We start from the raw sequence: 109,237 nt of genomic DNA, 5'->3' as shown, positions 1-109,237 counted from the left end.
CGATCCGCGCCTGCTGGTGGTCGGCGGACCGGCACTGGCCGAAGGCGTGCAGCGTCTTTTGCGTACCTTCCAGGGTCGCAACCATATCTTCAATCTTGGCCATGGCATCGTGCCGGAAACGCCGGTGCGGCATGTGGAGGAGTTGGTGTGTCTGGTGAAGGGCACCGAGGCGGCGGCATGAGTCTTTCTCAGGCTGGCCGCATCGCCCCTTCGTGCTAGGTCTTCGCCATCATGCCCCAGAAGACCGCCGTCATCCTGTTCAACCTCGGAGGACCTGACAGCCAGAGCGCTGTCGAGCCTTTCCTGTTCAACCTGTTCAACGATGCGGCGATCATCCGCCTGCCGCAGCCGTTCCGCTGGCTGTTGGCGAAACTGATCTCGTCGCGACGCGCGCCGAAGGCTGCGGAAATCTATGCGCATATGGGCGGTCGTTCGCCGATCCTGCCGCAGACCGAAGCGCAGGCCGCGGCATTGAAGGTCTCGCTGGGCAGCGACGACTATCGCGTTTTCATTGCCATGCGTTACTGGCATCCGTTCGGCCATGAGGCGGCAAAAGCCGCGAAGGACTGGGGTGCAGAGCGCGTCGTGCTGCTGCCGCTCTATCCGCAATTCTCCACCACCACCACGGCCTCGTCGCTGCGGGACTGGCATCGCGCGGCGGCAAAGGCCGGACTGACGGTGCCGACGGCGGCGATCGGCTGCTATCCTGACGAGCCTGGTTTTATCGCAGCGCAGACAACCTTGCTGCGCGATCATCTGTCGAAAGCCGAAGCGCAGGGCCCGGTGCGGATTCTTTTTTCGGCCCATGGCCTGCCGAAGAAGGTGGTGAGCGACGGCGATCCCTATCAGATGCAGGTCGAGCGCGGCGTTGCGGCTATCCTGCGGCAACTCAATCGCCCCGATCTGGAAACGCAGATCTGCTACCAGAGCCGTGTCGGTCCGCTGGAATGGATCGGCCCATCGACCGATGCGGAAATCACCCGAGCAGCGAAAGACGGTCGCGCCATTGTCGTTGTGCCGGTGGCTTTCGTATCGGAGCATTCCGAAACCCTGGTGGAACTCGATATCGAATATGCCGAACTTGCGCAGCATAACGGTGCGAAGGCGTATATCCGCGTGCCGACCGTGGGCGTACACCCTGATTTCATCGCCGGTCTGGCCGGTTTGGTGCGACGCGCGCAGTATGATGCGCAGCCCCGCTGCGGCAGCGGCGAACGACCCTGCGGCACGGCCTGGCGGCGCTGCATCTGCAAGTCCTGAGAGAAACCGCGATGCTCTATGAGTGGCTGAAAGCCCTGCACATCATTTCGATCATCGCCTGGATGGCGGGTATGCTGTATCTGCCGCGGCTGTTCGTCTATCACGCCGCCGCCGAACCCGGCTCGAAGGAATCCGAGACCTTCAAGCTGATGGAGCGCCGTCTGCTCAAGGCGATCATCAATCCGGCCATGGGCGCAGCCTGGATTTTTGGCGGTACCATGGTCTGGCTCGGCCATCACTGGGACCAGCCGTGGTTCTGGGCCAAGTTCGCCCTGGTCATGGGCATGCAGGCGATCCACGGCAACATGGTGGGCTGGCAGCGCGCCTTCGAGCAGGATCGCAACACCCGCAGCCAGAGCTTCTATCGCCTGGTGAACGAAATCCCGACGGTGCTGATGATCGGGATCGTCCTGCTGGTGATCCTCAAGCCTTTCTGAGTAGGCCGCAGCTTATTCCGCGGCGCGCACCACGCGCAGCGATGGGGCTGCGCCCAGCTTGAAGAAACCGACCAGTTCGGCAAGCTGGCGGCCTTGATCGGCCAACGCCTGAGCCGAGGCGGATGTCTCTTCCACCAGGGCGCCGTTGCGCTGGGTCATCTCATCCATCTGTCCGACGGCGGTGTTCACCTGCTCGAGCCCGGTGGCCTGCTCGCGGCTGGCAGCAGCAATCTCGGCAACGATATCGGACACCTTCTTGATGGCGCTGACTATCTCGGTCAGCGACGAGCCGGTCTGGTTGACCAGTGCGGCGCCGGTCTTCACCTGCGCATTGGACTCGGCGATCAGCGCCTTTATGTCTTTGGAGGCGTTGGCGGAGCGCTGGGCCAGGGCGCGGACTTCCTGCGCCACCACCGCAAAGCCCTTACCGGCCTCGCCAGCACGCGCTGCTTCCACGCTGGCATTCAATGCGAGTAGGTTGGTCTGGAAGGCGATCTCGTCGATCAGGCCGATGATGTCAGAAATCTTCTGAGCACTTCCTTCAATCCTGGTCACCGCAACCACTGCGTCGGCAACAATGCCGCCGCCCTTTTCTGCAGTGTCGCGCGCAGCAACGGCCAGCTGGTTAGCGGCCTGGGCATTGTCCGCATTCTGCTTCACGGTGGTCGTGATCTCGTGCATAGACGCCGCGGTTTCTTCGATCGATGCCGCTTGGCTTTCCGTGCGTTGCGCGAGATCCTGGCTGCCAGTGGAAATCTCGGCCGAGGCAGCCGCAATGGCATCGGTACTGGTGTTGAGCTGGCCGGCGATATCGCGCAGGCGATCGCCCATCGCGTTGATGGAGTTGCCCAGCGCACCGAAGCGGCCCTGGAAGTCGCTTGACACGCGGCTGCGCAGATCGCCATGGGCCATGCGGTCGGCGATATTGCTTACGTCGCGGATTACCTCATCGGTTTTGGCGACGAAGGTGTTGACCTCTTCGCCGACGCGTAGCAGCACACCATCAAGGCCACGGGTTTCCACGCGACGCGACAGGTCACCATGGGCGGCGGCCATCACCACCTCGCCGATCACGCTTTCAAAACGCTGTTCCTGCGCCTTGCGCTCGGTCTCGAACTGTGCGCTTTCGGCGGCCCGGCGCTGTTCCAGCTCGATCTTCTCTTCGGCATTGCGCTTGAACACGGCGACGGCACGAGCCATCTCGCCGATCTCGTCTTGGCTGTCGGTATAGGATACCGTGACGGCATTATTGCCTTTGGCGAGCTCTGCGACTGTCTGTCGTGTGGCATCGATCGGACGGATGACGCGGCGGGCCACCAGAAGCAGCGCAACGATGGCGACGACGATGGCAACCAGCAGCAGCGTCAGATCAATGACGAGTGCTGCCGTGGCCTGACCGGCAATCTTGCCGGCATCCTTCACGCTGGCTTCGCCGGCCTTGTACATCACATCAAGCAGCGTGCCCATCAGTGCGGTGGTCAGCGGCACGTAATCGGTCAGTGTCGTCGGATAAGGCTTGCCCTCGTCGCTCAGCTTGATCATGTCGTCGTTGAGCTTGCGGAACTCGGTCATGTATTTCTGGTTGGCGATACCGAGCGCGGTGCGTACGATCGGATCGATGCGCGGATCGATGGCGGCCTCGGTTGCCATGCCCCAGTAGCCATCGACCTTGGCGCGAATGCCCTTGATCCGGGCCTGGACCTCAGGGGTGATCGGCTGGGCGCGGCCAATCGCACCAGAAATATCGGAGCGCTCGAAGCCTGCCGTGTTGCGCATCATCCAGCCAAGCTGCTTTAGCAGTACGTAACGCTGCTGGATACCCTGGTCGAGAGTCTGATCGTTGACCGCTGCCGTCCACAGCAATTCGGCGGTTAGCGACAGCTTGGTCATTGCTGGGAAGAAATCTTTGATGAGCTGGGCATCGCGCTCAGGGCCTGGCTTGGCCAGCTGAGCGTCGATCTGTGGCCGCATGCGCACCACCGCCTGAGCGGCGGTATCATAGTCGCCGACCAGCTTGTCCCGGTTGTTGAAGCTGAGGGCGCGGATCACGCCGATACCGTGGTCCAGTCCGGAGACGGCGCTCTTGCGATAGGCATCGATCTCGCCGCGGACATTGCCCGGCACCGGCACAGCAGCGGCGTAGGCGTTGTTGATGTACAGGCGCTCCATCAAGATGTTGTAGGCACCGCTGATGAAGGCGCCCTCGGCTGCGGCGAAGCTCTCGACCGCCCTGGCTTCGCGATAACTCTTTGCCGCTTCCCAGCCGCCGCGCGCTAGCGGAACGATTGCCAAAGCAGCAAGCAAACCGAAGGACAGGTACAAAATCGTACGCAAACGGAAGGTTTTCAGCATAATAAATCCCCCGATGGGCCGGTGTGGTTAGGGCTGCGGGCGCAGCATTTTTTGTAACCGGCTGGATACAGCATAGAGGAAGTGCCAAGAACTAAACATCCAATAACATTATGATTTCATTAGTTAATTTTGAGAAGGCGTTATACGCTTAAAGTTGTCGGTTGGGGGTTACATCGAATACGGAAGGTGGTGTTTGCAACTGATTTTTTGTGCGGCTCCAGCCCGCAACGTATTGTAAGAAAATAATGTTCATGTTGTGTTTCATATACCTGTGTGCTATTTCCGCACACTCTTGACCTGTGACGTAATCACAGGATGACGGGGTGCAATGTTGCACTGCGAGTGCCGATCCGGTTGCGGTAAGGTATCGGCTCGCGAGCTTTTGGTGCCGACGATCACAGGAGTGTTTCAGTCCGCTTCCCGTATCGTCACCAGCGCCTTACAGCTTTGCACCTCAATTTTCTCAACTTCGCGTATGCAAAAAAGCGGGGGTCTCCCAATGTCGTTTGGTTTGGTTCGTAAAAGCAGCCTGATGATGGCTGCTCTGGTCGGTTTCGGTCTTCTGGGCGCAGACGCGCTGGCCCAGGGCGGTCCGCCGCCGGTGACGGTGGCCAAGCCCCTGGCCAAGCCGATCATCGAGATGGATGAATATACCGGCCGCTTCGATGCCATCGGGGCCGTGGAAGTCCGCGCCCGGGTGAACGGCTATCTGGAGAGCGTGCATTTCCAGGACGGTGCCACGGTCAACCAGGGCGACCTGCTGTTCACCATCGACCGCCGCACCTATCAGGCCGCACTGAACCAGGCGCAGGCCACGCTGAACAGCCGCCAGACTGAACTCGACTTGGCGCGGGTGGAATACGAGCGGTACCAGAAGCTGACCCAGACCGGCGCCGCTGCGGCCGCCACACTGGACCAGCGCCGCCAGACCTTCCTGGCCGCCCAGGCCAACATCGCCGGTGCCCGCGCCGCCGTGGAAACCTCGCGGCTGAATTACAGCTTCACCGAAGTGCGTGCGCCGATTGCCGGCCGCATCTCGCGCAAGCTGGTCACCGAAGGCAACCTGGTGCGCGAGAACGAGACGCTGCTGACCACCATCGTGCAGCTCGATCCGGTGTATTTCTACTTCGACATCGATGAGCGTTCGTATCTGAGCTATGCCCGTATCGCCAAGCAGAACGGCAATACCGGCAACGGCAAGGGTCTGCCGGTCGCGGTACAGCTGACCGACGAGAAGACCTTCGTGCACAAGGGCGTGCTCGACTTCACCGACAACCGCATCGATACCGCCACCGGCACCATGCGCCTGCGTGCGATCTTCGAGAACAAGGACCTGTTCCTGACGCCGGGCCTGTTCGGCCGCGTCGCCGTGCCCGGCAGCCCGGAATATACCGGCGTGCTGATTCCCGACGAAGCCATCCTGACCGATCTTGACCGCCGCTATGTCTATGTGGTGGGCGAAGGCGGCGCCGTACAGCAGCGCCCGGTCAAGGTGGGCTCGCGCACCGACAATTATCGCATTGTGCGCGAAGGCCTGAAGGCCGATGACACGGTGGTAATCAATGGCCTGCAGCGCGTGCGTCTGGGCGGCGGCAAGGTGACGCCGCAGCCGATCACCCTGCCGCTGGTGTGGCAGGGCTTGATGGCGCTGGCCGCGCCTCAGGGCCAGCAGGCGCCGAAGTAAGCCACCTTATAAATTTCTTTTTCGCCGCGAGGCAGTTATGAAATTCGGACATTTCTTCGTTGATCGGCCGATCTTTGCCGCGGTGGTCTCCATCGTGACGGTGATCATCGGCGTGATCGCCTTCCTCAACCTGCCGGTTTCGGAATATCCCGAAATCGCGCCGCCGCAGATCAATGTGTCAGCCAGCTATCCTGGCGCCGATGCCGAGACGCTGGCCCGCACGGTGGCGACGCCGATCGAGCAGGAAATCACCGGCATCGAAAACCTGCTCTACATGTCGTCGTATTCCACCGCCGACGGCCTGATGCAGCTCACCGTCACCTTCAAGCCCGGCACCGATCTGGATACCGCGCAGGTGCAGGTGCAGAACCGCGTCACCATCGCCGAGCCGCGCCTGCCCGAAGAAGTGCGCCGCCAGGGCATCACCACCCGCAAGCAGGCCGGTGACTTCCTCATGGTCGTGCATCTGCTGTCGCCCGATAAGACCTACGACCAGCTCTATATCGCCAACTACATGCAGCTGCGCATCCGCGACCAGCTGCTGCGGCTGGACGGCGTGGGCAACATCCAGATCTTCGGCGGCAGCGAATACGCCATCCGCATCTGGCTCGACCCCAACCGTCTCTCGGCCTATGGCTTGTCGGGCGCCGATGTCGTCGCCTCGCTGCAGGCGCAGAATGTGCAGGTTTCCGGTGGTGGCCTCGGCCAGCAGCCGGCGCCGGACTACAATGCCTTGCAGGCCATTGTGACGACGCAGGGCCGCTTCGAGGATGTGCGCCAGTTCCGCAACGTGATCATCAAGGCCTCGGCCGATGGCCGCCTGGTCAAGCTGGAAGACGTCGCCCGCGTCGAGCTCGGCGCCAAGGACTACAACAGCCGCAGCTATCTCGACGGCCAGACCGCGATTGCGCTCGGCGTGTTCCAGCGTCCGGGCACCAACGCGCTGGAGACCTCTGAATCGGTCATCAAGAAGATGAACGAGCTGCAGAAGGATTTCCCGCCGGGCCTGGAATACACCATCATCTACAATCCGACCGAGTTCATCGCGGAATCGGTGCGCGAGGTCTACAAGACGCTGATCGAGGCGATCATCCTGGTCGCGCTGGTGGTGCTGGTCTTCCTGCAGAACTGGCGCGCCTCGCTGATCCCGATCCTCGCCATCCCGGTCTCGCTGATCGGCACCTTCGCCGTCATGCTGGCCTTCGGCTTCACGCTGAACGTGCTCAGCCTGTTCGGCCTGGTGCTGGCCATCGGCATCGTGGTCGACGACGCCATCGTGGTGGTGGAAAACATCGAGCGTAACATCGCGCTGGGCATGAGCCCGCGCGATGCGGCGCATGAAACCATGGACGAGGTGGGCACCGCGGTGATCGCGATTGCCGTGGTGCTGTCGGCGGTGTTCATTCCCACCGCCTTCATCCCCGGCATCACCGGGCAGTTCTACAAGCAGTTCGCGCTCACCATCGCCACCGCGACGATCCTGTCAGCCTTCAACTCGCTGACGCTCTCGCCGGCGCTGGGCGCCATCCTGCTGCGCAAGCACGAAGCCGGCCATGAGTCGAAGTTCGCGCCCATGCGCTGGGTGCAGCTGGCGGCGCACAAGTTCAACACCGGCTTCGACAAGACCAGCAACGCCTATGCCAAGGGCGTTGGCGGCATCATCACGCGTCGCGTGATGATGCTGGGCGTCTATGCCCTGCTGGTGGCGGCGACCTTCTTCATGTTCCGCACCGTGCCGCCGGGCTTCATCCCGCCGCTCGATCGCGGCTATGCCATCGTCGTCATCCAGCTGCCCGACGGCGCCGCGCTCGGCCGCACCGACGCGGTGACGCAGAAGGCGACCAAGATGATCGAGGGCACGCCGGGCGTGGCGCATGTGGTGGCCATTCCGGGCTTCAACGGTGCGACCTTCACCAACGCCACCAATGCCTCGGTGATGTTCACCACCTTCACGCCCTTCCATGAGCGTCTGCCGCAGGGCCTGACATCGACGGCCATCATCGGCCAGATGATCGGCAAGCTGCAGGGTATCGAGGAAGCCTTCGTGATCGCGGTGCCGCCGCCGGCGGTGCCCGGCATCGGTTCGGGCGGCGGCTTCAAGATGCAGCTGCAGAGCCGCACCAGCGATGACGTGCGGCCGCTGCTGGCCAAGGCCTACCAGATCATGGGCATGGCCATGCAGACGCCGGGCGTGACCGGGGTGTTCACCACCTTCTCGGCCACCTCGCCGCAGATCTTCCTGAACATCGACCGCACCAAGGCGCAGATGCTGAACGTGCCGCTGTCGAATGTGTTCGAAACGCTGCAGGTCAATCTCGGCTCGGCCTATGTGAACGACTTCAACGCCTTTGGCCGTATCTTCCAGGTGCGCGCCCAGGCGGATGCGCAGTTCCGCCTCAACAAGGAGGACATCTCGCGTCTGAAGGTTCGCTCGGCCACCGGTGACCTGGTGCCGCTGGGCACGCTGGTTGAAATCAGGGAGACCGCCGGCCCCGACCTGCTGCAGCGCTACAACACCTTTGTATCGGTGCCGCTGCAGGGCAACACGCCGCCGGGCGTGTCGACCGGCCAGTCGTTGCAGATCATGGAGGGCCTCGCCAACCAGGTGCTGGAGCCGGGCCAGAGCTTTGAATGGACCGAACTGGCCCTGCAGGAGCGTTCGACCGGCAACACCGCCACCTACATCTTCATCCTGGCGGTGGTGTTCGTCTTCCTGGCCCTGGCGGCCCAGTATGAAAGCTGGGTGTTGCCGCTGGCCATCATGCTGATCGTGCCGATGAGTGTGCTGTTCGCCCTGCTCGGCGTCTGGGTCGTCGGCATCGACAACAATGTGCTGGTGCAGATCGGCCTTGTGGTGCTGATCGGCCTGGCGGCGAAGAACGCGATCCTGATCGTGGAATTCGCCCGCCAGCTGGAAGCCGAGGGCAAGTCGCCGTCGGAAGCGGTGATCGAGGCCTGCCGCCTGCGTCTGCGCCCCATTCTGATGACGGCGTTTGCCTTCATCCTGGGTGTGCTGCCGCTGGTTACCGCGGTTGGCGCCGGTGCGGAAATGCGTCGTGCGCTTGGCACGGCGGTGTTCTCCGGCATGATCGGCGTCACCCTGGTGGGTCTGTTCCTCACGCCGGTGTTCTACGTGGTGTTGCGCGGCCTGATCATCGGACGGCGGAAAACCAAGGATGTTCCTCCGGCACACCCGCCAGCGGTACAGCCGGGCGAATAATCCGACGCCGAGAAACAAGATTTTTTGCGGCAATGGCCGGGGAGCAATCCCCGGCCATTATCGTTTTATGGCAGGCGCTGCCGCGCCGTTGAAACCGGTCACGGGCTGCTTATGTCAGCCCGGTCCGGACAAACCGATCAAGGGGAGAGACCGATGAGCCAGATTCCCAGCCGCCTCGCGCCGACCCAGGCCAGCACGCACATCCTGATCGTCACCACCTCGCACAGCCTGATGGACAGCGGCGACATCACCGGCGTCTGGGCCGAGGAACTGGCAACGCCCTATTACCTGTTCCGCGATGCCGGCGCGAAAGTGACGGTCGCCTCGATCAAGGGCGGGCCGGTGCCGTTCGATCCGCGCAGCATCAGCGGCAGCGAACCGCAGCCCGACAGCGTGCAGCGCCTGCTGGCCGACAAGCCGGTGATGGATGCGCTGCAGGCCACCCCGTCGATTGCCGGCCTCGACAGCCTGCTCTATGACGCGATCTTCCTGCCCGGCGGCCACGGCACCATGTGGGACCTGCCGCAGAGTCAGGCGCTGGCGCAGCGCATCACCGATCTGGATGCGCGCGGCAAGCCGATTGCCGCCGTGTGCCATGGACCAGCCGGGCTGGTGAATGTGAAACGCCGCGATGGCAGCTGGCTGGTTGCCGGCCGCAGGGTCACGGGGTTCACCAATGAAGAAGAGAAGAAGGTGGGTCTGGCGAAAGCCGTACCCTTCCTGCTGCAGGACCGTCTGGTCGAGCGCGGCGGTGATTTCGTGGCGGCCGATGATTTCCAGCCCCATGCGCTGCGCGACGGCAACCTGATCACCGGGCAGAATCCGGCCTCCAGCGAGCAGACCGCGAAGCTGATGCTGCGTGCCCTGCATGAGCGCCATGTCATGGCAGCGTAAGCAGCCTGGCGCAGCCGGTCTTTATCGTAGGAGGGCCGGATCGAGCGTGAAGAGTTCGGACGGGCTTTCGACGCCGCGCAGCGCATAGCGGCCGAGCGAGACCGCTTCGTCCTTCAGGCCGCCGGCCACGCTGCGGAAGGCGGCCGAGAGAATGGCGCGCTGGTCGACCGAGCGGCTTAGCCCTGAGATGCGCGACAGCTCGTTGACAGCGGGGCCGACGACGGTGAAGTCGAGGCGGTCCTCGCCGCCGAAATTGCCGTACAGCACTTCGCCCACATGCAGCGCCACCGACATATCGGTGACGGGGAGCCCGGCATTGGCGCGGCGGTTGCGGACATGGCGCAGGTCCTTCATGCAATGCTTCAGCGCGGCAAGCGCCTGCTGGCAGGCATTCTGCAGGTTGCCGTCGTCGCGGAAGATGGCCAGCACGCCGTCGCCGACGAATTTCAGCACCTCGCCGCCATGGGCATGGACGGCGGCGACCGCGGCGCCGGCATAGTCGTTCAGCAGCGGCATGATCAGTTCGGGCGTGACGGTGTCGACCAGGCGCGTGAAGCCGCGCAGGTCGCTGAACCACAGCGCCGCCGAAATGCGTTCGGCATCGCCGCGGCCGATGGTGCCGGACAGCACGCGGCGCGCTGCATCGCGGCCGAGATAGGTTTCCGCCAGCGTCTCGGCGATGCGGCGCACGCTGGCCGAACGCACGGCGGCGGCCGCGAAAGGAATCAGCGCATTCAGCGTCTCGATCTGCCGGTCGCTGAAGCCTTCGCCATGGGCGGTGGTCCAGGAGGCATAGATGCTGTCGAGCTGGCCGATGATCGCCTTCTGGCCAAAGCGCGTCATGGTCACCAGGTAATCGGTGTAACCCTCGCCAGCCAGTTCGGTGATGATCGGGAAGCGATGCTCGCCGTTGAGGCCGATCATGCGCACCCGCAGATGCGGCTCGCCGCTTTCCTCCAGATGGTAGAACGGGCTGGCGCGCCATTTCTGCTCGCCCTCGGCGGAGATCGAGCGGCCGAACTCATGCAGCGCCACCTGCTCCTGCTCCTGGTGCCAGGAGAAGATGCGGCCGGCCAGCACCGGATGCAGGGTATCGGCGCCGAGCAGGGCGCGCTTGATGGGAATGCCGGCATCGTTCAGGCCGGCGCAGAACTGGCCGAGGATTTCGCCCTCGTCCAGGCCGTTCAGCGAAGCATCGGCGATCGAGCGGGCAAGGTGGGTAAAAACGAGCGGATCCATGGCCGCAAGATAGGGCGGGGATTGCCGAAAAACGACTGTCGTGTCTGGGTTTTTTTCCTGCAGCCGGCAGTTGCCCGGAGGCTGGTGATTGCAACAGCAATCACCCCTATGGCTCGGCCAGCCAGCGGATCCAGCGGCCGTGATAATCCCCCTCGGCCAGGCGATGGGTCTTGCCGCCCGGTTTGTTGCCGGGCCACAGCGTCAGGGTCAGGTCGGCGCCATCGCGGGCCAGGCCGGGTTCGAGGCGCAGCCAGGCCAGCGGGGCATCGGCCGTGGCCGTCGCGCCGGCGGTTTGCATCAGGGCCGTGATGCGCTGCTGCTCCGCTGCGCCGATATATTGCCAGACGATGGAATGGTAGAGCACGAAGACGGCGCCCGGCCGCCGCTGCCGCAGTTCACGGGCGACGAAATCGGCGGCCGCGATCCGTTCGACTGCGACACTCTGTCGCCGTGCATGGTCGAGCGCGGCGCGCACCCGCTCCAGCCGCTGCGGCTGGTCGGCCCAGATATAGGACAGCAGGCGCTGGCAGTGCTCGGGATTCGCAGCCGTCAGCGGCGCGATGTCGCAGCCGGCGCGGTCCAGCACCTTCGGCATCGCGGTGGGCGGCGCGACGCCCTGCCAGTCGGCGCGCAGCCGCAACGGCGCCGTGGACGGGTCGCCATGCTGCCAGTCGGCAAAATCATAGGCATAGGCATCCCAGCTCAGGTTCAGTCCGGTGCTGGCGCCGATCTCGCGGCATTGCAGGGCGAGATGCGGATAGCTTGCGGCGATCTGGCGGAAGCCGCCGAGCAGCACGGCCGCGCGCTGCGGGTCGTTGGTCTGTGGCGGACTTTGCAGATACTGCGCCAGCAGCGCGTGGTGGCGGGTCAGGGCGGCGCTCAGCGAGGCGCCATCGATGCTGCGCGCGGCGTACGCAGCCCCCAAATCCGGATCGCCCTGCAGCACCGCGCGATGCAGCGCGCCGGCCACGCGCAGGGCCAGGGCATCGGCCCTGGGCTGGCCCGGCCAGGACAGGATGTCTGCGGCCCAGCCGGGCGCGGCGGTCAGCAGTGTGCCGATGCCATCCAGCACCGTGCCGGTAAAGGGCGAACCGAGCGCGCGGCAATAGCCGGCCTGCTCGTGGAAATGCGCGATAATGGGTTCAGGATCGGCCATGGGGCATTGTGTTTATGCACCGCCCGCCCTGTCCAGCCCGGGATTGCAGCGGGACAATTGACCCGCGGGGCTGCCGCCGCGTAGAGAGAAGACGCCTGCCCGCTTGGCGGAATTGGTAGACGCACGGGACTTAAAATCCCGAGGCCGCAAGGCCGTGCCGGTTCGAGTCCGGCAGCGGGCACCACCTCACTCACATCGGCGGCACCAGGCCGTCGCGACCCACGGTGATGCGTTCGGCGCTGTAGCCGCCATCGGCGGTCTTCACTGCCTGCACCAGCACATGATTGCCGGGTTTGACCAGGCTGCGGTCGCCGGGTGCAAAGGCTACCACCGGCACGCTGTCGGGCACCAGCACCTGCTTGTCGCCGCCGGGATAGGTGAGCGTCAGCATGCGGCCGCGCGCATCGGCTTTGGCCGCCACCACGGTGCTGACGGTGGCATTGGTCATGGTGTTGCCGCCCGCATTGCCACTGGGGCCGCCGCCATCCCACGGGCGATGGCCTTCACCGCTGCCGCGTTGCGCCTCTGTGAAGATATGCACCTCCAGCGCCACCAGGCGGCCGTCGGGCTGCGGCATGGCTGCGGTGCCGATATAGCTGTTCGGCTTGATCGCATCGAGCGAGGCCGGCACCAGCGCGGTGACCGTGGCAGTTGGGCTGAGCGTGAGCCTGACTTTCTCGCCCTCGCGTGTGGTGAGACCGAGCGTCTGGCCATCGACACTGTCGATGCTGGCGCGCAGGCGGCGCGGGGCTTCCTGGGCGGATGCGGCAACGGCAAACAGTGCGGCCGCCAGAAGGGTGAGCAGGGTTTTCATGGGGAATCTCTGGCCTGGGCCGATGGGGAGGGAGGGCTGTCATCAGTCTGCGCGGACCCGGCGCTGCCGCAACACACATTGGCTTGAAAGCGGCGCAGAGGCGGCCCGGGCGCGCAAACGTGATCGCCGGCACAACGGCCTGTGGACAATTCCCCTTGACCTTGGATATCGCAAACTATATCTTACGATACGTCTAAGGACACAACGAAAGACCTAACGAATGAGTGAATATATCATGCATCCCCACATTATCAATGCGTTACGCGAACATCGTGCCATGCACCGGGGCGGTCGCCGCAGCCATTTCCGTGGCAAACTGGCCGCCGCGCTGTTCAGCTCCGGCGATGACAGCCTGGGCGGTCATGGCTTCCGCGCCAGCCGGGTGGTCAACGCGGCCGATCTTCAGCTGCTGATCCTGGTGCTGCTGGAAGAGCACCCGCGCCACGGCTACGAGATCATCAAGGCGCTGGAGGAACACACTTCGGGTTTCTATGCCCCGAGCCCGGGCGTGATCTATCCGGCGCTGACCTATCTGGAAGAAATCGGGCATACCAGCGTGGCGGCGGATGGCGCCAAGAAGCTGTACAGCCTGACCCAGGCCGGCCGCGACTATCTGGCCGAGAACCGCGTCAATGCCGACACCATGATGGCGCAGCTGGCCAAGATCGGCGAGCGCATTGCGCGGGCCAAGAGTTTCTTCCGCGGCGGCAGTGAAACGCCGGACGACGATGACGCCGGCTATGGCCGCCGCGGGCGTCATGGCGGCGGCGATCCGACCTCGTCGATGAAGGCGGCCCGGCACAACCTGCGCGCCGCGCTGCATGAGAAGGACGACGCCTCGCCCGAGGAACAGCGCCGCATCATCGACATCTTGGTCCGCACGGCAAAAGAAATCCGTGGCCAGTAATCACAACAAGCGGGGGTATGGATGGGCAGCATCAGAACCAGCGATATCGCCTGGAAAGGGCATGTCATGAAGGGTCATCGTTACCGCGTTACCATCGAGCATGTCGGCACGCCGCGCGAAGGCACGGAACGCCAGCCGGCCCTGATCTTCGAGACCGTCAATCACGATGAGATCATCGGCATCGTCGAACGCATCCGCGCCAGCGGGCATTACGCCGAGGACGAGGCGGCCTCGCTCGGCATCGGTCTGAAGCTGTTTGCCGAAGTGATGCTGAAGCGCCGTGACGACCCGCTGTTCGCCGAGCTGCGTCCCGCGATCCGCGCTTTCATTGGCGGTTTGAAGGATCGCAATCGTGGTGCTGCGGCACCCGTATAGGGTAGCCGCGGCAGCCGGGGGCGCCGCGTGTGCAATCGCTCGCACACCGCAGCGCCGCCACAGCGCCCCCCACGGTCTGTCCGCTTTAGTCGGCTGCCTCGGGCATGTCCCACAGCTCGACCGGTCGATAGGGCATACTGATGCCCAGCAGCGTATCGGTGTTGATGCCGTCGAAAGCCAGCGGCAGCATCAGGTTCTCGCTTTCGCGCCAGCCATTGAAATCGAGAGCATCGTCTTCCACCGGGATCGGGCCGCGGCGCCAGGTCGGCACGCCATCGCGCGCCGTGGTGATCAGGCGCAGGCGGTTGGCGGCCCAGGCCAGCGGCCGGGCTTCGTCATACCAGCGGTTGGTGAGATCCTGTCCGATGGCTTCGACAAAGGCGCAGCCCGCCATGCGATAACGGAAGCGCCAGGACGGACTGCGCTGCACATCCAGCATCCAGCAATAGGGCAGCAACTCACCGAGCAGGCTGCGGTCGATGACATTGCGGGACGGCACATGGCCGTCAGCGGTGCAGAGCCGCAGCCAGTGGCACAGCAGCTCGCGCACCTGCAAATGCCAGCCCTGGCCACGATCGGCCGCGCGCACCACATGCCAGCCATCTCCGAGGAGGGCCGGCGGCGATGTGAAATGTGCGGGGGGCGGCAAAATCATGGCCGCACCCTAGACAGCTTCGCACCCGCCGTAGCGTTACTTTCCGATTACGTTATGCGGGCCGGATCATTTGTCACGGCAGCATCAGCCAGTGCAGGCTGAACAGCTCGTTCTCGTCGGTCCAGGCCGCACCGGGCAGGAAACCGGCTTTTTCTGCCAGCTGACGGAAACCGGCCACCGTGTATTTGTAGGAGTTTTCCGTGTGAATGGACTCGCCGGCCGCAAAGCTGTAGCGCTGGCCGCCGATCTGCACGCTCTGCGCCCGCGCGCTGACCAGATGCATTTCGATGCGATGCAGATGCGGCTGGTAGAAGGCGTAATGGTGGAACGCGTCGAGGTCGAAATCGGCGCCCAGTTCGGTATTGGCCCGGCGCAGCAGATTCAGGTTGAAAGCCGCCGTGATGCCCTGGCTGTCATTATAGGCCGCATGCAGCAGCGCCGGATCCTTCACCAGATCGACGCCGATCAGCAGGCTGGCGCCCGAGGGCCCGGCCTGTTCCGACTCACCCCGGGCGTTGCCCAGCATGCTGGCGGCGTTGCGCAGAAAGCGCAGCGCCTCTTCCGGCGTGAAATTGCCGATGGTCGAGCCGGGGAAAAAGCCGACCCGGCTCTGGGCGAATTTCTCGCGCCTGGGCAGCGGCAGCGTCTGCATGAAATCGCCCACCACCGGTCGCACGGCCAGACCGGGGTAATCCTTGGCCAGGGATGCCGCAGCGCTGCTCAGATGCTCGCCCGAAATATCGATGGGCAGATAGGCGCGCGGCGTCTTCAGCGCATCGAGCACCAGGCGCACTTTGTCCAACGCTCCTGCGCCGAACTCCACGAGTTCTGCATCGGGGCCGATGATGGCGGCGATCTCGCTGGCATTGTCGCGCAGCATCTGCATCTCGGTGCGGGTCGGATAATATTCCGGCAGCGTGCAGATCTGCTCGAACAGTTCCGAGCCGCGGCGGTCGTAGAAGTATTTCGCCGGCACCGCCTTGGGCCAGCCGGCCAGGCCCTTGTGCATGTCGCGCGCGAAGTCGGACTCCTGGTCCGGGCTGCGGACGACCTGGGGTTTGAAGCCGCGGTTGCGCGGCCGTTCGAAATTGAGGACGGCAATGTTACTCATAGATCCTCCGCGAGACGGATGCCGGAAAACTGCCAGCGCGCGGCCGGCGGGAAGAAGTTGCGATAACTGGTGCGGATATGGCCGGGCGGCGTGACGCAGGAACCGCCGCGCAGCACTTGCTGGCCAATCATGAATTTGCCGTTGTATTCGCCCACGGCGCCGGCAGCCGGACGGAAGCCCGGATAGGGCTCGTAGGCCGAGCGCGTCCATTCCCAGACCTCGCCCAGCATCTGCAGCTCGCCTGACAATCCATGGCAGGGCCGCGGATGCGGATGGGCGCGGTCGAGGAATCCGCCGCTGGTGCTGCGCTTGCCAGACGCGGCCGCATGTTCCCATTCGGCCTCGGTGGGCAGGCGTTTGCCGGCCCATTCGGCAAAGGCGGCGGCCTCGTAGAACGAGACATGGCAGACCGGCTCGGCCGGATCGAGCGCGCGGCGGCCCTGCAGGGTGAAAATCTGCCAGGTCTCCTTGCGCGCATCCTGCAGCCAGTAGGCCGGCGCCTGCCAGCCCGCGGCCTGCACGGTGGCCCAGCCATCCGACAGCCAGAGCTCCGGCCGCGCATAGCCGCCATCGGCGATGAAATCGAGATACTCGCCGCAGGTGACAGGGCGGTTGGCGATGCGATAGGGCTGCAGCAGCGCGCGATGGCGCGGCGCTTCATTGTCGAAGGCGAAGCCATGACCGTCATGGCCGATCTCGACAATGCCGCCGGCAAAGGCGGTGAAGCCCATTGGCGCCGCTGGCTCGCGTGTCTGGCTGTGCGGTGGCACATAGGCCGGCGCGAACGGATGCCGTGAGAAGGCATGCTTGATGTCGGTGAGCAGCAGTTCTTGATGCTGCTGTTCATGGGCGAGGCCGAGCGCCACCAGCGGCGCGATGCGGGCCAGCGTGTCGTCGTCGGCGCGGCCGATCAGTTCGACCATCGCGGCATCCACATAGCGGCGATACTGCGTGATGGCTTCGGCCGGCGGCCGGCTCAGGATGCCGCGCTCGGGCCGCGGATGGCGCTCGCCGACCTGCTCGTAATAGGAATTGAACATGTAATTGAAGTGTTCGTCGAAAACGCAGTAGCCGGGCTGATAGGGCTGCAGCAGGAAGGTTTCGAAAAACCAGGTGACATGGGCGCGATGCCATTTGGTCGGGCTGGCATCGGCCATCGACTGGATCGACTGGTCTTCCGGCGACAGCGGCTCGGCCAGCTTTTCGGTCAGGTCGCGCACCGCGCCATAGCCCCGCAGCAGGCCGTCGCGCGCATCGAGGCTGCGCATCTCCGTTGCCGCGACAGTAGTTTCGGTTTCATAGATATCGGAGATATCCGACGGCGGCACACCGGCGGTATCGCCCTTGTCCAGGGCAAAAGTCTCACTCATCTCTGCGATACTCCCCGGCCTCGGCCTGCCTTGACGCGGTGGCCCTCGCTGGCGGACAGGGAAACGGCCTGTCGGCACCGAGGTTCCGCGTTGCGTTAACGTTTGTCGGACCGTCTGGGCCGGCACGCCGGCCTCTATCAGATAGGGCGAGTGTAGGCCCAAACCATGACAGCTGATGTCAGGATTGCGTGTTTGCGGCCGATGGCGCGGCTTGATTTTCCCGGTCTTTCGGGATGCGGGGCCGCGTTTCCGGTCGCGCTGTGATTTCCGTCACCTTACCGCCAGCGGGCAAGGCACGGTCTCAGCCGCGCAGATGGCTGTCGATCAGCCGGTCGGCTGCATCGGCGAGCGCCCGGGCCGGGCCGCCGCCCTGGCGGAAAATCTGGCCGCTGACATAGGCGCCCTCGATCAGCAGCATCAGGCTGTCGCCCAGCAGCTTGGGATCATCGGCGCCCATATCGGCGGCAAGCTCGGCAAGTTTCAGCCGCAGCTGCTGCTTGTGGCCCTCTGAAACCAGGCGGGCGGGATGATTGCTGTCGGGGTATTCCACCGCCGTGTTCGACAGGCCGCAGCCGCGATAATCTGGGCCGCCGGCGCGTTCGCCCAGGCCGCGCAGGTAGTTGAACAGGCCTTCGCGCGGATTATCGGCGCCAGCCTTGGTCAGGTGGGCAGCAAACCGCTGCCAGAATTCGGCGTCGTAATCGCGCAGGTAAGCCGCCGCCAGTGCGTCCTTGGAGGGAAAGGCGCGATACAGGCTCGGCTTGGTGACGCCGGCCTTGGTGACGATCTCGTCCACGCCGATGGCGCGGATGCCGGCGCGGTAGAATAGCTCGCGCGCCGTGCGGCGGATCTTATCGGCCGCGCGCGGGCGCGCCGGCGCCTCAGCCTGGCCGGCGGTATCGGGGGTGGGATCGACCTGGGCTTTCCGGGTCACGGCAGCAGGTTCCTTATCGGGACTTGACGATGTAACCGATCGGTACGTATATAGATGCATCGCAACACGTACCGGTTAGTCACATGAGCCTAGCACGCCCCGCCCTTCTTGGCCAGAAATATGCGTTTGTCGTGGTGGCCATCATTTTCGTCTGTCTGCTGGTCGCCGCCGGCCTGCGCTCCACCCCCAGCGTGCTGCTGGTGCCGTGGGAGCAATCCTTCGGCTGGAGCCGTGACACCACTTCCCTGGCCGCCGCTATCGGCATTTTCCTCTACGGGCTGGTCGGGCCCTTTGCCGCCGCCCTGATGCAGAGCTTCGGCATTCGCCGCACCCTGATCACCGCCCTGGCGCTGATGGCGGCCTCGACCGCGCTGTCCACCCTGATGACCGAACGCTGGCATCTGATCGCCAGCTGGGGCGTGCTGACCGGCCTCGGCTCCGGCGCCGTCGCCCTGGTGATGGGCGCGACGATCACCAACCGCTGGTTTGTCACCAACCGTGGCCTCGTCATGGGTCTGCTGACCGCCAGCACCGCCACCGGCACACTGATCTTCATTCCGGTGCTGACCGCGATTGCCGATGCCGGCGGCTGGTCCGCCGTGGTGTGGACGGTGGCGATTGCCTGCGCCGCCCTGATCCCGCTGGCCTGGTGGCTGCTGCCCGAGCGGCCGGCCGATATCGGCCTGCTGCCCTATGGCGCCACCGAGGCGCCAGCCGCAGCCGGCCCGGCGCAGAACCCGCTGGTCTTCGCCGTCTCGGCACTCGGCCGCGCTTCGAAGAAGCGCGACTTCTGGTTCCTGTTTCTGACCTTCTGGATCTGCGGCTTCACCACCAACGGCCTGGTCGGCACCCATATGTTGTCCTTCTGCGGCGACATGGGCATCGCGGCGACGAGTGCGGCCGGCGTCCTGGCGCTGATGGGCTTTTTCGACCTGTTCGGCACGACGGCGTCGGGCTGGCTCACCGACCGCTACGATCCGCGCAAGCTGCTGTTCATGTATTACGGCCTGCGCGGCCTGTCGCTGATCTACCTGCCCTATACCGATTTCTCGATGGTCAGCCTGTCGATCTTCGCCGTCTTCTATGGCCTCGACTGGATCGCCACCGTGCCGCCGACCGTGAAGCTGGCGGTGGAGGCCTTCGGCGAGCGTGACGGTCCGGTGGTGTTCGGCTGGATCGCAGCCGGGCATCAGCTGGGCGCGGCGAGTGCGGCCTTCTTCGCCGGCTACATGCGCGTGCAGCAGGGCGACTACCTGCAGGCCTTTATCATTGCCGGCATGACCGGCGTGGTGGCTGCCGTGGTCTCGCTGCTGATCCGTGGCAAGAAAAAAGAGATGGTGCTGGCGGCAGCATAACGCACCATCTCTTTCGTCATCCCCGCGAAAGCGGGGATCCAGTGCGGTGGGAGCGACGATATGAGGCTTACACTGCCCTGGTCGCCTTCAGCGAGGCGGCCAGTTCCGCCGGCGTCGTGACCGGCAGGCCGCAGGTCGGGCCGAGACAGACATAGGCCGTCGGCTTGCCATCGATCTGCGTCTTGCCGGTGGCCGGATGGGTTTCGGGCAGCGTCGCATCGGGCGCCGTCACCATCACCACGCGGTTGGGCACCGAGACGCGATAGGCCGCATCGACCAGCGCTTCCGTCGCCGCATCGCCGCGTTTGCCGATGATCGCCACCTGCACGGCATTGCCGAAGAAGTCGGCGTTGTTGAGGAAGCTGCCCATCGGGAAGAAGTTGCGGCCCACATCGGGCGAGAAGGCATCCATCAGCATCTGCGCCCGCTCGCGCCAGACCAGTTCACCGGTCAGGTACCACAGCCGCGCAAACACGCCGAGCAGCGTGCCGTTGCCGGCCGGCGTGGCATTGTCGGCCGCATGGCGCGTGCGCGCGATCAGGTCTTCGGCATCCTTCGAGGTGAGGAAATAGCCGCCGTTGACGCTGTCGCTATAGTCGCTCTCGACCACCTCGGCCCAGCGCCTGGCCTGCGCCAGGTAATCCGGATTGCCGGTCGCCTCGAACAGGCTGAGCGCTGCGCTCATCATGTTGGCGTAATCGTCCAGCAGGCCCGGCGCGACCAGGATGTCGGTGCGCCAGCTGTGGCCAAGACGATGCTCGCCGAAGGCCATGGTGGAGGCGATGAAGCCGTAAGCACGTTCGGCCGCCGCCAGCCATTCGGGCCTGGCATACTGGCGTGACAGCGTGGCCAGGCTTGCGATCATCAGGCCGTTCCAGTCGGCCAGCACCTTGTCGTCCCAGCCCGGCTTGATGCGCGTCTCGCGCGCGGCAAAGAGCTTTTCACGGGCGGTCTTCAGTTTTTTCTCGCTTGCCTCGTCCTTCAGGTCGGGCTCCAGCGAGCGGCGCAGGATGGTCTTATGTTCCCAGTTGCCGTCCTCGGTCACGTCATAGGCGGCACAGAACTCGCCGGCATAGGGGCCGAGCACCGTCTCGATCTCGCCCATATGCCAGACGTAGAACTTGCCTTCCTCGCCTTCCGAATCCGCATCCTGGGTGGCGGCAAAGGCGCCGCCCTCGGCAATCATTTCCCGTAAGAGCCAGCCGACGGTTTCCTCGATGCGCTGGCGCAGCATCGGATCGTTAGTCTCGGCTTCCACCATGGCCATGTGAGACAGAAGCTGCGCGTTGTCGTAGAGCATCTTCTCGAAATGCGGTGCCAACCATTCAGCATCGGTGGAGTAGCGCGCGAAGCCGCCGCCGAGATGATCGTAGATGCCGCCCTGGGCCATGCGGGTGATGGTGTTGACCACGGCAACGGAATAATCGGCGATGCCGGTGCGCAGGTAGCCGCGCCACAAGAGATCGAACAGGCCGGTCTGCGGGAATTTCGGCGCTGAGCCGATGCCGCCCTGTTCGGGGTCGACATGGCCGAGCACCTGTCCCACCACCTGGTCGAGTACCTCGTTACTCAAGGGCAGGCGGTCGCGGCTTTGCGGCTTGGCCATGTTGCGCAGCGCGCCGACCAGCATCTTGGTGTTCTGGGCGATGGCGTCGCGTTTTTCGTGATAGGCCTCGGAGATCTTGTTCAGCACCTCGACAAAGCCGGGACGACCGAAGCGCGGCTCGGGCGGGAAGTATGTGCCGCCCCAGAAGGGCTCGCCCTTGGGCGTCAGGAACATGGTCAGCGGCCAGCCGCCCTGCTCGCCCAGCACCTGCAGGGCATTCATGTAGAGCGTGTCGATATCGGGCCGTTCCTCGCGGTCGACCTTGATGTTGACGAACAGCCGGTTCATCACCCCGGCGATCTCGGGGTTTTCAAAGCTTTCATGGGCCATGACATGGCACCAGTGGCAGGCGGCATAGCCGATGCTGAGCAGGATCGGCTTGTCGGCGGCCTGGGCGGCGGCCAGCGCCTCGGGGCCCCAGATCTGCCAGTGCACGGGGTTGTCGCGATGCTGCTGCAGATAGGGCGAGGCGGCCTTGTCCAGATTGTTGCGCGCCATATCGCTCTTGATCCCTGACAACGGGTCGGTGGCCATGCTAGGTATTTGTCCTGCTTCTCAATTTAGGCATTTCCATCCAGCAGTATGGTGCAGCGATGAAGGTCACTGTCAATGTTGATTGCACGCCGGAAGAGGCCCGTGCCTTTCTCGGCCTGCCCGATGTGCAGCCCATCCAGGAGGCCGTGATGGCCCAGATGCAGGAGCGCATGCTGAATTCCCTGAAATCCATGGATCCCGAGGTGCTGCTCAAGACCTGGGGCCCGATGGGGGTGCAGAATTTCGAGCAGATGCAGAAATTCTTTTTCAGCCAGTTCCAGAACCCGCTGGGCGGGGGCGGCACCAGCGCGGACAAGAAGAAGTAGGTCGCCGCCATGACCCGTCTGCCCGGCGATCCGGCCGATTTCTACCAGGCCCATATCTTCGTCTGCACCAACGAGCGGCCGGAAAACCATCCGCGCGGGTCCTGCGCCCGCAAGGGCGGCGAGAAGCTGCGCAACTACATGAAGACCCGCGCCAAGGAGATGGGGCTCGGCCTGGAACAGGGTGTGCGCGTCAACAATGCCGGCTGCCTGGAGCGCTGCGAACTGGGGCCGACGCTGGTGATCTATCCCGACGGGGTCTGGTACCGGGCCGAGACCTTTGCCGATATCGACGAGATTCTGGACGTGCATGTGAAACAGGGCGGCCGGGTGCAGCGCCTGCTGCTGAAACCGGAAGACGGCCCGGATCATTCCGCGAAGAAGAAGTGAGGGACATGCTGAAGGCCTTGATCGGACTTCTCCGGTCAAGCCGGGAACAATTCCCGGATGGCTCTCACCTTCGGCCGACGACCAAGGAATCCATGGAATACGCGCGGTCGGATGGGCGGCGCATGGAGATAGAGGTCTATCCGGGGGCAGACGGCATTGATCAGTGTGTGTATCTGAACCGGTGGCTTCCGCCGGATGAGATGCAGCAGATAACGCCCGCCGAGCTGGCGGCTATTCAGACCAATCTTGACGGCTATTTCCGGCGGCGGGGGCTGTCGTATCGGATCGATCCGGCCTCGATTGCCGGTTTGGGTGGGTGACGATCATGCCTCCCGAGACCATCTACGCGCTGTCGTCTGCGCCCGGCCGCGCCGGTGTGGCGGTGATCCGCCTGAGCGGACCGCAGGCCGCCGATACGCTGCTGGCCTTTACTGGCGGGCAGTTGCCGCGCCCGCGCGCGGCCAGTTTACGCAAACTGAAAGACGCCGACGGCACGCTGCTGGACGAGGGCATGGTGCTGTGGTTTCCGGCGCCGCACAGCTTCACCGGCGAGGATGTGGCCGAGCTGCAGGTGCATGGCGGCCGCGCCGTGCTCGGCGCCATCTTTGCCGCGCTGGCGGCGCTGCCCGGCCTGCGCCTGGCCGAGCCGGGCGAGTTCAGCCGCCGGGCGTTTGAGCATGGCAAGCTCGACCTGACATCCGCCGAAGGCCTCGGCGACCTGATCAATGCGGAGACCGAAGCCCAGCGCCGGCAGGCGTTGCGGCAGATGCAGGGCGCGCTTGGCGATCTGTATGAAGGCTGGCGCAACCAGCTGGTGCGCGCACTGGCGCATCTGGAAGCCGATATCGATTTCCCCGACGAAGACCTGCCCGAAGGCGTGGCGGCGGAGGTGAAGCCGCAGCTGGCGCGCCTGCGCGCCGAGATCGCCGCCCATCTGGATGACCGCCAACGCGGCGAGCGCCTGCGCGATGGTCTGATGGTGGCGATCCTGGGCGCGCCCAATGTGGGCAAGTCGTCGCTGCTGAATGCACTGGCCAAACGCGAGGCCGCCATCGTCTCGGATATTCCCGGCACCACGCGCGACGTGATCGAGGTGCATCTGGATCTGGGCGGTTATCCCGTGGTGCTGGCCGATACCGCCGGCCTGCGCGAGACCGCCGATGCGATCGAAAGCGAAGGCGTCACCCGCGCCCTGAAACGCGCCGAGGCCGCCGATCTCAAACTCGTGGTGCTGGACGCCACCGACACATCTGTGCCGAAGGAGACCGCGGCGCTGATCGATTCAGATGCCATCGTGATCGCCAACAAGGCCGATGCGGCCAGTGTCGCTGCGGGTTGGGAAATCAATGGCCGGCCGGTGCTGCCGGTTTCGGTGCGCGGCAATCTGGGCATGGAAGCCCTGCTGGCGATCCTGGAAAGCGAAGTCACCGCGCGCATCGGCCTCACCGGCAATGCGACGCTGACCCGCGCCCGTCACCGCGAGGCGCTGATGGATTGCCTGGCCGCGCTGGACCGGTTTCTGATCGGCAATGCGCGCAACAATTCCAGCGCTGAACTGGCGGCGGAAGACGTGCGGCTGGCGGCGCGTGCGCTCGGCCGCATCACCGGCCGGATCGATGTGGAAGATTTGCTGGATGTGATCTTCCGCGATTTTTGTATCGGGAAGTAGGCGGCATTATGTAGCAAGCGCACCTCCGGGCTAAAGCTGTGAGGTGGTTAATCCTGATACTCGTCTTCGGGTGGGGCGTCTGCAATTCTCACGAATCGCTGGGAATGAATATCGTATTTTCGGCGGAACGCCATTTGCCTTTTAATGCTGCTGCCGGGTGCATCGAGATAGGCAATATGACCGACAAAGAAAACGCCAAAATCATGAGCCCACTGAAGACGGTGATCTTTGTCCCAACGATGGGTGGCGTCTTTGTAAACGCAGTTGACAGTTTCGCCGGGCAATATCCGCCCTATATGCGCGGGTGCGTCCGGGAATTCCCTTTCAGGAGTCAGACGAAAATTCGGATAGCCTACCTTATTCACAAACTGTATGCCGATATGGCTATTGGTTATCCACGCTTCGGAATCGCCAATATTAGTAATCGTGTATTGAACAACAATCGTGTTTTCCAGTGGGTCAGTGATTGGGGCCAAAGCTTGTCGCACGATCAGTTTCGGGCGGTGGGTGGCGATAAACTCTTTATGGATTATGTCGGCCTGCACTCTAGCATGCACTGCAGATTCCTCGGCAGCTACGGCGGCTTTTCTGGCATATCGAACCGTCAGTCCCAGGCCAATCAAACCCGAAGTGCCGATAAGGATTTGGAAAAGGGTAAGGAAAACCATATCGCGGGCAGCGAGCGCAGTTACCCACTGGGCTCTCAAATCGAAAGCAGTGGTGTATTGCTCGCTATTTTGCTTCCCGTCTTCGCTCTTTTGGGCGGCTGTTTCGGGCTGTCCAAACTTATTGACGGTACGGAGCCAGCGCAGAGAATCATTGGCGGCGTCCTTGTCACCATACCATTCGTTATTTTGTTTCTGTTTTTCCGAACCGCCCTTGGGTCGTTCCAGTAATAGCAAAGGCGCAACGATAAAAACCGCGAAAGCGGTTGCGGCTGACCCCCCAAGCGTAAGGTGCTTACGCCAATTGCTTTTAGACATTGTAGTAAGAAAGCAGCTGTGAATCCCCCATGGCTGATCTTATTGGCGATATTCCGCTCTGTCTCAGGGATTTTTATCGGGAGGGGGCGTCGGATTTGGCGTCCCACCTAGCCCTGTATGTCGGAAATGAGTAGCGTAATGCCATGCCCGACGCCTATCCCACCCTGAAAACCCAGCGCCTGACCCTGCGCGCCTTCCGGCCCGAGGATGAGACCGCCTTCCAGGTCTTCGCCGTGAAGGAGGAGTTCTGGACATTCCTGCCCGGCCCGGCGCTGACGCCCGAGCTGGTGACGCGCTTTGTCGCCGCCCGCGTCGAAGAGGCGGCTGCGCCGTCGGGTCGCGACTGGCTGTTCGCGGTGGAAGAGAAGCAGATGCAGCGCGCCATCGGCATGGTGCGGCTGAGCATCGCTGCCGGCGAACACCGCCAGGGCAATATCGGCTTTTCGTTTGACGGCAGCATGCGCGGCAAGGGCTATGCCTCGGAAGCCATGCAGGCGGCTTTGCGCTTCGGCTTTGCCGAACTGGGCCTGCATCGCATCACGGCGCTGGCCGATGTGGAGAATGACCGCAGCCATGCGGTGCTGCGTAAACTGGGCTTCCGCCAGGAAGGCCGGCTGCAGCAGAATTTCCTGGTGCGCGGACGCTGGCGCGACAGCGACCTGTTCGCATTGCTGCGCAGCGAGTGGCCGCGCGGTACGGGCGAACCCTCAGGAACCGCGCTGGCCTAGAGCAAGGCGTTCAGCCCTTGGGCCATTGCGGCACCGGCAGGCTGCCTTCCAGTGGACGGCCGGTGCGCGGATCGATCTTGAGGTCGCGGTCGCGGCCGTCGCGGGTGCGATAGACCACCTCGTAACGGCCATCCTCCCAATCGATATCCTTGATATAGGCGCAGTCGGGCCGGCTCTCGATCTGGGCGATGATCTGCGAGAGCGACAGTGCGCCGGCCGGCGGGCCGCCCGGCGGTTCCACCTGGGCGGCCGGATCGGCCGTGACATTGCTCTGGCTGCGCGTTGCCGGCGCCGGGCTGGTGATGTTCTGGCTCTGCGTATAGACGGGTCCGCTGCTGCTGCCGGGCGGCTGGGCCACCGGCTCGATGGCATGGGCGGGGACGGCGGTGGTTCCCAAGGCTCCGAGCAGGAGCAGGGTGGCGAGGTTGTTCATGGCGAGCACTCCGGGTCAATCCCAAGCTGTCGCCCCATTTGGGGTCTCTAGTTGACCCCAACCCATACCCGGAATGTGGCGTCAGTCGGGCAACCCGGAGGCGATTCGACGGATTCGGCGTTCTCGCAGCCGCAGCATGGCCGCTGCGGCCGGCGGGCGGCTCTTAAAGGGCGATTTTGCCGCCGAACAGCACCAGCGGCTCGCCGCAGCAGGGGCAGGCCATGTCGCGCAGGCTGCTCAGCACGTTTTCACCGGCCAGTGCGACGCCGCGCGACAGCCGACTGTATTTCGTGGCGGCGGCGGCATGGACCGCCTCGCAGGCGAGCGCGGCCTGGGGCGCGAGGACCGTGGCGCCGGCGCCGGCAGCGGCGAGACCGGCGGAGGCAAACAGCATCTGGCGGCGGGTGATCATGGCGACAGCCTCGTTGCGAAACCTGCGCGGAGCCTGCGCCTGTCACGCGTCGCAAGCAAGTGGCATTACGTCGCATGACGTGTCAGAAAGCCGCGTAAAATCTGCGTAAATTCAGCGGCGCGTTCGTCATGCGGCACATGGCCGGCGCCCTCGAACAGCGCGATCTCGCAGCGCGGATTGAGTGCGGCCATGCGCTCGATCTCTTCGCGCGTCACCGCCCAGCTCTTGGTGCCATGCATCAGCAGCACGGGACAGCGCACGGCGGCGAAGTCAGCGCTCCAGTCGCCGGTGAGCGCCGCGCGGGCTGCCACGAACCAGGCATCGGAAAAGCGGAAGCCCCAGCCGTCCTCGTATTCGACCAGGCTGTCGAGCAGGAAGCGGTCGATGCCGATGGGCGTGGTCTGCATGAAGGCGAGGAACTGGTCGAGCGTCTCCCAGCGCAGCGGCCAGGATTCGCCATCCACCGGCGGGCCGAAGCGGCAGCCGATATCCTCGACGATCAGCCCGCGCACCAGGTCGGGGCGCTGTGCGGCCATCTGATAGGCGGTGACGCCGCCAAAGGAATGGCCGAGCAGCATGACCAGCCCGCAGGCGAGGGTTTCGATCAGCGCGATGGCGTCGTCGATGAAGGCGGCGCGGCTGCGGTCATCCGCATGGTCGCTCCAGCCATGGCCGCGCAGGTCCTGCGCCACCACGCGCCAGTCGGGGCGCAGGCTTTGGGCGACGGTCGCGAAATTGCGGGCGCAGCCGCTGCGGCCATGCAGGCAGACCAGCGTCTGCGCAGCCGGTCCGCCGAAGTCGACATAGGAGAGCGTCACGCCGGCGCGCGTGAGGAAACCGCGCCGGCCCATCAAAGCTGGTCCGCGAGCGCCGCCGCCGTATCCTTGCCCGGCGTCACCGGCACGATCTCGAACTCGACGAGGTCGGACCAGGCGGCGCACCAGCGCTGCAAGAGCGTGATGTCATCGGTCTCCATGATCTGGAAACAGCGGTCGAGATCGGCGCTGACCCAGCTCGACACGAAGCTGACGCCATCCGGCATCAGGCGGCCCTGGTCGCGGAAGCGGCGATAGACGGCTCTGGCATCCTGGTTGCGGAACCGCTCGATCACCATGAACTGCATCGCCGCGCTCCCGCCGCCTTTAGAAGATCCGGCCGACGCGGTCGCCCGGGCGGATGGTGCCGCCCTCGACCACGCGGGCATAGACGCCGCATTTGTTATGACCGTAATCGCGGTTCAGCAGGCCGACCAGATCGGTATCCGACACGCCGGTATCGGGGTTCACATGGGTGGCGGCGCAGCGGCCGATGACGGCCTCGACCGCCAGCACCGTCTCGCCGATCTGGATTTTCGATCCCACCCACTTCATCTCGGCCCAGGCCGGGAAACCGTCGACCAGCAGGTTGCCGCGCAGGCGGCGATAGTCGAGCGGCCCAGTGCTGCCGCCGGGCTGACCGAGCTTGCGGCCGAGATCGAGCAGGGTGGCGGTATTCTGGATCGAGATATAGGGATCGGGCACATCGGCGAACCAGGCGCCCGGCGCTTCGGCGACGCGCACGCTGCCGCGTGTGGCGTCGTTGCCGATATGCGCCAGCACCACGCGCTCGACATCCTGGCGGCTCAGCGGCGAGGTGAGGTCGGCATCGCGGACCAGTACCTTGCCATCCTTGGCGATGCTGATCTTGCTGCCGGTCGGATCGAAGCTGCAGTCGAGTGCTGCCAGTGGCGGGTTGCGGATCCAGGTGAGGAAATGCGCTTTCTTCTGAAACGCAGGCGCGGCGGCGTCGAAGGCCGAGCTGCCATGGGCCAGTGCGAAACGCCGGTCGCCGGCAATCGGCTGGTCGGGCGTGAGCTGGGCCGCATCGAGCTTCTGCGGCGTCAGGCCTTTGACGGGAAAGCGGACGATGGAGAGAAGGGAAGCAGTCTGATCCTGAGTCATGCGCCTTCTATGGCCAAGGCCGCGAATCCCGTCAACGGCGGAATTGCCACCACGATTGTCATCCTGCAAGACTGCAACAGACTGAAACGCAATGTGATGCCACAAGGACGGACCGGGCCATGCTGCTGCACGCAATCGCGCTCTACGCCACCGCGCTCCTGCTCGGGACCATGGCCTTCTTCTCCTTCGCGCTGACGCCGATGATTTTCATCAAGCTCGAAGCCGCCGTGGCATCGGCCTTCGTGCGCGCGCTGTTTCCGCTCTACTACCTGATCATCATGGTCAGCGGCGGTGTGGCGGCGCTGACGCTGGCGGTCTCCGGACGCCCGATCCCTGCCGCCATCATGGCGCTGGTGGCGGCCGGCGCCGTGCTGACGCGGCAGCTGGTTATTCCGCGGCTCGATGCCCTGCGGGTCGCGAAAGACGCAGGCAATGAAAAAGCCGCCGGGCAGTTCAAGACCCTGCATCGCCTCAGCGTGGTCATCAACATGACGCAGCTCGCCGCAGTCGCGACGGTTTTGTCCATCTTCGTTCTTTAAGGCGTCGGGATAGGCTGTCTGCCCCAATATCTATCGAACAAATCATAAACATATGACTTTGGCGGGGGGTTTCACGTGAAACGGGCTGCCTCATAGGCAGAGCCATGGTTGGGTTTCCCGTGAAACATCGATTCCCTTTGACGGCCCCTCTGCCTGTGCGTAAAACCCGCGCCCATGCAGGACAGGTACGATGTCATCGTGATCGGCGGCGGCCATGCCGGCTGCGAAGCCGCCAGCGCTTCGGCGCGGCTGGGCGCGCGCACGCTGCTGCTCACCCACAAGCTTGAGACCATTGGCGAGATGTCCTGCAATCCAGCGATCGGTGGACTTGCGAAAGGCCATCTGGTGCGCGAGATCGATGCGCTGGACGGCGTGATGGGCCGCGTTGCCGATGCCGCCGGCATCCAGTTCCGCCTGCTCAACCGTTCGAAGGGTCCGGCCGTGCGCGGCCCGCGGACGCAGGCCGATCGCAAGCTCTATCGCCAGGCTATGCAGGCGCTGCTTTTCGCGCAGCCCAATCTCACCATCCGCGCGGCTGCGGCCGAAGACATCCGCATTGAAGCCGGTGAAGTGTGCGGCGTGATCTGCGGCGATGGCACTTTCATCGCGGCGCCAAAGGTCGTGCTCACCACCGGCACGTTTTTGCGCGGTCTCATTCATATCGGCGAAGAGAAGATTCCGGCCGGCCGTGTCGGCGAGGCGCCATCCCTCGGCCTCTCGAAAACCCTTGAAGCATGCGGGTTTTCGCTCGGTCGCCTGAAGACCGGCACGCCGCCGCGCCTTGATGGCAAGACCATCGACTGGTCAGCGCTGGAGATGCAGAAGGGCGACGATCCGCCGGTGCCCTTCAGCTTTATGACGCGTGAGATCACCACGCCGCAGATCGAATGCGGCGTGACCTACACATCGCAGGCCGGCCACGACCTGATCCGCGCCAACCTGCATCGCGCGCCGATGTATTCCGGCCAGATCGAAGGCACCGGGCCGCGCTACTGCCCATCCATCGAGGACAAGGTGGTGCGTTTCGGCCAGCGCGACCGCCACCAGATCTTCCTGGAGCCGGAAGGCCTGGATGACGACACCGTCTATCCGAACGGTATTTCCACCTCGCTGCCGAAAGACGTGCAACTGGGCCTGCTGAAAAGCATCCAGGGGCTGGAAAACGCCGTCATGCTGCGGCCCGGCTACGCCATCGAATACGATTACGTCGATCCGCGCGAGCTGAAGCCCACGCTGGAGACCAAGCGCCAGAAGGGTCTGTATCTGGCCGGCCAGATCAACGGCACCACCGGATACGAGGAAGCCGCCGCCCAGGGCCTCATGGCCGGGCTGAATGCCGCCATTTCTGCTGGCGGGGGCCCAAAAGGCGACGAGGGCGGTTTCACGTTAAACCGGGCCGACGCCTATATCGGCGTGATGATCGACGACCTGGTGAATCTGGGTACCGCCGAGCCCTATCGCATGTTCACCAGCCGCGCCGAATATCGCCTGAGCCTGCGCGCCGACAATGCGGATCAGCGTCTGACGCCGCTTGGGATTGCGCTGGGCTGCGTCGATGTTTCCCGTGAAACAGTCTGGAAAGCCAAGGAAAACAGGCTTTTTTCGGCGCGCGAACTGGTCCAGAGCTTGAAAATGACGCCGCCGGAACTGGCCAAACGGGGCTTGAGCATCAACCAGGATGGCCAGTCGCGCTCGGCCGCCACGCTGCTGGGCTATCCGGACATGACCGTCGAGCGCCTGACCGCCGTCTGGCCCGAGTTGGCCGGCCTGGAGCCGGAGATCGTCGAGCAGCTCGAGATTGACGGGCGCTATGCCGGCTATATGGAGCGCCAGGAGGCCGATATCCTTGCCTTCCGCAAAGACGAGAGCCTGATCCTGCCCGACAGCCTCGACTATGACGCCGTCGGCGGGCTGTCGAATGAGGTCCGCGCCAAGCTGAAGCAGCACCGCCCGGCCACGCTGGGCCGGGCGGCGCGGATCTCCGGGGTGACGCCGGCGGCACTGTCGGCGCTGCTCGGCCATGTGAAAAAGGCCCGGCGGACCGGGATTGAAGCTGCCGAGTAGTGATTTTTCAATGATTTAACGGCCAAGGGGGATGTTTCACGTGAAACATCCCCCTTTTTCATGCGTTGTCTTTTGGCGCAGGCTAGACTTGCGGCCCCAGGAATACTGCGCGGAGGAAGCTGCATGTCGGGACTCCCTGTGAGCGGTCGCCCCGCCGAACATACCGGCCAGATCGTGCCGGTTCTGCGTTATCGCGACGCCCCGGCGATGATCGATTGGCTGGAAACCGCCTTCGGCTTTGAAAAGCATTCCGTCCATACCGACGATCAGGGTCGGGTCGGCCATGCCCAGCTTTGTTATGGCGACGAGATGATCATGCTCAGCTCGGTGATCGATACGCCATTCTCCAAACATATGGTGCAGCCCGATGAGATCGGGGGACGGGAAACCACCACGATCTACGTGGTCGTCCCCGATGCCGACCTGCATCACGCCCGCGCCACGGCGGCCGGCGCCGTGATCCTGATCGACATCAAGGACGAGAGTTACGGTGGGCGTGGCTATACCTGCCGCGATCCCGAAGGCCATATCTGGTCGTTTGGCACCTACGATCCGTGGAAGTAGACGGGTTTCACGGGAAAGCTGACAAGCCGCGCGGCATCGGTCATAACGCGGCCCCATGGGCCCTGAAGACTTCCAGCAAGCCACCCGTTGCAGCGACGCCGTGCTGGCGCGCCTGCGCATCTATGCCGAGCGGCTGGAGAAGTGGCAGAAAGCCATCAACCTGGTGGCGCCAAAGACGCTGCCTGACCTGTGGCAGCGGCATTTCCTCGATTCCGCCCAGCTTTTCGACCTTGCCCCGGCCGGCGCCACGCGCTGGCTCGATATCGGTTCGGGCGGCGGCTTTCCCGGCCTGGTGATCGCCGCCTTCGGCGTGGCATCCGTGCATCTGGTGGAAAGCGACCAGCGCAAATCGGCTTTCCTGCGCGAGACCGCCCATGCCATGGGCGTGGCCGCCACCGTTCACGTGAAACGCATCGAAGCGGTCGATCCCGCAGTCCTGCACGCCGCCATGGGCGGCGCACCAGAGGTGATCTCGGCCCGCGCCCTGGCGCCGCTGAAGGACCTGATCGACTTGGCCCGTCCGCTGGCCGGCGCCGACACCACCTACCTGTTCCTGAAGGGCCGGCAGGCCGGGGATGAATTGACCGAGGCCCGGCGATATTGGACACTCGGCGCTTCCGATCTGCTGCCCAGCCGCACCGAGGCTGAGGCGCGGATCATCCGCTTTACAACCCCGGACCCGGCGTGACCAGTACGAAACAGGAACATGAGTCGGAAACCCCGGGCTGGGGCGACGACGATACGCTGAACGCCGAACTGGGCGGGGACGAGGCACAGTCCTCTGCCGCCGTTGGCCGTCAGGCCCGCGTGCTGGCCATCGCCAACCAGAAGGGCGGTGTGGGCAAGACCACAACGGCGATCAACTTGGCGACCGCTCTGGCCGCCGTGGGCGAACGCGTGCTGCTGATCGACTCTGATCCGCAGGGCAACGCCTCCACCGGCCTCGGCCTCACCCATGACGAGCGCGACTTCGGCACCTACGAATTGCTGATGGGCGCGGCCCAGCTGGAAGAGACCATCCGCCCCACCAAGGTGCCCAATCTCTCCATCGTGCCGGCGAATGTGGAGCTGGCCGGCGCCGAACTGGAGATGATGGATCTCGAACATCGCACCCATCGGCTCAAGCATGCCATCGAGGGCCGGCTCGCCGGCTTCGATCATGTGCTGATCGACTGCCCGCCCTCGCTGACCCTGCTGACCGTCAATGCGATGGTCGGCGCCGATGCGGTGCTGGTGCCGCTGCAATGCGAGTTCTTCGCGCTGGAAGGCCTGAGCCAGCTGCTGCGCACGGTCGAGCGCGTGCGCAACACGCTCAATCCGACTCTCGATGTGCAGGGCGTGGTGCTGACCATGTTCGACAAGCGCAACAATCTCTCGGACCAGGTGGCGGCGGACGTGCGCGGCTTCCTCGGCGACAAGGTCTACGACACCGTGATCCCGCGCAATGTGCGCATCTCGGAAGCGCCCAGTCATGGCGTGCCGGCGCTGATCTACGATCACCGCGCACCGGGCAGCACCGCTTATATGGCGCTGGCGCGCGAGGTGATCAAACGCGAGCAGGCTTTGCGCGATGCGGCCGAGTGATTAGAAGAGTGAAAGCGTAACGATGATCGACGATCCGAAACGACGTGGCCTGGGCCGCGGTCTTGCCGCCCTGATGGGCGAACCGGCGCCGGGCTCCGAAGCCGCGGCTGCGCGCAGCGCGGCCGGCGGCGTCAGAGAAGTGCCGATCGAACAGCTCAAGCCCAATCCGTATCAGCCGCGCAAGTCCTTCCCCAAGGAGGCGCTGGAGGAACTGGCGCAGTCGATCAAGGCCAAGGGCATCCTGCAGCCGCTGCTGGTGCGCCGCGCCAAGGACGGGCAGGGCTACGAGATCATCGCCGGCGAGCGCCGCTGGCGCGCCTCGCAGATCGCCAAGCTGCATGCCGTGCCGGTGGTGATCAAGGACATCTCCGACCGCGACGCGGTCGAGATCGGCCTGATCGAAAACCTGCAGCGCGAAGACCTGAACGCCATGGAAGAGGCGGGCGCCTTCCTGCAGCTGGCCGACGAGTTCGGCTACAGCCAGGACCAGATCGCCCAGGTGATCGGCAAGAGCCGCAGCCATGTCGCCAATATCGTGCGCCTGCGCCAGCTGCCCAAGGCGGTCGTGCAGATGATTATCGACGGCCGGCTCTCGGCCGGCCAAGCCCGGCCGCTGATCGGCCATGCGCTGGCGGCCGAGCTGGCCCAGCGCATCGTCGAGGGTCAGCTCACCGTGCGCCAGGTGGAAAAGCTTGTGGCCGTCGGCCGCGAGGTCGGCACGCCGGCCGCCGCCAAGAAGGGCGGCCGTCCGCCGGCCGCGAAGAAGCCGCCCGCAGAGGCTGCCGCGAAGAAGGATGCCGACACGCTGGCCTTCGAGCGCGGCCTGACATCTGCTTTAGGATTGCGTGTCGAGATCGAGGGCGAACCGGGCAACGCGGAAGCCGGCCGGCTGGTGCTACATTACCAGACGCTCGAACAGCTCGACGACCTGGCGAAGAAGCTGAGCCGGCGCTAAAGCCGCGTCAGCACGCTAGCCACAATCTCCGCCGTCGATTTGTCCGCCGTGTCGATCACGATGGCATTGCGCCACGGTTCGTAATCCAGCGTCATGACCCGCTGCCAGTCCGGCAGGACATGGCTGGGAATATCGGCGGCGCGGCTTTCGATGCGGCGGCGATGCTCGGCTGCATCGGAACAGATCACCTCGATTTCGACGATCCGCGCCGCGGCCTCGGCGGCGGTCGCGCGCCAGCCGGCGCGGCTGGCCGCAACCGGATTGACGCAGTCCGCGATCACGATCAGGCCGAGCCGCAGGTTGTCGGCGGCCAGACGCTGGGCGATGCCATAACCCTCTGTGCCGATCTCACCATGGCCGGCCGCGCGCAGCGCCTGCTCGATACTGTCGATACGCAGATGCACGGCGCGCAGATGCTGCGCCAGCGCCCGGGCCAGCGTGGTTTTGCCGCTGCCCGGCAGGCCGCCGAGAACGATCAGCATTGCGCCTCCATGATGCAGCCAGCCTACTTCACAAGATTGGCCCAGCTTACTTCACAAGATTGGCAATGGCATGACGGTTGAAGCCTCGGCACAGTGCGCTAAATCTTGGGCTACGGAGAATGCCATGACCGACACCAAGACCGTCCCCACCAAGCCGCTCTCACCCGAAGCCGAGCATGTGCTGCGCAATCACGGCACCGAGCGTGCCGGCACCAGCCCGCTCAATCGCGAAAAGCGCCCGGGCAAATACTTCTGCGCCGGCTGCGGCACCGAGGTGTTCAAGTCCGAGACCAAATACGACAGCGGCAGCGGCTGGCCCAGCTTCTACGCCCCGGTGGCCGAGAATGTGAAGGCCAGCGTCGACACCAGCCATGGCATGCGGCGCATCGAGGTGCATTGCGCCAGCTGCCAGGGCCATCTCGGCCATGTCTTCGAGGACGGGCCGCAGCCGACCGGCCTGCGCTACTGCATCAACGGCGTGGCACTCAGCTTCGATCCTACCGACAAGGCCTGATCGAGGCCGGCCCGGTCTTCAGCTCGGGCCGGTTTTCCGCCCCGGCGGGGCTGGCGGACCCCCGGATCGCCGCATAATCAGGCTGTTTTAGCGCTCAAAAAAACACCAAAAAAGCGGCAACGGCTTATTTTTTCATCACGCCAGACGCGCCCAGGCTGTAGAATGCCCGGACTTCCGTGACGGAATCCGGCTTTCCACCCTGTTTGCCGCAGTGCAACCCACTGGCACGCTTCTTGTAATCCTTCTGCCTGAGGTATGCGCCAGGGGTGTGGGCCGCCGGGATTCTCATTGGGGGGAACCGGATAAGGTCTGCCGGGCATCGGGGTCTCTCCCGGAACCGGACTGGAAACTGGCGCGGCCTTCACTGACAGGAGGATTAAACCGTCATGCAACTCCCCACCGTCTCGATGCCGACTGTTTCGGCAGCCGACCAGCGGCAGCTCAGCTGGTCCGTTTACATGCTTTTCGGCCTGGTTCTGGCCATGCTCTTCGCCCTGCTTCCCGGCGCCAGCTTCGCCCAGGATGCCGCGGCTGAAGCGCCGAAGCTGGATACCGGCGACACCGCCTGGATGCTCACCTCGACCGCGCTGGTCCTGATGATGACCATCCCGGGCCTCGCCCTCTTCTACGGCGGCATGGTGCGCAAGCAGAATGTGCTCAGCATCATGATGCAGAGCTTCGCCATCACCTGCCTGGTCACCATCCTGTGGATGATCGTCGGCTACAGCCTGGCCTTCTCGGAAGGCAACGCCATCATCGGCGGCTTCTCCAACCTGTTCCTGTCGGGCCTCGCCATCGACAGCGTGAACGCCTTGGCCAAGACCATTCCGGAATCGGTCTTCATGACCTTCCAGCTGACCTTCGCCATCATCACCCCGGCCCTGATCACCGGCGCCTTTGCCGATCGCATGAAGTTCTCGGCGATGCTGTGGTTCATCGGCCTGTGGCTGATCTTCGTCTATGCGCCGGTTGCCCACATGGTCTGGGGCGGCGGTCTGATGGGCGAGATGGGCGTGCTCGACTTCGCCGGCGGCACCGTGGTGCATATCAACGCCGGTGTGGCCGGTCTTGTCGCCGCGCTGGTCCTTGGCAAGCGCCAGGGTTACGGCAAGGTCAGCCATGCACCGCATAACCTGACGCTGTCGATCATCGGCGCCGGTCTGCTCTGGGTCGGCTGGTTCGGCTTCAACGCCGGCTCGGCCGCTGGCGCTAACGTCAATGCCGGCATGGCCATGGCTGTCACCCAGATCGCCACGGCGGCTGCCGCGCTGGCCTGGATGTTCTCGGAATGGCTCGCCCGCGGCAAGCCGAGCGTGCTCGGCATTGTCTCCGGTGCGGTCGCCGGCCTGGTTGCCATTACCCCGGCTGCCGGTTTCGTCGATCCGATGGGCGCGCTGATCATCGGCATCGTTGCCGGTATCATCTGCTTCATCGCCGCCACCACGGTGAAGAACGCGCTCGGCTATGACGACAGCCTGGATGCCTTCGGCGTCCATGGCATCGGCGGCATCGTCGGTGCGGTCCTGACCGGTGTGTTCGCCAAGGCGGCGATCGCCGGCAAGGATGCCCCGCTCGGCCTGCTCGACGGCAACGGCGGTCAGGTCCTGACCCAGATCTACGGTGTTCTGATCACCATCGTCTTCACGGCGGTTGTGACCCTGATCATCCTGAAGATCATCGACTGGACCATCGGTCTGCGCGTCGACGAGGCCACCGAGCGCGATGGTCTCGACCTGAACCTGCACGGCGAGACGGTGCAGTAACAGGCAACGCGAAGAGACCCGGGCCGGCCTTCCCACCCGCCGGCCCGGGTTGCTTCTTCTCTGTTGTTGGTGGGGTTGCGGCCGCGTGGTCATCAGTCGCCGCTTTCTGGGTCCCGACCGCGCAAGCCGCTTTTCTCTCCGCCCGTTTTCCGATTTAATCGAACGGAAGTTCTTTCCGTTCGTTCTCGTCGCGGAGATCTGATCCCTTGACCGCTTTCGACGAGATGGATACCGGCCCCGGAGGCCAGACGCAGGCGCAATCCTCGTCCGGCCAGTCGCAGGGGCAATCCGCCGGTGTCCGTGCGCCCTACCAGGATTACAAGCGCTGGCTCGATGCAGCCCCCGGCGACATGCTGGCGCGGCGCCGCCAGGAAGCCGATCTGCTGTTCCGCCGCCTCGGCATCACCTTCGCGGTCTATGGCGAGGGCGGCGACACCGAACGCCTGATCCCCTTCGATATCGTGCCGCGCATCATCGCCGCCAAGGAATGGCGCCGTCTGCGCCGCGGCCTGAAGCAGCGCGTGCGCGCCCTCAACGCGTTTCTGGATGACATCTATCACAAGCGCGAAATCCTGCGTGCCGGCACCATCCCGGAAGATCTGATCCTCAAGAACGCGGCTTACGTGAATCACATGCGCGACGTGAAGATCGCGCGCCAGACCTATACCCATATCGCCGGCATCGATGTGGTGCGCACGGCCGAAGACCAGTTCTATGTGCTGGAAGACAACTGTCGCACGCCATCGGGCGTCTCCTACATGCTGGAGAACCGCGAGGCGATGATGCGCCTCTTCCCCGACCTGTTCGCCGCCGTGCGGGTGGCGCCGGTCGGCCATTATCCCGATGCATTGCTGCAGACCCTGCGCGAGAGCGCGCCGCCGAACTGCGAGGACGAGCCCACCGTCGCCCTGCTGACGCCGGGCGTGTTCAACTCGGCTTATTTCGAGCATGTCTTCCTGGCCGAGCAGATGGGCATCGAACTGGTCGAGGGCGGCGATCTCGTGGTGAAGGACGAGATCGTTTACATGCGCACCGTCGGCGGCCTGAAGCGCGTCGATGTGATCTATCGCCGCCTGGATGACGACTTCCTCGATCCGAAAGTCTTCCGCAAGGATTCGATGATCGGCGTGCCCGGCATCTTCTCGGCCTATAAAGCCGGGAACGTGACATTGTCCAATGCGGTGGGCACCGGCGTCGCCGACGACAAGTCGATCTATCCTTACGTGCCGGATATGGTGCGCTTCTACCTCGGCGAAGAGCCGCTGCTGGCCAATGTGCCGACCTATGTGCTGCGCCGGCCCGACGACCTGAAATACACGCTCGAGCATCTGGCCGAACTGGTGGTCAAGGAAGTGCATGGCTCCGGCGGCTACGGCATGCTGGTCGGTCCGAAATCCAGCGCCGCCGAGATTGAGGCGTTTCGCGCCAAGATCATCGCCAAGCCAGAAGTCTATATCGCCCAGCCAACGCTGGCGCTCAGCACCTGTCCGACCTTTGTGGAAAGCGGAATCGCGCCGCGCCATGTCGATCTGCGGCCCTTCGTGCTGTCAGGCGAAACCATGCGGGTGGTGCCCGGCGGTCTGACCCGCGTGGCCCTGCGCGAAGGCTCGCTGGTGGTGAATTCCAGCCAAGGCGGCGGCACCAAGGATACCTGGGTGCTGGAAGACGCGCCCGATATCACCGAGGGCGAGGACTGACCGATGCTCAGCCGCGCCGCCGATAATCTCTACTGGATGACTCGCTATATCGAACGCGCCGAGGCGATGGCGCGCATTCTCGGCGTGGCCCATCGCATGAGCATGCAGTCGACTCATGGCGGCACCCGCAACGACGAATGGGAAGCGGCACTTATCATCGCCGGCTGCGACAAGTCCTTCGCCCTGCATGGCGGCCCGCCGACGCGGCGCGCGGTGATCGATTTCCTGGCCTTCGCGCCGGACAACCCGTCCTCGATCCATGCCTGCCTCAAGGCGGGCCGAGAAAATTCCCGCGCCATGCGCGCGCAGATCACCAGCGAGGCCTGGGAAAGCATCAACGCCGCCTGGCTGGAGATGCGCACGCTCAGCATGAACAAGGTGGAGGCCGACGGCTTTTCGCCGTTCTTCGACTGGGTGCGCGAGCGCAGCCAGCTGTTCCGTGGCGTCGCCGAAGGCACCATGCAGCGCGACGATGCCTATCGTTTCATGCGGCTCGGCACGCTGCTGGAGCGCGCCGATTCCACCGCACGTATTCTGGACGTGAAGTATCACGTGCTGCTGCCCTCGCCCGGCGATATCGGCGGCGCGGTCGATTATTACCAGTGGGGCGCGCTGCTGCGCTCGGTCTCGGCCTTCCGCATCTATCGCCAGATCTATCGTGACTCGATCCGGCCGCTGAAGGTGGCCGAGCTGCTGGTGCTGCGCGAGGATTTCCCACGCTCACTGCATGCCTGCTTCTCCGAGATCGTTTCGATCCTGCAGTATCTGCGCGAAAGCTACCGCCGCGACTACCCGTCGGTGCGCTTGGCCGAAAGCATGCTGCTGAAGCTGCGCTACGACGATATCGACAGCATTTTCACCCGTGGCCTGCACGAATACCTGACCAACCTGATCGATACCAATATCGAGCTGGGCGCGGCGATTGCCCGCGATTTCATGCAGCCGAACTGATCGCCCCGCCCGTCGTTAGGACTGGGATCGGAGGGCATTCATGCTCGCATTTTTCAAGCGGTTCCTTATCGCCACAGTGATTGTGGCCGGGCTCAGCTTTGCCGGCTGGCTGCAGCACCTCTACACCTGCTTCACGCAGCAGGAATGGGGCTTCCTGATCGCCGGGGCGCTGTTCTTTCCCATCGGGGTGATCCATGGCTGGGGCGTCTGGTTCGGTCTCTGGTAAGATTCGGTATTACCGCCTGTATAGCTTGACCCACCCCTTCCCTTGACCGAGGCTGGGCCAGCTTGCTTTGATGCGGGCCGGTTATCGTCTGGGGATGGGTAGGAAACAATGACTTATTGCGTCGGCCTCCAGCTGCGGGACGGCATCGTGATGCTGTCCGACAGCCGCACCAATGCCGGCGTCGATTCCATCTCCACCTTCGGCAAGATGCACACCTGGGAACAGCCGGGCGACCGCGCCCTGGTACTGATGACGGCGGGCAACCTGTCGCTCAGCCAGTCCGTCGTCGCCCTGCTAAAGGAAGGCTTCGCCGATGAAGACGGCAAGCCCTGCGACCTGCTGCAGGCCACCAGCATGTTCGAGGCCGCCGGCATGGTCGGCACCGCGATCCGCGAAGTCGCCCGCCGCGATGGCGAAAGTCTCAAGGAACAGGGTGTCGAGCCCAACCTCTCCATGTTGCTCGGCGGCCAGATCGGATCGAAGCCGCATGAGCTGTACATGCTCTACTATGCCGGCAATTTCATCCGCGCCACGGCCGATACGCCCTTCCTGCAGATCGGCGAGATCAAATACGGCAAGCCGATCCTCGATCGCGTGATCACGCCGGAAACGCCGCTGGTGCAGGCGGCGAAATGCGCGCTCGTCTCAATGGATTCCACGCTGCGTTCCAACATCTCGGTGGGTCTGCCGCTCGATCTCGCCATCCTGCCGAAGGACGCCCTGAAATTCGCCCTGCGCAAACGCATCACCGAGCAGGAACCCTATTTCGCCAGCATCCGCGGCCTGTGGGGCGAAGGCCTGCGCAAGGTCTTTCTAACCATCCCCGACCCCGACTGGTCTGTCGGCCCCTAATTGAGGCCGCCCTTGCGGCCGGCTTCCGCCGCGCGCGCCCGGTCATTGGCGAAATTGCCGCCGCTTTCGGAACCGCCTTTGCGGCCGGCCGCTGCGGCGCGGGCCGGATCGTTCTTGAAGTTGCCGCCGCTTTCCTGTCCGCCTTTGCGTCCGGCCTGGGCCGCCAAGGTGCGGTTCTGCGAGAAGCTGCGTTTGGAATCCGGCACGCTCTGGCCGCCCTTAGAGGCGATGGCGCGCTGGCGCTCGGCATCCATGGCGGCGAAACCGCGCAGGGCCTTCGGCTTGGCTTCAGAGGGTGCCTTGTAGTCCTTCTCCGGATTGAAGTCCGACATTCCGCATCTCCTTGTACTGACGCATGACACAGCGGCGCGTGACGGCACCGTCATGGATCAACACAGGGAAAGCGGGACTGTTCCGAAAAAACGACAGCGCCGGCGCAATTAAAAAGCCCGGCAAGCCGGGCTTTTTGTCGTCACTTGCCGGGAATGTGGGCGTAGGCCGCCGCCGGCACTTCCATCAGGCCGCCGGCACCCGGCGGCTGCCACATCAGGCGCAGCGCGGTGGTGCCGCGTTTCTGGAAATACTGCACGGTGATCGGATACCAGCCCTGCTGGCTGATATGCACTTCGGTGGTCGGGCTCATCTGGGTGGCATGCACATAGGGGTCATCCACCACGCGGGTCTTGTCGATGGTGACCCGAACGCCGTCATTGGACAGCGCGGCGAAACGGTAGATGCCGGCTTCCATCTGGATCAGGCCGGTCATATGGATCGAGTAATTCTCCGCGCGCTGCGAATCCCACATCACACCGGTGCCCTGCAGGATATTGAGCGTCAGGATCGGTGGGCCTGCCCGGCCGCGGGCCAGCTCGGCCTCGTTGCGCGGCATGTTGTTCACATGCTCAAGCTCGCCGATGAAATACAGCGGCTTCAGGCCGGGATTGAGATCGGTGGCGGCGGGCTGCGGCATCACCGGCTTGGGCGGGGCAACCGGCCCCTGTTGCTGGCCGCCGGCGCAGGCCGCCAGGCCCAGCGTCAGAGCCAGACCGAGAATTTTCAGTGAAATGCGCATGGGTCCCCCGCTTTTATGGAGGTGAGCCTAGCAAGCCCCGGGGCTGCCCCACAAGTCACGTTCGGGTTGGTTCGGCCGATCAGCCGCGCTCCAGCATGGCGGTCATCGACTGCCGGGCACGGGCGAGCCGGCTTTTCACCGTGCCGATATTGCAGCGCCAGCGCCGGGCCACCTGCTTGTAGGATTTGCCCTCGCCCACCACCAGGATCAGCGCTTCGCGGTGGCGCGGCGCCAGGTTGCGCATCAGCCCGGTCACTTCCTTCAGCTCCAGTTTGCTCTGCTGGGCGGGCGGCACAGGCACCTGCTCGGCGAAGACGCCTTCGGAATCCGCCACCTCGCGTTTGCGGCTGCGCAGGTGATTGAAATAGACGTTGCGCAGGATGACATGCAGCCAGGCCCGCAGATTGGTGCCCGGCGTGAAACTGTCGCGCCGCGCCCAGGCCTTGGTCAGCGCCTCCTGGGTCAGGTCTTCCGCCAGGCTGCGGTTGCGGCTGAGGACGCGGGCACGCCGCTGCAGCAGTGGAATTTCCCGCAGGAACGCCGTGCGGAAGCGCGAATCGTTTTTGCTGGCGGCTGTGGTCTTGGCGTTGGACATCGGCAAGGCCCCGGAACTGGAATCGCAAAAATAGCGTCCATAATCCTGCTGCGGCCGGAACAGCGCTCCGGCTGCATGGGTGGCATGGTTATGGCGCGGCGTGATGCCCCTCGGCCCGCGCGATGCGGCGCCGGCAGGCCAAATCACAACTGCTGCGCTTGCCGTGAGTTCCGCAGGGTGGAGCGCCTGCGGAAACGGTCACAGCCCTGCGACCGTTTCCAGAAAACCGCGCTTTATTTGCCGAGGTCAAGGGTAATGATGATCGGCGCGTGGTCGGAGGCCTTCTCCATGCCGCGCATCGCCTTTACGACTGCAGCGCCCCTCAAACGGTCCTGCAACTGCGGGCTGACCCAGACATGGTCCAGCCGGCGGCCTTTGTCGGCGGCCTCCCAATTGGCCGAGCGGTAGCTCCACCAGGAATACAGCTTTTCGCTCGGCGGCACGAAATGGCGCACCGCGTCGATCCAGCCGCGCGCCGCCTGCATCTTCAGCATGCCCTCGGTTTCGATGGGCGTATGGCTGACGATTTTCAGCAGCTGCTTGTGCGACCACACATCGGTTTCCAGCGGCGCGATATTCAGGTCGCCGACCAGGATTTCCTTGCCGCCCTTTTTCTTCAGCGCGGCCGACCATTTGGTCATGCCTTCCAGCACCGCCAGCTTGTGGGCGAACTTGTCGTTGGCGACCGGGTCCGGAATATCGCCGCCCGCAGGCACGTAATAGTTATGCAGGATGGTGCCGTCGCTGAGTTCGGCGGCGATATGGCGGCGGTCGTCGCGGCCGGCCAGGTTCAGTTTTTCCTTCAGCGTGATTGCCGCCTTGGCGAAGATCGCCACGCCGTTATAGCCGGGCTGGCCGTGGATCAGGCGATGGATATAGCCGCGCTGCACGAACAGCTCATGGGGAAACTCGTCGTCGCGCACCTTGGTTTCCTGTAGGCACAGGATGTCGGGGTCATGCTGCGACAGGAAGGCGCCCATCAGGTCGAGGCGGGCGCGCACCGAGTTGATATTCCAGGTGGCGAGTTTGATCGGGCCGGCGGCGGTCTTCGTGGGCTTCTTGCTCATGGGGAATTTTTAGCCCAATCCGCGGCCGCCGGCTACTCGGCCGGCGCCCGTTCTGGCGCGCCGCGCAGGGTCAGCAGGGCCACGACCAGCGTGGCCAGGGCGCAGCCGGCAATGCCGGCGGTCATCGCCAGCGCGGTGCCGCCGATCAGCTTGCCGCTGACGCCGATCACCACGGCGCCGATCGCCAGCTGCGTGGTCGCCATCAGCGACGAGGCCATGCCGGCCGCCTCGCCATAGGCTTCCAGCGCCAGCACCGAGGCCGTGGGCAGCAGGATGCCGAGACAGGCATAGCCGAGCAGCAGCACTGCCATCATCAGCGCCAGGCTATGGATTCCCGCCGCCTGCAGCGCGAAGACGGCCAGCATCGCCAGGGTGAAGCCGAAGATCGAGGGCATGATCAGCCGCGGCAGGCCATAGCGCGCACCGAGCCAGCCGCAGAACTGCGCGGCGAAGAAGAAGGCCGCGGCATTCGCCGAGAAGGTCAGGCTGAAGCCGCTGGGCGACAGGCCGTATTCGCCCATCATCACGAAGGGGGCATTGGCCAGGAAGACGAAAAAGGCCGAAATGGCGAAGCTGGTGGCCAGCGACAGGCCCATGAAGGTGCGGTCAGTCAGCAGCTGGCGGCAGCTGGCCAGCATGCTGGCGAGATTGCTCTGCCGGCGCTGTTCGGACGAACGCGTCTCGGGCACCAGGAAAAAGCCCAGCAGGCCCGCCAGCACGGCGATGCCGGTGACGAACCAGAAGACATTGCGCCAGCCCAGCGCCTCGATGATGACGCTGCCGAACAGCGGCGCCAGCAGCGGCGACACGCTGAACACCAGCATCAGCAGGCCGAGCAGTTTCGCTTCCTCGACGCCGCTGTGCATGTCGCGCACCACGGCGCGCGGAATGACGATGCCGGCCGCACCGCCCAGACCCTGAAGCAGGCGAAAGGCGATCAGCGTCTCGACCGTGTCGGCCAGCGCGCAGCCGATGCTGGCGACGATGAACAGGATGACGCCGAAATACAGCGGCGGCCGCCGGCCCAGCAGGTCGGAAATCGGCCCGAAGATCAGCTGGCCAAGGGCGAAGGTGATGAAAAACGCCGTCAGGCTCATCAGCACGGCATCGGCACCGGCATTCAGGCTGGCACCGATGGAGGGCAGCGCCGGCAGATACATGTCGATGGCAAACGGGCCGATGGCGGTGAGCAGGCCCAGCACCACGGCGTTGCGCAGGATGCCGGCGCCGCCGGCGCGCGGCTTGGGGATCTGGGTCATATGGAAAATCTCTGTTCTGCTGGGAGCTTGTATCGGCCCGGAGCGCGCGGCCGATATAACGCCATGATGGCCGCTTGGCCACCGGCGTTTTGTCAGGGTGCAATCCTTGTCACAGTCCTGCCAGAAAAACCCCGGTCTGCCGCAATTGGTCTGCGGTCGGCATCTCGCCATCCAGCCGCAGCACCGGACAGGTCAGGCGCGCCAGCCAGGCTTCGTGTTCGTGCCGCGAGCGTCCGGTCATGGCGGGGTCGTCATAGGCGGCGGCCCAGGCGAGGAAGTCCAGATGCTCGGCATGCATGACGCCGCCGGGCTGAATCCGCGCACCCAGCTTTTCGGCCTCGCGCCGGCGCAGCCGTTCCAGCCGCACGGTCGCCGGCGCATAGACATAGAGCACGGCGTCGAATTGCGGGATCAGCGGATCGCCCCAGCCCGACAGCGAACCCGACAGCACCCAGCCCTGCCGGGCCGCATCCTCGAAGGCGATGCGCAGCATCTGCAGCCGCGTCGGTGCCGGCACCAGTTCCTGATAGGGCGGATCGGTCGGCAGCCAGAGAAAGTCGTCGGTATCCAGGTGGCGCAGGCCATGGGCCCGGGCGAGCGCCACGCCCAGCGTGCTGATGCCGGCGCCTGCGGGACCGGTGATATGAATATGCGCCAGCATGGGCCATGTTTAACGGATCGCAGGCCGGGTCAGAACCGTTAGTTTTCATCTGTTCATGGGAGACTGCCATGCCGATGCCTCTCGAAGGCTCCTGCCGCTGCGGCGCCGTCCGCTTCGCGCTCGACAGCCACACGCCGGTGCCCTATCAGCTCTGTTACTGTTCGATCTGCCGCAAGACCGCCGGCGGCGGTGGCTACGCCATCAACCTGGGCGGCCTCTCGGCAAGCCTGCAGATCACCAAGGGCAAACGCAGCATCGGGGTGTTTCGCGCCGCGATCGCCGACGAGGATGGCGGGACCTGCAGGACTAGCACGGGCGAGCGCAACTTCTGTAAAAAATGCGCGACGGCGCTGTGGCTTTACGACCCCACCTGGCCCGATCTGATCCATCCCTTTGCCTCGGCCATCGATACGGCGCTGCCGCAGCCGAAGGCGAAGGTACATCTCATGCTGCGCTACAAGCCAGCCTGGGTGAAACCGCAGATCGGCCGCAACGACGAGCAGTATGAGCTATACCCGAAGCTCTCGCTCGCGGCCTGGCACAGGAAGTACAAGGTCTGGGCGAAATAGCGCAGGCTCAGGGCAGGGTCGTCAGCAGCTTGGCGCTCGGTGTATTGCCGGTCTTGCCTTCGAAGGTTCCGCGCAGGAACGGATACATCGCGGCGGCCCAGTCCTTGGTCGTCTCGATGTAATCCAGCTTCTTGCTGTCCTGTGCCAGATAGTTTCGCGACCAGTCGCTGTCATTCCACAGGGCGGCGCGGCGCGAGGCGATGCCGCGGGCTTCCGGATTGAAGTAATACGATACGCGCAGGAAGGCGTCCTGTGTCGCGAAATGATAGGTGTTCACGATCAGAGACGGCGGCACGGGCAGCTTCTGCAGGTCGAGATCGGTGATGATCCATTTCGACTGCGGATTGGACGCGGAATTGCGCCAAGCATCCGGCATCACATGGTTGACGTAGTAGCAGTCCTGATTGCCGAAGTCCTGGTTGCTCTGTTTGACCAGGTGGAGCAGGTCGGTGCGGTTGCACTCGCTATAGCCGCGCAGACCGGCCGCCATCTTGGCGGCTGGCGGCGTGGCGATCACGACGACGATCGCCTTCAGCAGGCCAGCTTCGATATTGACCAGAGCCGCATAGCTGCCTTCGGCGGCGCCGAAAGTCTGGCGTGCAATGCCCACCACCCGGAACTCGCCATGCGGCAGCGGGATTTCGCGGCTCTCTATGGTGTAGGAGACGCGATGCTTGCTGCCATAGCCGCCGGTGCGGCCGGCTGGCGTCTGCGGCGCCAGGGATGTGTCGGGCTGGACCAGGCCGGCGCCGGCCTGCGATCCGCCCGGTTGCGGCACCGGCGCGGCGCTGCCGGTGCGCGGTGCCGGTGTGGCAGCCGGTGGCGGTGCTGCAGCAGCCTGGGCGGCCTTGGCCACCGCGATCCGTTCGGCGGCCACCGCGGCAGCCACGGCATTAGCTTTATCCGCAGCTGCGCGGTCCAGCAGGGCTTTCTCGGCCGCGGCGCGTTCGGCCAGGACCTTGTCGACGGCGGCTTTCTCGATGGCGGCCCGGTCGGCATCGCTCAGCGGCCTGTCGATGCTGGTCGCGCTGGGCTGGAAGGCGACGGCCGGATTCACATCCACCTTGCCGGCGGCGCGTGGCGCGGGCGCGCGCGGCGGTGCGGCCGGCGGAAACACCAGGAAGCTGGTGCCGGCCAGCACGCCCAGATACAGCGAGACCCGCCATAGCGGGGCCTGACGCCAGAGACGCAGGGTGGCAGACATGCGGCGGCTAGCGTCCGGCGCTCTGTTCGAAGACGGCGACCACATCGTCACCGTTCACATCCAGGCGGATGAAGCGCGCCTTGCGCCGCCGTGCCTCGATCAGGGTATCGGCAATGCTCTCTTCGATGGCGCGCACCAGATCGCGCGACGAGCCCAGGTCTTCCAGCTTGCCCAGCTTCTCCACCAGGCCCAGCAGAATCTCGGGATCGATGCCGCCGGCCACCACTTCAAGATCGTAGCCCTTGATCATCTGCTCGATCTCCAGCGCGGCGACGCGGGCGATGTCGAGCCCCTGCAGCGGCCTGAACACGAAGATGCGGTCGATACGGCTCAGCACCTCGGGCGCAAAACGCGCTTCTTGCAGGGCCTGCAGCGACGCGCGCCGCAGCATCTCCGGATCTTCGGCATACTGCTTCGCCAGTTCGGCCAGCTTGGCGGTCGCGGCATTGGTGGTGAGGACGAAGATCGCCTTCGAAGTGGCGATCTGTTTGCCGTCGGAGGATTCGGTGATGAAGCCGTCATTCCAGGCGGTGAGGAAATTCTTGTGGATGTCGGTATGGGCCTTCTCGAATTCATCCAGCAGGATCACCGCATCCGGCACATCGCGCAGTGCTGCCGTCAGCGTGCCGTAAGAGTCCGAGCCGACATAGCCCTTGGTCGAGCCGAACAGCGTGGTGCCGGCCACCGCGCCGCGGGCATACTGCGCCATGTCCAGATGCACCAGCTTGCGATCCAGCGCTTCGGCCAGGCATTTCGCCAGATAGGTCTTGCCGGTGCCGGGCGGGCCGGCGAACAGGAAGACGGCAATCGGCTTCACGCGTTTGCTGAGGGCGGCGCGCCGGCGGATTTGCGCCGCGACATCGTCGCAGACGCCGTCCTGGCCGATCACCCGCGCCTTCAGCCGGCCTTTCAGCAGCTCGGCATCGATCAGGATCGGCTCCGGCGGTTCGGACAGCCGGTCTTCGATGACTTTGCGGTTGGTCAGACGATCGAGGATATCCATGACAACGCCCCTTTTGCGCTTTGCGCCGGAGGAAGATGCGGATCGCGTTTCGTGCCAGAGGCCGACGAACACGACCAGCCAGAAAAACACTGCGACGCTCAGAACCCACCAGGCCTGGGCCGAGAGCCAGATGCCGGCCTCGCCCAGCCATCCGGCGATGCGCGTCGCATCCAGGTTCAGATGCATCCACAGCTGGACCAGCATCACCACCAGAATCAGGGCGGCGATCAGAATCGAATAGCGGTTCAGCCAGTTGACCAATGCCTGCATCGCTTGCGTCACTTCACCATGACGGGAACGCCGACGATCTGTCCCTCGCTCAGCACCGGCAGGGCCACGCCCATGGCTGCCGAACCGATGCCCACGGTGATGCCGCCCTGGCCATCGGTCACGCCCATGACATTGACGATGCCGCTGGGCGGCACCGGCAGCACCAGGGTCACCGGCTCGTTCAGCAGGGCGACCGTGCGGCTGTAGCCGGCACTGACGACGCGCACGACATCGCCATCCGGGTCCTTGTGATCCCACAGCGAAATCCAGGCCAGCGGCAGCGTGGTTTCCGGATCCAGGGTGGCCGGCAGGGGCACCGGGGCCGGTTTGGGGCGCGGCGCTGCGGTCACTGCGGGTGCGGGCGCCGACCGCGCCGCCGAAGCCGTGCCGCCATTGGGCGACATCGCGGTGACGGATACCGGTGTGGGCGCCGGCGGTGCGGCTGCCACCGGCGGGTCGGCCGGCGGCGGCAGGGTTTCGATATAGCGGGCGATCTCGCGGCCGGCCGGCGTCGGCTGCTCGCGCAGTACCTGGGCCGCCAGATCGGTGCGGAAGGCTTTTTCCTGCTCGAGCGAGAAGCCCATCAGGGCGATGGCGTCGTTGGTCTGGCGCAGCCGGACGGCCTGCAGCACCACCGGACCGTTGCCGGAAAACCGCCGGGCCAGGGCATCCTTCTCATCGCGCGACATTGCATCGGGCGGGTCGCTGGCCAGCAGCATGGGCAGGCCGAAATTGGCACCGACGCGATTGGCGATCCCGAAGGCCAGGAGCCCGAAGGTCACGGCCAGGACAACGGCGGGCACCGCTTTCTTGACCCCTGCCCAGGCGCTCTCGCGCAACAGCGGCTGCGCGACGGGACTCTGCTCCGGTTCTTCCATGGCCTTGCCGTAAGCATCCCCTGCCAGGACTCACGCGACTTCAGCTTACTCGGGAAAACAACGATGAAAAACATTGGAAAACCAGCACATCTCCACCTGTGCCGCTTTTCAGCCTGCAACCGTGAATATAAGTTTTCCCGCATAAAAAAGGAAGCGCGGAATATTGCCCGGCTCCCTCGCCGCGGCGCCCGATCCTCAGGCGCGTTCCGTCTTCATCTGCGCCGGGTCGTAATAGAAGCGCTCGCGCCAGACCCTGTCGCCTTTCCAGGTCTGGTGTGCCAGTTCCTCAATGCGGCGTTTGCTGCCGTCCTTGAAGTCGAATTCGAACACCCAGTGGATCACCACCGTGTCGCCCTCGATCAGCACCGGGCGGATGCACCATGTCCGCACTGCATCGGCCCGCGCCAGGACCTGCCGCTCGCGCGCCACCAGCAGGTCGCGGCCCTGACGCGGCTCGCCCAGGTTTTCCTGCATGCTGGCGTCTTCGGTATAGAACTGTTCGATGGCGGTATCGTGCTGGTTGGATTCCACCATCGCCACAAAGGCTTCAACGGTTGCCCGGCTCGGCATGTCTGCGTTTCTCCCCGACGTATCCTTCTGCCGGCAGTATGGCAGAAGGACGCCGGTCCGGCAGCAGGGCGCGGCCGGGCGGCGCGTCCATTCGTCACATCTCTTGTTTCTTGTCGTTGCGGCGCAATCTGGTGTTCCGTAACGGCATACAGAAAAGAGAGGCAGCCATGCCCGATCCCCTCGCCCCGCTTCCCATCCCGTCGCTGCATTCGCGCAGCGACAAGATTTTCGCCATCAGCATCACGCTGGCGCTAATCGTTGCCTTCGGCGCCGCCATTGTCATGGCGCTGCGCTTCTGGCACGGCAGCACGGCCGAGTTCGATCCCGCCGCAGCCTGGCCGCTGTTCTGGGGCGTGACGCTCAGCCTGGTGCTGGGCGGTCTGGTGGTGGGGATTTTCCTTTACGGCCGCCAGCGCGAAATCCGCGGCGAAGAACGCAGCAACGCGCGGCTTAAAACAGATTGAAGGTATTGCCGACCAGCCCGAGCGGCAGGCGGCCCATCTCGAACAGCCTGAACTTCAGCGCGAAGGGATGCTCGGCATCGGCTTCGGCCGCCAGCACCAGGGCGGCCTGGTAGGCTGCCTGCGCCGCCGCACCGGCCGCCACCTTCAGTAGGTCGGGATCGCTCACGCCATGGCGCGCGGCCGCCTTCATGGCGCGCTCATGCGCCACTTCGCCGGCCCGTGTCGAGACATGGGCCAGCGCCACTTCCAGATCGTGTTCGCTGTTGAACTGCAGGGCATCCTCGAACAGCGCGCGGCGCATCTGTTCCTCGGCCTGCCACCAGTCTTCCTCGAAATCCGTCGCCTGCGCGGTGTCGGAGGCCGCCAGCCAGTTTTCCACGCCGGCGATATGCACTTCCGAGAATCCGATGCCGGCCGCATAGCGCTCGGCAATGTCGCGCTCGGCCGCGTTCAGCGGTCGGCCGACGGCGCTGAACCAGGTGAGACTGCCGGCCAGCCGCGCCAGCCGCGCTACCGCACGCAGGCCGTCGAGATCGTCGCCGGTGCGGAAATCCTGCGCGCCCAGTTCGATGAAGTCGTCGTCGTCTTCCTCGTCGTCATTGGCAACTTCGATGATCTTGTGAATCTTGGTCATATCTGGCTCTCAGCGGTTGCCGCGGCTTTCGCGCCACAGACCGAGTTTCTTCTGCACCGGACGATCCGAGAAGCTGAACAGCACGGCATCGCCGTTCGGCGCATGATGGCGATGCGGCACCCAGCTCGGGATCACGAAGGTGTCGCGCCTGTCCCAGTCGAAGCGCTGCGCATCCGCACCCTCGCCGACCAGCGTATAGCCCTCGCCCTCGACGATGCTGAACACCGTCGCGTCCGAACTGCGATAGCGCTCGCCGGCAAAACCCTTCGGCAGCAGCTGCATATAGGTGCCGATGGTCGGCATCGCCGCTTCCCCGGTGGCGGGATTCACATACTGCAGTTTCAGGCCGTGACAGGAATCCCATTCATCCGTGCGGCGCATGGTCTCCAGCGCCTCGCGCGTGCGGCTGTAGGGATAGTTGAACACCGGCGAAGTCGGCACGCGCACTTCGTGATCGACCGGCAGGAGTCCGGAACCGTAGCGCGCCAGACTGTCGCCGGTGGGACGCGACAGCGGCTGGCTGTCCTCGGGATAGCGTTCCATGAAGGAGCAGTCGAGCGCCTGCACCAGCGGGATGTCGAGGCCGTCCATCCATACCATCGGACGGTCTGAGTCATTGCCGTGGTCGTGCCAGGTCCAGCTCGGCGTGATGACGAAGTCGCCTTCGCGCATGATGGTTTTCTCGCCATCGACCGCGGTATAGGCGCCGTCGCCTTCGACGATGAAGCGCAAGGCCGACTGCGTATGGCGATGCGACGGCGCCACTTCGCCCGGCAGGATCAGCTGCAGTCCGGCATAGAGCGAGGTGGTGATGCGCGACTGGCCGGGCATGCCGGGATTTTCAAGAATCAAAACCCGCCGCTCGGCTTCCTTCGCCGTGATCAGGCGGCCGGCTTCCATGATGTCGTCGCGGATATCGGCATAGCGCCACAGCGCCGGCTGGCAGGCGCTTTTCGGCTGCGGAATCACCAGCGCATGCAGCACCTCCCACAGCGGCGTCAGCTTGCGCGCGCCGATCTTGTCGTAGAAGGCCTTGCGCTGCTGCATGACGCCATTGTCGATTGTGGTGCGGTCGATGGTCGGATGCTGGGTCATCGGGCATATCCTCGGATTGGCCGCATACTATCAGAGGACGGATTAGTCTCAAAAGCCGGACAAAAGAAAACGCCCGGTCGGGGGGGCGAGCCGGGCGTTTCGCGCATATATACTACTGCGCCAGAGTGGCATCGAAGGGGGGGATCTTCGACACCGGCAACGGCAGTGCGCCATCGCCATGACACCGATATGGGTGGTGTCTGCAAATTTTCCAAGGGCCCCGGCCATTTTGTCGCATCAGATCGGCGTGATCATGCCCCGGATGCAGGGCGCGTTCACCGTTGGCGATTTGCAATCGCCTGAGATTCAATGGATTTTCGTTTTTCGCCATGCAGGCATTGCATGGCAGCCGGTCTCAGATTGCAGAGGCGATCAATGCGCGGCGGTCACGGTTTCCGGATCGGTCAGCCGATAGCCGAGCCGCGGCTCGGTCAGCAGGAAGCGCGGCTCGTCCGGATCCTTTTCCAGCTTGCAGCGCACCTTGCGCGCCAGCACCCGCAGCGCCTGGCGCATCTCGGCATTGTCATTGCCCCAGAGCGTGACGGTGAGCTGCTTGGTGCCGACCGGCTGGCCGCTTTTCTGCGCCAGCATCTTCACGAAGCGGGCTTCCATCGGCGACAGGCGCACCGGGCGGTCGTCGCGCCGTGTATCGCCGGTCAGCGGATCGATCACGAACGGCCCGACGGTGACGATTGTACTGGTGGCGCTGCCGGCTGCGTCCTGGCTGCGGCGCAGGGCGGCGCGCACGCGGGCCAGCAGTTCGCCGGCATCGAAGGGTTTGGTGACATAGTCGTCGGCGCCGAGGTCGAGGGCGCGGATTTTCGCATCCACCTCTTCCTGGCCGGAGAGGATGACCACCGGCATGGCCGAGGTCTTGCGCAGACGCTCCAGCACCTCGAATCCGCTAATCCCGGGCAGGCCGAGATCAAGCAGCAGCAGGTCGGCATCGGCAGTTTTGGTCAGTCCGTCTTCGCCATTGGGGGCTTCCAGCACCTCATAGCCGGCCGCTTCCAGGGCGGCGCGCAGGGCGGCGCGGACCGGCGTCGAATCTTCGATCAACAGGATGCTGTGCCGTTCTAGCTTCTGCACGGAACCCAGGGCCGCCTCCCATTTGTCAGCCGGCTGATTTATTCAGTCCGGTCATACACTCAGGAGATAGGGTATCGAAAAATAATGTTTTCGCCCAGCGGTAACGCATGGCGATCTCTTGCAAGCGCCAATTGCGGGTATTGCCGGTGATTTTAGCGGTTGTCCGGGGTTTACGCCTGTATGACAGGCAAGCCGGCGCCGACATCGATCATGTGCACGCGGAACCCGCTGACCGTCAGGGCGATGCTCTCGCCGCGATACAGATGCGGCAGGTTGCTCACCACCGCCAGGAGCTGCAGGGGCGTATCGGGTTCGTCGGGCAACAGCGGCACGCTGCAGACCTGCACTTCGCGCCGCCGCCCGTCGGGTTGCTGCAAGCCGTAGAATGTGACCAGCGCCACCGGCTGGTTGACCACCTGCCACAGCAGCCTGCCGCGGCAGGCGCGCAGGTCGGGCGATATCATGTCGAGGTAATCGCGGCCCATCAGGCGGGTGCCCAGCAGCTGTTCGATATCGTTGCCGGCCAGGCGGAAGGCGGTGCGTTCGGCGCTGAACACCTCCAGCAGCACCATCTGCGGCATCAGGCGCGCCACCGAGACCAGATCCATGTCGCGCCGTCGGGGCAGCAGGCGGTCGCCGCGCCAGGCTTTCCAGGCAGTCAGGAACTGCCGGCTGTCGGCGGTCAGGGCATTGTCGTCGCCGCTGTGACGCGCCGCCGGCAGAGCGGTGACGGGCACCTGCAACGCCGGCGTCTGCAACAGGGCGCGCAGGTTGTCAGTCTTGTAAGGATGGGCGCGGGTCATTGTTCCAGTTGCCCGCTGACATGCAGGTCGGGGCCCACCGGGGGCAGACCGGCGCCGATATCGATGAAATGCAGGCCTTCGCCTTCGGCGTAAGAATCCGGCTCGATCGCGCCGCCGGTATCCGAGGTCTTCAGCAGCAGGGTGGCGCAGGCCAGCACCAGGCTGGGCCGCGTCTCGCCGGCCTCGCAGAGCGGCGCCGAAACCAGTTCCACCGGCACCATCTGCGCGTCCCGGCGCAGCCAGTAATAAATGACGGCGGCGCAGGGCTGCGCCACTTCGGTCAGCAGCAGGTCGGCGCGGCGCCGGCGGTTTTCCGGTTCGGTCAGATCGAGATAGTTGCGGCCGGCCAGATTGGCGCCCAGCAGATCGGCGATATCGCTGCCGGCGAAATGGATCGGCATAGTTTCCGGACCGCGGACTTCCAGCAGAATGCAGCGCAGCAGCAGGTCGCGCAGCCGGCCAGTATCCAGGGCGCTGCGCTGCGGAATCAGGCCGCCGCCGCGCCAGCGATGCCACTCGGCGAAGAAGCGGCGGCTCGGCTCGGTCAACGGGCTGGGAAGGCTGGCCACGAAGTCCATGGCCCGACCCTATCAAAGCTGAGCGGCGCTGGCGTCGTTATGATTCGATAATCCTATGAAAACTTGGGGAAAATCAGAATTGGTCAGAATTACTTCCTCCGGAGGTAGCAGACCCGGTGCGGAGCATCGATGCAGAAGAGCTTGACCTTCCTATCATGGGAAGCCCTATGTCTCAGGACAGCCCATATAGCTGTCCGCGAGTGTCCCATGTCCGCCCTGCCATCCCCCCAATCCCCCGCGCTTTCGCTGTCGGTCACCGGCATGACCTGCGCCTCCTGCGCCGGCCGGGTCGAAAAGGCGCTGGCCGCCGTGCCCGGCGTGGCCAGCGCCAGCGTCAATCTGGCCGGCGAAACCGCCCGTGTCTTTGGCGCGGCCGATCCGGCGGCGCTGATCGCGGCGGTGCGCAAGGCGGGCTATGAGGCCCAGCCGCTCGCCCCGGAAGCGCTGCTGCCCGAACCGACCCAGGCCTTGCAGCGCGAGGGCCGTCTGGCGCTGCTCGCCATCCTGCTCAGCCTGCCGCTGCTTGGCGGCATGGTGGCCGAGGTTGCCGGCATTCACGATCGTATGCTGCCGGCCTGGGCGCAGTTCGCCATCGCCACGCCGGTGCAGTTCCTGCTCGGCTGGCGCTTCTATCGCGGGGCTTTCTCGGCTTTGCGCGCGCGCACCGGCAACATGGACATGCTGGTGGCGCTCGGCACCACGGCGGCCTGGGGTCTCAGCACCTGGAACTGGTATGTCGCCGCGCCGCATATGGCGCATGGGGTGATGCCGCATTTGTATTATGAAGCCTCGGTGGCGATCGTCGCCTTCGTGCGCCTGGGCAAGTGGCTCGAGCTGCGTGCCAAGCGTCAGACCGTGACAGCCCTGCGCGCGTTGCTGCGCCTGCGGCCACCCATTGCATGCCGCCGCCATCCCGATGGCCGCGAGGAAACCGTCGACACGGCGCAGCTGCAGCGCGGCGATCTGATCGTGGTGCGTGCCGGCGAGGCCTTTGCCGCCGATGGCGATATCATCGAAGGTCGCGGCAGCGTGGATGAGTCGATGCTGACCGGCGAAAGCCTGCCGGTCGACAAAAGCGTCGGCGATGCCGTGCATGCCGGCACCATCAATCGCGATGGCCTGCTGCTGGTGCGCGTGGCGGCGACCGGGCAGGAAACCATGTTGGCCCGCGTGGTGCGGCTGGTGGAAAGCGCCCAGGCTAGCAAGGCGCCGGTGCAGAAGCTGGTCGATCATATCAGCGCCATCTTCGTGCCCGTCGTGCTGTTCGTCGCGCTGGTCACCTTCACGCTGACGCTCAGCCTGAGCGGCGGCGACAGCGAACGCGCCCTGCTGCATGCCATCGCGGTTCTGGTGATCGCCTGTCCTTGTGCGCTTGGCCTGGCCACGCCGGCGGCGCTGATGGTCGGCACCGGTCTCGCCGCGCGCTATGGCATCCTGATCCGCGATGCCGATGCGCTGGACGTGGCGCGCCGCGTCGATACCGTGGCCTTCGACAAGACCGGCACGCTGACCGAAGGCCGGCCGGTGGTCACCGATATCATCGCCAGCGCAGACAGCAATGAAACCGAACTGCTGCAGCTCGCGGCCAGCCTGCAGGCCGGATCGCAGCATCCGCTGGCCCAGGCGCTGCGCCAGCGTGCTGCCGGCCTGCCGCAGCATCGCCTCACCGACTTCGTCGATCTGCCCGGCCGCGGTCTCAGTGGACTGCTCGATGGCCGTCCGCTGCTGCTGGGGCGCGACAGCCTGCTGCGCGAGCATGGCATCGATCTGTCGCCGTTGCAGGCGCAGGCCGCGGCGCTGGCGGCCCGGGGCCGCACGGTGTCCTGGCTGGCAGCGCTGCCCGGACGTCGCGTGCTGGGCCTGATCGCATTCGGCGATACGGTTCGGCCGACGGCAAAGACCGCCATCCTGCGTCTGCAGGCGATGGGCATCCGCACCCTGCTGCTCTCGGGCGACAATGCCGGCGCGGCCAATGCGGTGGCCGCCCAGCTCGGGATTGACGATGTCGCGGCGCAGCTGCTGCCGCAGGATAAGTCCGCGCGCATCCAGGCGCTGCAGAAGGCCGGCGCGGTGGTGGCGATGGTGGGCGATGGCATCAACGATGCGCCGGCGCTCAGCACGGCTGATCTCGGCATCGCCATGGGCCCAGGTGAATCTGGATATGGAGGCACCGATGTGGCGATGCAGACCGCCGGCATCACGCTGATGCGCGGCGATCCGGCGCTGGTGGTCGATGCCATCGCCATCGCCCGTGCCACCGATGCCAAGGTGCGGCAGAATCTCGGCTGGGCCTTTGTCTATAACGTCATCGGCCTGCCGCTGGCAGCTTTCGGCCTGCTCAATCCCATGTTGGCCGGCGCTGCGATGGCGCTGTCCAGCGTCAGCGTGCTGACCAACGCGCTGCTGCTGAAACGCTGGAAACCGGAGGTGCTGCCATGAATATCGGCGAAGCCAGCGCGGCGTCTGGCGTCACCGCCAAGATGATCCGCTATTACGAAAGCATCGGCCTGATGCCGGCAGCCGGGCGCAGCGGCAGCGGCTATCGCCTTTACGCCCAGCGCGACGTGCATCTGTTGCGCTTCATCCGCCGTGCCCGCGATCTGGGGTTTGCGCTGGAGGATATCCGGCTGCTGCTTGGCCTCTGGCAGGATGGCGAGCGGCCGTCTGCGGCGGTGAAAGAGATCGCGGTCAAGCATATCGACGACCTGACGCGCAAGATCGTCGAACTGCAGGCGATGAAACGCAGCCTGCAGCATCTGGCCGAAGCCTGTCATGGCGATGCGCGGCCCGACTGCCCCATTCTCGATGATCTGGGCGGCCTCGACATTCCCGCAGAGGGACCGGCCTGCCACACATAAAAAACGGCGGAGCCTTGTGGGCTCCGCCGTCGGATCGTCAGGAGATCAGAACCAGCTGCGCAGGCCGACGCGCACCACATGCATGGTGGTATCGTCCAGGCCCTGCTCGCCATCGCCGATCCACTGGTAGCGATAGCTCGGCACCAGTTCCAGGCTGCTGCTCAGGCGATAGTTCAGGCCGGCCTCGCCAAAGGCGGTGAGGTCGGTGCTGTTGCCATCATTGCCGCCCAGCGTTGTGCCGTTGCTGCTGACGGTGCGGCGGTCGAAGCGCTGGTGCATCACGCCGGCGCCGGCGCCGATATAGGGGCTGAGCGGCGAGCCGGTGTTGAAATCGTAATAGGCCGCACCGGTGGCCGAGTAGCGATCGACATCGTCGCCCAGGCGGCTGCTGCCGCCGTTGGCGCGGAAGCGGTCATACTCGCTATTGCCGTAACCGAGCTCGCCTTCCAGACGCAGCTGGTTGGGGAAGCGGTAACCGTACTGGCCATAAATGGCATAGCCATTATCCTGCTCCAGCACCGAGCCGCCGGGACCGTCGGTGTCCTGCGGGATCAGGTAGCCGCCAGCGATACCGCCATAGGTGCCGGTGTTCATCTTCTGCTGCTCCTGCGCCATGGCGGGCGCCAGGGCAGTTGCAGACAGCAGGGCGGCCGCAAAGGCGGCGAGAGTCAAACGGGACATGGTGCAATCCTTTACCAAGTGGCGAGGGGACGTCTGTCCGCCATGTTGATCCGGCGGTTCTGCTGACGTGGGAAGGATCAACGGCGCGCACAAGCGCAGGTGCCGTCTTTAAGCTGAAACACGGCGAGGGCGTTGTAGTTGTGCAACAGTCGGGAACCGGCCGGGCGTACCGTCGTTTCATTCCTCTTGGGCTTCGCGCCGGCTTGCCATGCAGCGCCGTCTGCCTTATCTCGGTGGGTGCAGTCTTAGCCGAAACCGAGCCATGAGCCATCCTGAAAAACCAGTTCTCGAACCCGTCGCCGCGCCGTGGTCGATGGCACTGGTGCTGGTGTGCTCGGAATGCGATGGCGGTCGCGGCACCGAACTGACGCAGCATCTGAAGGATGAGATCAGGGACCGCCTCGAACAGACCGGTGCTCACAAGCGCGAGGTGCGTGTCGCGCGCGTGCGCTGTCTCGGCATCTGTCCCAAGCGGGGTGTCGCGGTGACGATTGCCGGCCTGTCGCGCAGCACCGAAAACCATGTCGTCACGGCTAAGGACAAGGCGGCCGTACCGGCGCTCTGCGCCGCCATCCTCAGGACGCCGAACTAGACACCGCAATACGATAGATCTGTACGCCGTAAGGATCGATGCGGTCGCGGAACAGGCCGCGTGCGGCATCCTGTTCCACCGGCCGGTCGTCATCCATGCGCGCGACTTTGGCAAAGCGCAGCGCGACGCGGAAATGGTCTGCCTCCGGTGTCGGGTTCACCACGATCAGCAGCAGGCCGCTCTCATAGGCTTTCAGCAGGCTGCGCAGTCGCGATGGCGCATCGCCCCGCCGCGGCAGCCGCACCGCCAGGCTGTAGCCCGTGTCGGCGTCGGCTTGCAGCAGGGCCGGGGCAAGGCGGCCGATGCGGCGGTTCATCTGCGCCACCGCATCCCACAGACGGCGCGATGTGGCGGCCGCCTCAGGCGTCACCACCAGCGGCGCGGTTGTGCCGGTGCGGATGCCGTAATCGAGCCGCGGCTGCGCGCTGATGCCCAGCGATCCGGCATTGCGGGCGGCATAGTTATCCTCACCCTGCCAGATCAGGCCGCTGGCGCCGGCCACCAGCGCGCTCCAGGCCAGCACACGGGCTTCCTGCGGATCCAGCAGGCGTTCCGTCCCCCGGGCATAGGCCGGCAGCAAAGCCCACACCGGCTTGTCGCGATGGGCACGCGCCGTGGCGGCAAAGGCATCGGCTTCGGCCGGATCGCGCGGCATGGCGACCACCACGGCCGCTGACGCGTCCAGCAGGGTGGCATGCAGCAGGTCGCGTTGCGGCCGCAGCAATTGCAGGCGCGAGCCCTCGGCAGCATTCAGCATGGAGTCCAGCGGCTGTTCCGGGTCGGCGGCGACGGCGTTGAAATTGGCGGTGAAGGCAGAATGGAAACCGCGTCCGGCGCTCTGGTCGAAATCGACCAGCGCGCCACCCAGGGCCAGCGGGAAAAACGAACGCGCCGGATCGAAGGCGGTCAGCACGGCACCGCTGCGGTCGGTATGCGGCATGGCGCCGGCATGGCCGCGTTGCACGGCTCCGGGCAGCGGATCGTAATCGCGATACGGATCGCTGGCGCAGGCCGCCAGCAGCAGGACGACGGACAGGACCAGGGCGCGGGGAATCAGTCGCCGCGCCATGGCCGTCGACTCAATGGGCGCTCTTGGTTTTGGGCTTCGGTTTCGCGCGGCTGTCGATGGTGCCATCGGCCACCGTCTCGTCATCGGGGATATGCGGATCCTTGCCGTGGCCTTCCGCATGCTCGGTCAGGCGGTCCATCCAGGCCAGCAGCACGCCCGAGATCACGAAGGTCAGGTGGATGCCGACCAGCCAGGCCAGTTCGATATTGTCGCGTTCCTCGATATTCATGAAGGCGCGCAGCAGCTGGATCGCCGAGATGGCGACGATGCTGGCCACCAGTTTCAGCTTCATGCCGGAATAATCGATCTTGCCCATCCAGCTCGGCCGGTCCTTGTGGTCGCCGGTATCGATCTTGGAGACGAAATTCTCGTAGCCGGAAAAGATCACCAGCAGCAGCAGGTTGCCGGCCAGCGACAGGTCGATCAGCGACAGGATCGACAGCACCAGCTGGGATTCCGACATCGAGAAGACCACGGGGATGGTATGGAACAGCTCCTGCAGGAACTTGATCAGCAGCAGGATCAGGGCGATGGCCAGGCCCATATAGAAGGGCGCCATGACCCAGCGCGAGGCAAACAGAATGCTTTCAAACAGATGCTCGATCTTGCGCATGGGACTCCCCGGAAAACCGTCGGCACGCTAACCGAAGCGGCCCGGTCAAACTAGGCCGTAACGGTTGGAAAACGATGACACCCGGGCCGTGGCGAAATGCCGCCTTGTCAGGGTGGCCGGGCAGGTCTAGTAGAACGTATACGACGTTTTCCCCCGGCGACGCAGCTTTTCCGGCGCCGCTATCCCGTCGCTCTTCTTTATCCTTGGCCTGCCCATGACCAGCCAGCCGCCGCCCGCCGACCCGGTTCCGGGTCCCGTCGCTTTCAGTCACCAAGAAAAGATCGTCATCCTGTTCGGCCTGATGCTGGGCATGTTCCTGGCGGCGCTGGAGCAGACCATCATCGCCACGGCGCTGCCCGGCATCGCCGCCGACCTGCGCGACGCCGAACATCTGAGCTGGGTGGTTTCGGCCTATCTGCTCACCTCGACGGCGGCGACGCCGATCTACGGCAAGCTCTCCGATCTCTATGGCCGCAAGCATATGCTGCAGGTGGCCATTGCCATCTTCCTGGTCACCTCGCTGCTCTGCGGCCTCGCCACCACGATGAAGGAACTGATCCTGTATCGCGCGCTGCAGGGCCTGGGCGGCGGCGGCCTGCTGGCCATGGCCCATGCCACGATCGCCGATGTGGTCAGCCCGCGCGAACGCGGCCGCTACCAGGGCTATATCGCCAGCGTCTTCGCCGTGGCCAGCGTGGCCGGCCCGGTGCTGGGCGGCCTGTTCACCGAACATCTGGGCTGGGCCTGGATCTTCTGGATCAACCTGCCCTTCGGCCTTGCCGCGCTGATCGTGGCGCAGAAGACGCTGCAGCGCCTGCCGGTGAAACGGCTACGCCACCGGATCGACTATGCCGGCGCGGTGCTGATCGTCTCGGCCGTATGCTGCCTGCTGCTGGTCACCACCATGGGCGGCAACGAGGTGGCCTGGGATTCGCCGGTGATCTTCGGCCTGGCCGCCGCCACTCTGCTGCTGTTTGCGCTCAGCATCTGGCAGGAACGCCGGGCGCCCGAACCGATCCTGCCGCCGCGGCTGTTCCGCAATGCCAACTATGTCACCGCCATGACCTCCAGCACGCTGCTGGCCATGGTGATGATCGGCGGGCTGGTATTCATGCCGCTGCTGCTGCAGATGGTCTACCAGATGTCGCCGGGCGATGCCGGGCTGATGCTGATCCCGCTCACCGTTACCTCGGTGGTCGGCGCCATCACCGCCGGCCAGCTCGTCAGCCGCACCGGCCGCTATAAACGCTTCCCGCTGCTGGGCCTGGGCTTCGTGCTGGCGGCGATGCTGCTGCTGGCCACGCTCTCGGCCACCACGCCGCTCTGGCTGGCCGGTCTGTATATGGCGATGGCGGGTTTCGGCATCGGCCTGTTCATGCCGGTGATGCTGATCTCGGTGCAGAATACCGTGGAATACCGCGACCTCGGGGTCGGCACCGCGTCGGTTTCCTTCTTCCGCTCGATGGGTGGCTCCTTCGGCGTGGCGCTGTTCAGCGCCGTGCTGCTCGGCCGGCTCGATTATCTGCTGCGGCTGCTGCCCGGCCATGAAGCGCTCGGCCCGGCGCCGGCGGTACAGCTGCTGCGGGCCGGCACCACGGCGCTGGCCTCCACCCCGGCAACCCTGCGGCCGGGCGTGCAGGCGGCCATCACCGGCGCCTTCCAGGCCACCTTCCTGATTGCCGCGGCGATTGCAGCGCTCGCCCTGATCGCCATCGTCCGGTTGCGCGAGACACCGCTGCGCTCCGGTCCGGTGCCGGCTGCCGCGCAGGACCCCGCCGCCAGCGTCGGCGCCCCCGCAGACTGACCCTGCGCGGCGGATGGCCCGGAAGTCTCCGGGTTTTGCACAGGCCTTGCGCAAAGCGCTTGCATGCGGCGACGCATCTGGGCATGAGTCACGCCATGCCGCGCTTCTTATCCGTCCTGTCCTGTGCCGCCGCGCTTGTGCTGGCGACTGTGCCCCCCGTGTCTGCCGCCAATGTGGTCGTCGAACGCGACGCCATCCTGGTCGATGGCAAGCCCTTCGTCGCCGTCGGTGCCGCCGGCCAGAGCCGTTTCGGCCTGCTCAAACAGCTGGGCGCCACCACCATCCGCACCTACGGCGACGAGACCGGCTACGTGCTGGACGAGGCGCAGAAAAACGGCCTGATGGTGATTGCCGGCTTCTGGATGGAGCATCCGCGCCGCGGCTTCAATTACCGCGACCTGGCCCAGGTCGGGCCGCAGCTGCAGAAGCTCACCGACTTCGTCAACCGCTACAAAAACCATCCCGCCCTGCTGATGTGGGGTATCGGCAACGAGGTCGAGTCCGAGTTGAAGGACGACACCGATGTCTGGCCGGCGCTCGAGGAAGCGGCGCGCGTGGTGCGCCGCCTCGATCCGCATCACCCCACCATGGCGATCCTGGCCGAAACCGGCACCGACAAGATCGTCAAGCTGCGCAAGCATGCCCCCAGCATCCAGGTGCTCGGCGTGAATTCCTATGGCGACTCCCTGCCTTCGCTGCCCGGCCGCGTGCGGGCGCAGGGCTGGCGCGGCCCGCTGATCGTCACCGAGATGGGTGCGATGGGCCAGTGGCAGGCCAAACGCACGCCATGGAATGCGGCGATCGAGCCGAGCAGCGACGAGAAGGCGGCGATGCTGTCGCGCTGGTTCACCGCGCTGCAGCCCGAGGTGCAGGGCCAGATCGTGTTCTACTGGGGCCAGAAGCAGGAAGTGACGCCGACCTGGCATAGCCTGTTGCTGCAGGGCGGCGAATATACCAGAACCGCCGAAGCGATGGCGGCGGCCTGGGGCGGCAACACGCCCGCCGGCAACCGCGCGCCGCGCATCGCGCTGTTTCGCTTCCCCAATGGCGAGGAATGGAACAAGGACCAGGTGGCGCGCGCCGAGATCGCGGTCGACGATCCCGATGGCGATCCCTTCGGCGTGGTCTGGCAGGTGATGGCCGAAAGCACCGATCTGCGCACCTCGGGCGATGCCGAACAGGTACCGCCGGTCTTCCCGCAGGCGGTGCGCGAGCCCGGCCCCAAGGGCGCGGCGATCAGCGGCCTGCAGCCCGGCAACTACCGCCTGTTCGTTACCGTGCGCGACGGCAAGGGCGCGGCGGCCACGGCCAACCTGCCCTTCCGGGTGAAGTAACGCCGGATCATAAAAAGGCGGGCTCTGAGGCCCGCCTTTTCCATCAGCGTCTGGGGAACGCTTAAAGCTTTACGCAGCGGCTTCCAGCAAGGGCGTGTCGACGGCATCGATCGCGGCCACGGTCTTGCCCTCGACCAGGCGGTCGAGGTCGATCAGCGACACCATACGCTCCTCGCGCGCGGCCAGCGCGGTAAGGAAGCCGCGCTCCACATCCATCGCCGTCGCCGGCACCGGCTGCAGTTCGCCATCCTCCAGCGAGACGATATCTGACACCGCATCGACGAGCAGGCCGTAGAAGCCGGCCTTCGCCTCCACCACGATCACCACATGGATCGCAGTAGGCTCGGTGGCTTCCGCATTCAGGCGGATACGCAGGTCGAAAATCGGAATCACCTGACCGCGCAGATTGATGATGCCGCGCACACTGGCAGGCGCGTTGGGTAGCGGGGTCTCCCGCGTCCAGCCGCGGATCTCGCGTACGCTCAGAATGTCGATGCCGTAATCCTGGCCCGAGATGGCGAAGGTCAGGTACTCGTGTCGTTCAGTCATTTCAGAATTCCTCCCAGGTGTCGTCTTCCGCCTTCAGGGCGGTGTTGCCCGCCACCGGTGGCCGCTTGGCCTTCGGTGCGGCAACGGCCGGCGCCTTCGCCTTGGTCGCCGTGAAAGCCGTGGCGGCGGCTGGCTTGGCGGCAGTCACCTTCACCACATTGGTGGCGGCCGGTACGGCATTGTCATTTCCCGTGCGGAAGAAGCCGACCAGCTGCGCCAGTTCCTGCGCCTGACCAGACAGCGCCTGGGCCGCGGCTGAGGTTTCTTCCACCAGCGCGCCGTTGCGCTGGGTGGTCTCGTCCATGCTGGCAACCGCAGTGTTGATCTGGTCGAGGCCGGTGGCCTGCTCACGCGAAGCGGCGGCGATCTCGGCGACGATATCGGCCACCTTCTTCACCGCACCGACGATCTCGTCGAGCGAGCTGCCGGTCTGCTGCACCAGGGCGGCGCCGCTGCGCACCTGCGCGTTCGACTCCTGGATCAGGCCCTTGATGTCCTTCGACGCCGAGGCCGACCGCTGGGCGAGCGAGCGAACTTCCTGGGCGACGACCGCGAAGCCCTTGCCGGCCTCGCCCGCACGTGCGGCTTCCACGCTGGCATTCAGCGCCAGCAGGTTGGTCTGGAAGGCGATCTCGTCGATCAGGCCCACGATGTCGCTGATCTTCTGCGCGCTGGCTTCGATGCCGTTCATCGCGGTGACGGCATCACGCACCACGCTGCCGCCCTTTTCGGCGGTGCCGCGCGCCACCGAGGCCAGCTGGTTGGCGGCCTGGGCGTTGTCGGCGTTCTGCTTCACGGTGGCCGTGATCTCATGCATCGACGCAGCGGTCTCTTCGATCGAGGCGGCCTGGCTTTCCGTGCGCTGGGCCAGATCCTGGCTGCCCGCAGAGATTTCGCCCGAGGCGTCGCGCACCGCAGAAGACGCGCCGCGCAGACGGCCGGCGAAATCCTTCAGCGTCGAGGCCATGCGGTTGACGCTGTCCTTCAGGGCGCCGAACACGCCGTTGTAGTTGCCTTCGACATTGCGGGTCACATCGCCATCGGCCAGCGCCGCGGTGATGGTGTCCAGCTCGCCGGTCATCGACTGCAGCATGCCGGCCAGGCCGTTCAGCTTCTGGCTCATGGTCAGCAGGAAGCCGTCCTTGTCGCCTTCGTTCAGGCGGGTCTGCAGGTCGCCGGCGGCGATCTTGTCGCAGAGATCGGAAATCTCGGCAATCGCCGCACGTTCGCGGGCCTCGCGGGCCTCGCGTTCGGCGGTCTGTTTCTGGCGGTCGGCCTCGATCTGGGCTTCGGCCTCGGCGCGGGCCACCATGTTGTCCTTGAAGACCTGCACGGTCTTGGCCATGGCGCCGATCTCGTCGTGGCGGGCGGCGCCATCCACGGCAACCTGCAACTCGCCATCGGCCAGCTTGCGCATGGTACCGGTGATGCGGGTGATCGGGCGGGTGATGCTGATGATGACGATCAGGGCGGCCAGCATGACGGCGGCCAGCAGACCGGTCGCGGTGGTCCAGATCATGGTCGGGCGCTGCACGTTATAGAACTCGGTCAACTGGTCGTTCATGGTGTCGACCGTCTTTGCATTGCGCTCGGCGGCGTTACGCAAGGTCTCGATCACTTCGGCGCGCTGCTTCAGCACGGCCGGCGAGCGGCCGATCTCGCGGGCGGCTTCGGTGCCGTCTTTCTGCACGGCAGCGATGATGGCGCGACGGTTGGTGAAATAGGCCTGCAGCGGCGCCTTCACGCTCTCGCCGAAAGTCTTCTTGGTTTCCGGCGGCAGCAGGCTTTCCCAATGCGCCATGATCTTCTCGACGGCGTCGATCTCGGCATTCATCGCCGCGGTCAACGCCTTCAGCCGGTCGGCATCCTCGGCAACATAGATTTCCTGGGTGATGGCGCGGGTGTTGTTGATGCGGCCCAGCACGCGTTCGCTGATCAGCGCGCGCTCGGCCAGGGCAGCCATCTGGTTGCTCTGATCCTCGTAGCGATCCATCGTGAAGATGCCCATCCAGCCGATGCCGGTGGTGAGGAGCGCCATGATGGCGATGACGAGATAAATACGGGGGCCGATGTTCAGCCGGGGCACTAGACGCATGGCAACAGTCTCCTCTGTCGATCCGCTTGCAGACGGATCGAGGGTCAAATCAGTTTGACTGGAAGACTCATGCTGTCCGTGGCGCCGGTATCATGCGGCCACGACATGGGTCGTTTGGGATGGCTTTCCTTCCCGCGGAAAGCTGTGCCACCGGTGATACGATGACACGTGGCAGTTGTGGCGTTAAAATCCGGTAATGCCCAATGCAATTATCAGCATCCGGGTATGCATTGGCTGCATCGCGGTTTGACATGCGAAGACAACCGGGATTGCAGGACTACAGGTAGTGGTCAAACCGGGCGTCGTGCCTATAATGCCGCCCTCCCGGACCATTATTCCCGAAAGCAAAGCGTCATGGCAGTTCGTCTCGGCATCATCGGCTACGGCATCATGGGCGAGCGCCTGCTGCGCGCCGCCATCAATCATGATCCGGCCGTGCTCATCGTTGCCGGAGTCTGGGACCCTGCCGCCGGTGCCATGCAGCGCCTGGCCGCCGAGCTGCCGCAGGTTGCGCGGCTCGATTCTGCTGCCGCCACGATTGCGGCCTGCGACTGCCTCTACATCGCCTCGCCGCCGGCCTCGCATCTGGGCTATGCGCGCGACGCCTTTGCCGCTGGCAAAGCCGTGTTCTGTGAAAAGCCGCTGGCCATCAATGTGGCCGAGGCCGAAGCCTTTGTCGCCGAAGCCGAGAAAACCGGGGCCCGCGCCGGTATCAATTTCCCCTTCGCCTCGTCCTTCGCGGTTGATCAGCTGCGCGCTTGGATGAAAGACGGCGCCACCGGCCCGGTGGAGCGGATCGAGATCGAGATCGGCTTCGCCGCCTGGCCGCGGCCCTGGCAGGTCGATGCGGTGAACTGGCTGGATGCCCGCGCCCAGGGTGGGTTCGCCCGCGAGGTCGGCTCGCATTTCCTGTTCCTGGCGCGCCGCCTGTTCGGGCCTCTTCAGTTGAAGTCTCACAGTGTCGCCTATCCGGAAGCCGGCAAATCCGAGCGCAGCATCGGCGCCGTGCTGCTGGCGGGGACGCTGCCGGTCACCGTGGATGGCGTAGTCGGCCAGACCGACAAGCCCGACCACAACCTTTTCACCATCATCGGGCCGAAGGGCCGCATCCGTCTGCGCGACTGGTCGATTGCCGAGAAGCTCGAAGCCGATGGCCAGTGGCGCGAGGCGGCCGATGCCCTGCCGAACGAAAAGATGCGGCCCTTGGTGCTGAAGCGCCAGCTCGACAAGGTGGCGGCGCTGACCGGCGGCGGGGTGCAGGATCTGGCGACCCTGCGCGAGGCGGCCGAGGTGCAGCGGGTGGTCGAAACCGTCCTGAAAGCCTGATTTCAGTCTAAGTATTTGTAAATATTGTAAATCCGGCTGCCTGTGGCCGCCGGCTGCCGCGCCGTTGTGACCCGCCTGTCACAGCTTTCTCCCGGTTTTCTCCCGACGGGCTGTGCAACCAAAACCCCGGCTCCCCGTTTCTTTTGCAACTGCCCGCCGCGATGCCTGCCCTGATTGAGGACGGCCTGGCGGGCGCAAAAGAGGAGTACCCACCCATGCTGTATTGGGCCCTGATTTTCTTCATCCTGGCGCTGGTTGCCGGCCTGTTCGGTTTCGGCGGCATCGCCGCCGCCTCGGCCAGCATCGCCCAGATCCTGTTCTTCATCTTCCTGGTGGTCTTCGTGGTCAGCCTGATCGCGCATCTGATCACCGGTCGCCGACCCCCGCTGGCCTAGGGCTGTTACGCCTCCGGCCACGGCCGGCTCCGGTTCGTCCCCCCGTCCGGAGCCGGCAGAATTCCTGCCGAGTCTGAGTGTTTTTCCTCTGTAGGTCCTTCCCCCCAACTCGGCGGATGTCGCAAGACGTCCGCTATTTTTTTGCCTGACCTGACAACGGCGCCCGTGAAATGACGGGCGCCGTTTGCGGCTTCAGACCTTTTCAGGCCAGACCTTTTCTGGAATGGGCGGGTTGAGCGGCGGCAGATGCTCGGGCGGCTCTTCCGGTTCGCGCACGGGCGGCGGTTCCTTCAGGGGCGGCGGAATCCCCGGCTCGGCCGGCGGATCGACCGGCACCTGCTGCAGACTCACCACCGCTTGTACCGGCGACCGGCCAGGGCGGCCGCGAACAGGGCTCCGGCCACCACGGCCAGGCCCGTCACCAGCATCGGCCGCTGCTTGGCTGCTGCGATCACGCTGTTGGTGGTGGCGGCGAGGCCATGGCGCATCTCCTGCGGGGTGCGCTCGGCCATGGCGGCATAGTAGTCGCGGGCCCGCCGCGCCGCGCGATGCTGCGCCTGCAGCAGACGACGCAACTCGTAGGGCAGGTCGAGCACCAGCACCTCGTCATAGGTTTCCTCGAATGCGCTTTCGCCGCGCGCCACTTCTTCCAGGATGGCGCGGCGGTCGTTGCGCGACAACATGGATTTCGCCCCGATGAACAGGCGATGCAGCGCGCCCAGCGACGAGCCGCCCGTGCCGGGTTCGGCGCCGAGGCCGCGCAGGGCATTGTCGATATCCACGGCCATGGCGCGACGCTCCTCCGCCATCGCGGCGAATTCCTCGACCAGGTCCTCGTCCTGCGCCTGATCGGCGGCCTTGGCATAGCCGGCCTGCGAGTCATGGCAGCGCTGGCCGAGCAGCGTCAGCAGTTCGACGACGCGCTTGTCGGCAGGTGTGAGCGGCGAGGTGCCGCCGCGGTTTTCGGTGCGGGATTCGATGGAACGCAATTCTGCCATTGCATGGCCTCCTTGTTTTCTGTCCGGGATACCCAATAACAACCCTTCGGACCGCTTGGTGTTCCAGGGTCTGGCAAGATGCCGCCTTGCCGGTCTGGTCCGGCTGCGCTAGATGCGAGGAATGACCCAGCCCGATCTGCGCCTCTCCGTCCTCGACCAGTCCACCGTTGCCGTCGGCAGGACCGAGGACACCGCCATTCGCGATACCGTTGCGCTGGCGCAGCATGCCGAGGCGCTGGGTTACGACCGCTTCTGGGTCTCCGAACACCATAACCATGCCAGTATCGTCGGCACCGCACCCGAAGTTCTGCTGGCCGCGCTGGCGATGCGGACGCAGCGTATCCGGCTCGGTTCCGCCGGCGTGATGCTGCCGCATTATTCCGCCCTGCATGTGGCCGAGCAGTTCCGCATCCTCGATGCGCTGGCGCCGGGCCGGATCGATCTCGGCATCGGCCGCGCGCCGGGCTCCGACGGCCGCACGGCGGTAGCGCTCAATCCGAACGGTGACGGTGGCGAAGGTTTCCCGGCGCAGGTGCGCGACCTGCTGCACTGGCTGCACGGGCTGGAGCTGCCCGATGGCCATCGCTTCCGCGCGATCGGCGCCCATCCGATGACTCCGGCCAGTGCACCCGATCTGTGGATGCTTGGCTCGTCGGATTACGGCGCCCAGCTCGCCGCCGTGTTCGGCCTGCCGTATTCATTCGCCCATTTCATCACCGATGGCCGCGGCGCCGACCAGGCGCTGGAGCTGTATCGCCGCAACTTCAAGGCCACGGCCTTCGGCGACACGCCGCGGGCCAATCTGTGCATCTGGGCGCTGGCTGCCGATAGCGAAGAGGAAGCCCGGCATCTGTTCCGCACGCGGGCGCGCTGGAAGCTGGACCGCAATCAGGGGAAGCTGGGTCCGCTGCTGGCGCCCGACGACGTGCCGCCGTTCACACCGGCGGAAGCGGCAGAGGTGGAAGCTTTGTGGGCGCGTAGTTTTGCCGGTTCGGCCAAGCAGGTGGCGCAAAAGCTGCGTCGCTATGCGGCGCAGATGCAGCTCGACGAGATTGTGGTGCTGACCTGGACGCATAGCCAGGATGCTAAGCGCCACAGTTACGAGCTGCTGGCGCGCGAATTCAATCTCTCGGGAAAAGCCGCCGCTGCCTAGCTGCGGCCCACGGCACTCCGGCCCTGGCGCATCGCCAGCGTGAAGGCGACGCGCGCCTCGCGCATGGCCAGCGGACGCACCGCGCGTTCCATGGCATCGGAATGCAGGCGCTTGGCCCGGATATAGGCGATGTCGTAATCGCCTTCGGCATTGTCATACATCGACACCACATAGTCGTCGTTCTCGACGATCTTGGCGGCGGCATCGACAGTCCAGTCGAGAATCTGAATCTGGGTCTGCATGGGAGGCACTCCTTTTTGTCCGTGCGGCCTGATGTGACGCTCAGGCCTCGGGCCGGGGTGCTGGAGAATAAGATCGGCCATCCATGGAACGCTGTGACAGCCGTTGAGTTCCGCTGCGATGCGGCTGTTTTTTCGTCACAGTTTTGCGCGGTTTCGCCGCGATGAACCGCAGCACCGCCCATTCCTCCGGACGCAGACCGCCGGCTTCGGCAGGGGATTCCGCCGGAATCGCCAGGCGATGACGGCCCGTCATGTAGCCTTCGATCACAACCGGGTGGATGTAGCATTTGCGACAGATCGCCACTGTGTTGCCCAGCCTGGCGCTCACCTGGGTCAGGGCGGCGCGCAGGTTGCGCTTGGCGACGCGCTGGCTCGGCGGCGCGGCAAAGGCCTGCAGCGTCAGCGCGGCCAGCACCGTGCCGGCCCAGGTGCGAAAATCCTTCGCCGTGATATCGGCGCCGCTGATCTCGCGCAGGTAAGCGTTCACATCGGCCGAGCTGACGCTCTGCACGATGCCGTCGTCGTCGCGGTAGCGGAACACTTCCTGTCCCGGCAGGTCCTGGCAGGCGCGGATCACGTTCAGCACCCGGCGGTCATGCAGCTGCAGGTCCCAGCTCTTGCCGCTCTTGCCCATGAAGCGGAAACGCAGCACGCCGCGCTCGATCTTCACATGGCGGCGATGCAGGGTGGTTAGGCCGTGGCTGCCGTTCTGCGTCGCATAATCGGCATTGCCGATGCGGATCAGCGTGGTTTCCAGCAGATGCACGATGGTGCCCAGCACCTTGTCGCGCGGCAGGCCTTTCAGGGCCATGTCGGCGCTGACGCGGGCGCGGATGGCCGGCAGCAGGCGGGCGAAAGCCGGCAGCGCCTCGTATTTGCCGCTTTCGCGCAAAGAGCGGAAATCCGGATGGTAGACATACTGCTTGCGGCCGCGCGCATCGCGCCCCGTGGCCTGGATATGGCCGTTCTGCTGAGCGCAGATCCATACATTCTGCCAGGCCGGCGGGATCGCCAGGCTGCGGATGCGCTGCAGGGTTTCGCGGCAGTCCAGGCGCGCGCCGTCGCGGGTGCTGTAGGCAAAGCCCTTGCCATGGCGGCGGCGCAGGATGCCGGGCGCAGCGTCGCTCACATAGCGCAGGCCGGCTTCGGCGGCGGCATCCTGGGGAGTGAGCGGCAGCAGCATGGCTCAGGCCTTCGCTTTGCTGGCGGGTTTGGTCTTGCGCGCGCCAGCGGCCAGCTTCTCGTAGGTGGCACGGAATTTCTCCAGCTCCTCCTCGGTCAGCTCTTCCAGATCGAGCAGGGAGTTATGCGCTTTTGCGTTGGCCCGGATCAGTTCGTCCAGCTTGATCTGCATGGCGACGGAATCGCGGTTCTGGGTGTTCTGGATCAGGAAGACCATCAGGAAGGTGACGATCGTCGTGCCGGTGTTGACGGTGAGCTGCCAGACTTCGGAATAGTCCAGCATCGGACCAAGCGCGGCCCAAGCCACGATACTCAGCAGCGCGAAGGCGAAAACCCATGGCGTGCCGGCGACATGGGCGGCCTTGCCGGCAAAGCGGGTGAACCAGCGGCTCGGGCCGGCGGTGCTGGGGGTTGGGGTGCGCGCGGGTTTCTCGGCCATGGCCAACTCAAACGCCATGCCCAAGCCGCGGTTCCGGAGGCTTCGTTAAGCCTCGGCGCCGGCAGGGATTTTTTTGAGCACCCGCCCGATCAGTTCAGCAATTGGGCCCGGCGCAGGGTATGCGGAATGCTCTGGCTCACCAGCAGGTCGAACATCTGGCGGATTTCTTCCTTATTCGCCGCCGCGGCTTCCCAGTGCTTTTGCAGCATGGGCCAGTTCGGGCCGCTGAGGGGCGAGCTGCCGGCCATGAAGGACATGGCGCTCGACTCATCCACCGGAATGGCCCGCATGTCGGCGGCGTAGGAATAATCCTTGCCGTCGATCACGGTCACGATATAGGCGACATGCAGGCGGTGGTCGTTGCTGCTGATCACCTTCTGCAGCTTCATGATGCCGATGCCACCGCCACCCTGATTGGTGCCGCGGACGGCGAAGCTGGCCGGCGTGATAACCAGATAGGCGTCCAGCTGTTCGGCGCCCATCAGGCTGCGCACCACCTCCTGCGCCGTCGGCGCATCGGGGGCGAACATGCCCTTCTGGCCCGGCCAGTATTTCGGTTGCGCCAGGAAGGCCTCGCGGTATTTGGTCAGATCGACCACCTCGTATTTTGCCGAGAGCGCCTGGATGGCCTTTTCGCTCAGCATGTCATCGGCGCCGAATTTGAGTTCCTCGGTCTTGGCCTCGTTGCCGAAAACAGTCACCCCGACTGCATTGAGGGCGAAGCTGTCGCCCATGGCCGACAACACGCCGATACGCTTGTAGGCGAGTGCCTTGTCCGGTGCGACCGGCTGGGTGGCGCAACCGATCAGCAGCAGGCAGGACACAAGTATGGCGGCAAAACGCATCTGAGGATTCCCGTGGTTTTACTTCTGCAGGACGCCGAGCGTGGCGCGACCCTGTACTTCGATTTTGTCACCGACGATCTGGCCGGTTCTGGTGTCTTCGATCCAGACGGCGGATCGGGTTTCACTCAGCATGCCCTTGACCATGTAAAGGCCGTCGGGTTCGGGCGTGAAGGTCACATCCCCGCTGACATGGAAGATCGGATTGATCAGTTCCTGGATCGGTGCGCCGTACTGGGTGCGACCGACAAGAGTCAGCAGCAGCGGCTGAGCCGGGATGTCGCGTTTGAGTACGGCTGGCGTCATGAAGAAGCCGCGGCCCTGATTGGCGTTGCGGGAGGCGGCCGCGCTGTCGTCGATCATCTTGCCGTCGACCTTCGACACGAAGAACATGTCGGCGCTGCTGCTGCCCTTCACGAGGGCGGAGTCGGAAATAGTGGCGCGCAGACCGGTATAGCCGTCCGGGATCGGGTTATGGGTACAGGCGGCCAAGACCAGCAACATAAGCACAAGACTGCCGAACCGACGCATCCCCACCATTCCCCTGAAAGTAACCGCCGACTGTTTTGGTAGCGCAGGTCGCGCGGCGCTCGCAAGAGTCTGAGTGATCTTCAGCGGACTTAACTTTTGTATGCGGGCGTGGCGCGCCGGCCTCAGCGCCAGCAGGGATTTTTCTGCGCCAGCGCGGCCATCTCGCCTTTCAGGGCCGGCAGCGGCAGGTCCGGCAGGGTGACGTTGCGCTCGGGCGCGGCCTTGAGACCGCTGCCGTCCAGCGGCCCGGACAGCCGGATCGGAATGTCGAGCGCCAGGCTGCCGGTGGTCTTTGGATCGGACCGGATCAGCAGATCGATCTTCGGTTCGACCAGATTGAGTCTGCCGGCGCCGCGTATGGTCCCGCCATCGCTGCGCAGGGTCAGCGGCGCTATGCGGCCCTCGCCGTTCTTCAGGTCGATCACCGCCAGCAGGCAGCGCAGGCCGGTCGACTCATCCTTCTGGCGGAAGAGCGTGCGCAGATCGGCAGAGACCAGTTCGATCAGCGCGCGTGCGATGCGGCCGTCCTGCAGCGCCAGCACGGTTTGGCCCTGCGCCGTCTTCATCGCCTGGCCCAGGGTCGGTCCCTGCGCGCTGAAGCTGGTCTGCAGATTCACAGGCCCGGCGAGCTGTCCGCTCGGCAGGCCCAGCATCGGCAGCAGCCGGTCGGCACTGGCATGAGCAATGCGCGCCGCCAGCACCAGCTTGCCGTCCTGTCCGCCGGGCGGTCCGCTGTTGGACTGGGCCGTCATGGTCGCCTGCAGCACGGCCTCACCGCCGGCCAGCTGCGCGGCCAGCCGCTCGACATCGATGCGGCCCGGCTCCATCGTGGCGGCGAAGGTCAGGCTTTCCGCCTGCCAGGGCCCATAGACGAAACGCTGGGCGCTGACCTGCAAATCCACCTGCGCCGTATCGGGCGCGGTCGGCGGCGGCAGTTTCACGCTGCGCCAGGCCGGGCCGGCCGCCTTGGCCTGCGGCGCCGGCAGCAAAGGCGCCAGATCGAGGCGCGCAAAATCCAGCACGGCGCGGATGCGGTCGCTCTTGCCGCGCGCGCCTTCATGCAGCGTCATGTTGCCCTCGAAGGCATTGCCGCCGAGATCGCCGCTCAGGCCGTCCAGCTGCCATTGCTCGCCGGTATGGGTGAAGCCGCCGGCAAAGCGCAGCGGCACATCGCCCAGGCCGATGGCGGATTTGAAGATGCCCAGCAGGGCATCCAGCTTCGGCGCTTCCAGCGACAACCGTCCCTGCACGTCCTCGAAATCCAGCGGCTCGTTGATCACGCCCTTGAAGTCCAGGCGCGCACTCGACGTCACGATGCCGAAACCGACATCGAAGGGTTTCCCGGCATCGCGCAGCGTGTTGAAGGAGGCGGTCATGGCGCTCAGCTGCGCATCCGTGTCGTTGTAGCCGCCATCCAGCGTCAGCGTCACCGGCGCATCCTCGTTCTGCGCCTGGATGGTCAGATCGTCCAGCGGGATCGACAGCCACTGGCCCGAGGAGGCGCGGTAGCGCACCATGCCGCCGGTCAGCTTCATGTCGAGCAGGCTGGGAAACTGCGCGCGGTTCTTCGGCACCAGCGCCAGGCCGCCCTTGGCGGGGGCGCCATTGGAACTGCTGCTGCCGAAGGCCCAGTTGCCATGGCCCTTGGCATCGCGCTCCAGCACCACGATCGGCTTGTCGACACGCAGCTGGCGATAGACCACGCGGCCGTCGAACAGCGCCTGGCGATCCACCTCGGCCTCCAGCGCCGCGATGGTGATCATATGCGTCGATTGCAAACCGTCAGGATTGGCCAGGGTCAGGTCGTGCAGGCGGATGCGCAGCGGATCGCCCCAGTGGATGCTGAGTTCGGCGAGGGTGACGCGCCGTTGCAGCAGATGGCTGGCAATGGCTTCCGCTGCCGCGCGCGGCCATAGCGCCACGGCGCCGAGACCGGCCAGGGTCAGCAGCAGCCCGAACGCCAGAACGGCGAGCCCGATTTTCAGCCATAAACGCATGACTAATGAACGTCGGGACTCTGCACACGTTCCCGCCGCGGGCCCAGGGCGATAAAGCGCGGCAGCAGGCCGCGGATGAGCGGCAGGCGGGTGACCAGCCGGAGCAGCCAGGGCGCTCGCAGCGGCCCCTGCTCTGATCCCGGCCCGCGCAGCACCCGGTTGAACAGGATGTCCTGGGCGCGCAGTTGGAAGCCCTGGATCATTTTCGTCGGCCATTCGCGCCGCGCCTGCACCTGCTCCAGCAGGCGGTCGGGCAGCGGGCCGGCGGCGTCTTTCAGGGCCGCATGCAGGATATTGGCGGCGGCCACCGCATCCTGGATGGCGAGATTGATGCCGACGCCGCCCACCGGCGACATCGCATGGGCCGCATCGCCGATGCACAGCAAGCCCGGCGCATGCCAGCGATGCAGGCGATTGACCTGCACCGACAGCAGTTTCAGGTCGTCCCAGCCGGTGATCGCCGTCGCGAACCGCGCCGCGGCAAAGGGCACCAGGCGGGCGAGATCGGCATGCAGCGCCGGCAGGCCCAGCGCCTGCAGGGCGGCCAGTCCGCCCTTCGGAATCACATAGGCGCATTGCCAGTAGTCGCCGCGGTCGATCATGGCGATCAGCTGGCCGCGATCCAGCCGGCCGACCAGCTCATGCGGATCGCCGTCGCCGCGCGGCAGCCGGAACCACAGCGCGTCGATGGGCGAGCCCAGGTCGATCACCGGCAGGCCGCTCTGGTGCCGCAATTCGGAATCGCGGCCATCGCAGGCAACGACCAGGTCGGCATGAATCTCCTCATAGCCTTGCGGAGTCTTCACGCGCACGCCGCTCACGCGTCCATGTTCCCGCAGCAGTCCGTTGGCCTTGGCCTCCATGCGCAGGGTGAATTCAGGATAACGCTGTGCCTGCCGGGCGATGAAATCGAGGAAGTCCCATTGCGGCATGAAGGCGATGTATTTGCAGGCTGTCGGCAGCGTGCGGAAATCGCCGAGCGTGATTTCGTCTTCGCCGAAGCTGCCGCGCAGCGTCTGCGCCTTCTGGTGCGGCAGCTGCAGGAAGGCCTCCAGCAGGCCCAGCTCGCGCATCACGTCCAGCGTCGAGGTATGTATGGTGTCGCCGCGGAAGTCGCGGAAGAAGTCCTTGTGCTTCTCCAGCACGGTGACCTTGACGCCGGCGCGGGCCAGCAGCAGGCCCAGCATCATGCCGGCCGGGCCGCCACCGGCAATCACGCAGGCGGTGCGCGAAGACGGGCGTGTGGCGAAAGGCGTGGCGGTATCCGTCATGGCGGTACTTCGTTCGGGTCTGCAGGATAGCGCAGATCAGCGCGCAACCGCGGCAGAATTATGGCCTGCCTGTCTGCGGCCGAGGCGCGATTGTGATCCGGCAGGGTCGCCGGTATGCTGCCGCGCAGGGGAATGCAGGATGGGTCATGTCGGCGAATAAGATTCTGATTCAGGCAGTCGAGGCCCATCAGGCCGGCCGGCTCGAGGAAGCGGAAAAGCTCTATCAGAAGACGCTGGCGCTGCGCCCCCGCGAGGCGACCGCCCTGCAGAATCTGGGTCTGCTGCTCTATGGCCGTGGCGAGCTCGACCAGGCGGCCAAGCTGATCCGCCGTTCCCTCACCGTCGATGCGAAACGCCCCGAGGCCTATAACAACCTCGGCACCATCCTGCGCAGCCAGGGCCAGCTCGACGAGGCGATCACCGCCTTCCGCCAGGCCATTCGCCTGCAGCCCAATGAATCCGCCTATAACAATCTCGGCAATGCGCTGCGGGCGAAGGGCGATCTGGCCGGCGCCGTCGACTGCTACGAACAGGCCATCCGCATCCGGCCCGAGTATTTCCAGTCCTACTATCATCTCGGCATCACCTGCCGCATCGCCGGCCGGCTCGACGAGGCCGTCGCCTGGCAGGAAAAAGCGCTGATCTACAATCCGCGCTTCGCGCAAGCGCAGGCGCATCTCGGCATCAGCCTGACCGATCTCGGCCGCCTGCCCGAAGCGGTCATCCGCTATCGCCAGGCGCTGGAGATCGCGCCGGCATTTTTCGAAGCCTGGAGCAATCTCGGCAACACCCTGAAGCGCATGGGCGACATCGCCGGCGCCGAAGCCGCCTATCGCGAGGCGCTGCGGCTCAAGCCCGATTTCATCAGCGCCCGCCTCAACCTCGGTACCCTGCTGGGCGAGTCCGCCCGGCACCAGGAAGCCATCGCCTGCTTCGAGCAGGTGGCATCCGAGGCGCCCGAGCAGGCCGCGGCCTGGGGCAAGCTGTCGTTCGAGCGGCGCTATATCTGCGACTGGCAGGATTTCGCTGCCATCGAAGCCAGGGTGCGCGACTTCGTGCGCGCCGGTCCCACCGACATCACCTGCTTCTCGCTGATTACGCTGGACACGACAGCGGAGGAACAGCTGCTCAGTGCGCGCCATTTCGCCGCGCCGATTACGGCTGCCGCCGTACGCCTGCCGCAGCAGTCGGCCCAGCGCCGCGATAAAATCCGCATCGGGTATCTCTCGGCCGACTACCATCCCCATGCCACCGCTTATCTGATGGCCGAACTGTTCGAGCGCCATGACCGCAGCCGCTTCGAGATTGCCGGCTATTCGCTTGGCGCGGATTCGGACACCGATATCCGTCGCCGCCTGGTCGCCGGCTTCGACCGTTTTGTCGATCTACGGCCGCTGGCCCATGGTGCGGCGGCGCAGCGTATCCATGACGACGGCATCGACATTCTGGTCGATCTCAAGGGCTATACCCAGAATGCTCGCGCCGAAATCCTGGCCTGCCGTCCGGCGCCGGTGCAGGTCAACTATCTCGGCTATCCCGGCACCATGGGCGCGCCCTTCATCGACTATGTGATTGCCGACCGCTTTATTATTCCGCCGGCGCATCACGGGCAGTTCGACGAAAAAGTGGTGACGCTGCCGCACAGCTACCAGCCCAACGACACCAAGCGCGGAACGGCGGCCGTGCCGACGCGCGCCGCCTGCGGCCTGCCCGAGGAGGGCTTCGTTTTCTGCAGCTTCAACAATCCCTACAAGTTCACGCCGCAGGTCTTCGATATCTGGATGCGGCTGCTCGGCCAGGTGCCGGGCAGCGTGCTGTGGCTGCTGCACAGCACGCCGCTGGCCTCTGACAACCTGCGCCGCGAAGCACAGGCGCGCGGCATCGATCCTGCCCGGCTGGTCTTCGCGCCGGCCCTGGCGCTGCCGGCGCATCTGGCCCGTCAGGGTCTGGCCGACCTGTTCCTCGATACCTTCCCGGTCAATGCCCATACCACCGCTTCCGATGCATTGTGGAGCGGCCTGCCGCTGGTGACCTGCGCCGGCCGCACCTTCATCAGCCGTGTCGCCGGCAGCCTGCTGACCACCAGCGGGCTGTTCGAGCTGATCGCCGCCGATCTGCCGGCTTACGAGGCGCTGGCACTGGATTTGGCGCGCGATCCGGCCCTTCTCGCCGCGATCCGCCAGCGCCTGGCCGATGGTCGCGAGACGTCACCGCTGTTCGACATCGCGCGCTTCACCCGCAATCTCGAAGCCGCCTATGCGCAGATGTGGGAGCGCCATCTGGCGGGCCAGCCGCCGGCCCCCTTCGATGTGGCGGATCAGGGCGCAGCATGACCGCATGGCCGGAAGCGCGAAGGCTTATGTTCTATCGGCTGTTCGGAATCTGCGCGGCTCTTCTGCTGCTGGCGCCGGCGGCGCGCGCCAATATCGAAGCCGGGCACTATCGCGGCAAATTCACCTATCGCGAGCAGACGGTGTCCGTGCTCCTGATCCTGCAGCCGGTGCGGTTTGTTGGCGATCCCGCCGGCCGTATCCGCATGGCGCACTGGGCCTGCGGCTTCGAGCTGCAATATGCCGGCGCCACCGGCCAGCTCAGCAATTACAATTTGCGCGGCACCGGCAGCGGCAACTGTCAGAAGCTTACCCAGGGGTCGATGCGCGTGCATCCGGGCGGTCGCGGCGTGCAGGTCGAACTGTTCACATCCGAGGGCCGGCTGAACCGCAAGATTAGGTTGGCGCGGGCGCAGTAGGACGCAGGCGTCAGCTCTGCTTGGTCGCCGCGTCGAACAGCTCGAACAGCTCGCGCCGCCACGGCCCGTCATGATCGACGGCGGTATGCACCAGCACGGTGCGGCTGCGGCGGTCGATCAGCACCACCTGCCCATGGTGGCCCAGCATCATCATCCATGAACCGTCGGCGCGCGGATGCCAGAAAAAGCATTTGTAGCCGATGCCGCGATCGGCGCTGCCATGTCGCACCTGGCGGTCCTTGTCCGACCAGCTCGAACATTCGGTCAGCCAGGCGGCGCTGACGATCTGGCGCCCGCCGATCTCGCCATTCTGCGCGATCATCTGCGCCAGCCGTGCCCAGTCGCGCAGGCGTGCGGCAAAGCCGATGCAGTTGAACTCCTTGCCCCTGGAATCCGTCATCCAGGTGGCATCGGCCTCGGCGCGCAGCGGTTGCCAGATCTGCTCGGCGCAGAACTGCGCCAGGTTCTTGCCGGTGACACGGCGGATCACCATGCCGATAGTAAGCGGGCAGAGCTCGTTGTAATTGAAGCGGCTGCCGGCCTTCTCGGCGCGCCAGTTCCAGCCACGCACGGCGGTTTCCAGATCGGCGCCCTTGCCGAGGAAGGCCTGCGGATAGAGCGTGGCATTGTCTTTCGCATGCAGGATCTGCGCGCCGCTCGACATATTGGCCAGATCGCGCAGGCTGGTCTGGCCATGCACGGTGCCGGCCAGGCTGTCGACATAGCGGTCGGCGGTATCGTCCAGCGAGGCGATCAGGCCGCGGTCGATGCAGATGCCGAGCAGCAAAGACGTGACCGATTTCGCCATCGACCAGCTGGTGAAGCGCATCTGCGGCTGGCGCGCGAAGCCGTAATATTCCGAGCGGATGACGCCGTCGCGCGCGATCAGCAGCCCGGTGACTGGCCAGCTGCGCAGATAGTCGGCCAGCTTGCGGCCCGAGCCGTAGGTCAGGTCGTCGCGCAGCGAAAGCGCGAGCGGCGCCGGTGTGCCGCCGGCGGCTGCCACCTTGTGCAGCGGGAACAGGCCTTCATAGCCGCCGGAATAATTGCCGACGCGATAGGCCTTGTGTTTTTCCCAGTGCGGCGTCTCGCCCGGCGGCCCCCAGCCGGTGGGATAGCCCAGGTCGCCGCCCCAGATATCGGCGGCGCGCGCCGGTTGCACTGGCAGTGCCGGCAGCAGGGCGGCGGCAACACCGGTCAGGAAAGATCGTCGCTGCATGGTCCTGACGGGTGTTGCGAGGAAGCGGCGTCCGCTGAGAGCGGACGTCCCTTCACCAAGGGCTTGAACATCACGGAACGGCAGACCGCCGATGGTTTTTTGTAGTGCGATCCTGGCGTGGCGGCAAGCTGGATTCCGAGCGCGATCACCCCATGGTCGGCATGACGAACTCGGCGCCGGCCCGGATGCCGGTCGGCCAGCGGCTGGTGATGGTCTTCAGGCGCGAATAGAACCGCACGCCCTCCGGGCCATGCATATGCAGGTCGCCGAACAGCGACGATTTCCAGCCGCCGAAGGAATGGAAGGCCATCGGCACCGGGATCGGCACGTTGATGCCGACCATGCCGACCTTGATCTGGTGCGCGAATTCACGGGCGGCGTCGCCGTCGCGGGTGAAGATGGCCGTGCCGTTGCCGTATTCGTGTTCGTTGATCCACTTCGCCGCGGTCTCGTAGCTGTCGGCGCGCGCCACGGCCAGAACGGGGCCGAAAATCTCTTCCTTGTAGATCGTCATCTCGGGCGTCACGTGATCGAACAGCGTGCCGCCGATGAAATTGCCCTGCTCATAACCCTGCAGCTTCAGGCCGCGACCATCGACCACCAGCTTTGCACCTTCGGCTTCGCCGGCATCGATATAGCCGAGCACCTTGTCGAGATGCTGGCGCGTGACGAGAGGCCCCATTTCGGCTTCCGCATCGGTGCCGGGGCCGACGCGCAAGGCGCGCACCTTCGGTTCCAGCTTGGCCATCAGCGCATTGGCGGTGGCCTCGCCGACCGGCACGGCGACCGAGATGGCCATGCAGCGTTCGCCGGCCGAGCCATAGGCCGCGCCCATCAGCGCATCAACGGCCTGGTCCATATCGGCATCGGGCATGACGATCATATGGTTCTTGGCGCCGCCCAGTGCCTGGCAGCGCTTGCCGGTGCGCGCGGCGGTTTCGTAGATGTAGCGGGCAATCGGAGTCGAGCCGACGAAGCTGATCGCCTGGATATCGGGATCATGCAGCAGCGCGTCGACCGCCTCCTTGTCGCCCTGCATCACGGTGAACACGCCATCGGGCAGCCCGGCCTCCTTCAGCCACTGGGCCAGCAGCAAAGAGGCCGAGGGGTCGCGTTCCGACGGCTTGAGGATGAAGCAGTTGCCGCAAGCCAGTGCGACCGGGAACATCCACATCGGCACCATGGCGGGGAAGTTGAACGGCGTGATGCCGGCGACCACGCCGAGCGGCTGGCGCAGCGAATAGCTGTCGACCTTGGTGCCGACATTCTCGGTCACTTCGCCCTTCAGCAACTGTGGGGCCGCAGTGGCGAATTCCACCACCTCCATGCCGCGCTGGATCTCGCCCCGGGCATCCGACAGCACCTTGCCATGTTCGGCAGTGATGACGGCGGCGAGTTCGTCCGTACGCTCTTCCAGGATGCGCAGGAAGCTGTTGAGGATGCGGGCGCGCTTCAGCGGCGTGGTGGCGGCCCAGCCGGGCGCGGCTTCGGTCGCGACCTTGACGGCCGCGCGGACCTCGGCGGCCGAGGCCAGCGCCACTTCACCCGACTGGGTGCCGGTGGCCGGATTGAACACGGCGGCGCTGCGGCCCTGGCCGGGCACCAGGCGGCCGCCGATGAAATGTGAGATCTGTGTGGGCATTGCCGCGCTCCTGAAAGGACTCTGCGAAGGATTTGACCGATGGCCTGAATTGATCCAACATCAATCAGCGCACAGCAATCTGAAATAGTCATCAACCAGTGTGCGTAAATTGAAGTCAGGACCCAAGGCATGGATTGGGATCATCTCAGGGTCTTTCTGGCCATCGCCCGCGAGGGCCAGTTGCTGGCGGCGGCCCGGAAACTCGGCCTGAATCACGCCACCGTCTCGCGGCGGCTGGATGCACTGGAGGAATCGCTGGGCTCGCAGCTGTTCATCCGGCGGCCCGCCGGCTCGACCCTGACGACGGCGGGCGAGCGGCTGATGGATGTCGCCGAGCGTCTGGAAACCGAGGTGCTGGGCATCGCGGAAGAGCTGCGCGCCGTGGAGGCCGAAGTCACCGGCACCGTGCGCATCGGTGCGCCCGACGGTCTGGGCAACTGTTTCTTGGCGGAAGAACTCGGCGCCCTGGTTGCCCTGCATCCGGGCCTGACCATTGAGCTGGTGCCGATGCCGCGCATCTTTTCGCTGACGCGGCGCGAGGCGGATCTGGCCATCGTTCTCGACCAGCCGGCGGCCGGCCGTCTCGTGGTCTCCCGCCTCACGGATTATTCGCTCAGCCTCTATGCCGCGCGCGCCTATCTGAAGCGGGAAGGCACGCCGAAAAATGCCGAAGCCCTGGCCGGGCATGTGCTGGTCACCGGCGTGGAGGACATGGCTTATTCATCGGCGCTGGATTACGGCGCGCTGCTGGAACGCACGCCCGGGCGGAAATTCCGCTGCGCCAGCGTGGTCGGGCAGCTGGAAGCGGTGAAGGCCGGAACCGGCATCGGCATCCTGCATGATTTCGCGGTACCTAAAGACAGCGGCCTGATGCGCATCCTGCCAACGGTCACATACCGGCGGAGCTATTATCTGCTGAGCCATCCCGAGGCCACATCCGTGCGCCGCATCGCCACCTGCCGCGATTTTTTGGCCAAGCGATTCCGCGAGGAACGGCGGCGTTTTCTGCCTGCCGGCTGATTTCGTTTAATCGGCCTTGGGTGTCCAGTTCAGGGCGGTGATCAGCGTCTGCACCAGACCGATGGCGCCGGAGATCGGCTGGAAGGCCGAGGCCGCGCCGGCATCGACATAGAGCTGCAGATGCGAATTGCTGGCCAGCGGGCTGGCGGGGCCGTCGGTGACGACCAGCACTTTGCGGCCGCTGACATAGGCATCAAGCACGATATCGACCACCGGCCGTGAATAGGGCGGGAAGGCGATGGCGACCAGAACATCATCGGCGCCGATGGTGGCGATCTGTGGCCCGGCCATGCCGCCGGCGAAATCGAGCAGGCTGCTGGCGCGTTCGGAGCGCGTGAGTGCGTAAGCGAGATAGGCGGCGATCGGCCGCGAGCGGCGCAGGCCGGCGATATAGACATGCCGGGCCTGGCGCAGCATCTCGACCGCTTTGCTGAGGCTCTCGATATCGCAATGGGTCAGCAGATCGTTCAGCGCCGCCACGTGCGCAAAGACGCAGGTCTGCAGCAGGTCATGCACATTCAGCGGTCCGGGGCGCGCGGTCTCCTCGGAATAGACGCGTTCGCGCACCGTCGGTTCGCCCTCGATCAGGCGCTGCCGGAACACGCGCTGCAGATCAGAGAATCCGGAATAGCCGAATTCCTTGGCGAAGCGGATCAGGGTCGAGGGCTGGATTTCCAGATCAGCGGCGATGGTCGCGGTGGTGTTGAGCGCGAAGCCGTTCGGCTCTTCCAAAGACGCCCGGGCGATCCGCTGCAGATGTGGGCTGAGGGTGGCGAAGCGGTCGCGAATGCGCTGGCGCAGGCCGTCAAAGGTCTCGACGCTGGCCGACGCTGCCAGGTCGTCGATGGAAATCGGGGGCGTTTTAGAAGCCGACTGATCGCTCATGTCCTAGCCTTTAGAGCATTTTAGCCGGGAATTCCATCATTGAACGGAATATTCAATTCTATAGAAAAAATATTCATTGACGTGAATTGAATTTTTATTCAGTTTCTCTGAACCGGCGTTCGATCATCGAACAGCGACCGCCGTCAGGCCCGAAAAGAGTGCCATCCAGGGAAGGAACCACCATGTCTCAATTCAAGATTAGCCGTCGTCGTCTGCTGACTTCGGCCGCGGGCGCCGCCGGCGGCGCGGCCTTCATGGGCCCGTGGACGCATAACCGCGTCTATGCGCAGGGTGCGGCCAAGCCGATCCGCATCGGCATCACATCGGATGCCAGCGGCCAGTATGCCAATTCCGGCGCCGAAGACCGCCGCGGCATGATGATGGCCATCGCCGAAGCCAACGCCAGGGGCGGCGTGCTCGGCCGCAAGATCGAAACCTTCCATCTCGATACCGAGACCACACCGGCCACCGGCAGCCGCGTCGCCGAGCGCATGATCACCCGTGAGAATTGCGGCTTCCTGATCGGCGCCATCCATTCCGGCGTCGCCAACGCAATCAGCCAGGTGGCGCAGAAATACGGCGTCATCTACATCAACACCAACTCCAGCGCGCCGTCGGAAGCCGGGCAGAACTGTCACCGCGTCAAATTCGTCTTCGACGCCAACGGCACCAACTTCGCCAAGGCGGCGGTGCAGGCCTCCGTCGAGAAGTTCGGCAAGAGGTGGGTGCTGCTAACCAACGACTACGTCTGGGGCCATTCCACATCCGCCGCCACCAAGGCGCTGCTCAAGCAGTTCGGCGGCGAAATGGTCGAGGAAATCCTGGTGCCGCAGGGCACCCGCGATTTCTCCTCGCAACTGCTGAAGATCCAGCAGCTCAAGCCGGGCGCGGTTGCCGCGGCGATCGGCGGCGACGACCAGAAGGCGATGCGCCAGCAGATCGCGCAGCTCGGCATGGGCGACAAGACCGCCTGGATCAATAACCAGCAGGACTGGCCGGACGTCTACGGCCTGCCGCTCGACAACCTGTTCGGCGTGTTCGGCACCACCTGGTACTACAATCTCGATCTGCCCGGCGTGGCCGAGTTCGTGCAGCGCTACAAGACCATGTTCCCGGATACCGCGATCAAGGTGCCCGGCAACGTGTTCTACAACGGCTACTGGTCGGTGCGCGAACTGCTCGGCGCCATTGAACGCGCCGGCTCCACCAACAACATCAAGGTCATCAAGGCGCTAGAAGGTCACAAGATGTCGGCGCGTGACCGCATGCAGCACCACGATGCCTGGATCGATCCGGTGACGCACCAGGTGCAGCAGTCCATCTATCTGGCCACGGCCAATGTTGGCACCAAGGATTCGGACGACATGTTCAAGATTCTCGGCAACACCTCGCCGCAGGAAGCGATGGATGCGGATGCGAGCGGTGCCTGCAAGCTGGAATCCTACGAGTCCACGCCGAACTTCGACGCGTAACCCTGAAACTGCGGGCGGCTGTCATGCGGCCGCCCGCTCTTTTCCTGTCCCTGTCGAAACGCTGATTCACATGACCAGTCTTGTTCCGCATCTCGTCAACGGGCTCACGCTTGGCCTGCTGTTCGCCCTGATTGCCCTGGGTTTCACGTTGATTGTTGGCGTGATGGAGGTGATCAACCTCGCCCATGGCTCGCTCTTCACCCTCGGCGCCTACCTGGCGCTTTCAACCATTGGCGCCGGCTGGTTTGCCGGCACGCCATTCGGCATCTGGTGGCTCGAACTGCCGATGGCCAGCCGTTATTTCATCGGCCTCGCATCGGGGCCGGTGCTGGCCGGCGTCGCAGGCATGCTGCTCGAACTCTGTCTGCGTCCGACCTATGGCAAGGCGCCGCTCTATGGCCTGCTGCTCACCTTTGGCGCCGCCATTGTCGTCGAAGAGGCGATCCGGCTGGTCTGGGGCACCGGCGAGCAGAGCATGCCAGTCCCGCAGATGATCAGCGGCGCCTTCCTGATGGGCGGGCTGATTTTCTCGACCTACAAGTTCTATGCCGCCGGCTTTGCCATTGTTGCCATCCTGCTGGTCTGGCTCTTCCTTGAGCGCACGCCCTATGGCGCGATCATCAAGGCGGGCGCGCATGACAGCGAGATGGTGCGCGCGCTTGGCTACGATCTTGCCCGCCTGCGTCTGATCGTGTTCGGTTTCGGTTCGGCGCTGGCCGGCATCGCCGGCATGGTGATGGCGCCGATCTGGGGCCTGCGCCCGCATCTGGGCATCGATGTCGTCATTCCGGCCTTCCTCATCATCGTGATCGGCGGTGTCGGCAGCTTCTGGGGCGCCGTCGCCGCCGCCATCCTTGTGGGCATGGCCACCGGCATCACCGGCGCCTATGCGCCCGCCTGGTCGCTGATGTCGATGTATATCCTGCTGATCGCGATTGTCGGCTTCCGCGCCCGCGGCCTGCTGGGACGCCAGAGCGCGCTGGAGAACTGAATCGATGATCACGCTTTCCGATATCCCGGCCCGCGGCGGCACGCCCTTCACGCTGCCGATGGGACTCTTCCTCGCGATCCTGGCGACGGCGCCGCTCTGGCTGCAGTTGGTTGGCCTCTACCAGTATCTCGGCGTCGAGATCGCGATCTGGATCCTCTTCGCCATGGGTTTCAACCTGCTGTTCGGCTATACCGGCCTGCATTCCTTCGGCCATGGCGCCTATCTCGGCATCGGCGCCTATGGCTTCGGCCTGTTCCAGCATGGCGTGGCGATCAGCCTGTGGGGCGGCCTGCTGGCGGCCATCCTCGCGGCCACCGTTGCCGGCGCCGTCGTCGGCGCCTTCCTGTCGCATCGCCGCGGCATCTATTATGCGCTGCTCACCATTGGTTTCGGCCAGGTCTTCTGGTTCACCGCCATGAAGCTGCACTGGCTCACCGGCGGCGAGGACGGCCTGCTGAATATTCCGCGGCCCGATCTCGTCATCGGTCCGTGGCGCGTCAACCTGAACGACAATGCGGCCTTCTACTGGTTCGTGGCCGCCATCATGGCAGTGGCGGTGCTGCTGATGTGGCGGGTCGTCAACGCGCCGGTCGGCCGCATCCTGCAGGCGATCCGTCAGAATGAAACCCGCGCCCGGTTCGTCGGTTATGACGTCTGGCGCTGGAAATGGCTGGCCTTCACTGTGTCGGCGGCGTTTGCCGGTCTGGCCGGCGGGCTGTTCGCCATGGCGCAGCAGAGCGCCTATCCCGATGTGATGAGCCTGCATCAGTCCGGCATCATCGTGATGATGGTGCTGGTCGGCGGCGGCCTGGTCAGCTTCTGGGGTCCGGTGCTGGGGGTCATCCTCTATTTCATCGCCCGCGATGTGCTGGGTGGCCTGACCGAGGCCTGGTTGCTCTGGTACGGCCTGATATTCGTCGTCATGGTCATGGTGCGGCCGGAAGGTCTGGCCGGACTGATCCACGGCATGGCACAGCGGTCGCCGCCGCCGTCACCGTCTGCTGCGCCTGCCGTCAGGCCGGAGGCAGTGTGATGGCGCTGTTTCAGGCTCAGGGCATCCAGAAGCGTTTCGGCGCCCGCGTGGTGCTGGAGAATATCGCGCTGTCGATCGAAGCCGGCACTGTGCATGGCATCATGGGCCCCAATGGCGCCGGCAAGACCACCTGCTTCCATGTCCTCACCGGGCATCATGCGCCCGATGCCGGCCGCATTATCTTTGACGGCAAGGACATCACCGGGCTCAAGCCGCATATGATTGCGCGTCTGGGCATCTCGCGGTCCTTCCAGCTGATGAACCTGTTCGACGACGCGGTGGTGATCGAGAATGTGATGCTGGCGCTGCCGGCCTTCCGCGCCATCGGCAGCAGTCCGTTCCGCGCCACGTTTAACGACAGCAAACTGACCAAGGCGGCGCTGGCCGTGCTGGATCAGGTCGGCCTCGCGGATCGCGCCTGGAACAAGTCGAAGGATCTGAGCTACGGCGAGCGGCGCGCCCTGGAAATCGCCGTCGCGCTCGCTGCCGAACCGCGCATCCTGTTTCTCGACGAGCCGACGGCCGGTCTCGGCGCCAAGGGCACGCAGGCCTTGGCGCAGCTGATCCGCCAGCTCCGCCGGCAGTACACCATCTGCCTGATCGAGCATGACATGCGCTTCCTGTTCGAACTGGCCGACCGCATTTCGGTCATCCATTGGGGCCAGGTGATTGCCGAGGGCACGCCGGCCGCGCTCAAGGCCAACAAATGGGTGGCGCGGTCGGCGCTGGGGGCGGTGGCCTGATGCTCAGCGTATCCGGAATTGAAACCTTCTATGGCGAGACGCAGGCGCTGTTCGGCGTGTCGCTCGATATCGGCCCGGGCGAGGTTGTCGCCCTGCTCGGTCCGAATGGCGCGGGCAAGACCACGACGATCCGCTCCATCCTCGGCCTGTCGCCGCCGCGGCGCGGACAGATCCGCTTCGACGATCGCGACATCACCCATATGCCAACCCACCGCATCTCGCGCCTGGGGATTTCATGGGTGCCGGATGACCGTCGCGTCTTCCCGACCCTGACCGGCGCGCGCAACCTGCGTCTGGGCACGCGGCGCACCCGCTTCCGGTCGTGGTGTCAGGACGAGATGTTCGGAATCTTCTCGGCGCTGGAGCACTTGATGCGCCGCGAATGCGAAAACATGTCGGGCGGCGAGCTGCAGATGGTGGCGATCTCGCGAGCGCTGCTGGCCTCGCCCGGCCTGGTGCTGTTCGACGAGCCCAGCCAGGGCCTGGCGCCCAACATCGTGCAGGGCGTGATGCGCACCATCCGGCGGCTGCGGGATGAGGGCATCGCCGTGCTGGTGGTCGAACAGAATGCGCTGGCGGCCCTGGAGGTCTCGGACCGCACCTATGTGATGGATCGCGGCCGCATCGAATATGAGGGCCGGGCCCAGGATCTGCTGGACAATCCGGTCCTGCGCCAGCGCCTGATCGGAGTGTGAGCATGACCGCGATGCTGGATGTCAAAGCGCTGGAGAAAGTCTATCGCCGCGGCCGGTTCGACCGCACGCCGACCTTCCGGCTGACGGCCGATTTCACCATCGAACGCCCGTCCATCGTCGGCATGATGGGGCCGAACGGCTCGGGCAAGACCACGCTGTTCGAGCTGGTGACCGGATCGAATGCGCCGACGGCGGGCGAGGTGCAGGTGATGGGCCGCAACATCCATCGCGTCCGCACCGACCAGCGCGACCGCCTCGCCATCCATTATCACCAGTCCTATCAGGTCCGTCATTTCCGGTCCTGGACGCCGAATGCGCTGCTCGAACCCGCCGGGTCCGACTACCCGATGGTACATCTGTTCGACGAGCCGCAGTTCAACACGCAGGATGGCTATATCGGTTTCATGCTCGATTTCTTCCGGCGCCTGCGCGCGGAAGGCCGGCTGGTGTTTCTCTGCGTCCATCCGAACGAGAAATTCCATCTCGAGATCCTGCAGGAAATCTGCGAGCAGTTCATTTTCGTGCAGAAGGGCGCGGCGACCTGCGTTCCGGACTACGACGCGCTGCTGGCCTTCGAGCCGGCGCGCGCCTATCTGGGCGGCCTGCTGACGGATCGCGCCGCGTGAGTAGGTTCCAGTCAGAGGCTTATGACGTCCCGGTTTCCCCAGACGCCATCCGTGCGGATTTCCCGGGCTTCACCTTCGATACCTATGTCGATCCGCCCGGGCAGGTCTGGGCGGATTTCGTGCACCAAAGCGATGAATTCGTGGTTGTCGCCGCAGGGCGCGTCGAGATCGAAGTGGGCAGCGAGCGCAGTCTGTGCAAGGCCGGCGACCTGGTGCGGATTCCGGCCGGCATGCGCCATACGCTGCGCACCACAAACGATTCAGGCAGTGTCTGGCATTACGGATATGGAACCTTCGGACCCCCTCATGGCTGATCCCGTCATGACCGAGCGTAAATTGCGCGTTGCGCTGATCGGCTGCGGCCTGATCAGCCTGTATCACCTGCGCGCCTGGGCAGCCGCCGGTGTCGAGATCGTGGCGGTCTGCGACACCGACCGCTCGAAGGCGGAAGCGCGCGCGCTGGAGTTCGGCGTGTCGCGGGTCTACAGCAATGCCATCGACATGTTCGCCCATGGCGGCTTCGATATCGTGGATATTGCGGCATCGGTTGGCGCGCATGCTCCGATGGCGCGGCTGGCCGCCAATTTCGGCATCCATATCATGGTGCAGAAGCCGATGTGCGCGACGGTGGCCGAGGCCCGGGACCTGGTCGCGGATGTCGGCGACCGCGTGCGCTTCATGGTGCATGAGAATTACCGGTTCCGGCCGCATTACATGACCGTGCGGCGCTGGATCGACGGCGGCCGCATCGGAAAAATCCGTCACGTGGCCATCTCCTGTCGCGGCTCCGGGCTGTGCGAACGCGAGGGCACGGTGCCGTTCCTGATCGAGCGGCAGCCATATCTGAAAGGGTTCGCGCGCAATCTCGTCTTCGAGACCATGATCCATCATCTCGATGTACTGCTATGCCTGGTCGGGCCGCTGCAGGTGGTCGCCGCGCGGCTGGGGCGTCTGGCCAGCGGCCTGCCCGGCGAGGATACGGCCGCCATCCTGATGGAAGGCGAGGACGGCCTGATCGCCACCGCCGATGGCAGTCTCTGCGCGCCCGGCTATCCGCCGTTGCATGGCGACCGGCTCGAGGTTGTCGGCACCACAGGCACCATCGTGATGGAGCTGAACCGCATCTTCATCGTCGGCCGTGAAGCGGAAACCCTCGAGGAGGTCGACCTGCTCGGCCGCTACCAGGAATGCTTCGATACGGCCATCCGGTCCTTCATGACGGGCCTCAGCGATGGAACGCCGTTCGAAACCGACCGGCTCGGCAACCTGAAGACGCTGGATCTGATGGAAAGTGTTTACCGTGCCGCCGGCGTGGAGATCGACCCATGAATGTTCAAACCGAAAGCCTCACCCCGGTGATCGATCTGGGGCAGGTCGACAGCCTCTTCAGCATTCGCGGTCTGCGCACCTTCATTCCCGGTGGATATGGCGCCATCGGTGAAGCCATCGCGGTTGCCATGGCCCGGCTGGGCGCCGAGATCTGCGTCGCCGGGCCCAGCCTGGACAAGGCCGAGGCGCTGGCGGAACGGGTTGTCTCCACCGGCGGCAAGGCTCATGGCATCGCCCTGGATGCCCGCAGGGAGCAGTCCATCTTCGCCGCCACCGCGGAGGCGATAGAGCGGATGGGTGGTGTGGACGTCCTGGTCAACTGCGTCGGCATCCAGCGCGAACAGGCCATCCTCGACGTCACGCCGGAGACCTTCGACGAGGTCTATGCGACCAATCTGCGCTCGGCGATGTTCCTGGGCCAGGCGGTGGCGCGCGACCAGATTGCGCGCGGCCGGGGCGGACGCCAGATCCATCTCCTGTCCGTCCGCTCGCAGCTGGCCCTGCGCGGGCGCGGCTATTCCGCCTACTGCGCCACCAAGGGCGCGCTGGTCATGCTGGTGAAGCAGCATGCGATGGAACTGGCACCGCATAACATCACGGTCAACGGCGTTGCGCCCACCTTCATCCAGTCGGACCGCATCCGGCCGCATCTCGATCGGCCGGCCTTCAAGAATTTCATCCTGGAACGCAATCCGCTCGGCCGCATCGGCGAACCCATCGAGGTCGTCGGCCAGGTCATCACCTTCGCCGCCGCGGCCGGCAGCTACATGACCGGCCAGGTCGTCTACATCGATGGCGGCGTGACCGCGTCGCAGTGAAAACCACACAGACTCCAAAAGGACCTACAGCATGACCGTGGACCAGCCCTGTGCGCTGATTGGTGGCGCATTCCGCAGCAAGACCCAGACTGAATCGCTGCCGGTGATCGATCCCTGCACCGAAGAGGTGCTGTGGCTGCAGCCGGCCTGCGGCCCGGCCGAAGTGGCCGAGGCGCTGGGCCATGCCCGGGCGGCCCTGCCGGTCTGGTCGGCGGTGCATGGCTGGGAGCGCGGCAAGATTTTGCGGCGCATTGCGCGCGAGATGGAAGCACGCAAGGGCGCCATCGCGCGTGCGCTGTCGATGGAGATCGGCCGGCCGATTGCGCAGTCCGAGGGCGAGGTCAACGCGGCCATCGAGCAGTTCGACTGGTTCGCCGGCGAAGCCGAGCGCCTGTTCGGCGAGACGATCCGCTCGCGCCAGGGCGGCCGCCTGATCGTGACGCATGAGCCGGTCGGCATCGTGGCGGCCTTCTCGGCCTGGAATTTCCCGGTCAACCTGCCGGCGCGCAAGATCGCTCCGGCGCTGGCCGCCGGTTGTCCCGTCATCGTGCGGCCGTCCGAACAGGTGCCGATGACCACCACGCTGGTCGCCGAGGCCTGCGTGGCGGCCGGCGTGCCCGCCGGCGTCGTGCAAGTGCTGACTGGCCGCGCCAACGATATCGTACCGAGCCTGATGCAGGCCGAAGAGGTCCGCAAGATTTCGCTGACCGGATCGACCCCGGTCGGCAAGATGCTGCTGGCCCAGGCGGCCGAAACCGTCAAGCGCTGCTCGATGGAGCTCGGCGGCCATTCGGCGGTGGTGGTCTGCGCCGATGCGGATGTGGAATCTGCCGCGGTGCAATGCGCCACCTTCAAGTTCAGGAATGCCGGCCAGGTCTGCATCGCGCCGAACCGCTTCTATGTCGAAGAGTCGGTCATCGACCGCTTCCTCGACAGGATGGTGACGGAAGCCAAAGCCCTGAAGGTGGGCGACAGCCGCGATCCGGCCACCACCATGGGGCCGCTCACGCTGGCCTCGGGCCGCAACAAGGTCGAGGGTCTGATCGCCGATGCGGTCCAGCGCGGCGCGAAAATCCGCAGCGGCGGCCGCCGGCCGGAAGGCCGCAACAAGGGCTTCTTCCTCGAGCCGACGGTGCTGTCCGATGTACCCGACGATGCCCGCATCATGATCGAGGAACCCTTCGGCCCGGTGGCGCCGGTCGCGACGTTCACGTCCCTCGACGATGCGATCACGCGCGCCAACAGCACGCCCTATGGCCTGGCGGCCTATGCCTTTACCGGCAGTTCGGCCAAGGCCGAAAAGCTCTCGGCCGGCTTGCGCGCCGGCATGGTCGGGATCAATTCCTTCCTGATCGCGCATGCCGAAACGCCGTTCGGCGGCGTCGATCATTCCGGTATGGGCCGCGAGGGCGGGCGTCAGGCGATCCAGGATTACCAGAACATCAAGCTCACCAACATGACCTGGGCCTGAGGACAGGGGCCTGAAAACGGGGACCTGAGCATGACCTTCGCTCATCGGCTACGCCAGGCCCGTGCCGGCGCAGCCGTCCTGAACGGCTGGATCGCGCTGCCCTCGCCATTGGCGGCGGAAGCCCTGATGCAGGGCGGCTGGGACAGCGTCACCATCGACATGCAGCATGGCACGGCGGATTACGGCGATCTGCTAGCGTTGCTGCCGATCATCGAAAAGGCCGGCGCGGCCGCACTTGTGCGCGTGCCCTGGCTGGATGAGGCCGCCATCATGCGCGCGCTCGATGCCGGCGCGCGCGGCATCATCGCCCCGATGATCGAAACGGCTGCCGATGCGCGCCGGCTGGTGGCAGCCTGCCTGTATCCGCCGCTGGGCGCGCGCAGCTTCGGGCCGATCCGCGCGCGTCTGGCGCTGGCCGAGGCTTACGCCGATACCACGCGCGCCAATGCGGAGATCGTGCCGCTTGCGATGATCGAGACGCGCGCCGCTGTCGACAATCTCGATGCGATCCTCGCCGTGCCCGGTCTGGGCGGGCTTTATATCGGTCCGGCCGATCTGGCGCTTAGCCACGGCTACACGCCGGGCTTCGACCGCGAGGAACCGGAGATGCTGGCGCTGCTCGATCATATTCTGGCGCGCTGCACCGCTGCCGGATTGCCCTGCGGCCTGCATTGCGGCGCGCCGGCCTATGCCGCGCGCATGGCGGCAAAAGGCTTCGCGCTGCTGACGGTCGGATCGGATGCACGGTTTTTGGAAGCCGGCGCGCGGGCTGCGACGGCAGCCTTCCGCGCCTGAACTGAAGTTGGCGTCCCCGGAGAGATTCGAACTCCCGACCCGCTGCTTAGGACGCAGCCGCTCTATCCAGCTGAGCTACGGAGACGCACGGCGGCGAAAATAGTCGCCCCGCCGGCCTGCCGCAACCCGCCGCCGCATACGGATGGCATCATCCTGCGGGAATTCAACGGCTTTCGGATGGTCCGCCTGCGGTTTCGGCAGTTGTGACAAGTATCACAGGCCGCCGGCCATATCTGAAAAGTAACTGCGTGCGACGGGCTGCCCGGTGGCAGGGTGGGTTTGCCGGTTCCTCCCAGCAGGCCTCCCCAGCCTTCGGATCGCCGGCAGCCAGGAGCCGCCGTGATGTCGTCGTCCTTCACCGAACTCTCCCGCCAGAATCTGCGCGATGGCGTGAATTTCCTCTCCGCCGCGACGCTGACGCCCGCCATGGGCAGCGGCGCCGGCATGCTGGAAGACTGGATCGCCGCCATCGAGAATGCCTATCACGGCCTGCTCTGCCTGATCGCCGCCCAGGCCAACCTGCATGCCATCGCCCCGATGCTGCCCACCGATGCTCAGCGCATCAGCGAGGCGCGCGGCATCGGTATGCATATTCGCGACGTGCTCGGGCCCTTCTCGATGGGCCATCGCTGCCCGCTCGACCATATGCCGGTCTCCGAGCGTCTGGAATTCACCGCGCTGATCCTGCTCGAACTGCAGGCCGTGCAGGCCGATCTGGTCGAGCAGCAGCGTGACTGGGTGATCGACGCCGTGGCGATGAGCGAGCTGGAGGCGGCGGTCAACCGCCTGCTGCGCGCGCTCGGCCAGTGCGAAAAGCGCGCCCAGCTCAAACTCTGAAAATCGTCAGCGCCGGCCCTGCTGCTGCTTCAGCTTGAGCAGTGCGGCAAAGGGGGAGTCCGCCATCTTGGCCTCGTCCTCGCGCCGCTTCTCGTCCTCGCGCTTGCGCTTTTCCACGATGGCCTTGTGCGAGCGCAGATACAGCGTCACATCGGTTTTGGTTTCCGGATCGCGCGCCCTGATGGTCTTGTAGCCCAGCGCGAACAGCAGGCGGTCCAGTTCCTCGGGGCCACAGCCGGCCAGGTTCATCCAGGCGGTATCGACCTGGAAGCTGCCCGGCGGACCCAGCGGTTTTTTCCGCTTCGGCGCATCTCTCGGTACATCCTTGGGCGCGGCATCCGCATGCAGCACCGGCGCCGGGGCTTCGGCCATGGCTTCCATCGGCTGCCCGATCCGCTCGCCGATCGGTTCCGGGCCGGCGGCGACCTCGATCGCGTCATCAGCCACGGCTTCCGCCAGCGCCGCTTCCACGGCGGCCAGTTCCGTTGCCGCCAGTTCGTTTTCCGCAGCCTCTGTCTCTGCTGCCGCCGCGGGCGCGGCATCCGGCTTCGGCGTCTCGCGTTTTGCCGCCTTGTCCTGCTTCAGCGCCTGGCGGGCCGCATGTTCGGCCTGGCGTGCGCCTTCGCCGATGCGCTGCACGACATCCAGGCGGAAGGCCTGGCGGCCGGCGCGCAGGAAACCGGCGGCGAGCCACCAGCGGTCGTCGCGCCATTCCAGAACGGGGAGCGAGGTCAGGCCCGGCGTCGGCGGTGCTTCCGGCTCCTTGCCATTATAGACGGCCCAGAGCAGCGTCTTCAGCTGGGTCGGCTTGGGCTTGAGCAGCTTGGGCACCAGGATATGGGTCTCGCCGAAGCTCACCCCCATCTTGCGCAGCGGATGCCGTTCGGCCTGGCCCATATGGCGCACCAGGTCGGCCACATCGTCGCGTTTCACGGTGCCCAGATCCATCGCCAGCTGGAAGGCGACGCCGCGCGCCGTGCCCTTCAGCTCGGCGTCGCGCAGGCGATGGAGATCGCCCAGATGCTGGTGCAGATGCCGCTTCAGCCAGCTCTGCAGTTTCTCGTCCACCGCCTTGCGGGTGTCCGCCGGCAGCTGCTCGTCGGCCAGCAGGGTCAGCTTCGGCTCCAGCATCTCGGCGCCCTTGGCCAGGATGGCGAGTGTCACGCTCTCCTTCTCCGGCGTGGTCAGCATGATGCCGCCTTCGGGCGACAGCGCGAAGCTGCCATCTTCCAGCGCCAGCATGGCCTGGGCGCGCTCGTTCAGCGCCGGACCCAGCACCCGCAGCGCCGCTGAACGCAGGATGCGCCGCTGTTCCACGCTGTCATGGCCCACCGGGCGGAAGCGCAGACCGCGCAGATGGCCGATGATCTCGCCATCCACGGTCAGCGCGTCGTCTTCGCCCAGCTTGACGTCCAGGAGAGAGATATCTTCGGCCAGACCGCGCGTCAGCACGCTGGTGCGACGGTCGACGAAGCGTTCGGTCAGCCGCTCGTGCAGCGCATCAGACAGGTTGTCCTCGATGGCGCGCGTCTTCGCCTGCCAGCTCTGCGCATCTTCCATCCAGCCGCCGCCCGAATGACCTCCTCTGTGGGTCACGGTCGTCCAGGTGCGGATATGCGCCAGCCGCTGCGACAGCGTGTCGATATCGCCGTCGGTGCGGTCGATGTTGCGCAGCTGACCGGCCACCCAGTCGCTTGGCAGCTTGCCGTGGTTGTCCACCAGATGCACATAGAGCTGGCTCAGCAGGCGGGCATGGCTGTCCGACAGGTCCTTGGTGAAATCGGGAATGGCGCAGACCTGCCACAGCAGTTCCACGCGCTCCTTCGAGGTCGCACGCTCAATGATCGCGGCGTCTGCCTTCAGGGCCTGCAGGCTCAGCAGGTCGTCGGCATCGCGGCCGCGCGTCAGGCCCTCGCGCGGCGGCGGCAGATCCAATGTTCTGATCAGGCTGTCAACAGACCGGAAATCTAGATCGCTGTTGCGCCAGCGCGCCGCCACCACCGGCTCGAAACGGTGATTCTCGATCCGCTCGATCAGGTCGGGTTCCAGCGGGGCGCAGTTGGCCGTGGTGCCAAACGTGCCGTTGCGCAGATGACGACCGGCGCGGCCGGCGATCTGGCCGATCTCGGCCGGCGTCAGCGGGCGCATCCCTATGCCATCGAATTTCGTCAACTCAGCGAAGGCCATATGTTCGATATCGAGATTGAGGCCCATGCCGATGGCATCGGTGGCCACCATCACATCGACATCGCGGTTCTGGAACAGCTCGACCTGGGCGTTGCGGGCGCGGGGCGACAGCGCGCCGAGAACGACGGCGGCACCGCCGCGCTGGCGCTTCACCTGTTCGGCGATGGCATAGACGTCGGCGGCCGAGAAAGCGACGATGGCGGAGCGCTTGGGCAGCCGCGACAGCTTCTTGGCGCCGGCATAGGTCAATTGGGAAAGCCGCGGCCGCGCCACGAATTCGGCCTTCGGCACCAGGCGGCGGATCAGGCCCCGCATGGTATCGGAGCCTAAGAACATCGTCTCTTCGGTGCCGCGCGCATGCAGCAGGCGGTCGGTGAAGACATGGCCGCGCTCGGCATCCTGCGCCAGCTGCACTTCGTCGACGGCCAGGAAGTCGTATGTCCGGTCCAGCGGCATGGCTTCCACGGTGCAGACGAACCAGGTGGCGCCGCGCGGGATGATCTTCTCCTCGCCGGTGACCAGCGCCACATGACGGTCGCCCTTGATCTTGACGGCCCGGTCATAAATCTCTCGCGCCAGCAGCCGCAGTGGCAAACCGATGATGCCGCTGCGATGGCTGAGCAGCCGCTCCACGGCCAGATGCGTCTTGCCGGTATTGGTCGGCCCCAGCACGCAGAGGATGCGGCCCTTTTCGGCGGTCTTGAGATCGGTCACGGCTTCAACTCGCCTTATTCTGAATGGTTTTGGTGATGCGGGCTGTCGTGCACAGCTGCTCGTCCACGGTTGCCGCGACCTCGCAGAAGGCCACGCTGCGACCACGTTTGAGCATGGTGCCGGTCATGATCACGCGCTCGCCGGCCTGTACGGAACGGATATGCTGCACATGAATATCCACGGTCATCGCGGTTTCATCTTCGCGCATATGACCCAGCATGGCGAGCAGCGCCGGCGGTTCCAGCAGGCCGTTCAGCACGCCGCCATGCACATATTTGCCGAAAACCAGCATATCGCCCTGGGCAGTGAAGCCCACTTCGGTCCGCCCGGGCGCAAGGCTCAGCAGGTCCAGTCCGGCCCAGCGGTGGAAGGCGGTCTGGCCGATCAGGTTTTCGGCAAAGGGCCTGACCCAGCCGGCAAGGCTAGGGTCGAAAACGGGCCCGGGGCGGGCGAACATGGACGGAGGCTCCGGTTGTGGCCGTCAGTATACTGTCGGCCTGCGCAGGGGTGCAACGCCGCCCGGCCGCCGTGAGACCCGCTAGCGCCGCCGTCCGCCGTCCAGGGCCACCGTCTTGATCATCGCGTGCACCGCAACACCGGGGGCCAGGCCGAGACGTTCGGCCGAGAGCCGCGTCACCCGCGCCAGCAGCAGCGCGCCGTTGCAGTCGATCTGCACTTCCACCTGCGGCCCGCCATCGTGTTTCAGCTCGGTGACGATGCCAGGCAGGATGTTGAGCGCGCTGGTGTCGGATGGCGGGCTTAGCGCCAGCGTCACATCGCGGGCGCGGATGCGCAAACGCACGGTCTCGCCGACGCCACGGTCGCTGCGCGCGATATACAGACGGCCAGCGCTGCTGTGCAGTTCTGTCAGGCCATAGGTCTCGTCATGGCCCGCAACCGTAGCGGTCAGCACCGCGCCGGCCTCGTAGCGGCCGGTGAGCGGGAAGAGATCGAGCCGGCTGCTTAAATCCGCCATCGTGCCCACCGCCTGCACGCGGCCGTCTGACAGCAGCACCACGGTATCGGCCAGCCGCGTCACTTCCGGGATCGCATGGCTGACATAGACGATGGGCAGATTCAGTTCGTCGCGCAGACGTTCCAGATAGGGCAGGATTTCGTCCTTGCGCGCGGCATCCAGGGCTGCCAGCGGCTCGTCCATCAGCAGCAGTTCGGGCCGGCTGAGCAGCGCGCGGCCGATGGCGACGCGCTGTTTCTCGCCGCCCGACAGCGTGGCCGGGCGACGTTGCAGCAGGGCTGTTATGCCCAGCAGATCGACGATCTGCTCCAGCGTGATGGCGTCGCTGCGACCGTTGAACCAGCGGCCATAGAGCAGGTTCTGCCGCACGGTCAGATGCGGAAACAGCCGGCCTTCCTGGAACACGTAACCGATGCGGCGCCGGTGCGGCGGCACGAAAATGCCGGCTGCGGTATCGACCAGGACGCGGCCGTTGATGCTGATGCGGCCGTGCCGGGGCTGCAGCAGCCCGGCAATCAGGTTGACCAGCGTGGTCTTGCCGGCGCCCGAGCGGCCGAACAAAGCGGTCAGGCCGTGGTCGCAGGCGAATTGCGCGTTGAGCGTGAAATCGCCCTGGGCATGGGTGATATCGACCTGCAGGCTCATTGCAGGATTCGCTTCGCCATGCGGCGGGCCAGCAGCTCGGAGGCGATCAGCGCCACGGCGGCAATGGCAATCGCGATCACGGTCAGCCGCAGCGCCTGGGCATCGCCGCCCGGCACCTGGGTGAAGACATAGATGGCGGTCGGCAGGGTCTGCGTCTCGCCGGGGATATTGGAAACAAACGTAATGGTGGCGCCGAATTCGCCGAACGCGCGGGCAAAGCTCAGCACGATGCCGGCCAGGATACCGGGCAGGCTGAGCGGCAGAGTGATGGTGAGGAAAACCAGTGCCGGATGGGCGCCCAGCGTATGGGCGGCCTGTTCCAGTCTGGGATCGACGGCTTCCATCGACAGCCGGATGGCGCGCACCAGCAGCGGAAAGCCCATCACCGCGCAGGCCAGCGCCGCGCCGGTCCAGCGAAACGCCAGCACGATGCCCAGATGCTCGGCCAGGAATCCGCCCAGCAGGCCGCGCCGGCCGAAGACCAGCAGCAGCAGATAGCCGGTCACCACCGGCGGCAGGATCAGGGGCAGATGCACGGCGGCATCCAGCAGCGCCTTGCCGGGAAAGCTCTTGCGCGCCAATAGCCATGCAATCAGCACACCGAACGGCAAACTGCCGGCAGTGGCGACCAGCGCCACCTTCAGGCTGAGCGCAATGGCGGTGAGTTCTTCAGGGGTGAGGGCGAACATACCAACCGTCATGCCACGGCAAGGCCGTGGCATCCACGACTTTCAACGGAATACAGACGTAGATGCCACCAAGCGTGGCATGACGTCGGCGGGATGGATCAATTGGTTTTCGCATCCGGCGCCAGCAGGGTGAAGCCGTTCTTCTCGAACACGGCCTTTGCTGCGGCCGTGCGCAGAGCGGCCAGATAGGCGGCGGCCTGCGCATGCTTCGAGTCCGCCAGCACGGCGGCCGGATAGACGATCGGCGGATGGCTGTTGGCCGGGAAAGCATCCAGCACCCTCACGCCTTTTTCGGCCGCCGCATCGGTGGCATAGACAACGCCTGCCGGCGCTTCGCCGCGCGCCACCAGCGCCAGCGCCGCGCGCACATTCTCGGCCTGGGCCACGCGGCCCTGGACGGAGGGCCAGACATTCAGCGCTTCCAGCGCTGCCTTGCCGTATTTGCCGGCCGGCACGGCATTGACATCGGCCATCGCCAGCTTGCCGTCCCGGCCCAGAAGCGCCGCGAGATCGAAGCCCGGCGCAATCTGCACGCTTGTCTTGGAATCACTCGGTGCCACCAGCACGATGCGGTTGCCGAGCAGGCTGCTGCGCGTGTCGGCCTTCAGCAGCTTTTTCTGCTCCAGGTAATCCATCCAGTCGAGATCGGCGGAGAGAAACACATCGGCCGGTGCGCCGGCCTCGATCTGCTTCGCCAGCGCGGAAGACGCGGCATAGGAGACCTTGATCGGCCGGCCGGTGTTGATCTCGTCCAGCGCCGTTTTCAGGCTTGCCGCAGCGAAGACCAGCAGCTCCTGGGCTTTGGCCGCAAGCGGCGCGGTGACGAGGGCGGCAGCAAGGATCAGCGGCAGGATGCGCATGGCGGTCTCCGTTATGTCCAGAAGACTATAGCGGCCGTTATAGCCCTGCGGCAATAGCGAAGCAGCGGCCGTCAGCCGCGTTGTTTCTGCAGCGACCGGATATCCGCCGCGCAGGCTTTGGCCGTAGCGGCTTCCATGGCGCGATAGCGCGCCAGCACATCGGCGCCGCGCTTGGTCAGGCTGGCGCCGCCGCCGGCCTTGCCGCCGGTGGCCGCCGTCACCAGCGGCGTCTTGAAATAGCCGTTGAGCGTTTCTACCAGTTGCCAGGCGCGTTTGTAGCTCATGCCCATGCGCCGGCCGGCGGCCGAGATCGAGCCGGTCGCGGCGATGTTTTCCAGCAGGTCGGCCTTGCCCGGCCCGAGGAACACGCCGGGCGCCAGCACGATTCTCAGCCGGGTGGCGGCAACGGCTTTGGCTTTCGTCATGTCTTATGCGCCTTTCCGGCCCGCTGCAGCGCCGCCACGGTTTCGCGCAGGCCCCGGCTCAAGGGCTTGTCGCGGCGCAGCGCCAGCGCCAGCACCCGCGTCAGTTTCGGCTTCAGCGGCCGCACGATCAATCCGCGCCGGGCATCGGGCGTGGAGAGCGCCATGCCGGGCAGCACCGAGCAGCCCAGGCCAGCAGCGACCAGCTGCTTGATCGCCTCCACGCTGTCGAGTTCCATCACCGGCTTCCAGGCCAGCCCGGCCTGGCCGAGCCAGTCCTCGATCAGGCTGCGCGTATGGCCGCCGGGCTCGGGGATCACCAGCGGCAGCGCGGCGAGACTCGCCGGGCTCACCATGGCCGGCAGCGCCGTGCCCTTCTGCGCCCTGTCCTTCTGGAAGATGGCGACGAAGTCATCCTGTAAAAGCGTGGTGATCTCCAGGCTGCGGCCGAGGTTGCGCACGCGGCCACCGGCCTGCGCCGGCGGCAGGGTGATCAGGCCCAGATCCAGGGTGTTGTCCTCGATGGCGCGCAGCACATCGGGCGCATTGCCGGTATTGACCACCAGTTCGAGTGCGGGGAAGCGCCGGCGCAGCTCGCCCAGCACCGGCGGCAGAAAGTGGATACAGGCGGTGGCGCCGATGCCGATGCGCACGCGGCCGGCCACGGTCTTCGCATGCTGGGTCAGGTCTTCCAGCGCGGCATTCACGGCGGCATCGATATGGCCGGCATGGCCGAGCAGTTCGCGGCCGGCCGCCGTTGCCGTGGCCTTGCGCCCCACCCGCTCGATCAACCGCACGCCCAGCTTCTGCTCCAGCTGGCGCACCTGCAGGCTGATCGCCGGCTGCGTCAGGTTCAGCCGCGCGGCAGCGGCCGAAAAGCTGCCGAGCCGGACAACATCGGCAAAGGTCTGCAGGTGGTCGAGATTGAAACCGCGCATATCCATAGTATTTCTCATGAATTGTATAAGAAGGCAAAATTTAATTTATGCGACGGTTTGCGGCATGCTGCGGTCATGACGCTGCTCACCCTGTTCCAGCCCCTGCCCGCCCGCCGTCTCGACGCCCGCCTCCTCGACGCCCGGCTTTTCGACGCCCGGCTTTTCGACTGGCCGGCGCTGCTGCGGGCGCTGGCCGGGCATGGCAGCGGTCTGCCCGCCGATCTGGAGGACTGGCAGCTGCGCGACCTCGACCTCACCCGGCCGCATGCCGGCCCGGGTTACAACACCACGCCCTGGATCCCATGAACGCCTTCACGCCTGCCGATACCGTCCTGTTGCGCGATGCCACGTCCGAGGACATGATGCCGATCCAGCGCATCTATGCCCATCATGTGCGGCATGGCCTGGCGAGCTTCGAGGAAGAGCCGCCCGCTCTGGACGAGATGTTGAACCGCCGCGACAGCGTGCTGGGCCATGGCCTGCCGTATATCGCCGCAATCGACAGCGCTGACGGCCGCGTGCTCGGCTATGCCTATGCCACGCTCTATCGCCCGCGCCGCGCCTATCGCTTCACGGTGGAAGACTCGGTCTACTTGGCCGAGGGCACGCAGCGACGTGGCATCGGCCGGCTGCTTCTGCAATGCGTCATCGAAAGATGCACGGCCGCCGGCTTCCGCCAGATGATCGCTATCATCGGCAACAGCGCCAATGCCGGCTCCATCGGCCTGCACAGCGCTTGCGGTTTCCGCCTGGTCGGCACGTTCGAGAATGTCGGCTACAAGCATGGCGGCTGGCGCGACACCGTGCTGATGCAGCGCAGCCTGGGAGACGGCGCAGGGACGCCGCCGGACGCATAACGCGGCCGATAACGAAGCCTGGCCGATGCTGCACTGCGCCCGCGCGCCGCCGGCTGTGACCCGCCGGTGTCAAACGCCCGCAATTTGATCAATGTCACGGCAATCCCACATCGGTCTTCTCATCTGACTCGGCAGGCGTCGCCGCAACGGCGGCGTCTCGTGTCGATATGTCTATCCCTCAGACAGGAGAAAACAGATGAGACAGATTTCATATGCCGTGATGGCGGGTGCGCTGATGCTCTCGGTGTCGTCGATGGCGCTGGCGGCCGGCGGCGGTGCCGCGGGTGCTGCCGGTGCGGCTGCGGGTGCAGCGGCCAGTGCAGCCGGTGATGCGGCCGGGGCGGCGGGTGCCGCAGCCGGTGCTGCCGCGGGTGCCGCGGCCGGCGCCGCCGGTGCGGCTGGCGGCGGTGGTGCCAGTGGCGGCGCCAGCGCCAGCGGCGGCGGGTCTGCGGGCAGCGGATCGGGCAGTGGCGGTGTCGGCGTCGGTGGCAGCACCGGCATTGGTGTCGGGCCGTCCGGTGTCGGGGCCAATGCAGCGGTCGGTGCCAACGGTGCCGCCAATGCCAGTAACGGCACCAGCGGTACCGGGACGACCGGTGTGAGCGCCGGCGTCGCGGCCGGTCCCTCGGGTGTCGGCGTCAATGGCGGCGTGACCGGCAATGCGGGTGTCACCGGTCCGAATGGCGGCAGCGTCGGCGCGGGCACCAATACCGGTGTCAGCGCGGCGGCGGCGAATACCGGTGGCAACACCACGGCCGGCATCGGCGTGAGCGGTGCGGGCAATGCCGCGGCCGGCAATGGCAGCGGTCGTGGCGCCGCCATCGGTGCGAGTGCCGGTAATGCCACCGGTGCCAGCGCGGGCCGTGGCGGCCTGGGCGTCACCAGCGGCACTGCGGGTTCGGCAGGCCTCGCGGCCACCGGCAACCATGGCGCGGCGGCGGCGGGCGCGGGTGTTAACAGCGGCACCGGCGTCAGCGCCACCAACCAGGCTGTCGCGGTGGAGAATGCCTCCGCCGTGGCGGCCAATGCCGGCCTGAGCGGCGGCGCGCCGACCGCGATGTCGCAGTAAGTATGTTGGCAGGGTCAGGGAAAGGCGGGCGGCGCAGGTCGCCCGCCTTTTGCGTCTCTGCGCTGCCGATCAGCTTTTCGGCGGCAGGCCGTCGAGGAATGTCTTGAGCTGTGCGCTCCAGAATTTCGCATTGCCCGTCGTGCCATGGCCGCGCGTATCGGCGCTGGCCGGGATCACATACAGCTTGCCGCCCTTCACCTGCTTCATCGCCGCTTCCATCAGGCCGGTCTCGGGCGGATTGCGCTCGTCATCGGCGGCGTTGATCGCCAGCAGCGGCGCCTTGATCTTCGCCAGACCCGGCGCGGCGTTATAGTCGCCCGACGAGGCCCATTGCCAGATGAAGTCGTTGGCGTCCGCCGTGAAAGCCGCCGCCAGGCGCTCGTCGACGAATTTGTCGGCCGCCGCGCGCGTCGGCGCCAGCATCTGATAGGCCAGATTGCCGCCGCTGGTGCCGATGGCGAAAAAGGTATTCGCCAGTTTCATGCTCTTGGGCTGAACCGTGTAGTTGCCGGCGTTGTAATCCGGATCGGCCTTGATGCTCTCGATCAGCAGCCGCCGCATCATCCAGTTGCGGCTGGCCATTTCGGTCGGCTGCGCCGCCATCGGCACCAGCGCATCCATCATCTCGGGGTAACGGCTGCCCCAGATCCAGCTATGCATGCCGCCCATCGAATTGCCCAGCACCGCCCGCAGGCGCTTCACATTCAGGCCCTCGGTCACCAGGCGATGCTGCGCATCCACCATGTCGTCGTAGTTATACTGCGGGAAGGCCGCCTTCATGCCGTCGGACGGTTTCGACGAGCGGCCCGCGCCCAGCGCATCGGGGATGATGATGTAGTATTTCGTCGCATCCAGCGGCTGGCCGGCGCCGAACAGTTCGCCGGCAAAGCCCGGCGTCAGCATGCTCTGCGCCGATCCCGCCGTGCCATGCAGGATCAGCACCGGCTGACCGGTCGGTTCGCCGATGGTCTTGTAGGCGAGTTTCACCTCCGGCAGCACCTGCCCGGTATGGAACTTGAAATCCCTGGCCACGAACAGGCCATCCTTTGCCGCGGGATAATCGGCGGCAGAGACAGGGACCGGGGCGGCGGCAAAAAAGCCGGCAGCGGCCGTGACGGCGACAGCGAAGAGCGCACGACGTGTCATGATGTCCTCCCATGGACGGTTTTTACGCATGGCTTTTATTGATGGCAGTGTGCCAGAAACACCGCCCGATGCCTGTGACTAAAAGGCCGGTCCTGCCATAGAATATCCGTGATCGTCTGTCCGGATACCGCACACCGCTCAACATCTGGGAGTCCGCATGCTCACCGTCCATCATCTTGGCAAGTCGCAGTCCGAACGCATCGTCTGGCTCTGCGAGGAGCTGGGCATCAGTTACGAGCTGAAGGTCTATGCGCGCCAGCCGAATTTCCAGGCGCCGGCCGAGTATCGCGCCCTGCATCCGATGGGCCTGGCGCCGGTGATTACCGATGGCGACCTGGTGCTGGCCGAGTCCGGCGCGGTGGTCGATTACATCCTCGGGCGATACGGCATGGGCAGGCTGCGACCCGGCGCCAATGACACCGCCTTTGCCGATTATCTCTACTGGTTCCATTTCGCCAATGGCAGCCTGCAGCCCGCGATGATGCGCGTGCTGGTCAGCGGCCGGCTGGGCGCGCCGGCGGATCACCCGGCGGCGAAAACCGGCGTCACGCGGCTCGGCATGATGCTCGCCATGATGGATGCGCGGCTGAAAGACCATGCCTGGCTGGCCGGTGCAGAGTTTACGGCGGCCGATATCATGCCGGTCTTCTCGCTCACCACCATGCGGCATTACCAGCCGGTCGATCTCTCAGGCTATCCCAATATCCTCGCCTGGCTGCAGCGCGTGGCCGCGCGCCCGGCCCATCAGCGCGCCATGCAGAAGGGCGATCCGGGGATGGAGCTGCTGCTGGGGTGAGAATACAGCCTAGTGAAGGCATTCTGTGGCAAGTCGCGCGTTATATTTCGCATCTATTTTTTTGATAAACGCGGACAGCAATGTGAATGGCAATGCAATAAAAGGCGTAAATCTGGTTTCAGATATTTACTCTACTTTTTGAAGGTTATCGTACGAGGTTGAGCCCTCTGTCTGCTCAGTAATATTGCCTATATATAAGTCCGCTCCTTGCTTTTTAAGATGAGCCGCTAATTCAGTCAGCATCTGTTTATCGATGTCTACGGTGTGAAGTTGAAGGACTTCAAACCCAAGAGGTGTAAGGATCGCGCACTCGATATCTATAGTTTTCTCTTCATCGGTTACAAAGAATAATATGTGATTATTAGCGATAGTGAGTGCGTGCTTCCTTCCGTGGAAAATGTTTCCTTGAGTAGTTTTGTACGTCATCTTCGCGTGCCCCACACCAACTGATGTTGATGTAACGATCCCGTAAGCCGAGAGCTTCGACGCCAAGCTAAACGTCAAAATTTTCTTAGTTGATTCGGTAAGAATAAATGAATCTCCGATCATATATGGAGCGATCGAAATGATATCAGCAGCCTCTTTTTGGCCGAGTTTAGAAAGAAAATCTAATGTGAATAATGAACAGTGTCCGGGTCTTTTTATTTCACCTGCTAACACTCGGCCAAATAACGCTTGCAATCTTTCTGATGAAGCTTTTTCTGCGTAGCCAGAAAAAATGTTAAGCCAGTCCTCATCCATTTCTTTGAATTGATTTTTGTTGGCATCTTTATCGCCCGCATTATCTGTTGTTAGTTGTAAGTGTTCTGAACGCAGTTCTTCGACAGTATGCTGGAACACCGCTTCGCGATTTTTCTGTTTTCCAAGTGCTTCATTCACGAAGTGCTCTAGTGCCCGATCTACGATTTCAGGCTTATCAGGCAAAATTGAAATTGCGCGCTCTGCCATTGCGGCTCGTACTTTCTGCTTCATTACTTGATTGTGTTTAATGTCCTTCGCCATGGCCTCCAGCTTGGCGCCAGGAACATCAACAAGGCCTAAGAGCAAACGCCCGAATGCTTTGGCCAGTGGCTTTTGGAAGATAGCCGGTATACCGCTCAGAAATTCCGAGAGTGAAGGCAGGCCGCTATTGTCATCTGTCGGCGCAACTGCCGAATCATTTTTTGATGCTTCGTCATTCATGTTCGCCCCCTCGGTTCTCATTGAGGCTGTATCATAATTCTGGACAGGACAAGATTTTGTTGCCATAATGTTCCAAATCTAATTGCGATTTCTGAGCTTTCTGGCAGACGTGCGTGTTGGCAATCCGAGCCTCCACCAGATTCCAACCACTTACCACACAGTCCCAATAGCTTAGCCGGATTTTCGCAGGTCATCTTTGGACGAGTTTGGCCAAGTTTGGCTCGGTTTGGCGCCGGGCAGGCCCAGTTAGGACGGCTTTGGCGCGCGCCGGGCTCACAGCGGCCCGCCGCCGGCTATGATAGGATTGGCGTTAAGGCACTTTGACAGCATCGCGAGGCCCGCTTCATACTGCTGCTGCACCGCAGCATATGCAGTCTGTGGACGGGTGGGATGTAAGAGAAGATGAGCAGCGACAAGAGCGAGATGTCTTTCCCCGAAGCCTGGGCGAAGCTGGCGCAGAAGGAGCTGGGCGACAAGCCGCTCGCCGATCTGGTCTGGCAGTCGCCCGAGGGCATCGCGGTCAAGCCGCTCTACACCGCCGCCGATCTCGAAGGCCTGGAGACGCTCGACAGTCAGCCCGGTTTCGAGCCCTTCACCCGCGGCGTGCGCGGCACCATGTACACCAACCGGCCCTGGACCATCCGCCAGTATGCCGGCTTCTCGACAGCAGAAGAATCCAACGCCTTCTATCGCAAGAATCTCGCCGCCGGCCAGCAGGGCGTGTCCGTCGCCTTCGATCTCGCCACCCATCGCGGCTATGACAGCGATCATCCGCGCGTGGTCGGCGATGTCGGCAAGGCCGGCGTCGCCATCGACTCCGTCGAGGATATGAAGATCCTGTTCGATGGCATCCCGCTCGACAAGATGAGCGTGTCGATGACCATGAACGGCGCGGTGCTGCCGGTGCTCGCCTGCTACATCGTCGCCGGCGAGGAACAGGGCGTGAAGCCCGAGCAGCTCAGCGGCACCATTCAGAATGACATTCTGAAAGAGTTCATGGTGCGCAACACCTATATCTATCCGCCCGCGCCCAGCATGCGGATCATATCCGACATCATCGGCTTCACGGCGCAGAAGATGCCGAAGTTCAATTCGATCTCGATCTCCGGCTACCATATGCAGGAGGCCGGCGCGACCGCCGTGCAGGAGCTGGCCTTCACGCTGGCCGACGGCAAGGAATATGTGCGCACCGCGATTGCCAGCGGCCTTGATGTCGATGCTTTCGCCGGGCGGCTGTCCTTCTTCTTCGCCATCGGCATGAATTTCTTCATGGAGATCGCCAAGCTGCGCGCCGCGCGCTTCCTGTGGACGCGCATCATGAAGGAGTTCAACCCGAAGAAAACCGGGTCGCTGATGCTGCGCACGCATTGTCAAACGTCTGGCGTCTCGCTCACCGAACAGGACCCCTATAACAACGTGGTGCGCACGGCGATCGAGGCCATGGCCGCCGTGCTCGGCGGCACCCAGTCGCTGCATACCAATGCCCTGGACGAGGCCATCGCGCTGCCGACCGAATTCTCCGCCCGCATCGCCCGCAACACCCAGCTCATCATCGCCGAGGAAAGCTACGTCACCAAGGTGGTCGATCCACTGGCGGGCTCGTATTACGTCGAGGCGCTGACCCATGCGCTGGTCACCCATGCCTGGGCCCTGATCCAGGAAGTGGAAAGCCTGGGC

Annotated in this window: 113 protein-coding genes, 2 tRNA genes and 1 pseudogene (2 of these 116 cut by a window edge); 57 read left to right on the top strand and 59 right to left on the bottom strand. The window is 65.0% G+C overall.

What is annotated here, in order from left to right; genetic code table 11:
• The 3 genes in view from hemE to hemJ are tightly spaced (at most 50 nt apart) and all read left to right on the top strand, a layout consistent with a single transcriptional unit that may run on beyond the window.
• Positions 1-181, top strand: the final stretch of a protein-coding gene (hemE, locus tag AC1ROB_RS02890) for a uroporphyrinogen decarboxylase (protein ID WP_492972256.1). Its footprint begins 905 nt before the window's first position; 181 of the gene's 1,086 nt are visible here — the last part of the coding sequence; its start codon lies beyond the left edge, outside the window; the stop codon is at positions 179-181.
• Positions 182-231: 50 nt separating this feature from the next.
• A complete protein-coding gene (gene hemH, locus AC1ROB_RS02885; protein ID WP_492972257.1) occupies positions 232-1,260 on the top strand; it encodes a ferrochelatase in 1,029 nt (342 codons plus the stop codon).
• 11 nt (positions 1,261-1,271) lie between these two features.
• Positions 1,272-1,697: a protoporphyrinogen oxidase HemJ gene (gene hemJ / locus AC1ROB_RS02880; protein WP_492972258.1), complete on the top strand. Its 426-nt coding sequence runs from the start codon at positions 1,272-1,274 to the stop codon at positions 1,695-1,697.
• A 12-nt stretch (positions 1,698-1,709) separates the two neighbouring features.
• On the opposite strand, the gene AC1ROB_RS02875 is transcribed toward hemJ, so the two are convergent.
• The gene (locus AC1ROB_RS02875) at positions 1,710-4,049 is read right to left on the bottom strand and encodes a methyl-accepting chemotaxis protein (RefSeq protein WP_492972259.1); all 2,340 of its coding nucleotides are present in this window, start codon (positions 4,047-4,049) and stop codon (positions 1,710-1,712) included.
• Positions 4,050-4,548: 499 nt separating this feature from the next.
• Here AC1ROB_RS02875 and AC1ROB_RS02870 point away from each other — a divergent pair, with 499 nt between their 5' ends.
• From AC1ROB_RS02870 to AC1ROB_RS02860, 3 genes are all read left to right on the top strand, one after another.
• Positions 4,549-5,733: an efflux RND transporter periplasmic adaptor subunit gene (locus AC1ROB_RS02870; RefSeq protein WP_492972260.1), complete on the top strand. Its 1,185-nt coding sequence runs from the start codon at positions 4,549-4,551 to the stop codon at positions 5,731-5,733.
• A 37-nt stretch (positions 5,734-5,770) separates the two neighbouring features.
• Positions 5,771-8,953 (top strand): efflux RND transporter permease subunit, encoded by a 3,183-nt coding sequence (locus AC1ROB_RS02865; protein WP_492972261.1) that lies wholly within the window; start codon positions 5,771-5,773, stop codon positions 8,951-8,953.
• A 153-nt stretch (positions 8,954-9,106) separates the two neighbouring features.
• Entirely contained in the window at positions 9,107-9,847 is a 741-nt protein-coding gene (locus AC1ROB_RS02860; protein ID WP_492972262.1) for a type 1 glutamine amidotransferase domain-containing protein, read from the top strand.
• 21 nt (positions 9,848-9,868) lie between these two features.
• Here AC1ROB_RS02860 and AC1ROB_RS02855 read toward each other — a convergent pair whose 3' ends face one another.
• Positions 9,869-11,086 (bottom strand): adenylate/guanylate cyclase domain-containing protein, encoded by a 1,218-nt coding sequence (locus tag AC1ROB_RS02855; RefSeq protein WP_492972263.1) that lies wholly within the window; start codon positions 11,084-11,086, stop codon positions 9,869-9,871.
• 106 nt (positions 11,087-11,192) lie between these two features.
• Positions 11,193-12,242: a DUF2332 domain-containing protein gene (locus AC1ROB_RS02850; RefSeq protein ID WP_492972264.1), complete on the bottom strand. Its 1,050-nt coding sequence runs from the start codon at positions 12,240-12,242 to the stop codon at positions 11,193-11,195.
• 97 nt (positions 12,243-12,339) lie between these two features.
• On the opposite strand from AC1ROB_RS02850, the gene AC1ROB_RS02845 reads away from it, so the two are divergent.
• Positions 12,340-12,426, top strand: a tRNA-Leu gene (locus tag AC1ROB_RS02845).
• Between the two features lie 6 nt (positions 12,427-12,432).
• On the opposite strand, the gene AC1ROB_RS02840 is transcribed toward AC1ROB_RS02845, so the two are convergent.
• The gene (locus AC1ROB_RS02840; protein WP_492972265.1) at positions 12,433-13,056 is read right to left on the bottom strand and encodes a hypothetical protein; all 624 of its coding nucleotides are present in this window, start codon (positions 13,054-13,056) and stop codon (positions 12,433-12,435) included.
• A 235-nt stretch (positions 13,057-13,291) separates the two neighbouring features.
• On the opposite strand from AC1ROB_RS02840, the gene AC1ROB_RS02835 reads away from it, so the two are divergent.
• A complete protein-coding gene (locus AC1ROB_RS02835; protein ID WP_492972266.1) occupies positions 13,292-13,963 on the top strand; it encodes a PadR family transcriptional regulator in 672 nt (223 codons plus the stop codon).
• Between the two features lie 21 nt (positions 13,964-13,984).
• Entirely contained in the window at positions 13,985-14,338 is a 354-nt protein-coding gene (locus tag AC1ROB_RS02830; protein WP_492972267.1) for a DUF3861 domain-containing protein, read from the top strand.
• A gap of 85 nt (positions 14,339-14,423) precedes the next feature.
• On the opposite strand, the gene AC1ROB_RS02825 is transcribed toward AC1ROB_RS02830, so the two are convergent.
• The 4 genes from AC1ROB_RS02825 to AC1ROB_RS02810 all read right to left on the bottom strand — a co-directional run bounded on the left by AC1ROB_RS02825 (position 14,424) and on the right by AC1ROB_RS02810 (position 18,408).
• Positions 14,424-14,993: a PAS domain-containing protein gene (locus AC1ROB_RS02825; RefSeq protein ID WP_492972268.1), complete on the bottom strand. Its 570-nt coding sequence runs from the start codon at positions 14,991-14,993 to the stop codon at positions 14,424-14,426.
• Positions 14,994-15,066: 73 nt separating this feature from the next.
• Positions 15,067-16,104: an L-histidine N(alpha)-methyltransferase gene (egtD, locus tag AC1ROB_RS02820; RefSeq protein ID WP_492972269.1), complete on the bottom strand. Its 1,038-nt coding sequence runs from the start codon at positions 16,102-16,104 to the stop codon at positions 15,067-15,069.
• Complete coding sequence (gene egtB, locus AC1ROB_RS02815) at positions 16,101-17,474, bottom strand: ergothioneine biosynthesis protein EgtB (RefSeq protein WP_492972270.1); 1,374 nt, start codon at positions 17,472-17,474, stop codon at positions 16,101-16,103. The genes egtD and egtB overlap by 4 nt, the downstream gene beginning before the upstream one ends.
• 301 nt (positions 17,475-17,775) lie before the next feature.
• Entirely contained in the window at positions 17,776-18,408 is a 633-nt protein-coding gene (locus AC1ROB_RS02810) for a TetR/AcrR family transcriptional regulator (protein WP_492972271.1), read from the bottom strand.
• Between the two features lie 83 nt (positions 18,409-18,491).
• On the opposite strand from AC1ROB_RS02810, the gene AC1ROB_RS02805 reads away from it, so the two are divergent.
• Complete coding sequence (locus AC1ROB_RS02805; protein ID WP_492972272.1) at positions 18,492-19,763, top strand: MFS transporter; 1,272 nt, start codon at positions 18,492-18,494, stop codon at positions 19,761-19,763.
• Positions 19,764-19,830: 67 nt separating this feature from the next.
• On the opposite strand, the gene AC1ROB_RS02800 is transcribed toward AC1ROB_RS02805, so the two are convergent.
• Entirely contained in the window at positions 19,831-21,903 is a 2,073-nt protein-coding gene (locus tag AC1ROB_RS02800; protein WP_492972273.1) for a thioredoxin domain-containing protein, read from the bottom strand.
• A gap of 59 nt (positions 21,904-21,962) precedes the next feature.
• Between AC1ROB_RS02800 and AC1ROB_RS02795 the strand changes: the two genes are divergently transcribed.
• The 4 genes from AC1ROB_RS02795 to mnmE are packed head-to-tail and all read left to right on the top strand — an operon-like array spanning position 21,963 to position 24,285.
• Positions 21,963-22,229, top strand: a complete 267-nt coding sequence (locus tag AC1ROB_RS02795; RefSeq protein ID WP_492972274.1) for a DUF6489 family protein — start codon at positions 21,963-21,965, stop codon at positions 22,227-22,229.
• A gap of 9 nt (positions 22,230-22,238) precedes the next feature.
• Positions 22,239-22,616: a (2Fe-2S) ferredoxin domain-containing protein gene (locus AC1ROB_RS02790; RefSeq protein WP_492972275.1), complete on the top strand. Its 378-nt coding sequence runs from the start codon at positions 22,239-22,241 to the stop codon at positions 22,614-22,616.
• A gap of 5 nt (positions 22,617-22,621) precedes the next feature.
• Positions 22,622-22,936, top strand: coding sequence for a hypothetical protein (locus tag AC1ROB_RS02785; protein WP_492972276.1), 315 nt, complete (start codon positions 22,622-22,624; stop codon positions 22,934-22,936).
• Positions 22,937-22,941: 5 nt separating this feature from the next.
• Positions 22,942-24,285, top strand: coding sequence for a tRNA uridine-5-carboxymethylaminomethyl(34) synthesis GTPase MnmE (mnmE, locus tag AC1ROB_RS02780; protein ID WP_492972278.1), 1,344 nt, complete (start codon positions 22,942-22,944; stop codon positions 24,283-24,285).
• Between the two features lie 47 nt (positions 24,286-24,332).
• On the opposite strand, the gene AC1ROB_RS02775 is transcribed toward mnmE, so the two are convergent.
• Both AC1ROB_RS02775 and AC1ROB_RS02770 read right to left on the bottom strand, forming a co-directional pair.
• Positions 24,333-25,268, bottom strand: coding sequence for a hypothetical protein (locus AC1ROB_RS02775; protein ID WP_492972833.1), 936 nt, complete (start codon positions 25,266-25,268; stop codon positions 24,333-24,335).
• Between the two features lie 20 nt (positions 25,269-25,288).
• Positions 25,289-25,375 (bottom strand): annotated as a pseudogene (locus AC1ROB_RS02770) (hypothetical protein); the annotation flags it as partial.
• Positions 25,376-25,411: 36 nt separating this feature from the next.
• On the opposite strand from AC1ROB_RS02770, the gene AC1ROB_RS02765 reads away from it, so the two are divergent.
• The gene (locus AC1ROB_RS02765; protein ID WP_492972279.1) at positions 25,412-25,996 is read left to right on the top strand and encodes a GNAT family N-acetyltransferase; all 585 of its coding nucleotides are present in this window, start codon (positions 25,412-25,414) and stop codon (positions 25,994-25,996) included.
• Between the two features lie 10 nt (positions 25,997-26,006).
• Here AC1ROB_RS02765 and AC1ROB_RS02760 read toward each other — a convergent pair whose 3' ends face one another.
• The 5 genes from AC1ROB_RS02760 to AC1ROB_RS02740 all read right to left on the bottom strand — a co-directional run bounded on the left by AC1ROB_RS02760 (position 26,007) and on the right by AC1ROB_RS02740 (position 28,781).
• Complete coding sequence (locus tag AC1ROB_RS02760; RefSeq protein WP_492972280.1) at positions 26,007-26,429, bottom strand: PepSY domain-containing protein; 423 nt, start codon at positions 26,427-26,429, stop codon at positions 26,007-26,009.
• Between the two features lie 163 nt (positions 26,430-26,592).
• Positions 26,593-26,841: a hypothetical protein gene (locus AC1ROB_RS02755; protein ID WP_492972281.1), complete on the bottom strand. Its 249-nt coding sequence runs from the start codon at positions 26,839-26,841 to the stop codon at positions 26,593-26,595.
• 65 nt (positions 26,842-26,906) lie between these two features.
• Positions 26,907-27,692, bottom strand: coding sequence for an alpha/beta fold hydrolase (locus AC1ROB_RS02750; RefSeq protein ID WP_492972282.1), 786 nt, complete (start codon positions 27,690-27,692; stop codon positions 26,907-26,909).
• Positions 27,692-27,964, bottom strand: a complete 273-nt coding sequence (locus tag AC1ROB_RS02745) for a DUF3303 domain-containing protein (RefSeq protein WP_492972283.1) — start codon at positions 27,962-27,964, stop codon at positions 27,692-27,694. The genes AC1ROB_RS02750 and AC1ROB_RS02745 overlap by 1 nt, the downstream gene beginning before the upstream one ends.
• Positions 27,965-27,983: 19 nt before the next feature.
• Positions 27,984-28,781, bottom strand: a complete 798-nt coding sequence (locus AC1ROB_RS02740; protein ID WP_492972284.1) for an MOSC domain-containing protein — start codon at positions 28,779-28,781, stop codon at positions 27,984-27,986.
• 119 nt (positions 28,782-28,900) lie between these two features.
• Here AC1ROB_RS02740 and AC1ROB_RS02735 point away from each other — a divergent pair, with 119 nt between their 5' ends.
• From AC1ROB_RS02735 to AC1ROB_RS02710, 6 genes are all read left to right on the top strand, one after another.
• Positions 28,901-29,320, top strand: a complete 420-nt coding sequence (locus AC1ROB_RS02735) for a DUF4149 domain-containing protein (RefSeq protein ID WP_492972285.1) — start codon at positions 28,901-28,903, stop codon at positions 29,318-29,320.
• A 174-nt stretch (positions 29,321-29,494) separates the two neighbouring features.
• Entirely contained in the window at positions 29,495-31,384 is a 1,890-nt protein-coding gene (gene mnmG, locus AC1ROB_RS02730; RefSeq protein ID WP_492972286.1) for a tRNA uridine-5-carboxymethylaminomethyl(34) synthesis enzyme MnmG, read from the top strand.
• Positions 31,385-31,507: 123 nt separating this feature from the next.
• Positions 31,508-31,948, top strand: a complete 441-nt coding sequence (locus AC1ROB_RS02725; protein ID WP_492972287.1) for a VOC family protein — start codon at positions 31,508-31,510, stop codon at positions 31,946-31,948.
• 55 nt (positions 31,949-32,003) lie between these two features.
• A complete protein-coding gene (rsmG, locus tag AC1ROB_RS02720; protein WP_492972288.1) occupies positions 32,004-32,636 on the top strand; it encodes a 16S rRNA (guanine(527)-N(7))-methyltransferase RsmG in 633 nt (210 codons plus the stop codon).
• Positions 32,637-32,704: 68 nt separating this feature from the next.
• Complete coding sequence (locus AC1ROB_RS02715) at positions 32,705-33,532, top strand: ParA family protein (protein ID WP_492972825.1); 828 nt, start codon at positions 32,705-32,707, stop codon at positions 33,530-33,532.
• A 22-nt stretch (positions 33,533-33,554) separates the two neighbouring features.
• A complete protein-coding gene (locus AC1ROB_RS02710; protein ID WP_492972289.1) occupies positions 33,555-34,487 on the top strand; it encodes a ParB/RepB/Spo0J family partition protein in 933 nt (310 codons plus the stop codon).
• On the opposite strand, the gene AC1ROB_RS02705 is transcribed toward AC1ROB_RS02710, so the two are convergent.
• A complete protein-coding gene (locus AC1ROB_RS02705) occupies positions 34,484-34,969 on the bottom strand; it encodes a P-loop nucleotide/nucleoside kinase family protein (protein ID WP_492972290.1) in 486 nt (161 codons plus the stop codon). The two genes, AC1ROB_RS02710 and AC1ROB_RS02705, sit on opposite strands and share 4 nt — an antisense overlap.
• A gap of 124 nt (positions 34,970-35,093) precedes the next feature.
• Here AC1ROB_RS02705 and msrB point away from each other — a divergent pair, with 124 nt between their 5' ends.
• The 6 genes from msrB (at position 35,094) to AC1ROB_RS02675 (ending at position 40,972) form a co-directional block, all read left to right on the top strand.
• Entirely contained in the window at positions 35,094-35,483 is a 390-nt protein-coding gene (gene msrB / locus AC1ROB_RS02700) for a peptide-methionine (R)-S-oxide reductase MsrB (protein WP_492972291.1), read from the top strand.
• Between the two features lie 458 nt (positions 35,484-35,941).
• Positions 35,942-37,246: an ammonium transporter gene (locus AC1ROB_RS02695; protein WP_492972826.1), complete on the top strand. Its 1,305-nt coding sequence runs from the start codon at positions 35,942-35,944 to the stop codon at positions 37,244-37,246.
• A gap of 206 nt (positions 37,247-37,452) precedes the next feature.
• Complete coding sequence (locus AC1ROB_RS02690; RefSeq protein WP_492972292.1) at positions 37,453-38,943, top strand: circularly permuted type 2 ATP-grasp protein; 1,491 nt, start codon at positions 37,453-37,455, stop codon at positions 38,941-38,943.
• Between the two features lie 3 nt (positions 38,944-38,946).
• Positions 38,947-39,894, top strand: coding sequence for an alpha-E domain-containing protein (locus AC1ROB_RS02685; RefSeq protein WP_492972293.1), 948 nt, complete (start codon positions 38,947-38,949; stop codon positions 39,892-39,894).
• Positions 39,895-39,934: 40 nt separating this feature from the next.
• On the top strand, positions 39,935-40,120 hold the full coding sequence (locus AC1ROB_RS02680) for a hypothetical protein (protein ID WP_492972294.1): 186 nt from the start codon (positions 39,935-39,937) through the stop codon (positions 40,118-40,120).
• Positions 40,121-40,228: 108 nt separating this feature from the next.
• Positions 40,229-40,972, top strand: a complete 744-nt coding sequence (locus tag AC1ROB_RS02675) for a proteasome-type protease (protein ID WP_492972295.1) — start codon at positions 40,229-40,231, stop codon at positions 40,970-40,972.
• On the opposite strand, the gene AC1ROB_RS02670 is transcribed toward AC1ROB_RS02675, so the two are convergent.
• The 6 genes from AC1ROB_RS02670 to AC1ROB_RS02645 all read right to left on the bottom strand — a co-directional run bounded on the left by AC1ROB_RS02670 (position 40,969) and on the right by AC1ROB_RS02645 (position 45,626).
• On the bottom strand, positions 40,969-41,304 hold the full coding sequence (locus tag AC1ROB_RS02670) for a con-10 family general stress protein (RefSeq protein WP_492972297.1): 336 nt from the start codon (positions 41,302-41,304) through the stop codon (positions 40,969-40,971). The genes AC1ROB_RS02675 and AC1ROB_RS02670 overlap by 4 nt on opposite strands.
• Positions 41,305-41,444: 140 nt before the next feature.
• On the bottom strand, positions 41,445-42,044 hold the full coding sequence (locus tag AC1ROB_RS02665; RefSeq protein WP_492972298.1) for a PA14 domain-containing protein: 600 nt from the start codon (positions 42,042-42,044) through the stop codon (positions 41,445-41,447).
• A 79-nt stretch (positions 42,045-42,123) separates the two neighbouring features.
• Positions 42,124-42,639 (bottom strand): sigma-70 family RNA polymerase sigma factor, encoded by a 516-nt coding sequence (locus AC1ROB_RS02660; RefSeq protein WP_492972299.1) that lies wholly within the window; start codon positions 42,637-42,639, stop codon positions 42,124-42,126.
• 233 nt (positions 42,640-42,872) lie between these two features.
• Positions 42,873-43,706, bottom strand: coding sequence for an exodeoxyribonuclease III (gene xth / locus AC1ROB_RS02655; protein WP_492972300.1), 834 nt, complete (start codon positions 43,704-43,706; stop codon positions 42,873-42,875).
• Between the two features lie 32 nt (positions 43,707-43,738).
• Positions 43,739-44,965: a multidrug effflux MFS transporter gene (locus AC1ROB_RS02650; RefSeq protein WP_492972301.1), complete on the bottom strand. Its 1,227-nt coding sequence runs from the start codon at positions 44,963-44,965 to the stop codon at positions 43,739-43,741.
• 109 nt (positions 44,966-45,074) lie between these two features.
• Positions 45,075-45,626: an AAA family ATPase gene (locus tag AC1ROB_RS02645; protein ID WP_492972302.1), complete on the bottom strand. Its 552-nt coding sequence runs from the start codon at positions 45,624-45,626 to the stop codon at positions 45,075-45,077.
• A gap of 68 nt (positions 45,627-45,694) precedes the next feature.
• Here AC1ROB_RS02645 and AC1ROB_RS02640 point away from each other — a divergent pair, with 68 nt between their 5' ends.
• Complete coding sequence (locus AC1ROB_RS02640; protein WP_492972303.1) at positions 45,695-46,195, top strand: GFA family protein; 501 nt, start codon at positions 45,695-45,697, stop codon at positions 46,193-46,195.
• A gap of 7 nt (positions 46,196-46,202) precedes the next feature.
• Here AC1ROB_RS02640 and AC1ROB_RS02635 read toward each other — a convergent pair whose 3' ends face one another.
• From AC1ROB_RS02635 to AC1ROB_RS02620, 4 genes are all read right to left on the bottom strand, one after another.
• On the bottom strand, positions 46,203-47,399 hold the full coding sequence (locus AC1ROB_RS02635) for a hypothetical protein (RefSeq protein ID WP_492972304.1): 1,197 nt from the start codon (positions 47,397-47,399) through the stop codon (positions 46,203-46,205).
• Between the two features lie 7 nt (positions 47,400-47,406).
• Positions 47,407-48,672: an AAA family ATPase gene (locus AC1ROB_RS02630; RefSeq protein WP_492972305.1), complete on the bottom strand. Its 1,266-nt coding sequence runs from the start codon at positions 48,670-48,672 to the stop codon at positions 47,407-47,409.
• 8 nt (positions 48,673-48,680) lie between these two features.
• Positions 48,681-49,550, bottom strand: coding sequence for a hypothetical protein (locus AC1ROB_RS02625; protein WP_492972306.1), 870 nt, complete (start codon positions 49,548-49,550; stop codon positions 48,681-48,683).
• Between the two features lie 195 nt (positions 49,551-49,745).
• Positions 49,746-50,120, bottom strand: a complete 375-nt coding sequence (locus tag AC1ROB_RS02620; protein ID WP_492972307.1) for a nuclear transport factor 2 family protein — start codon at positions 50,118-50,120, stop codon at positions 49,746-49,748.
• A gap of 167 nt (positions 50,121-50,287) precedes the next feature.
• On the opposite strand from AC1ROB_RS02620, the gene AC1ROB_RS02615 reads away from it, so the two are divergent.
• Complete coding sequence (locus AC1ROB_RS02615) at positions 50,288-50,584, top strand: hypothetical protein (protein WP_492972308.1); 297 nt, start codon at positions 50,288-50,290, stop codon at positions 50,582-50,584.
• Here AC1ROB_RS02615 and AC1ROB_RS02610 read toward each other — a convergent pair.
• From AC1ROB_RS02610 to AC1ROB_RS02590, 5 genes are all read right to left on the bottom strand, one after another.
• Positions 50,571-51,218, bottom strand: coding sequence for a hypothetical protein (locus AC1ROB_RS02610; protein WP_492972309.1), 648 nt, complete (start codon positions 51,216-51,218; stop codon positions 50,571-50,573). The genes AC1ROB_RS02615 and AC1ROB_RS02610 overlap by 14 nt on opposite strands.
• Positions 51,219-51,227: 9 nt before the next feature.
• Entirely contained in the window at positions 51,228-52,313 is a 1,086-nt protein-coding gene (gene gtdA / locus AC1ROB_RS02605; RefSeq protein WP_492972310.1) for a gentisate 1,2-dioxygenase, read from the bottom strand.
• Positions 52,314-52,685: 372 nt separating this feature from the next.
• Entirely contained in the window at positions 52,686-53,402 is a 717-nt protein-coding gene (locus AC1ROB_RS02600) for a response regulator transcription factor (RefSeq protein WP_492972311.1), read from the bottom strand.
• Between the two features lie 170 nt (positions 53,403-53,572).
• Positions 53,573-54,205 carry a PAS domain-containing protein gene (locus AC1ROB_RS02595; protein ID WP_492972312.1) on the bottom strand — a complete coding sequence of 211 codons (633 nt, stop codon included), beginning with the start codon at positions 54,203-54,205 and terminating at the stop codon, positions 53,573-53,575.
• Entirely contained in the window at positions 54,202-54,783 is a 582-nt protein-coding gene (locus AC1ROB_RS02590; protein ID WP_492972313.1) for a PAS domain-containing protein, read from the bottom strand. Before AC1ROB_RS02590 ends, AC1ROB_RS02595 begins: the two co-directional genes overlap by 4 nt.
• 207 nt (positions 54,784-54,990) lie before the next feature.
• On the opposite strand from AC1ROB_RS02590, the gene AC1ROB_RS02585 reads away from it, so the two are divergent.
• Both AC1ROB_RS02585 and cueR read left to right on the top strand, forming a co-directional pair.
• Complete coding sequence (locus AC1ROB_RS02585) at positions 54,991-57,222, top strand: heavy metal translocating P-type ATPase (RefSeq protein ID WP_492972314.1); 2,232 nt, start codon at positions 54,991-54,993, stop codon at positions 57,220-57,222.
• Positions 57,219-57,641, top strand: a complete 423-nt coding sequence (gene cueR / locus AC1ROB_RS02580) for a Cu(I)-responsive transcriptional regulator (protein ID WP_492972315.1) — start codon at positions 57,219-57,221, stop codon at positions 57,639-57,641. The genes AC1ROB_RS02585 and cueR overlap by 4 nt, the downstream gene beginning before the upstream one ends.
• A 45-nt stretch (positions 57,642-57,686) precedes the next feature.
• Here the strand turns inward: cueR and AC1ROB_RS02575 are convergent, their stop codons facing one another.
• On the bottom strand, positions 57,687-58,322 hold the full coding sequence (locus AC1ROB_RS02575) for an outer membrane protein (protein WP_492972316.1): 636 nt from the start codon (positions 58,320-58,322) through the stop codon (positions 57,687-57,689).
• Positions 58,323-58,584: 262 nt separating this feature from the next.
• Here AC1ROB_RS02575 and AC1ROB_RS02570 point away from each other — a divergent pair, with 262 nt between their 5' ends.
• Positions 58,585-58,914 (top strand): hypothetical protein, encoded by a 330-nt coding sequence (locus AC1ROB_RS02570; RefSeq protein ID WP_492972317.1) that lies wholly within the window; start codon positions 58,585-58,587, stop codon positions 58,912-58,914.
• On the opposite strand, the gene AC1ROB_RS02565 is transcribed toward AC1ROB_RS02570, so the two are convergent.
• Entirely contained in the window at positions 58,898-59,983 is a 1,086-nt protein-coding gene (locus AC1ROB_RS02565) for a hypothetical protein (protein WP_492972318.1), read from the bottom strand. The genes AC1ROB_RS02570 and AC1ROB_RS02565 overlap by 17 nt on opposite strands.
• A 10-nt stretch (positions 59,984-59,993) precedes the next feature.
• On the bottom strand, positions 59,994-60,596 hold the full coding sequence (locus AC1ROB_RS02560) for a TIGR00645 family protein (RefSeq protein WP_492972319.1): 603 nt from the start codon (positions 60,594-60,596) through the stop codon (positions 59,994-59,996).
• Positions 60,597-60,810: 214 nt separating this feature from the next.
• On the opposite strand from AC1ROB_RS02560, the gene AC1ROB_RS02555 reads away from it, so the two are divergent.
• Together AC1ROB_RS02555 and AC1ROB_RS02550 are read left to right on the top strand one after the other, a co-directional pair.
• Positions 60,811-62,400: an MDR family MFS transporter gene (locus AC1ROB_RS02555; RefSeq protein ID WP_492972320.1), complete on the top strand. Its 1,590-nt coding sequence runs from the start codon at positions 60,811-60,813 to the stop codon at positions 62,398-62,400.
• Positions 62,401-62,495: 95 nt separating this feature from the next.
• Entirely contained in the window at positions 62,496-63,734 is a 1,239-nt protein-coding gene (locus AC1ROB_RS02550; protein WP_492972321.1) for a glycoside hydrolase family 2 TIM barrel-domain containing protein, read from the top strand.
• Between the two features lie 69 nt (positions 63,735-63,803).
• On the opposite strand, the gene AC1ROB_RS02545 is transcribed toward AC1ROB_RS02550, so the two are convergent.
• Positions 63,804-64,283, bottom strand: a complete 480-nt coding sequence (locus AC1ROB_RS02545) for a chemotaxis protein CheW (RefSeq protein ID WP_492972322.1) — start codon at positions 64,281-64,283, stop codon at positions 63,804-63,806.
• Position 64,284: 1 nt separating this feature from the next.
• Positions 64,285-66,378, bottom strand: a complete 2,094-nt coding sequence (locus AC1ROB_RS02540) for a methyl-accepting chemotaxis protein (RefSeq protein ID WP_492972323.1) — start codon at positions 66,376-66,378, stop codon at positions 64,285-64,287.
• Positions 66,379-66,732: 354 nt separating this feature from the next.
• Here AC1ROB_RS02540 and AC1ROB_RS02535 point away from each other — a divergent pair, with 354 nt between their 5' ends.
• The gene (locus AC1ROB_RS02535; protein WP_492972324.1) at positions 66,733-67,704 is read left to right on the top strand and encodes a Gfo/Idh/MocA family protein; all 972 of its coding nucleotides are present in this window, start codon (positions 66,733-66,735) and stop codon (positions 67,702-67,704) included.
• Between the two features lie 215 nt (positions 67,705-67,919).
• Positions 67,920-68,099, top strand: a complete 180-nt coding sequence (locus tag AC1ROB_RS02530; protein WP_492972325.1) for a DUF1328 family protein — start codon at positions 67,920-67,922, stop codon at positions 68,097-68,099.
• Positions 68,100-68,291: 192 nt separating this feature from the next.
• Here the strand turns inward: AC1ROB_RS02530 and AC1ROB_RS02525 are convergent, their stop codons facing one another.
• Both AC1ROB_RS02525 and AC1ROB_RS02520 read right to left on the bottom strand, forming a co-directional pair.
• Positions 68,292-68,450: a hypothetical protein gene (locus AC1ROB_RS02525; protein WP_492972326.1), complete on the bottom strand. Its 159-nt coding sequence runs from the start codon at positions 68,448-68,450 to the stop codon at positions 68,292-68,294.
• The gene (locus tag AC1ROB_RS02520; RefSeq protein WP_492972327.1) at positions 68,447-69,097 is read right to left on the bottom strand and encodes a ferritin-like domain-containing protein; all 651 of its coding nucleotides are present in this window, start codon (positions 69,095-69,097) and stop codon (positions 68,447-68,449) included. Before AC1ROB_RS02520 ends, AC1ROB_RS02525 begins: the two co-directional genes overlap by 4 nt.
• A gap of 121 nt (positions 69,098-69,218) precedes the next feature.
• On the opposite strand from AC1ROB_RS02520, the gene AC1ROB_RS02515 reads away from it, so the two are divergent.
• Positions 69,219-70,250, top strand: a complete 1,032-nt coding sequence (locus AC1ROB_RS02515; RefSeq protein ID WP_492972328.1) for an LLM class flavin-dependent oxidoreductase — start codon at positions 69,219-69,221, stop codon at positions 70,248-70,250.
• Here AC1ROB_RS02515 and AC1ROB_RS02510 read toward each other — a convergent pair.
• From AC1ROB_RS02510 to AC1ROB_RS02480, 7 genes are all read right to left on the bottom strand, one after another.
• Positions 70,247-70,492 (bottom strand): hypothetical protein, encoded by a 246-nt coding sequence (locus AC1ROB_RS02510; protein ID WP_492972329.1) that lies wholly within the window; start codon positions 70,490-70,492, stop codon positions 70,247-70,249. The genes AC1ROB_RS02515 and AC1ROB_RS02510 overlap by 4 nt on opposite strands.
• Before the next feature lie 40 nt (positions 70,493-70,532).
• Positions 70,533-71,675: a DNA topoisomerase IB gene (locus AC1ROB_RS02505; protein ID WP_492972330.1), complete on the bottom strand. Its 1,143-nt coding sequence runs from the start codon at positions 71,673-71,675 to the stop codon at positions 70,533-70,535.
• 3 nt (positions 71,676-71,678) lie between these two features.
• Positions 71,679-72,113: a low affinity iron permease family protein gene (locus AC1ROB_RS02500; protein ID WP_492972331.1), complete on the bottom strand. Its 435-nt coding sequence runs from the start codon at positions 72,111-72,113 to the stop codon at positions 71,679-71,681.
• A gap of 89 nt (positions 72,114-72,202) precedes the next feature.
• Positions 72,203-72,958, bottom strand: a complete 756-nt coding sequence (locus tag AC1ROB_RS02495; protein WP_492972332.1) for a hypothetical protein — start codon at positions 72,956-72,958, stop codon at positions 72,203-72,205.
• 18 nt (positions 72,959-72,976) lie between these two features.
• Complete coding sequence (locus tag AC1ROB_RS02490; protein WP_493031376.1) at positions 72,977-73,486, bottom strand: hypothetical protein; 510 nt, start codon at positions 73,484-73,486, stop codon at positions 72,977-72,979.
• 122 nt (positions 73,487-73,608) lie between these two features.
• The gene (locus AC1ROB_RS02485; protein ID WP_492972335.1) at positions 73,609-75,483 is read right to left on the bottom strand and encodes an AsmA family protein; all 1,875 of its coding nucleotides are present in this window, start codon (positions 75,481-75,483) and stop codon (positions 73,609-73,611) included.
• Positions 75,484-75,485: 2 nt separating this feature from the next.
• Entirely contained in the window at positions 75,486-76,754 is a 1,269-nt protein-coding gene (locus AC1ROB_RS02480) for an FAD-dependent oxidoreductase (RefSeq protein ID WP_492972336.1), read from the bottom strand.
• 146 nt (positions 76,755-76,900) lie between these two features.
• Here AC1ROB_RS02480 and AC1ROB_RS02475 point away from each other — a divergent pair, with 146 nt between their 5' ends.
• Both AC1ROB_RS02475 and AC1ROB_RS02470 read left to right on the top strand, forming a co-directional pair.
• Positions 76,901-79,087, top strand: a complete 2,187-nt coding sequence (locus tag AC1ROB_RS02475; RefSeq protein WP_492972337.1) for an O-linked N-acetylglucosamine transferase family protein — start codon at positions 76,901-76,903, stop codon at positions 79,085-79,087.
• Between the two features lie 26 nt (positions 79,088-79,113).
• Positions 79,114-79,503, top strand: coding sequence for a hypothetical protein (locus AC1ROB_RS02470; RefSeq protein WP_492972338.1), 390 nt, complete (start codon positions 79,114-79,116; stop codon positions 79,501-79,503).
• Between the two features lie 10 nt (positions 79,504-79,513).
• Here AC1ROB_RS02470 and AC1ROB_RS02465 read toward each other — a convergent pair whose 3' ends face one another.
• Together AC1ROB_RS02465 and AC1ROB_RS02460 are read right to left on the bottom strand one after the other, a co-directional pair.
• On the bottom strand, positions 79,514-80,722 hold the full coding sequence (locus AC1ROB_RS02465) for a serine hydrolase domain-containing protein (protein ID WP_492972339.1): 1,209 nt from the start codon (positions 80,720-80,722) through the stop codon (positions 79,514-79,516).
• A gap of 145 nt (positions 80,723-80,867) precedes the next feature.
• Entirely contained in the window at positions 80,868-82,364 is a 1,497-nt protein-coding gene (locus AC1ROB_RS02460) for a CoA-acylating methylmalonate-semialdehyde dehydrogenase (RefSeq protein ID WP_492972340.1), read from the bottom strand.
• Between the two features lie 129 nt (positions 82,365-82,493).
• Here AC1ROB_RS02460 and AC1ROB_RS02455 point away from each other — a divergent pair, with 129 nt between their 5' ends.
• A complete protein-coding gene (locus tag AC1ROB_RS02455; RefSeq protein ID WP_492972341.1) occupies positions 82,494-83,384 on the top strand; it encodes a LysR family transcriptional regulator in 891 nt (296 codons plus the stop codon).
• A gap of 6 nt (positions 83,385-83,390) precedes the next feature.
• On the opposite strand, the gene AC1ROB_RS02450 is transcribed toward AC1ROB_RS02455, so the two are convergent.
• Entirely contained in the window at positions 83,391-84,269 is an 879-nt protein-coding gene (locus AC1ROB_RS02450) for a MurR/RpiR family transcriptional regulator (protein ID WP_492972342.1), read from the bottom strand.
• 182 nt (positions 84,270-84,451) lie between these two features.
• Here AC1ROB_RS02450 and AC1ROB_RS02445 point away from each other — a divergent pair, with 182 nt between their 5' ends.
• The 11 genes from AC1ROB_RS02445 to AC1ROB_RS02395 all read left to right on the top strand — a co-directional run bounded on the left by AC1ROB_RS02445 (position 84,452) and on the right by AC1ROB_RS02395 (position 94,242).
• Positions 84,452-85,741, top strand: coding sequence for an ABC transporter substrate-binding protein (locus tag AC1ROB_RS02445; RefSeq protein WP_492972343.1), 1,290 nt, complete (start codon positions 84,452-84,454; stop codon positions 85,739-85,741).
• A gap of 70 nt (positions 85,742-85,811) precedes the next feature.
• Positions 85,812-86,732 (top strand): branched-chain amino acid ABC transporter permease, encoded by a 921-nt coding sequence (locus AC1ROB_RS02440; protein WP_492972344.1) that lies wholly within the window; start codon positions 85,812-85,814, stop codon positions 86,730-86,732.
• A gap of 4 nt (positions 86,733-86,736) precedes the next feature.
• On the top strand, positions 86,737-87,765 hold the full coding sequence (locus AC1ROB_RS02435; RefSeq protein WP_492972345.1) for a branched-chain amino acid ABC transporter permease: 1,029 nt from the start codon (positions 86,737-86,739) through the stop codon (positions 87,763-87,765).
• Positions 87,765-88,508: an ABC transporter ATP-binding protein gene (locus AC1ROB_RS02430; protein ID WP_492972346.1), complete on the top strand. Its 744-nt coding sequence runs from the start codon at positions 87,765-87,767 to the stop codon at positions 88,506-88,508. Before AC1ROB_RS02435 ends, AC1ROB_RS02430 begins: the two co-directional genes overlap by 1 nt.
• Positions 88,508-89,203, top strand: a complete 696-nt coding sequence (locus AC1ROB_RS02425) for an ABC transporter ATP-binding protein (RefSeq protein ID WP_492972347.1) — start codon at positions 88,508-88,510, stop codon at positions 89,201-89,203. The genes AC1ROB_RS02430 and AC1ROB_RS02425 overlap by 1 nt, the downstream gene beginning before the upstream one ends.
• A gap of 2 nt (positions 89,204-89,205) precedes the next feature.
• Positions 89,206-89,829 (top strand): ATP-binding cassette domain-containing protein, encoded by a 624-nt coding sequence (locus tag AC1ROB_RS02420; RefSeq protein WP_492972348.1) that lies wholly within the window; start codon positions 89,206-89,208, stop codon positions 89,827-89,829.
• Complete coding sequence (locus AC1ROB_RS02415) at positions 89,826-90,143, top strand: cupin domain-containing protein (RefSeq protein ID WP_492972349.1); 318 nt, start codon at positions 89,826-89,828, stop codon at positions 90,141-90,143. Before AC1ROB_RS02420 ends, AC1ROB_RS02415 begins: the two co-directional genes overlap by 4 nt.
• The gene (locus AC1ROB_RS02410) at positions 90,136-91,158 is read left to right on the top strand and encodes a Gfo/Idh/MocA family protein (RefSeq protein ID WP_492972350.1); all 1,023 of its coding nucleotides are present in this window, start codon (positions 90,136-90,138) and stop codon (positions 91,156-91,158) included. Before AC1ROB_RS02415 ends, AC1ROB_RS02410 begins: the two co-directional genes overlap by 8 nt.
• Positions 91,155-91,976 carry an SDR family NAD(P)-dependent oxidoreductase gene (locus tag AC1ROB_RS02405; protein ID WP_492972351.1) on the top strand — a complete coding sequence of 274 codons (822 nt, stop codon included), beginning with the start codon at positions 91,155-91,157 and terminating at the stop codon, positions 91,974-91,976. The genes AC1ROB_RS02410 and AC1ROB_RS02405 overlap by 4 nt, the downstream gene beginning before the upstream one ends.
• A gap of 31 nt (positions 91,977-92,007) precedes the next feature.
• The gene (locus tag AC1ROB_RS02400; protein WP_492972352.1) at positions 92,008-93,447 is read left to right on the top strand and encodes an NAD-dependent succinate-semialdehyde dehydrogenase; all 1,440 of its coding nucleotides are present in this window, start codon (positions 92,008-92,010) and stop codon (positions 93,445-93,447) included.
• Between the two features lie 30 nt (positions 93,448-93,477).
• Positions 93,478-94,242: an HpcH/HpaI aldolase family protein gene (locus AC1ROB_RS02395; RefSeq protein ID WP_492972353.1), complete on the top strand. Its 765-nt coding sequence runs from the start codon at positions 93,478-93,480 to the stop codon at positions 94,240-94,242.
• Between the two features lie 8 nt (positions 94,243-94,250).
• On the opposite strand, the gene AC1ROB_RS02390 is transcribed toward AC1ROB_RS02395, so the two are convergent.
• Positions 94,251-94,327, bottom strand: a tRNA-Arg gene (locus AC1ROB_RS02390).
• A 257-nt stretch (positions 94,328-94,584) separates the two neighbouring features.
• On the opposite strand from AC1ROB_RS02390, the gene AC1ROB_RS02385 reads away from it, so the two are divergent.
• Positions 94,585-95,079, top strand: a complete 495-nt coding sequence (locus tag AC1ROB_RS02385) for a hypothetical protein (RefSeq protein ID WP_492972354.1) — start codon at positions 94,585-94,587, stop codon at positions 95,077-95,079.
• A 6-nt stretch (positions 95,080-95,085) separates the two neighbouring features.
• Here AC1ROB_RS02385 and AC1ROB_RS02380 read toward each other — a convergent pair whose 3' ends face one another.
• The 7 genes from AC1ROB_RS02380 to AC1ROB_RS02350 form a co-directional block, all read right to left on the bottom strand.
• Positions 95,086-97,980: a helicase-related protein gene (locus AC1ROB_RS02380; protein WP_492972355.1), complete on the bottom strand. Its 2,895-nt coding sequence runs from the start codon at positions 97,978-97,980 to the stop codon at positions 95,086-95,088.
• Between the two features lie 4 nt (positions 97,981-97,984).
• Positions 97,985-98,437 carry a PaaI family thioesterase gene (locus AC1ROB_RS02375; RefSeq protein WP_492972356.1) on the bottom strand — a complete coding sequence of 151 codons (453 nt, stop codon included), beginning with the start codon at positions 98,435-98,437 and terminating at the stop codon, positions 97,985-97,987.
• A gap of 81 nt (positions 98,438-98,518) precedes the next feature.
• A complete protein-coding gene (gene modC, locus AC1ROB_RS02370; protein WP_492972357.1) occupies positions 98,519-99,601 on the bottom strand; it encodes a molybdenum ABC transporter ATP-binding protein in 1,083 nt (360 codons plus the stop codon).
• Positions 99,598-100,290, bottom strand: a complete 693-nt coding sequence (gene modB / locus AC1ROB_RS02365; protein WP_492972358.1) for a molybdate ABC transporter permease subunit — start codon at positions 100,288-100,290, stop codon at positions 99,598-99,600. Before modB ends, modC begins: the two co-directional genes overlap by 4 nt.
• Positions 100,291-100,388: 98 nt before the next feature.
• Positions 100,389-101,150, bottom strand: a complete 762-nt coding sequence (modA, locus tag AC1ROB_RS02360) for a molybdate ABC transporter substrate-binding protein (protein WP_492972359.1) — start codon at positions 101,148-101,150, stop codon at positions 100,389-100,391.
• 71 nt (positions 101,151-101,221) lie between these two features.
• Positions 101,222-101,575 (bottom strand): winged helix-turn-helix domain-containing protein, encoded by a 354-nt coding sequence (locus AC1ROB_RS02355; RefSeq protein ID WP_492972360.1) that lies wholly within the window; start codon positions 101,573-101,575, stop codon positions 101,222-101,224.
• Positions 101,572-102,516, bottom strand: coding sequence for a LysR family transcriptional regulator (locus AC1ROB_RS02350; RefSeq protein ID WP_492972361.1), 945 nt, complete (start codon positions 102,514-102,516; stop codon positions 101,572-101,574). Before AC1ROB_RS02350 ends, AC1ROB_RS02355 begins: the two co-directional genes overlap by 4 nt.
• Before the next feature lie 69 nt (positions 102,517-102,585).
• Between AC1ROB_RS02350 and AC1ROB_RS02345 the strand changes: the two genes are divergently transcribed.
• The 3 genes from AC1ROB_RS02345 to AC1ROB_RS02335 all read left to right on the top strand — a co-directional run bounded on the left by AC1ROB_RS02345 (position 102,586) and on the right by AC1ROB_RS02335 (position 104,436).
• A complete protein-coding gene (locus tag AC1ROB_RS02345) occupies positions 102,586-102,816 on the top strand; it encodes a hypothetical protein (protein WP_492972362.1) in 231 nt (76 codons plus the stop codon).
• Positions 102,813-103,367 carry a GNAT family N-acetyltransferase gene (locus tag AC1ROB_RS02340; RefSeq protein ID WP_492972363.1) on the top strand — a complete coding sequence of 185 codons (555 nt, stop codon included), beginning with the start codon at positions 102,813-102,815 and terminating at the stop codon, positions 103,365-103,367. Before AC1ROB_RS02345 ends, AC1ROB_RS02340 begins: the two co-directional genes overlap by 4 nt.
• A gap of 196 nt (positions 103,368-103,563) precedes the next feature.
• Positions 103,564-104,436, top strand: coding sequence for a hypothetical protein (locus tag AC1ROB_RS02335; RefSeq protein WP_493031373.1), 873 nt, complete (start codon positions 103,564-103,566; stop codon positions 104,434-104,436).
• A gap of 69 nt (positions 104,437-104,505) precedes the next feature.
• Here the strand turns inward: AC1ROB_RS02335 and AC1ROB_RS02330 are convergent, their stop codons facing one another.
• The gene (locus AC1ROB_RS02330; RefSeq protein ID WP_492972365.1) at positions 104,506-105,582 is read right to left on the bottom strand and encodes an alpha/beta fold hydrolase; all 1,077 of its coding nucleotides are present in this window, start codon (positions 105,580-105,582) and stop codon (positions 104,506-104,508) included.
• Positions 105,583-105,739: 157 nt separating this feature from the next.
• On the opposite strand from AC1ROB_RS02330, the gene AC1ROB_RS02325 reads away from it, so the two are divergent.
• Complete coding sequence (locus AC1ROB_RS02325) at positions 105,740-106,378, top strand: glutathione S-transferase family protein (RefSeq protein ID WP_492972366.1); 639 nt, start codon at positions 105,740-105,742, stop codon at positions 106,376-106,378.
• A 126-nt stretch (positions 106,379-106,504) separates the two neighbouring features.
• Here the strand turns inward: AC1ROB_RS02325 and AC1ROB_RS02320 are convergent, their stop codons facing one another.
• Positions 106,505-107,560 carry a DUF2806 domain-containing protein gene (locus AC1ROB_RS02320; RefSeq protein WP_492972367.1) on the bottom strand — a complete coding sequence of 352 codons (1,056 nt, stop codon included), beginning with the start codon at positions 107,558-107,560 and terminating at the stop codon, positions 106,505-106,507.
• A gap of 402 nt (positions 107,561-107,962) precedes the next feature.
• On the opposite strand from AC1ROB_RS02320, the gene scpA reads away from it, so the two are divergent.
• Positions 107,963-109,237, top strand: the 5' portion of a protein-coding gene (scpA, locus tag AC1ROB_RS02315; protein ID WP_492972368.1) for a methylmalonyl-CoA mutase. It continues 885 nt past the right edge of the window; only the first 1,275 of its 2,160 coding nucleotides appear in the window; its start codon is at positions 107,963-107,965; its stop codon lies off the right edge, out of view.

The sequence above is a fragment of the Ferrovibrio sp. GW821-FHT12F09 genome, from assembly GCF_058806775.1.
The sequence above is the reverse complement of the archived record's forward strand: the minus strand, read 5'-3'. Positions and strand labels throughout refer to the sequence as shown.

Excerpts from the sequence above, each read along its gene's own strand:
- hemH (WP_492972257.1), top strand. The coding sequence starts at position 232 with ATGCCCCAGAAGACCGCCGTCATCCTGTTCAACCTCGGAGGACCTGAC.
- hemJ (WP_492972258.1), top strand. The coding sequence starts at position 1,272 with ATGCTCTATGAGTGGCTGAAAGCCCTGCACATCATTTCGATCATCGCC.
- AC1ROB_RS02875 (WP_492972259.1), bottom strand. The coding sequence starts at position 4,049 with ATGCTGAAAACCTTCCGTTTGCGTACGATTTTGTACCTGTCCTTCGGT.
- AC1ROB_RS02870 (WP_492972260.1), top strand. The coding sequence starts at position 4,549 with ATGTCGTTTGGTTTGGTTCGTAAAAGCAGCCTGATGATGGCTGCTCTG.
- AC1ROB_RS02865 (WP_492972261.1), top strand. The coding sequence starts at position 5,771 with ATGAAATTCGGACATTTCTTCGTTGATCGGCCGATCTTTGCCGCGGTG.
- AC1ROB_RS02860 (WP_492972262.1), top strand. The coding sequence starts at position 9,107 with ATGAGCCAGATTCCCAGCCGCCTCGCGCCGACCCAGGCCAGCACGCAC.
- AC1ROB_RS02855 (WP_492972263.1), bottom strand. The coding sequence starts at position 11,086 with ATGGATCCGCTCGTTTTTACCCACCTTGCCCGCTCGATCGCCGATGCT.
- AC1ROB_RS02850 (WP_492972264.1), bottom strand. The coding sequence starts at position 12,242 with ATGGCCGATCCTGAACCCATTATCGCGCATTTCCACGAGCAGGCCGGC.
- AC1ROB_RS02840 (WP_492972265.1), bottom strand. The coding sequence starts at position 13,056 with ATGAAAACCCTGCTCACCCTTCTGGCGGCCGCACTGTTTGCCGTTGCC.
- AC1ROB_RS02835 (WP_492972266.1), top strand. The coding sequence starts at position 13,292 with ATGCATCCCCACATTATCAATGCGTTACGCGAACATCGTGCCATGCAC.
- AC1ROB_RS02830 (WP_492972267.1), top strand. The coding sequence starts at position 13,985 with ATGGGCAGCATCAGAACCAGCGATATCGCCTGGAAAGGGCATGTCATG.
- AC1ROB_RS02825 (WP_492972268.1), bottom strand. The coding sequence starts at position 14,993 with ATGATTTTGCCGCCCCCCGCACATTTCACATCGCCGCCGGCCCTCCTC.
- egtD (WP_492972269.1), bottom strand. The coding sequence starts at position 16,104 with ATGAGTAACATTGCCGTCCTCAATTTCGAACGGCCGCGCAACCGCGGC.
- egtB (WP_492972270.1), bottom strand. The coding sequence starts at position 17,474 with ATGAGTGAGACTTTTGCCCTGGACAAGGGCGATACCGCCGGTGTGCCG.
- AC1ROB_RS02805 (WP_492972272.1), top strand. The coding sequence starts at position 18,492 with ATGAGCCTAGCACGCCCCGCCCTTCTTGGCCAGAAATATGCGTTTGTC.
- AC1ROB_RS02800 (WP_492972273.1), bottom strand. The coding sequence starts at position 21,903 with ATGGCCACCGACCCGTTGTCAGGGATCAAGAGCGATATGGCGCGCAAC.
- AC1ROB_RS02795 (WP_492972274.1), top strand. The coding sequence starts at position 21,963 with ATGAAGGTCACTGTCAATGTTGATTGCACGCCGGAAGAGGCCCGTGCC.
- AC1ROB_RS02790 (WP_492972275.1), top strand. The coding sequence starts at position 22,239 with ATGACCCGTCTGCCCGGCGATCCGGCCGATTTCTACCAGGCCCATATC.
- AC1ROB_RS02785 (WP_492972276.1), top strand. The coding sequence starts at position 22,622 with ATGCTGAAGGCCTTGATCGGACTTCTCCGGTCAAGCCGGGAACAATTC.
- mnmE (WP_492972278.1), top strand. The coding sequence starts at position 22,942 with ATGCCTCCCGAGACCATCTACGCGCTGTCGTCTGCGCCCGGCCGCGCC.
- AC1ROB_RS02775 (WP_492972833.1), bottom strand. The coding sequence starts at position 25,268 with ATGTCTAAAAGCAATTGGCGTAAGCACCTTACGCTTGGGGGGTCAGCC.
- AC1ROB_RS02765 (WP_492972279.1), top strand. The coding sequence starts at position 25,412 with ATGCCCGACGCCTATCCCACCCTGAAAACCCAGCGCCTGACCCTGCGC.
- AC1ROB_RS02760 (WP_492972280.1), bottom strand. The coding sequence starts at position 26,429 with ATGAACAACCTCGCCACCCTGCTCCTGCTCGGAGCCTTGGGAACCACC.
- AC1ROB_RS02755 (WP_492972281.1), bottom strand. The coding sequence starts at position 26,841 with ATGATCACCCGCCGCCAGATGCTGTTTGCCTCCGCCGGTCTCGCCGCT.
- AC1ROB_RS02750 (WP_492972282.1), bottom strand. The coding sequence starts at position 27,692 with ATGGGCCGGCGCGGTTTCCTCACGCGCGCCGGCGTGACGCTCTCCTAT.
- AC1ROB_RS02745 (WP_492972283.1), bottom strand. The coding sequence starts at position 27,964 with ATGCAGTTCATGGTGATCGAGCGGTTCCGCAACCAGGATGCCAGAGCC.
- AC1ROB_RS02740 (WP_492972284.1), bottom strand. The coding sequence starts at position 28,781 with ATGACTCAGGATCAGACTGCTTCCCTTCTCTCCATCGTCCGCTTTCCC.
- AC1ROB_RS02735 (WP_492972285.1), top strand. The coding sequence starts at position 28,901 with ATGCTGCTGCACGCAATCGCGCTCTACGCCACCGCGCTCCTGCTCGGG.
- mnmG (WP_492972286.1), top strand. The coding sequence starts at position 29,495 with ATGCAGGACAGGTACGATGTCATCGTGATCGGCGGCGGCCATGCCGGC.
- AC1ROB_RS02725 (WP_492972287.1), top strand. The coding sequence starts at position 31,508 with ATGTCGGGACTCCCTGTGAGCGGTCGCCCCGCCGAACATACCGGCCAG.
- rsmG (WP_492972288.1), top strand. The coding sequence starts at position 32,004 with ATGGGCCCTGAAGACTTCCAGCAAGCCACCCGTTGCAGCGACGCCGTG.
- AC1ROB_RS02710 (WP_492972289.1), top strand. The coding sequence starts at position 33,555 with ATGATCGACGATCCGAAACGACGTGGCCTGGGCCGCGGTCTTGCCGCC.
- AC1ROB_RS02705 (WP_492972290.1), bottom strand. The coding sequence starts at position 34,969 with ATGCTGATCGTTCTCGGCGGCCTGCCGGGCAGCGGCAAAACCACGCTG.
- msrB (WP_492972291.1), top strand. The coding sequence starts at position 35,094 with ATGACCGACACCAAGACCGTCCCCACCAAGCCGCTCTCACCCGAAGCC.
- AC1ROB_RS02695 (WP_492972826.1), top strand. The coding sequence starts at position 35,942 with ATGCTTTTCGGCCTGGTTCTGGCCATGCTCTTCGCCCTGCTTCCCGGC.
- AC1ROB_RS02685 (WP_492972293.1), top strand. The coding sequence starts at position 38,947 with ATGCTCAGCCGCGCCGCCGATAATCTCTACTGGATGACTCGCTATATC.
- AC1ROB_RS02680 (WP_492972294.1), top strand. The coding sequence starts at position 39,935 with ATGCTCGCATTTTTCAAGCGGTTCCTTATCGCCACAGTGATTGTGGCC.
- AC1ROB_RS02675 (WP_492972295.1), top strand. The coding sequence starts at position 40,229 with ATGACTTATTGCGTCGGCCTCCAGCTGCGGGACGGCATCGTGATGCTG.
- AC1ROB_RS02670 (WP_492972297.1), bottom strand. The coding sequence starts at position 41,304 with ATGTCGGACTTCAATCCGGAGAAGGACTACAAGGCACCCTCTGAAGCC.
- AC1ROB_RS02665 (WP_492972298.1), bottom strand. The coding sequence starts at position 42,044 with ATGCGCATTTCACTGAAAATTCTCGGTCTGGCTCTGACGCTGGGCCTG.
- AC1ROB_RS02660 (WP_492972299.1), bottom strand. The coding sequence starts at position 42,639 with ATGTCCAACGCCAAGACCACAGCCGCCAGCAAAAACGATTCGCGCTTC.
- xth (WP_492972300.1), bottom strand. The coding sequence starts at position 43,706 with ATGAGCAAGAAGCCCACGAAGACCGCCGCCGGCCCGATCAAACTCGCC.
- AC1ROB_RS02650 (WP_492972301.1), bottom strand. The coding sequence starts at position 44,965 with ATGACCCAGATCCCCAAGCCGCGCGCCGGCGGCGCCGGCATCCTGCGC.
- AC1ROB_RS02645 (WP_492972302.1), bottom strand. The coding sequence starts at position 45,626 with ATGCTGGCGCATATTCATATCACCGGTCCCGCAGGCGCCGGCATCAGC.
- AC1ROB_RS02640 (WP_492972303.1), top strand. The coding sequence starts at position 45,695 with ATGCCGATGCCTCTCGAAGGCTCCTGCCGCTGCGGCGCCGTCCGCTTC.
- AC1ROB_RS02635 (WP_492972304.1), bottom strand. The coding sequence starts at position 47,399 with ATGTCTGCCACCCTGCGTCTCTGGCGTCAGGCCCCGCTATGGCGGGTC.
- AC1ROB_RS02630 (WP_492972305.1), bottom strand. The coding sequence starts at position 48,672 with ATGCAGGCATTGGTCAACTGGCTGAACCGCTATTCGATTCTGATCGCC.
- AC1ROB_RS02625 (WP_492972306.1), bottom strand. The coding sequence starts at position 49,550 with ATGGAAGAACCGGAGCAGAGTCCCGTCGCGCAGCCGCTGTTGCGCGAG.
- AC1ROB_RS02620 (WP_492972307.1), bottom strand. The coding sequence starts at position 50,120 with ATGCCGAGCCGGGCAACCGTTGAAGCCTTTGTGGCGATGGTGGAATCC.
- AC1ROB_RS02615 (WP_492972308.1), top strand. The coding sequence starts at position 50,288 with ATGCCCGATCCCCTCGCCCCGCTTCCCATCCCGTCGCTGCATTCGCGC.
- AC1ROB_RS02610 (WP_492972309.1), bottom strand. The coding sequence starts at position 51,218 with ATGACCAAGATTCACAAGATCATCGAAGTTGCCAATGACGACGAGGAA.
- gtdA (WP_492972310.1), bottom strand. The coding sequence starts at position 52,313 with ATGACCCAGCATCCGACCATCGACCGCACCACAATCGACAATGGCGTC.
- AC1ROB_RS02595 (WP_492972312.1), bottom strand. The coding sequence starts at position 54,205 with ATGACCCGCGCCCATCCTTACAAGACTGACAACCTGCGCGCCCTGTTG.
- AC1ROB_RS02590 (WP_492972313.1), bottom strand. The coding sequence starts at position 54,783 with ATGGACTTCGTGGCCAGCCTTCCCAGCCCGTTGACCGAGCCGAGCCGC.
- AC1ROB_RS02585 (WP_492972314.1), top strand. The coding sequence starts at position 54,991 with ATGTCCGCCCTGCCATCCCCCCAATCCCCCGCGCTTTCGCTGTCGGTC.
- cueR (WP_492972315.1), top strand. The coding sequence starts at position 57,219 with ATGAATATCGGCGAAGCCAGCGCGGCGTCTGGCGTCACCGCCAAGATG.
- AC1ROB_RS02575 (WP_492972316.1), bottom strand. The coding sequence starts at position 58,322 with ATGTCCCGTTTGACTCTCGCCGCCTTTGCGGCCGCCCTGCTGTCTGCA.
- AC1ROB_RS02570 (WP_492972317.1), top strand. The coding sequence starts at position 58,585 with ATGAGCCATCCTGAAAAACCAGTTCTCGAACCCGTCGCCGCGCCGTGG.
- AC1ROB_RS02565 (WP_492972318.1), bottom strand. The coding sequence starts at position 59,983 with ATGGCGCGGCGACTGATTCCCCGCGCCCTGGTCCTGTCCGTCGTCCTG.
- AC1ROB_RS02560 (WP_492972319.1), bottom strand. The coding sequence starts at position 60,596 with ATGCGCAAGATCGAGCATCTGTTTGAAAGCATTCTGTTTGCCTCGCGC.
- AC1ROB_RS02555 (WP_492972320.1), top strand. The coding sequence starts at position 60,811 with ATGACCAGCCAGCCGCCGCCCGCCGACCCGGTTCCGGGTCCCGTCGCT.
- AC1ROB_RS02550 (WP_492972321.1), top strand. The coding sequence starts at position 62,496 with ATGCCGCGCTTCTTATCCGTCCTGTCCTGTGCCGCCGCGCTTGTGCTG.
- AC1ROB_RS02545 (WP_492972322.1), bottom strand. The coding sequence starts at position 64,283 with ATGACTGAACGACACGAGTACCTGACCTTCGCCATCTCGGGCCAGGAT.
- AC1ROB_RS02540 (WP_492972323.1), bottom strand. The coding sequence starts at position 66,378 with ATGCGTCTAGTGCCCCGGCTGAACATCGGCCCCCGTATTTATCTCGTC.
- AC1ROB_RS02535 (WP_492972324.1), top strand. The coding sequence starts at position 66,733 with ATGGCAGTTCGTCTCGGCATCATCGGCTACGGCATCATGGGCGAGCGC.
- AC1ROB_RS02530 (WP_492972325.1), top strand. The coding sequence starts at position 67,920 with ATGCTGTATTGGGCCCTGATTTTCTTCATCCTGGCGCTGGTTGCCGGC.
- AC1ROB_RS02520 (WP_492972327.1), bottom strand. The coding sequence starts at position 69,097 with ATGGCAGAATTGCGTTCCATCGAATCCCGCACCGAAAACCGCGGCGGC.
- AC1ROB_RS02515 (WP_492972328.1), top strand. The coding sequence starts at position 69,219 with ATGACCCAGCCCGATCTGCGCCTCTCCGTCCTCGACCAGTCCACCGTT.
- AC1ROB_RS02510 (WP_492972329.1), bottom strand. The coding sequence starts at position 70,492 with ATGCAGACCCAGATTCAGATTCTCGACTGGACTGTCGATGCCGCCGCC.
- AC1ROB_RS02505 (WP_492972330.1), bottom strand. The coding sequence starts at position 71,675 with ATGCTGCTGCCGCTCACTCCCCAGGATGCCGCCGCCGAAGCCGGCCTG.
- AC1ROB_RS02500 (WP_492972331.1), bottom strand. The coding sequence starts at position 72,113 with ATGGCCGAGAAACCCGCGCGCACCCCAACCCCCAGCACCGCCGGCCCG.
- AC1ROB_RS02495 (WP_492972332.1), bottom strand. The coding sequence starts at position 72,958 with ATGCGTTTTGCCGCCATACTTGTGTCCTGCCTGCTGCTGATCGGTTGC.
- AC1ROB_RS02490 (WP_493031376.1), bottom strand. The coding sequence starts at position 73,486 with ATGCGTCGGTTCGGCAGTCTTGTGCTTATGTTGCTGGTCTTGGCCGCC.
- AC1ROB_RS02485 (WP_492972335.1), bottom strand. The coding sequence starts at position 75,483 with ATGCGTTTATGGCTGAAAATCGGGCTCGCCGTTCTGGCGTTCGGGCTG.
- AC1ROB_RS02480 (WP_492972336.1), bottom strand. The coding sequence starts at position 76,754 with ATGACGGATACCGCCACGCCTTTCGCCACACGCCCGTCTTCGCGCACC.
- AC1ROB_RS02475 (WP_492972337.1), top strand. The coding sequence starts at position 76,901 with ATGTCGGCGAATAAGATTCTGATTCAGGCAGTCGAGGCCCATCAGGCC.
- AC1ROB_RS02470 (WP_492972338.1), top strand. The coding sequence starts at position 79,114 with ATGTTCTATCGGCTGTTCGGAATCTGCGCGGCTCTTCTGCTGCTGGCG.
- AC1ROB_RS02465 (WP_492972339.1), bottom strand. The coding sequence starts at position 80,722 with ATGCAGCGACGATCTTTCCTGACCGGTGTTGCCGCCGCCCTGCTGCCG.
- AC1ROB_RS02460 (WP_492972340.1), bottom strand. The coding sequence starts at position 82,364 with ATGCCCACACAGATCTCACATTTCATCGGCGGCCGCCTGGTGCCCGGC.
- AC1ROB_RS02455 (WP_492972341.1), top strand. The coding sequence starts at position 82,494 with ATGGATTGGGATCATCTCAGGGTCTTTCTGGCCATCGCCCGCGAGGGC.
- AC1ROB_RS02450 (WP_492972342.1), bottom strand. The coding sequence starts at position 84,269 with ATGAGCGATCAGTCGGCTTCTAAAACGCCCCCGATTTCCATCGACGAC.
- AC1ROB_RS02445 (WP_492972343.1), top strand. The coding sequence starts at position 84,452 with ATGTCTCAATTCAAGATTAGCCGTCGTCGTCTGCTGACTTCGGCCGCG.
- AC1ROB_RS02440 (WP_492972344.1), top strand. The coding sequence starts at position 85,812 with ATGACCAGTCTTGTTCCGCATCTCGTCAACGGGCTCACGCTTGGCCTG.
- AC1ROB_RS02435 (WP_492972345.1), top strand. The coding sequence starts at position 86,737 with ATGATCACGCTTTCCGATATCCCGGCCCGCGGCGGCACGCCCTTCACG.
- AC1ROB_RS02430 (WP_492972346.1), top strand. The coding sequence starts at position 87,765 with ATGGCGCTGTTTCAGGCTCAGGGCATCCAGAAGCGTTTCGGCGCCCGC.
- AC1ROB_RS02425 (WP_492972347.1), top strand. The coding sequence starts at position 88,508 with ATGCTCAGCGTATCCGGAATTGAAACCTTCTATGGCGAGACGCAGGCG.
- AC1ROB_RS02420 (WP_492972348.1), top strand. The coding sequence starts at position 89,206 with ATGACCGCGATGCTGGATGTCAAAGCGCTGGAGAAAGTCTATCGCCGC.
- AC1ROB_RS02410 (WP_492972350.1), top strand. The coding sequence starts at position 90,136 with ATGGCTGATCCCGTCATGACCGAGCGTAAATTGCGCGTTGCGCTGATC.
- AC1ROB_RS02405 (WP_492972351.1), top strand. The coding sequence starts at position 91,155 with ATGAATGTTCAAACCGAAAGCCTCACCCCGGTGATCGATCTGGGGCAG.
- AC1ROB_RS02400 (WP_492972352.1), top strand. The coding sequence starts at position 92,008 with ATGACCGTGGACCAGCCCTGTGCGCTGATTGGTGGCGCATTCCGCAGC.
- AC1ROB_RS02395 (WP_492972353.1), top strand. The coding sequence starts at position 93,478 with ATGACCTTCGCTCATCGGCTACGCCAGGCCCGTGCCGGCGCAGCCGTC.
- AC1ROB_RS02385 (WP_492972354.1), top strand. The coding sequence starts at position 94,585 with ATGTCGTCGTCCTTCACCGAACTCTCCCGCCAGAATCTGCGCGATGGC.
- AC1ROB_RS02375 (WP_492972356.1), bottom strand. The coding sequence starts at position 98,437 with ATGTTCGCCCGCCCCGGGCCCGTTTTCGACCCTAGCCTTGCCGGCTGG.
- modC (WP_492972357.1), bottom strand. The coding sequence starts at position 99,601 with ATGAGCCTGCAGGTCGATATCACCCATGCCCAGGGCGATTTCACGCTC.
- modB (WP_492972358.1), bottom strand. The coding sequence starts at position 100,290 with ATGTTCGCCCTCACCCCTGAAGAACTCACCGCCATTGCGCTCAGCCTG.
- modA (WP_492972359.1), bottom strand. The coding sequence starts at position 101,150 with ATGCGCATCCTGCCGCTGATCCTTGCTGCCGCCCTCGTCACCGCGCCG.
- AC1ROB_RS02355 (WP_492972360.1), bottom strand. The coding sequence starts at position 101,575 with ATGACGAAAGCCAAAGCCGTTGCCGCCACCCGGCTGAGAATCGTGCTG.
- AC1ROB_RS02350 (WP_492972361.1), bottom strand. The coding sequence starts at position 102,516 with ATGGATATGCGCGGTTTCAATCTCGACCACCTGCAGACCTTTGCCGAT.
- AC1ROB_RS02345 (WP_492972362.1), top strand. The coding sequence starts at position 102,586 with ATGACGCTGCTCACCCTGTTCCAGCCCCTGCCCGCCCGCCGTCTCGAC.
- AC1ROB_RS02340 (WP_492972363.1), top strand. The coding sequence starts at position 102,813 with ATGAACGCCTTCACGCCTGCCGATACCGTCCTGTTGCGCGATGCCACG.
- AC1ROB_RS02335 (WP_493031373.1), top strand. The coding sequence starts at position 103,564 with ATGAGACAGATTTCATATGCCGTGATGGCGGGTGCGCTGATGCTCTCG.
- AC1ROB_RS02330 (WP_492972365.1), bottom strand. The coding sequence starts at position 105,582 with ATGACACGTCGTGCGCTCTTCGCTGTCGCCGTCACGGCCGCTGCCGGC.
- AC1ROB_RS02325 (WP_492972366.1), top strand. The coding sequence starts at position 105,740 with ATGCTCACCGTCCATCATCTTGGCAAGTCGCAGTCCGAACGCATCGTC.
- AC1ROB_RS02320 (WP_492972367.1), bottom strand. The coding sequence starts at position 107,560 with ATGAATGACGAAGCATCAAAAAATGATTCGGCAGTTGCGCCGACAGAT.